Origin of the sequence: Micromonospora sp. NPDC005299 (assembly GCF_042872345.1) — a bacterium.
GTDB lineage: Bacteria > Actinomycetota > Actinomycetes > Mycobacteriales > Micromonosporaceae > Micromonospora.
This window is the reverse complement of the sequence record NZ_JBIAKG010000005.1, coordinates 1-114,747: the sequence shown is the minus strand read 5'-3', so window position 1 is coordinate 114,747 and position 114,747 is coordinate 1. Positions and strand designations below refer to the sequence as shown.

98 protein-coding genes and 6 pseudogenes (1 of these 104 only partly in view) are annotated in these 114,747 nt (G+C 70.0%); 40 read left to right on the top strand and 64 right to left on the bottom strand.

What is annotated here, in order from left to right:
• Positions 1-404: the 5' portion of a DoxX family protein gene (locus ACFYPD_RS16350; protein ID WP_387113599.1), read on the bottom strand. Its footprint begins 4 nt before the window's first position; 404 of the gene's 408 nt are visible here — the first part of the coding sequence; the start codon lies at positions 402-404; its stop codon lies off the left edge, out of view.
• A gap of 127 nt (positions 405-531) precedes the next feature.
• Here ACFYPD_RS16350 and ACFYPD_RS16345 point away from each other — a divergent pair, with 127 nt between their 5' ends.
• Complete coding sequence (locus ACFYPD_RS16345; protein WP_387113597.1) at positions 532-1,152, top strand: TetR/AcrR family transcriptional regulator; 621 nt, start codon at positions 532-534, stop codon at positions 1,150-1,152.
• Here ACFYPD_RS16345 and ACFYPD_RS16340 read toward each other — a convergent pair.
• From ACFYPD_RS16340 to ACFYPD_RS16330, 3 genes are all read right to left on the bottom strand, one after another.
• Positions 1,041-2,027, bottom strand: coding sequence for an aminoglycoside adenylyltransferase domain-containing protein (locus ACFYPD_RS16340; RefSeq protein ID WP_387113595.1), 987 nt, complete (start codon positions 2,025-2,027; stop codon positions 1,041-1,043). The genes ACFYPD_RS16345 and ACFYPD_RS16340 overlap by 112 nt on opposite strands.
• Positions 2,028-2,467: 440 nt before the next feature.
• Positions 2,468-3,313, bottom strand: a complete 846-nt coding sequence (locus tag ACFYPD_RS16335) for a hypothetical protein (RefSeq protein WP_387113593.1) — start codon at positions 3,311-3,313, stop codon at positions 2,468-2,470.
• Positions 3,314-3,364: 51 nt separating this feature from the next.
• The gene (locus tag ACFYPD_RS16330; protein WP_387113591.1) at positions 3,365-4,108 is read right to left on the bottom strand and encodes a GntR family transcriptional regulator; all 744 of its coding nucleotides are present in this window, start codon (positions 4,106-4,108) and stop codon (positions 3,365-3,367) included.
• A gap of 277 nt (positions 4,109-4,385) precedes the next feature.
• Here ACFYPD_RS16330 and ACFYPD_RS16325 point away from each other — a divergent pair, with 277 nt between their 5' ends.
• The 9 genes from ACFYPD_RS16325 (at position 4,386) to ACFYPD_RS16285 (ending at position 17,411) form a co-directional block, all read left to right on the top strand.
• Positions 4,386-5,486 (top strand): ABC transporter substrate-binding protein, encoded by a 1,101-nt coding sequence (locus ACFYPD_RS16325; RefSeq protein ID WP_387113589.1) that lies wholly within the window; start codon positions 4,386-4,388, stop codon positions 5,484-5,486.
• A gap of 26 nt (positions 5,487-5,512) precedes the next feature.
• Entirely contained in the window at positions 5,513-7,039 is a 1,527-nt protein-coding gene (locus tag ACFYPD_RS16320; RefSeq protein ID WP_387113587.1) for a sugar ABC transporter ATP-binding protein, read from the top strand.
• A complete protein-coding gene (locus ACFYPD_RS16315) occupies positions 7,036-7,995 on the top strand; it encodes an ABC transporter permease (protein ID WP_387113585.1) in 960 nt (319 codons plus the stop codon). Before ACFYPD_RS16320 ends, ACFYPD_RS16315 begins: the two co-directional genes overlap by 4 nt.
• On the top strand, positions 7,992-9,011 hold the full coding sequence (locus tag ACFYPD_RS16310; RefSeq protein WP_387113583.1) for an ABC transporter permease: 1,020 nt from the start codon (positions 7,992-7,994) through the stop codon (positions 9,009-9,011). Before ACFYPD_RS16315 ends, ACFYPD_RS16310 begins: the two co-directional genes overlap by 4 nt.
• On the top strand, positions 9,004-9,888 hold the full coding sequence (gene lsrF / locus ACFYPD_RS16305; protein WP_387113581.1) for a 3-hydroxy-5-phosphonooxypentane-2,4-dione thiolase: 885 nt from the start codon (positions 9,004-9,006) through the stop codon (positions 9,886-9,888). The genes ACFYPD_RS16310 and lsrF overlap by 8 nt, the downstream gene beginning before the upstream one ends.
• A gap of 60 nt (positions 9,889-9,948) precedes the next feature.
• A complete protein-coding gene (locus ACFYPD_RS16300; protein ID WP_387113579.1) occupies positions 9,949-11,610 on the top strand; it encodes a glycerol-3-phosphate dehydrogenase/oxidase in 1,662 nt (553 codons plus the stop codon).
• Complete coding sequence (locus tag ACFYPD_RS16295) at positions 11,607-13,136, top strand: FGGY-family carbohydrate kinase (RefSeq protein ID WP_387113577.1); 1,530 nt, start codon at positions 11,607-11,609, stop codon at positions 13,134-13,136. Before ACFYPD_RS16300 ends, ACFYPD_RS16295 begins: the two co-directional genes overlap by 4 nt.
• A gap of 766 nt (positions 13,137-13,902) precedes the next feature.
• Positions 13,903-15,684: an ABC transporter transmembrane domain-containing protein gene (locus ACFYPD_RS16290; RefSeq protein WP_387113575.1), complete on the top strand. Its 1,782-nt coding sequence runs from the start codon at positions 13,903-13,905 to the stop codon at positions 15,682-15,684.
• 41 nt (positions 15,685-15,725) lie between these two features.
• Positions 15,726-17,411: an ABC transporter ATP-binding protein gene (locus tag ACFYPD_RS16285; RefSeq protein ID WP_387114366.1), complete on the top strand. Its 1,686-nt coding sequence runs from the start codon at positions 15,726-15,728 to the stop codon at positions 17,409-17,411.
• A gap of 339 nt (positions 17,412-17,750) precedes the next feature.
• On the opposite strand, the gene ACFYPD_RS16280 is transcribed toward ACFYPD_RS16285, so the two are convergent.
• Positions 17,751-19,232: an ADP-ribosylglycohydrolase family protein gene (locus ACFYPD_RS16280; protein ID WP_387113573.1), complete on the bottom strand. Its 1,482-nt coding sequence runs from the start codon at positions 19,230-19,232 to the stop codon at positions 17,751-17,753.
• Positions 19,233-19,856: 624 nt separating this feature from the next.
• On the opposite strand from ACFYPD_RS16280, the gene ACFYPD_RS16275 reads away from it, so the two are divergent.
• Positions 19,857-20,141 (top strand): hypothetical protein, encoded by a 285-nt coding sequence (locus ACFYPD_RS16275; RefSeq protein WP_387113571.1) that lies wholly within the window; start codon positions 19,857-19,859, stop codon positions 20,139-20,141.
• 239 nt (positions 20,142-20,380) lie between these two features.
• On the opposite strand, the gene ACFYPD_RS16270 is transcribed toward ACFYPD_RS16275, so the two are convergent.
• From ACFYPD_RS16270 to ACFYPD_RS16255, 4 genes are all read right to left on the bottom strand, one after another.
• Complete coding sequence (locus ACFYPD_RS16270; protein WP_387113569.1) at positions 20,381-20,821, bottom strand: hypothetical protein; 441 nt, start codon at positions 20,819-20,821, stop codon at positions 20,381-20,383.
• A 284-nt stretch (positions 20,822-21,105) separates the two neighbouring features.
• Entirely contained in the window at positions 21,106-21,663 is a 558-nt protein-coding gene (locus ACFYPD_RS16265; RefSeq protein WP_387114363.1) for a dihydrofolate reductase family protein, read from the bottom strand.
• A 515-nt stretch (positions 21,664-22,178) separates the two neighbouring features.
• The gene (locus ACFYPD_RS16260) at positions 22,179-22,853 is read right to left on the bottom strand and encodes an HAD family hydrolase (RefSeq protein ID WP_387113567.1); all 675 of its coding nucleotides are present in this window, start codon (positions 22,851-22,853) and stop codon (positions 22,179-22,181) included.
• Between the two features lie 86 nt (positions 22,854-22,939).
• On the bottom strand, positions 22,940-23,743 hold the full coding sequence (locus ACFYPD_RS16255; RefSeq protein ID WP_387114361.1) for a transposase family protein: 804 nt from the start codon (positions 23,741-23,743) through the stop codon (positions 22,940-22,942).
• Positions 23,744-24,330: 587 nt separating this feature from the next.
• Between ACFYPD_RS16255 and ACFYPD_RS16250 the strand changes: the two genes are divergently transcribed.
• Positions 24,331-26,436: a HelD family protein gene (locus ACFYPD_RS16250; protein WP_387113565.1), complete on the top strand. Its 2,106-nt coding sequence runs from the start codon at positions 24,331-24,333 to the stop codon at positions 26,434-26,436.
• A gap of 434 nt (positions 26,437-26,870) precedes the next feature.
• Here the strand turns inward: ACFYPD_RS16250 and ACFYPD_RS16245 are convergent, their stop codons facing one another.
• The 8 genes from ACFYPD_RS16245 to ACFYPD_RS16210 all read right to left on the bottom strand — a co-directional run bounded on the left by ACFYPD_RS16245 (position 26,871) and on the right by ACFYPD_RS16210 (position 34,194).
• Positions 26,871-27,350 carry a heme-degrading domain-containing protein gene (locus ACFYPD_RS16245; RefSeq protein ID WP_387113563.1) on the bottom strand — a complete coding sequence of 160 codons (480 nt, stop codon included), beginning with the start codon at positions 27,348-27,350 and terminating at the stop codon, positions 26,871-26,873.
• A 244-nt stretch (positions 27,351-27,594) separates the two neighbouring features.
• Complete coding sequence (locus ACFYPD_RS16240; RefSeq protein ID WP_387113561.1) at positions 27,595-27,951, bottom strand: VOC family protein; 357 nt, start codon at positions 27,949-27,951, stop codon at positions 27,595-27,597.
• Between the two features lie 691 nt (positions 27,952-28,642).
• The gene (locus ACFYPD_RS16235; protein ID WP_387113559.1) at positions 28,643-29,503 is read right to left on the bottom strand and encodes a class II fructose-bisphosphate aldolase; all 861 of its coding nucleotides are present in this window, start codon (positions 29,501-29,503) and stop codon (positions 28,643-28,645) included.
• Between the two features lie 16 nt (positions 29,504-29,519).
• On the bottom strand, positions 29,520-30,452 hold the full coding sequence (locus tag ACFYPD_RS16230) for a 1-phosphofructokinase family hexose kinase (RefSeq protein WP_387113557.1): 933 nt from the start codon (positions 30,450-30,452) through the stop codon (positions 29,520-29,522).
• A gap of 187 nt (positions 30,453-30,639) precedes the next feature.
• Positions 30,640-31,398, bottom strand: a complete 759-nt coding sequence (locus ACFYPD_RS16225; protein WP_387113555.1) for an amidohydrolase family protein — start codon at positions 31,396-31,398, stop codon at positions 30,640-30,642.
• Positions 31,395-32,135 (bottom strand): amidohydrolase family protein, encoded by a 741-nt coding sequence (locus ACFYPD_RS16220; RefSeq protein WP_387113553.1) that lies wholly within the window; start codon positions 32,133-32,135, stop codon positions 31,395-31,397. Before ACFYPD_RS16220 ends, ACFYPD_RS16225 begins: the two co-directional genes overlap by 4 nt.
• Entirely contained in the window at positions 32,132-33,025 is an 894-nt protein-coding gene (locus ACFYPD_RS16215) for a dihydrodipicolinate synthase family protein (protein ID WP_387113551.1), read from the bottom strand. Before ACFYPD_RS16215 ends, ACFYPD_RS16220 begins: the two co-directional genes overlap by 4 nt.
• Positions 33,022-34,194, bottom strand: a complete 1,173-nt coding sequence (locus ACFYPD_RS16210) for a DegT/DnrJ/EryC1/StrS family aminotransferase (RefSeq protein ID WP_387113549.1) — start codon at positions 34,192-34,194, stop codon at positions 33,022-33,024. The genes ACFYPD_RS16215 and ACFYPD_RS16210 overlap by 4 nt, the downstream gene beginning before the upstream one ends.
• Positions 34,195-34,274: 80 nt before the next feature.
• Here ACFYPD_RS16210 and ACFYPD_RS16205 point away from each other — a divergent pair, with 80 nt between their 5' ends.
• Positions 34,275-35,492 (top strand): hypothetical protein, encoded by a 1,218-nt coding sequence (locus ACFYPD_RS16205; RefSeq protein ID WP_387113547.1) that lies wholly within the window; start codon positions 34,275-34,277, stop codon positions 35,490-35,492.
• 94 nt (positions 35,493-35,586) lie between these two features.
• On the opposite strand, the gene ACFYPD_RS16200 is transcribed toward ACFYPD_RS16205, so the two are convergent.
• The 7 genes from ACFYPD_RS16200 to ACFYPD_RS16170 all read right to left on the bottom strand — a co-directional run bounded on the left by ACFYPD_RS16200 (position 35,587) and on the right by ACFYPD_RS16170 (position 42,791).
• Positions 35,587-36,642 (bottom strand): dihydrodipicolinate synthase family protein, encoded by a 1,056-nt coding sequence (locus ACFYPD_RS16200; protein WP_387113545.1) that lies wholly within the window; start codon positions 36,640-36,642, stop codon positions 35,587-35,589.
• A gap of 8 nt (positions 36,643-36,650) precedes the next feature.
• Positions 36,651-37,667 (bottom strand): NAD-dependent epimerase/dehydratase family protein, encoded by a 1,017-nt coding sequence (locus tag ACFYPD_RS16195; protein WP_387113543.1) that lies wholly within the window; start codon positions 37,665-37,667, stop codon positions 36,651-36,653.
• Between the two features lie 93 nt (positions 37,668-37,760).
• The gene (locus tag ACFYPD_RS16190) at positions 37,761-38,642 is read right to left on the bottom strand and encodes a Gfo/Idh/MocA family protein (RefSeq protein WP_387113542.1); all 882 of its coding nucleotides are present in this window, start codon (positions 38,640-38,642) and stop codon (positions 37,761-37,763) included.
• A gap of 55 nt (positions 38,643-38,697) precedes the next feature.
• The gene (locus ACFYPD_RS16185; RefSeq protein WP_387113540.1) at positions 38,698-39,702 is read right to left on the bottom strand and encodes a hydroxyacid dehydrogenase; all 1,005 of its coding nucleotides are present in this window, start codon (positions 39,700-39,702) and stop codon (positions 38,698-38,700) included.
• Entirely contained in the window at positions 39,699-40,598 is a 900-nt protein-coding gene (locus ACFYPD_RS16180) for a carbohydrate ABC transporter permease (protein WP_387113538.1), read from the bottom strand. Before ACFYPD_RS16180 ends, ACFYPD_RS16185 begins: the two co-directional genes overlap by 4 nt.
• Positions 40,595-41,494, bottom strand: coding sequence for a carbohydrate ABC transporter permease (locus ACFYPD_RS16175; protein WP_387113537.1), 900 nt, complete (start codon positions 41,492-41,494; stop codon positions 40,595-40,597). The genes ACFYPD_RS16180 and ACFYPD_RS16175 overlap by 4 nt, the downstream gene beginning before the upstream one ends.
• Positions 41,495-41,549: 55 nt before the next feature.
• On the bottom strand, positions 41,550-42,791 hold the full coding sequence (locus ACFYPD_RS16170) for an ABC transporter substrate-binding protein (RefSeq protein WP_387113535.1): 1,242 nt from the start codon (positions 42,789-42,791) through the stop codon (positions 41,550-41,552).
• Between the two features lie 152 nt (positions 42,792-42,943).
• On the opposite strand from ACFYPD_RS16170, the gene ACFYPD_RS16165 reads away from it, so the two are divergent.
• Together ACFYPD_RS16165 and ACFYPD_RS16160 are read left to right on the top strand one after the other, a co-directional pair.
• Entirely contained in the window at positions 42,944-43,108 is a 165-nt protein-coding gene (locus tag ACFYPD_RS16165; protein WP_387113533.1) for a hypothetical protein, read from the top strand.
• A 232-nt stretch (positions 43,109-43,340) separates the two neighbouring features.
• Complete coding sequence (locus ACFYPD_RS16160; RefSeq protein WP_387113532.1) at positions 43,341-43,658, top strand: hypothetical protein; 318 nt, start codon at positions 43,341-43,343, stop codon at positions 43,656-43,658.
• A 100-nt stretch (positions 43,659-43,758) separates the two neighbouring features.
• Here the strand turns inward: ACFYPD_RS16160 and ACFYPD_RS16155 are convergent, their stop codons facing one another.
• On the bottom strand, positions 43,759-44,262 hold the full coding sequence (locus tag ACFYPD_RS16155; RefSeq protein ID WP_387113530.1) for a hypothetical protein: 504 nt from the start codon (positions 44,260-44,262) through the stop codon (positions 43,759-43,761).
• A 310-nt stretch (positions 44,263-44,572) separates the two neighbouring features.
• Between ACFYPD_RS16155 and ACFYPD_RS16150 the strand changes: the two genes are divergently transcribed.
• Positions 44,573-44,704, top strand: coding sequence for a hypothetical protein (locus ACFYPD_RS16150; RefSeq protein ID WP_387113528.1), 132 nt, complete (start codon positions 44,573-44,575; stop codon positions 44,702-44,704).
• Between the two features lie 421 nt (positions 44,705-45,125).
• On the opposite strand, the gene ACFYPD_RS16145 is transcribed toward ACFYPD_RS16150, so the two are convergent.
• Positions 45,126-47,576 carry a hypothetical protein gene (locus ACFYPD_RS16145; protein WP_387113526.1) on the bottom strand — a complete coding sequence of 817 codons (2,451 nt, stop codon included), beginning with the start codon at positions 47,574-47,576 and terminating at the stop codon, positions 45,126-45,128.
• On the bottom strand, positions 47,573-47,992 hold the full coding sequence (locus tag ACFYPD_RS16140) for a hypothetical protein (RefSeq protein WP_387113524.1): 420 nt from the start codon (positions 47,990-47,992) through the stop codon (positions 47,573-47,575). Before ACFYPD_RS16140 ends, ACFYPD_RS16145 begins: the two co-directional genes overlap by 4 nt.
• Before the next feature lie 519 nt (positions 47,993-48,511).
• Between ACFYPD_RS16140 and ACFYPD_RS16135 the strand changes: the two genes are divergently transcribed.
• Both ACFYPD_RS16135 and ACFYPD_RS16130 read left to right on the top strand, forming a co-directional pair.
• The gene (locus ACFYPD_RS16135) at positions 48,512-49,411 is read left to right on the top strand and encodes an ROK family protein (RefSeq protein WP_387113522.1); all 900 of its coding nucleotides are present in this window, start codon (positions 48,512-48,514) and stop codon (positions 49,409-49,411) included.
• On the top strand, positions 49,408-50,130 hold the full coding sequence (locus ACFYPD_RS16130; protein WP_387113520.1) for an N-acetylmannosamine-6-phosphate 2-epimerase: 723 nt from the start codon (positions 49,408-49,410) through the stop codon (positions 50,128-50,130). Before ACFYPD_RS16135 ends, ACFYPD_RS16130 begins: the two co-directional genes overlap by 4 nt.
• 277 nt (positions 50,131-50,407) lie before the next feature.
• Here ACFYPD_RS16130 and ACFYPD_RS16125 read toward each other — a convergent pair.
• Positions 50,408-50,858: pseudogene (locus ACFYPD_RS16125) on the bottom strand (DDE-type integrase/transposase/recombinase); the annotation flags it as partial.
• Positions 50,859-50,975: 117 nt separating this feature from the next.
• Here ACFYPD_RS16125 and ACFYPD_RS16120 point away from each other — a divergent pair.
• Positions 50,976-51,809, top strand: coding sequence for a hypothetical protein (locus ACFYPD_RS16120; protein ID WP_387113518.1), 834 nt, complete (start codon positions 50,976-50,978; stop codon positions 51,807-51,809).
• A gap of 65 nt (positions 51,810-51,874) precedes the next feature.
• On the opposite strand, the gene ACFYPD_RS16115 is transcribed toward ACFYPD_RS16120, so the two are convergent.
• Positions 51,875-54,118, bottom strand: coding sequence for a PQQ-binding-like beta-propeller repeat protein (locus ACFYPD_RS16115; RefSeq protein ID WP_387113516.1), 2,244 nt, complete (start codon positions 54,116-54,118; stop codon positions 51,875-51,877).
• A 202-nt stretch (positions 54,119-54,320) separates the two neighbouring features.
• On the opposite strand from ACFYPD_RS16115, the gene ACFYPD_RS16110 reads away from it, so the two are divergent.
• Positions 54,321-56,243 carry a hypothetical protein gene (locus ACFYPD_RS16110; RefSeq protein WP_387113514.1) on the top strand — a complete coding sequence of 641 codons (1,923 nt, stop codon included), beginning with the start codon at positions 54,321-54,323 and terminating at the stop codon, positions 56,241-56,243.
• A 111-nt stretch (positions 56,244-56,354) separates the two neighbouring features.
• On the opposite strand, the gene ACFYPD_RS16105 is transcribed toward ACFYPD_RS16110, so the two are convergent.
• A complete protein-coding gene (locus tag ACFYPD_RS16105) occupies positions 56,355-58,409 on the bottom strand; it encodes a PQQ-binding-like beta-propeller repeat protein (RefSeq protein WP_387113512.1) in 2,055 nt (684 codons plus the stop codon).
• A gap of 341 nt (positions 58,410-58,750) precedes the next feature.
• Here ACFYPD_RS16105 and ACFYPD_RS16100 point away from each other — a divergent pair, with 341 nt between their 5' ends.
• From ACFYPD_RS16100 to ACFYPD_RS16090, 3 genes and pseudogenes are all read left to right on the top strand, one after another.
• Entirely contained in the window at positions 58,751-60,682 is a 1,932-nt protein-coding gene (locus ACFYPD_RS16100) for a hypothetical protein (RefSeq protein WP_387113510.1), read from the top strand.
• Between the two features lie 38 nt (positions 60,683-60,720).
• A complete protein-coding gene (locus ACFYPD_RS16095) occupies positions 60,721-62,655 on the top strand; it encodes a hypothetical protein (protein ID WP_387113508.1) in 1,935 nt (644 codons plus the stop codon).
• A 25-nt stretch (positions 62,656-62,680) separates the two neighbouring features.
• Positions 62,681-63,101, top strand: a pseudogene (locus ACFYPD_RS16090) (ISAzo13 family transposase); the annotation flags it as partial.
• A 483-nt stretch (positions 63,102-63,584) separates the two neighbouring features.
• Here ACFYPD_RS16090 and ACFYPD_RS16085 read toward each other — a convergent pair.
• Complete coding sequence (locus ACFYPD_RS16085; RefSeq protein ID WP_387113506.1) at positions 63,585-64,301, bottom strand: YoaK family protein; 717 nt, start codon at positions 64,299-64,301, stop codon at positions 63,585-63,587.
• 70 nt (positions 64,302-64,371) lie between these two features.
• On the opposite strand from ACFYPD_RS16085, the gene ACFYPD_RS16080 reads away from it, so the two are divergent.
• On the top strand, positions 64,372-65,052 hold the full coding sequence (locus ACFYPD_RS16080) for a GntR family transcriptional regulator (protein ID WP_387113504.1): 681 nt from the start codon (positions 64,372-64,374) through the stop codon (positions 65,050-65,052).
• Between the two features lie 4 nt (positions 65,053-65,056).
• Here ACFYPD_RS16080 and ACFYPD_RS16075 read toward each other — a convergent pair whose 3' ends face one another.
• The 8 genes and pseudogenes from ACFYPD_RS16075 to ACFYPD_RS16040 all read right to left on the bottom strand — a co-directional run bounded on the left by ACFYPD_RS16075 (position 65,057) and on the right by ACFYPD_RS16040 (position 73,489).
• Entirely contained in the window at positions 65,057-66,844 is a 1,788-nt protein-coding gene (locus ACFYPD_RS16075) for a gamma-glutamyltransferase family protein (protein ID WP_387113502.1), read from the bottom strand.
• Positions 66,841-67,845, bottom strand: coding sequence for an ABC transporter ATP-binding protein (locus ACFYPD_RS16070; protein WP_387113500.1), 1,005 nt, complete (start codon positions 67,843-67,845; stop codon positions 66,841-66,843). The genes ACFYPD_RS16075 and ACFYPD_RS16070 overlap by 4 nt, the downstream gene beginning before the upstream one ends.
• Positions 67,842-68,894, bottom strand: a complete 1,053-nt coding sequence (locus ACFYPD_RS16065; RefSeq protein ID WP_387113498.1) for an ABC transporter ATP-binding protein — start codon at positions 68,892-68,894, stop codon at positions 67,842-67,844. Before ACFYPD_RS16065 ends, ACFYPD_RS16070 begins: the two co-directional genes overlap by 4 nt.
• Positions 68,891-69,778, bottom strand: coding sequence for an ABC transporter permease (locus tag ACFYPD_RS16060; protein ID WP_387113496.1), 888 nt, complete (start codon positions 69,776-69,778; stop codon positions 68,891-68,893). Before ACFYPD_RS16060 ends, ACFYPD_RS16065 begins: the two co-directional genes overlap by 4 nt.
• The gene (locus ACFYPD_RS16055) at positions 69,775-70,731 is read right to left on the bottom strand and encodes an ABC transporter permease (RefSeq protein ID WP_151460301.1); all 957 of its coding nucleotides are present in this window, start codon (positions 70,729-70,731) and stop codon (positions 69,775-69,777) included. Before ACFYPD_RS16055 ends, ACFYPD_RS16060 begins: the two co-directional genes overlap by 4 nt.
• Before the next feature lie 8 nt (positions 70,732-70,739).
• The gene (locus tag ACFYPD_RS16050) at positions 70,740-72,488 is read right to left on the bottom strand and encodes an ABC transporter substrate-binding protein (protein ID WP_387113494.1); all 1,749 of its coding nucleotides are present in this window, start codon (positions 72,486-72,488) and stop codon (positions 70,740-70,742) included.
• 105 nt (positions 72,489-72,593) lie between these two features.
• Positions 72,594-72,844 (bottom strand): annotated as a pseudogene (locus ACFYPD_RS16045) (hypothetical protein).
• Between the two features lie 237 nt (positions 72,845-73,081).
• The gene (locus ACFYPD_RS16040; RefSeq protein WP_387113492.1) at positions 73,082-73,489 is read right to left on the bottom strand and encodes a winged helix-turn-helix transcriptional regulator; all 408 of its coding nucleotides are present in this window, start codon (positions 73,487-73,489) and stop codon (positions 73,082-73,084) included.
• A gap of 28 nt (positions 73,490-73,517) precedes the next feature.
• On the opposite strand from ACFYPD_RS16040, the gene ACFYPD_RS16035 reads away from it, so the two are divergent.
• On the top strand, positions 73,518-74,129 hold the full coding sequence (locus ACFYPD_RS16035; RefSeq protein ID WP_387113490.1) for a hypothetical protein: 612 nt from the start codon (positions 73,518-73,520) through the stop codon (positions 74,127-74,129).
• Between the two features lie 196 nt (positions 74,130-74,325).
• Here ACFYPD_RS16035 and ACFYPD_RS16030 read toward each other — a convergent pair whose 3' ends face one another.
• Positions 74,326-74,949, bottom strand: coding sequence for a dihydrofolate reductase family protein (locus ACFYPD_RS16030; RefSeq protein ID WP_387113488.1), 624 nt, complete (start codon positions 74,947-74,949; stop codon positions 74,326-74,328).
• Positions 74,946-75,860 (bottom strand): alpha/beta hydrolase, encoded by a 915-nt coding sequence (locus ACFYPD_RS16025; RefSeq protein WP_387113486.1) that lies wholly within the window; start codon positions 75,858-75,860, stop codon positions 74,946-74,948. The genes ACFYPD_RS16030 and ACFYPD_RS16025 overlap by 4 nt, the downstream gene beginning before the upstream one ends.
• Positions 75,861-75,945: 85 nt before the next feature.
• On the opposite strand from ACFYPD_RS16025, the gene ACFYPD_RS16020 reads away from it, so the two are divergent.
• On the top strand, positions 75,946-76,701 hold the full coding sequence (locus ACFYPD_RS16020) for a PIG-L deacetylase family protein (RefSeq protein WP_387113484.1): 756 nt from the start codon (positions 75,946-75,948) through the stop codon (positions 76,699-76,701).
• A 210-nt stretch (positions 76,702-76,911) separates the two neighbouring features.
• Here the strand turns inward: ACFYPD_RS16020 and ACFYPD_RS16015 are convergent, their stop codons facing one another.
• The 5 genes and pseudogenes from ACFYPD_RS16015 to ACFYPD_RS15995 form a co-directional block, all read right to left on the bottom strand.
• A complete protein-coding gene (locus ACFYPD_RS16015; RefSeq protein WP_387113482.1) occupies positions 76,912-77,298 on the bottom strand; it encodes an MmcQ/YjbR family DNA-binding protein in 387 nt (128 codons plus the stop codon).
• A gap of 195 nt (positions 77,299-77,493) precedes the next feature.
• Complete coding sequence (locus ACFYPD_RS16010; RefSeq protein ID WP_387114416.1) at positions 77,494-77,616, bottom strand: hypothetical protein; 123 nt, start codon at positions 77,614-77,616, stop codon at positions 77,494-77,496.
• 127 nt (positions 77,617-77,743) lie between these two features.
• Positions 77,744-77,875, bottom strand: a pseudogene (locus ACFYPD_RS16005) (epoxide hydrolase N-terminal domain-containing protein); the annotation flags it as partial.
• 24 nt (positions 77,876-77,899) lie between these two features.
• Positions 77,900-78,025 (bottom strand): hypothetical protein, encoded by a 126-nt coding sequence (locus ACFYPD_RS16000; protein ID WP_387113480.1) that lies wholly within the window; start codon positions 78,023-78,025, stop codon positions 77,900-77,902.
• A gap of 92 nt (positions 78,026-78,117) precedes the next feature.
• Positions 78,118-78,729 (bottom strand): SUKH-4 family immunity protein, encoded by a 612-nt coding sequence (locus ACFYPD_RS15995; RefSeq protein WP_387113478.1) that lies wholly within the window; start codon positions 78,727-78,729, stop codon positions 78,118-78,120.
• Between the two features lie 803 nt (positions 78,730-79,532).
• On the opposite strand from ACFYPD_RS15995, the gene ACFYPD_RS15990 reads away from it, so the two are divergent.
• Together ACFYPD_RS15990 and ACFYPD_RS15985 are read left to right on the top strand one after the other, a co-directional pair.
• Entirely contained in the window at positions 79,533-79,808 is a 276-nt protein-coding gene (locus ACFYPD_RS15990; RefSeq protein ID WP_387113476.1) for a hypothetical protein, read from the top strand.
• Positions 79,805-80,977 carry a zinc-dependent alcohol dehydrogenase gene (locus tag ACFYPD_RS15985; RefSeq protein WP_387113474.1) on the top strand — a complete coding sequence of 391 codons (1,173 nt, stop codon included), beginning with the start codon at positions 79,805-79,807 and terminating at the stop codon, positions 80,975-80,977. Before ACFYPD_RS15990 ends, ACFYPD_RS15985 begins: the two co-directional genes overlap by 4 nt.
• Before the next feature lie 411 nt (positions 80,978-81,388).
• Here the strand turns inward: ACFYPD_RS15985 and ACFYPD_RS15980 are convergent, their stop codons facing one another.
• Genes ACFYPD_RS15980 through ACFYPD_RS15970 form a run of 3 tightly spaced genes read right to left on the bottom strand, consistent with a single transcriptional unit; the run spans position 81,389 to position 82,509 of the window.
• The gene (locus ACFYPD_RS15980; RefSeq protein ID WP_387113472.1) at positions 81,389-81,568 is read right to left on the bottom strand and encodes a hypothetical protein; all 180 of its coding nucleotides are present in this window, start codon (positions 81,566-81,568) and stop codon (positions 81,389-81,391) included.
• A 49-nt stretch (positions 81,569-81,617) separates the two neighbouring features.
• Positions 81,618-82,139 carry a WXG100 family type VII secretion target gene (locus tag ACFYPD_RS15975; RefSeq protein ID WP_387113470.1) on the bottom strand — a complete coding sequence of 174 codons (522 nt, stop codon included), beginning with the start codon at positions 82,137-82,139 and terminating at the stop codon, positions 81,618-81,620.
• 10 nt (positions 82,140-82,149) lie between these two features.
• On the bottom strand, positions 82,150-82,509 hold the full coding sequence (locus ACFYPD_RS15970) for a hypothetical protein (protein ID WP_387113468.1): 360 nt from the start codon (positions 82,507-82,509) through the stop codon (positions 82,150-82,152).
• Positions 82,510-83,445: 936 nt separating this feature from the next.
• On the opposite strand from ACFYPD_RS15970, the gene ACFYPD_RS15965 reads away from it, so the two are divergent.
• On the top strand, positions 83,446-84,477 hold the full coding sequence (locus tag ACFYPD_RS15965) for a glycoside hydrolase family 3 N-terminal domain-containing protein (RefSeq protein ID WP_387113466.1): 1,032 nt from the start codon (positions 83,446-83,448) through the stop codon (positions 84,475-84,477).
• Positions 84,478-85,442: 965 nt separating this feature from the next.
• On the opposite strand, the gene ACFYPD_RS15960 is transcribed toward ACFYPD_RS15965, so the two are convergent.
• From ACFYPD_RS15960 to ACFYPD_RS15950, 3 genes are read right to left on the bottom strand one after another with little or no spacing between them, the layout of a single operon-like run.
• Positions 85,443-86,045, bottom strand: coding sequence for a lactate utilization protein C (locus tag ACFYPD_RS15960; protein ID WP_387113464.1), 603 nt, complete (start codon positions 86,043-86,045; stop codon positions 85,443-85,445).
• Entirely contained in the window at positions 86,042-87,451 is a 1,410-nt protein-coding gene (locus tag ACFYPD_RS15955; protein ID WP_387114358.1) for a lactate utilization protein B, read from the bottom strand. Before ACFYPD_RS15955 ends, ACFYPD_RS15960 begins: the two co-directional genes overlap by 4 nt.
• 17 nt (positions 87,452-87,468) lie before the next feature.
• Positions 87,469-88,242, bottom strand: coding sequence for a (Fe-S)-binding protein (locus ACFYPD_RS15950; RefSeq protein WP_387113462.1), 774 nt, complete (start codon positions 88,240-88,242; stop codon positions 87,469-87,471).
• Between the two features lie 219 nt (positions 88,243-88,461).
• On the opposite strand from ACFYPD_RS15950, the pseudogene ACFYPD_RS15945 reads away from it, so the two are divergent.
• A pseudogene (locus ACFYPD_RS15945) lies at positions 88,462-89,342 on the top strand (IS5 family transposase).
• A 68-nt stretch (positions 89,343-89,410) separates the two neighbouring features.
• On the opposite strand, the gene ACFYPD_RS15940 reads toward ACFYPD_RS15945, so the two are convergent.
• Together ACFYPD_RS15940 and ACFYPD_RS15935 are read right to left on the bottom strand one after the other, a co-directional pair.
• Positions 89,411-90,631: an IS256 family transposase gene (locus ACFYPD_RS15940; protein WP_387113460.1), complete on the bottom strand. Its 1,221-nt coding sequence runs from the start codon at positions 90,629-90,631 to the stop codon at positions 89,411-89,413.
• A pseudogene (locus ACFYPD_RS15935) lies at positions 90,567-91,082 on the bottom strand (TetR/AcrR family transcriptional regulator); the annotation flags it as partial. The pseudogene ACFYPD_RS15935 and the gene ACFYPD_RS15940, both read right to left, overlap by 65 nt.
• Before the next feature lie 677 nt (positions 91,083-91,759).
• Here ACFYPD_RS15935 and ACFYPD_RS15930 point away from each other — a divergent pair.
• Positions 91,760-92,158 carry a hypothetical protein gene (locus tag ACFYPD_RS15930; RefSeq protein WP_387113458.1) on the top strand — a complete coding sequence of 133 codons (399 nt, stop codon included), beginning with the start codon at positions 91,760-91,762 and terminating at the stop codon, positions 92,156-92,158.
• Positions 92,159-92,248: 90 nt separating this feature from the next.
• Here ACFYPD_RS15930 and ACFYPD_RS15925 read toward each other — a convergent pair whose 3' ends face one another.
• The 8 genes from ACFYPD_RS15925 to ACFYPD_RS15890 all read right to left on the bottom strand — a co-directional run bounded on the left by ACFYPD_RS15925 (position 92,249) and on the right by ACFYPD_RS15890 (position 100,609).
• On the bottom strand, positions 92,249-94,555 hold the full coding sequence (locus ACFYPD_RS15925) for an FtsX-like permease family protein (protein WP_387113456.1): 2,307 nt from the start codon (positions 94,553-94,555) through the stop codon (positions 92,249-92,251).
• Positions 94,552-95,277 (bottom strand): ABC transporter ATP-binding protein, encoded by a 726-nt coding sequence (locus ACFYPD_RS15920; RefSeq protein WP_387113454.1) that lies wholly within the window; start codon positions 95,275-95,277, stop codon positions 94,552-94,554. The genes ACFYPD_RS15925 and ACFYPD_RS15920 overlap by 4 nt, the downstream gene beginning before the upstream one ends.
• On the bottom strand, positions 95,274-95,735 hold the full coding sequence (locus ACFYPD_RS15915; RefSeq protein WP_387113452.1) for a hypothetical protein: 462 nt from the start codon (positions 95,733-95,735) through the stop codon (positions 95,274-95,276). Before ACFYPD_RS15915 ends, ACFYPD_RS15920 begins: the two co-directional genes overlap by 4 nt.
• 76 nt (positions 95,736-95,811) lie before the next feature.
• Positions 95,812-97,047: an ABC transporter permease gene (locus ACFYPD_RS15910; RefSeq protein ID WP_387113450.1), complete on the bottom strand. Its 1,236-nt coding sequence runs from the start codon at positions 97,045-97,047 to the stop codon at positions 95,812-95,814.
• A complete protein-coding gene (locus ACFYPD_RS15905; protein ID WP_387113448.1) occupies positions 97,017-97,784 on the bottom strand; it encodes an ABC transporter ATP-binding protein in 768 nt (255 codons plus the stop codon). The genes ACFYPD_RS15910 and ACFYPD_RS15905 overlap by 31 nt, the downstream gene beginning before the upstream one ends.
• Positions 97,781-99,040, bottom strand: a complete 1,260-nt coding sequence (locus tag ACFYPD_RS15900; protein ID WP_387113446.1) for a peptidoglycan-binding protein — start codon at positions 99,038-99,040, stop codon at positions 97,781-97,783. Before ACFYPD_RS15900 ends, ACFYPD_RS15905 begins: the two co-directional genes overlap by 4 nt.
• A gap of 31 nt (positions 99,041-99,071) precedes the next feature.
• Positions 99,072-100,019 (bottom strand): hypothetical protein, encoded by a 948-nt coding sequence (locus tag ACFYPD_RS15895; RefSeq protein WP_387113444.1) that lies wholly within the window; start codon positions 100,017-100,019, stop codon positions 99,072-99,074.
• 23 nt (positions 100,020-100,042) lie between these two features.
• The gene (locus ACFYPD_RS15890) at positions 100,043-100,609 is read right to left on the bottom strand and encodes a PadR family transcriptional regulator (RefSeq protein ID WP_387113442.1); all 567 of its coding nucleotides are present in this window, start codon (positions 100,607-100,609) and stop codon (positions 100,043-100,045) included.
• Positions 100,610-101,385: 776 nt separating this feature from the next.
• On the opposite strand from ACFYPD_RS15890, the gene ACFYPD_RS15885 reads away from it, so the two are divergent.
• Positions 101,386-102,516 (top strand): SH3 domain-containing protein, encoded by a 1,131-nt coding sequence (locus tag ACFYPD_RS15885; protein WP_387113440.1) that lies wholly within the window; start codon positions 101,386-101,388, stop codon positions 102,514-102,516.
• Between the two features lie 337 nt (positions 102,517-102,853).
• Positions 102,854-104,152 (top strand): methylaspartate mutase, encoded by a 1,299-nt coding sequence (locus tag ACFYPD_RS15880; protein ID WP_387114355.1) that lies wholly within the window; start codon positions 102,854-102,856, stop codon positions 104,150-104,152.
• 12 nt (positions 104,153-104,164) lie between these two features.
• On the opposite strand, the gene ACFYPD_RS15875 is transcribed toward ACFYPD_RS15880, so the two are convergent.
• The gene (locus tag ACFYPD_RS15875; RefSeq protein ID WP_387113438.1) at positions 104,165-104,713 is read right to left on the bottom strand and encodes a cobalamin B12-binding domain-containing protein; all 549 of its coding nucleotides are present in this window, start codon (positions 104,711-104,713) and stop codon (positions 104,165-104,167) included.
• 235 nt (positions 104,714-104,948) lie between these two features.
• Here ACFYPD_RS15875 and ACFYPD_RS15870 point away from each other — a divergent pair, with 235 nt between their 5' ends.
• From ACFYPD_RS15870 to ACFYPD_RS15840, 7 genes are all read left to right on the top strand, one after another.
• Positions 104,949-107,402, top strand: a complete 2,454-nt coding sequence (locus ACFYPD_RS15870; protein WP_387113436.1) for an ATP-grasp domain-containing protein — start codon at positions 104,949-104,951, stop codon at positions 107,400-107,402.
• Positions 107,403-107,519: 117 nt separating this feature from the next.
• The gene (locus ACFYPD_RS15865) at positions 107,520-108,200 is read left to right on the top strand and encodes a 7-cyano-7-deazaguanine synthase (RefSeq protein ID WP_387113434.1); all 681 of its coding nucleotides are present in this window, start codon (positions 107,520-107,522) and stop codon (positions 108,198-108,200) included.
• Positions 108,197-108,559, top strand: a complete 363-nt coding sequence (gene queD / locus ACFYPD_RS15860) for a 6-carboxytetrahydropterin synthase QueD (RefSeq protein WP_387113432.1) — start codon at positions 108,197-108,199, stop codon at positions 108,557-108,559. Before ACFYPD_RS15865 ends, queD begins: the two co-directional genes overlap by 4 nt.
• 39 nt (positions 108,560-108,598) lie before the next feature.
• The gene (locus tag ACFYPD_RS15855; protein ID WP_387113430.1) at positions 108,599-109,324 is read left to right on the top strand and encodes a 7-carboxy-7-deazaguanine synthase QueE; all 726 of its coding nucleotides are present in this window, start codon (positions 108,599-108,601) and stop codon (positions 109,322-109,324) included.
• Positions 109,324-109,920: a GTP cyclohydrolase I gene (folE, locus tag ACFYPD_RS15850; RefSeq protein WP_387113428.1), complete on the top strand. Its 597-nt coding sequence runs from the start codon at positions 109,324-109,326 to the stop codon at positions 109,918-109,920. The genes ACFYPD_RS15855 and folE overlap by 1 nt, the downstream gene beginning before the upstream one ends.
• Positions 109,921-110,018: 98 nt before the next feature.
• Positions 110,019-111,275: an ATP-grasp domain-containing protein gene (locus tag ACFYPD_RS15845; RefSeq protein WP_387113426.1), complete on the top strand. Its 1,257-nt coding sequence runs from the start codon at positions 110,019-110,021 to the stop codon at positions 111,273-111,275.
• Positions 111,272-112,492 (top strand): MFS transporter, encoded by a 1,221-nt coding sequence (locus ACFYPD_RS15840; protein WP_387113424.1) that lies wholly within the window; start codon positions 111,272-111,274, stop codon positions 112,490-112,492. Before ACFYPD_RS15845 ends, ACFYPD_RS15840 begins: the two co-directional genes overlap by 4 nt.
• Before the next feature lie 13 nt (positions 112,493-112,505).
• Here ACFYPD_RS15840 and ACFYPD_RS15835 read toward each other — a convergent pair whose 3' ends face one another.
• Positions 112,506-113,780: a Rieske 2Fe-2S domain-containing protein gene (locus tag ACFYPD_RS15835; protein WP_387113422.1), complete on the bottom strand. Its 1,275-nt coding sequence runs from the start codon at positions 113,778-113,780 to the stop codon at positions 112,506-112,508.
• Positions 113,781-114,747 lie beyond the last annotated feature (967 nt).

Genomic DNA, 114,747 nt, shown 5'->3' with positions numbered 1-114,747 from the left:
AGTCGGCGTGCGGTGGGACGCCACGCCCAGGAGAGCATGGCCAGTCCTGCGAACATTGTCGGAGCGATGAGGTTGCCCAGGGCCTGGTGCATGGCGACGTGGGAAGCGGCCGCACCAACCATGTTGATCATTACGCCGGCGTAGGCCCACTCCTTGAGCCGACGCAGCCGGGGCGCCAGCAGCACCACGGCCGCGATGAGCTTCGCGGTGCCCATGATGGTGGCCAGGTAGCCGGGGTAGCCCAGGCCGATCATCACGGGATAGAAGGGCGGCGCCCGGAACAGGTCCATCGCGCCGCCGACCGCACACTCGCCCACCACGACTGCGGTGACCAGCCAGTAGGCACCGGTGCGGTAGCGGGGTCGCGCGGCAGGTGACGGGGCGCTCGGCCCGGCAGTCGCCATTCCGACCCCGGTGGCTCCGCCGCCCGGCCCGGACGCAGCGGCTGTCGCACGTACCATCGGATCCTCCGATCGATACGGATCCGTTCTCTTATAATGAGTACGGTACCGTTTCGATCGAGGTGAGGCAATGACCAACGGTCCTCGATCCGACGGCGATCCCCGGGAGCCGATCTCCCGCGGCGCGGGCGCCCGGCAACGGGTGCTCCAGGCCGCCCTGCAGGTGCTCGACGAGCACGGCCTGGCGGGTTTCACCATGGAGGCCGTCGCCCGGCGCGCCAGCGCGAGCAAGGCCACCGTCTACCGCCACTGGCCCACCGCCGGCGCGCTCCTGGTCGACGCCATGGACGCCACCTTCCAGCCCTTCCCCGTGCCGGACACCGGCCGCGTGGAGACCGACGTCGCCCAGCTCCTCACCGCCTTCGTCACCCTGCTCGACCGCACCCCGTTCCCGCGCCTGCTCGCCGCCTTCATCGACGCCGCCGAACGCGACCCCACCCTCGCGACCCTCCACGCCGACCTGACCCGGCGCCGCCGCGAACCGCTGCTCGTCGCGTTGACCCGCGCCCGCGAACGCGGCCAACTGCCCCACCATCTCGACCCGGAGCTCTCCATCGACCTGCTCACGAGCCCGTTCTTCTACCGGCGCTTCGTCGCCCACCAGCCCATCCCCCCACGGCTGGTCGACGACGTCATCGCCCACGTGCTCGGCACCGGCGGCCGGCTTCCTGCTAACGGCGTTGGGGCTTGATGAGCAATCGCGACAATGCTTGAGGGAGGGACCGCGCCCCGCTCGACCGGAGGTGGTCGTGCTGCCCGCGCTTCTCTCGTCAATCGGCTGGAGGCGCGACCGGGGCGGCCTGTGCCGGCCTCCACGACGTACGCGGTGAAGTCGGTCGTGTCCTGGAGTCGGGATACCTGGTCGTCGTACTCGGGGTGTCCGCCTTCGCGCAGGCGCAGCGCCTCACGAAGGACCCTGTGCCAGCGCTGGTCGTAGTAGGAGAGACCCCAGCGGCCGGCGCCCGACTTGGTGGTCATCTCCGCGGTGACGATCAGGTGGTGCAGGCGGGCGACCCCGAGGACGGACCAGCAGCAGGCGTGATCGAGTTCCGCCTCCGGCTCGTCCACGGAAGAGGTGGCGAGCTGGTCGGTGATGGTGCGCCAGTAGGTGTCGAGGTTATCGACGGTGTAACCGTGCAGGACGTGCCTGTCGGTCCAGATGTCGAGGGGTGACAGCTGGGGGCCGGTGACCGTGACGCCGTGCCGGGCCAACTCGTGCCAGGCGACGAGTTGGTCGAGGTGCCCGATGCGGAACTCGCGGTGCAGCACCACGGGTACCGGTGGCAGCTTCCGCGGGTCGGAGGCCAGGTCGGAGACGAGGACGTGCATCCCGTCGAAATCGATCGGGGAGGACGCTGCCATCTGCTCGTGTGCCTGCCGCAGTTGCTCCACCTCGCCGTCGGATGGCCGGTGAGTGAGGGTGGCGACGAAGTCCACGTCCGACTGCCCCTCGATCCACTCCCCGAACCCGGTGCCACCTGTCAGGTAGAGGCCGGTCACCAGCCCTTCCGGAACCAGTGAGAGGAAGCGGACGCAGAGTTCCTGAACGGCCCCCGGGAGATGCACGGGGTGACCATACCTGCCACATCCGAAGCCAAAGCCCGCCCGCCGGCTCAGGGAGTGACATGCCGGCTACCTCGCCGTCCGGATCTGCCGCCGATCGTGCGTTACTCAGCGACACGACAACCGGCTGAGGCCGGAGGTGGCTGGCACACCCTCTTGAGCGTCCTAGGACGTGGATTTGTCGTTCACGAAAGGCGCGACCGGCTCGCGGCCATCGCGACTGCCCGCGGGCATCCAATTTCCGGGCGTGAGCCATCAAGTCATCGACCTGGCCGAAGCCGCACTCCGGGCCGTCCCCACCCCGGCCCGGAGGGTCGGCATCCGTCTCCCCCATTAGCGCGGGATGAGCATCAACACCGCTCCGTCGTCGGAGACAGCGGTGACGTCGTCGCTGGGCTCGCGGCCTGCAGCATCACGCTCCTGCGCTCGCCTCTGGGCCTCAATCACCCTGTCCGCGTCGCTGTCGGCGAGCGCTTGTCCACCTCCAGGGCCAAGCCGAACACCACCTCCAGCTCTCCGCCCGGCAGCGTGATCAGATTCCGGACGCCGACGACATCCAGGCCGCCGCGGGTCTGGCGCTCGACGCGCTGCGGTCGCGCCTGTACCTCCCTATCCGGGCTGGCCCGGAACACCGGAGGTGCCCACCTCTGGAAGGCATAGTCGTCACCGGCTAGATCGGCGAGGCTGGATGTGTGCAGCGTTGGGGTTCGAGTCGCCTCGGAGGTCAATACCTCGAAATCGAGCCTCGGACTCACCGAAGACGTCACCGTGCTGGCGGCCCAGCTCAGGGCATTGCGCGTGGGATTCGCGTCTCGGCTCGCGGGAGCCATGTCGACGGCGTCGCGTCGGCACCCAGAGCCAAAGTTCGATACAAGAAGGTACCTCTTGGCCGGTGTTCTCTGGAAGGTCACACCCGATCCGTCCGCCCGCATCACTGCAGGCCAGAACGCTGTTCCTTGCCTGGCTACGTTGAACACTTCGGGCGCGGTGACCACTTCGCCGACCTGCACCCAATCTGCACCCATCTGCAAGGCCGGGCCAGCGGGGCTCTTCCGCGTCTTCATGGTGAGGTTCGCCGAGAACCCCAAGCCATCTGTCGGTTCTCGGCGAAGGCGATCCGGGGCTCGGTGATCACTCTTCGCGTCATCGCCACTGGCCTCGACCGCGCGGGCATCCCGGCAGCGCGGGTACTGAAGTACATAGCGGACCGGCCGCGCGGGGCGATCAGCGGCGAATCCGCGCACCCGATTGAGCGCGTCGAGCGCGACGACCACCTCGTCGGGCTGCACCCAACCTGCACCTGCAAAGGCCAGAGCAGCCCGGAACGCCGTACCGTCAGCTCAGCGGATTCCCACGAAGAAGCGAGTCTGGTCGCTGCGGTGCAACGCGTGGTAGGCCTCAAAACGGGTGCCGTCCGGCAGCCAGGCCACGGACTCGATGCCGAGCAGCGGCGTTGAGGTCGTGATCTCGAGCAGGGCGGCGTCCTCGGGCTCGGGGAAGACGGCTTCGATCCAACGGTCGGCCCCGACCGGTTCCAATCCGTACCGGCGGCGCAGTACGTCGTACAGCGACTGGTTCTCGAGCACCGCGCGTTCCAGGCCGGGCACCAGCCGGGCCGGCAGGGCCGTGTCGACGAGCAGCCAGGGCTGACCGTCGACGCGTCGGAGTCGGCGCATCCGTACGACCGGCTCGCCCACCCGGATCTGCAGGAGTTCGGCCTCGCGCTGGTCCGCCGGGCCCAGGGCCTGACTGATCGTGTGCGTGGTGACCCGGCGTCCCGACTCGCGCAGGTCGTCGGCGGAGCCGGACATGGAGCCGACGAAGCGCAGCTCGGTCTTGCGGGGCGCGACGAAGGCGCCCCGTCCCTTGACCTTGTAGATCATCCGTTGCTGGACGAGCTCGCGCAGCGCCTCCCGCACGACCGTGCGGGAGACGCCGTAGAGGTCGGTCAGCTCCGCCTCGGACGGCAACGGCTGGTCCGGGGCGATGTCGCCGGCCTCGATCCGGCCGCGCAGCTCCCGCATCAGCTGCATCCACAGCGGCTCGCTCCCGTCCCGGGTGAGCCGCCGGTAGGTCATCGTCATGGACTTCCTTCCCCGTCGATCGAGTACAGCATGCCACGGCAGAACGAGCCCTGTCATGACAGGGCTTGCGGCCGGATGACCGCTCGATCGCCGGAGGGACACAAAGACGTAACCGCCGTCACTGTGACTTGGAGCACGTTTGGCATCCAGCCCTAGCCAACCTGTCACTACAGGTCTGTAATGACTGCACCTCACCGCAGCCCCCCGGCGCGGTCGGCTGACTGAGCACGTCCACTCCCGCTCCGGCGGGTTTTCGCTCTCCCTGGAGGCCCCCACCATGCGTACCCATCCCTCATCCCGACGACCGCGCAGCGCGGTCGTGGCCGCGCTGGTCGCGGCCGTCGCGGTCACCGCGACCGGCTGCGGCTCCGGCGCGAGCGGCGGCAAGGCCAAGAGCGGCGACAAGCCGTTCATCGCGCTGAGCAACGGCTTCATCGGCAACGGTTGGCGGCAGACGATGATCGCCAAGTTCGAGGCCGCCGCCACCAAGGCGCAGAACGACGGGCTGATCAGCAAGTTCAAGGTCGTCAACGCCCCGGGCGAGAACTCGGCCACCGAGCAGGTCGCCCAGATCAAGAGCCTGCTGCTGCAGAAGCCGGACGCCCTGCTGATCGACCCGGCCTCGCCGACCGCGCTGAAGCCGGTCATCCAGCAGGCCTGCGACGCCGGCATCAAGGTCGTCGTCTTCGACTCGGCGATCGACGCCCCCTGCGCCCACGTGCTGCTCAACAGCTTCAAGGACTGGGCGACGGCCGCGGCCGAGCCGCTGGTCAAGGGCATCGGCGGCAAGGGCACCGTGATCGTCAGCCGGGGCGTGGTCGGCTCTCAGCCCGAGGCGGAGATGTACCAGACCACGAAGGACATCCTGGCCAAGAACCCGGACGTCAAGGTCGCCGCGACCGTCAACGGGATGTGCGACGGCGCCAAGGCGCAAAAGGCCGTGCTCGGCGTGCTGTCGAGCGTGCCGACGGTCGACGGGGTCATCGGGTGCGGTGACGGTTACGGCGTCGCCCAGGCCTTCAGCACGGCCAACAAGCCGGTGCCGGCGGTCACCTTCGAGACCAACGGCCGCGCGCTGAAGTACTGGCAGGACAGCAAGCTCGACAACGGCTCGGTCGCGGTCATGTCCGACCCCGGCCAGTCGGTCGCCGCGCTGTGGGAGGCGATCGACCTGCTCGACGGCAAGGACGTCCCGAAGGAGATGACCTTCCCGATCGTGCTGGTGGAGCAGAAGGACGTCGCCGCGTGGGCCGGCGTCCTGAAGCCCGACGAGTACGCCGCCTGGCCGTGGACCCAGGAGCTCTTCCGCAAGCAGGTCGAGGCCGTCAAGAGCGGTGGCGCCCCGGTGCAGCCGCCGATCCCGACGGCCGCCGGCTGACCGGACAGCAACTCAAGGAGCGCATCATGCACGTCGACAACCTGCCGGTGGGGTCGCACGCGGCCCCGCCGCAGGGCGACCGGAAGCCGTCCGCGGCGCCACCGGTCGTCACCGCGCGGCGGGTGACCAGGACGTACGGGCGCACCCGGGCCCTCACCGGCGTGGACCTCGACGTCCGCGCCGGTGAGGTGCTCGGCCTCGTCGGTCACAACGGCGCCGGCAAGAGCACGCTGATGCGCGTCCTCGCCGGCCTCGAACCCTGCGACGAGGGCACGGTCACCGTGGGCGGGCACAAGGACGTCACACCGGGCGCCGACCCGTTCCGCGCCGTCCGGATGGCCTACCAGGAAACGTCGCTCTGCCCGGACCTCACCGTCGCCGAGAACATCTGGGTCTCGTCCCGGCACTGCCTGCCCCGCGTGCGCTGGCGACGGGCGGCCAGCACGGCAGTCGTCCGCCGGCTGGACGAGATGTTCCCGGGTCACGGGGTGGCCCCGCGGGACCGGGTCGAGGACCTCTCGCTGGCCCAGCGGCAGATGGTGGAGATCGTCCGGGCGAGCCTGGTCGACCGGCTCGACCTGCTAATCCTGGACGAGCCGACCGAGTCCCTCGGCCCCGACGCAGCGCATTCGCTCTACACGTACGTCCGCCGGCTCACCGCGCAGGGCACGGCCGTCCTGCTCATCTCACACCGCATCCGTGAGGTGCTCTCGGTGGCCGACCGGGTCGCGGTGATGCGCGACGGCGCGGTCGTCGCGGAGCGACCCGCGGCCGGCCTCAGCGAACAGGACGTGCTCGTGCTGATGGGTGCGGAGGTAGTGGAACCGGCCGCCGCCCCCGCAGTCGCCCGGACTGCTGGCGATCGGCCGGTCGTCGCCGAACTGCGCGGCGCCACCGGCCATGGCCTGCACGACGTGTCGATCACGGTCGGCCGGGGTGAGGTCGTCGGGCTGGCCGGGCTCGCCGGCCAGGGGCAACAGCGGGTGCTCGAACGGTTGTGGCGTCCCGTCCGGCGGGACACCAAGGTCGAGGGCACCCGCGCCTACGTGCCCGGTGACCGGCAACGCTCGGGCGTCCTGCCGCTGTGGTCCGTGGCGGAGAACCTCATCGTCACCGCCATGCGCGGCCTGTCCCGGTACGGCGTGCGCCGCTCCGACGCGGAGGAGGCCGCGGTCCGCGAGTGGGTGGACCGGCTGTCCATCCGCGGTGGTGCCGACGCGGGCATGACCGAGCTCAGCGGCGGCAACCAGCAGAAGGTCATCGTGGCCCGGGCGTTCGCCTCCACGGCCGACCTGGTCCTGCTCGACGACCCGTTCCGCGGGGTCGACGTGCACACCAAGACCGACCTCTACACGCTCATCCGGCAGGAGGCGGCCGGCGGCCGCAGCGTGGTCTGGTACTCGAGCGAGAACGCCGAGATGGCGCACTGCGACCGGGTCTACGTGCTGCGGGCCGGCCGGGTCGTCGCCGAACTGACCGGCGCGGAGATCTCCGAGGAACGGATCATCGCCGTCTCCTTCGCCGAATCCGAGTCGACGGGAGCACAGCGATGACGCACCTCGTCGCGACGGCGATGCCGTCACGGGCCCTGCTGCGCCGCACCGGGCCCGCCCTGGTCAGCGCGATCGCCATGGTGGCCATGATCGCGGTCTGCGCGTCGTTGCAGTCCGACGTGCTGACCGTGCCCGGTCTCGCGCTGATCCTCTCGACCACCGTGCCGCTGGTCATCGCGGCCCAGGCCCAGATGGTGCTGATGGCCGTCGGCGACATCGACCTCGGCATCGGCAACTTCGTCGGGCTGGTCACCGTCATCACCGCCACCAGGCTGGTCTCCTCCCCCGGCACCGGCGCGCTGCTGCTGCTCGGTCTCGTGGCGGCGTACGCAGTGCTCGGCGCGCTGATCCACCTGCGCCGGGTGCCGTCGCTGATCGCCACCCTCGGCGCCTCGTTCGTGTGGCTGGGTCTGGGGCTGTTCGTCCTGCCCACCCCGGGCGGCAGCACCCCCGAATGGCTGGCCGCCTTCGGCTCCTGGCAGCCGGGCGGCTTCCCCGCCCCGCTGCTGCCGATCCTCGTCGTCGCGGCGCTGGTCTGGCTGCTGTCGGCCCGCAGCTCCGTCGGGGTGCGGGTCCGCGCGCTGGGCAGCAACCCGGTCGCGCTGCAACGGGCCGGCCTGCGACCGCTGGCCGCCCGGGTCGTCGCGTACGCCGTGGCCGGCGCGCTCGGCGTTCTCTCCGGGCTCATGCTCGCCTCGCAGACCGGTGGCGGCGACGTCTCGTCCGCCACCAGCTACACGCTCATCACGGTCGCCGCGGTGATCCTCGGCGGCGGGTCCTTCGCCGGCGGCACCGCCGTGCCTTGGGGCGTCGCCATCGGCGGCATCACCCTCGGCCTGGTCAGTGTCGTCCTCAGCCTGCTCGACGTGCCGTCGAACATGCAGTCGGCCGTGCAGGGCGTGATCGTGCTGGCCGTGCTCGCCGGTCGCGTCGTGGTCGGAAAGGTGCTCCGATGACCCTCCGTACACTCGCCCGCCCGTGGATCTGGGGCTTCGTCGCCGCCGCGCTGGTCTGGGCCACCATCCTGGCCATCTCCAGCCAGGGCGGCGGACAGACCGTCTCGCTCGCGCTGTCCCTGGCCCCGTACCTGGTCATCGTCGGCCTGGGCCAGATGCTGGTGATCACCGCCGGGCCGGGCAACATCGACGTGTCGGTGGCGCCGGTCATCTCCCTCGCCGGGTTCGTCGCGGTGCAGGTGACCGCGACGACAGGATCGGTGCCGGTCGGCATCCTGGCCGGCATCGGGACCGGGCTGGCCATGGCCCTGGTCAGCGTGGTGGCGATCCTCGGGCTGTCCGTCCCGCCGATCATCGCCACCCTGGCCGCCGGGCTGATCGCCTCGTCGCTGACCCTGTCGCTGGCCGACGGCTTCACCGCGGTGCCCGACGACGGGCTGCGCCGGCTGCTCAACCTGCGGCCGGCCGGCGTACCCGTGCTCGCCGTCGGCGTGGCCGCGCTCACCGCGCTGGTCGTGGCCCTGCTGCGCCGCACCACCTACGGTCGCTCGCTGCTCGCGGTCGGGCAGAGCCGGCCGGCCGCGGAACGGGCGGGCATCCCGGTCAGCCGGATCATCGCCACCACCTACCTGGCCAGTGGCGCCCTGGCCGGACTGGCCGGCGCGCTGCTCGCCGCCTACATCGCGCCGTCGCCCGACCTGGGCACGCGCTACCTGCTCGACTCGGTCGCCGTCGTCGTCATCGGCGGCACGCTCATCTCGGGCGGTCGGGCCGTGCCGGTCGGCATCTGGGGCAGTGCGCTCTTCTTCATCCTGCTCGACGGCCTCGTCAACCTCGTGGGCTGGAGCACCGCCGCGCAGAACCTGCTCAAGGGCGGCCTGGTGCTGTTCGTCCTCTTCCTCGCCGGCGGCGGAACGCTGCGCAACGCCGGCGCGACCATTCGACCCCGTCGACGGCTGCGACCCGCGGCCGCGACCACCGCTGGAACTGACACAGGAGAGAACACCAATGGCTGACACCGACGGTCTGCTCGACGCCCGCGATTTCGGCGTCGCCGCCGCCACCACCGCCGGCTTCCACGTCAAGGGAGCCCACGCCCAGGACTGGGGCCTGCAGAACCGGCTGTCCCGGATCTTCCGACCCGACACCGGCCGTACGGTGATGCTGGCCTTCGACCACGGCTACTTCCTCGGGCCGATGGCCGGCCTGGAGCGGATCGACACCAACATCGCCCCGCTCGTGCCGGACGCCGACGCGATCATGATGACCCGCGGCGCGCTGCGCACCAGCATCCCGCCGCACAGCAGCGCCGGAATCGTGCTGCGGGCCAGCGGCGGGCCGAGCGTGCTGAAGGACCTCTCGGACGAGCACATCGCCCTGGACATCGAGGACGCGGTCCGGCTCAACGCGGCGGCGCTGGCGATCCAGGTGTTCATCGGCGGCGAGCACGAGTCCCGGTCGGTGGCGAACCTCGCCGCCCTCGTCGACGCCGGACAGCGGCACGGCGTCGCCGTGCTCGGTGTGACCGCCGTGGGCAAGGACATGGTCCGCGACGCGCGCTACTTCCGCCTCGCCACCCGGATCAGCGCGGAGATGGGCGCCCACATCGTCAAGACGTACTACGTCGACGAGGGCTTCGAGACGGTGACCGCCAGCTGCCCGGTGCCGATCATCGTGGCCGGCGGCAAGAAGCTGCCCGAACTCGACGCGCTGACCATGGCGTACCGGGCGATGCAGGAGGGCGCTGCGGGCGTCGACATGGGCCGGAACATCTTCCAGAGCGAGCACCCGGCCGCGATGCTGGCCGCGGTCCGCGCCGTGGTGCACGACGACGCCAAGCCCGAGGACGCCTACGAGCTGTTCCGGGAGCGGTCGGCCGGTTCCGCGTCCTGATCATCGCCAGGGGTGCGGGTCGCCCACCCGGCCCGCACCCCGCATCTCCGGGAGCTCCTCATGTCACACCCACAGACCGGCGCCGATGACCTCGTCGACCTCGTGATCATCGGTGCCGGCATCAACGGCCTCGCCATCGCCCGAGACGCCGCCGGCCGGGGCCTGAGCGTCGTCGTGGTCGACCGCGGGGACGTCGGCGCCGGCACCACCGCCACCTCCAGCCGGCTGATCCACGGCGGCCTGAAGTACCTCGAGCGCTACGACTTCACCCTGGTGCACGAGTCGATCCGGGAGCGGCACCTGCTGTTCCGCACCGCGCCGCACCTGGTGCACGACTACCCGATGCTGATCCCGTTCTACGCCGGGGACAGCCGGCCAGGACCGCTGATCCGCCTCGGCCTGACCGCGTTCGACGTCCTGGCCGCGGGCCGCGGGCGCGGACGCAGCCGGGGGCTGTCCGCCCGGGCGATCGCCCGGCGCTGGCCCCACCTTTCCCGCCGTGGCCTACGCGGCGGGGTGCTCTTCAACGACGCCCAGGTGCCGTGGGCCGAGCGGCTCTGCGTCGAGCTGCTGATCGACGCCGAGCGGCTGGGCGCGCGGGTGCTGACCTACACGACGGTGACCGGTCTGCTCGTGACGGACGGACGGGTGCACGGGGTCCGGACCCGGGACAACCAGTCGGGGCGGGATGGGGAGATCCGGGGTCGCCTCACGATCAACGCGGCCGGGCCGTGGATCGACCGGATCCTCGACGGCCAGGTCGAGAGCGGGCGCCTCAACGGCGGCACCAAGGGCAGCCACATCATCATCGACCCGTTCCCGGGCGCCCCGGACACCTGCATCTTCTTCGAGGCCGCCGCCGACCAGCGACCGATCTTCATCTTCCCGTGGGAGGGCCGGTACGTCCTCGGCAGCACCGACCTCACCTACGAGGGGGACCTGGACGAGGTCGTCGCCAGCGACGCCGAGATCGACTACCTGCTCACCGAGGCCAACCGGTTGTTCCCCCAGGCCGGCCTCACCCCTGACGACGTGCTGTACAGCGTCGCCGGAATCCGTCCACTGCCGTACACGGCCGGCGTGGCGGACAACGCCAAGATCAGTCGTGGGCACACGGTGCTCAACCACGCACCCGCGTACGAGGGGCTGCTCACGATCATCGGCGGCAAGCTGACCACCCACCGCGCCCTCGCCGAGGACGCCACCGACGAGGCGCTGAAGGTGCTCGGCCGGCCGCGGCAACGATGCACCACCCGTACCCGGCCGCTGCCCGGCGCCGACACCCCGGACTGGTACGCCTTCCGCGCGGACTTCCCGCGCTCGGCCGTCCCATTCACCCCGGCGCAGTCGGCCCGGCTACTGGACATCTACGGCGTCCGCGCCCGCCGGGTGCTCGAACTCGCCCTATCCGACCCGGCACTGGCCGAAGTCGTCGACGAGCGGACCGGGGCCGTCGCCGCCGAGGTGGTCATGGCCTTCCGCGAGGAGCGGGCCGTGACCTTGGCCGACGTGCTGCTGCGCCGTACGCTGGTCGGCCTCGGCCCGGACATGGCGGTGTCGACGGCCGTGACCTGCGCGGACGTCGCCGTACGGCAGCTCGGCTGGGACACCGAACGGGCCGACGCCGAGGTGGCCGCCTACCGGGCGGAGCTGCGGCGCTTCCGCCCGCGCGGCCTGAACCTCGCCCCGGCGACCGGAACGAACGACAGGAGGACGTCGTGACGATTCCGCACACTTGCTACCTCGGGGTCGACGTCGGCCTCACCGCCACCAAGGTGGCCGCCTTCGACGTCGTGGGCAATGAGCTGGCCGTGGTGCACGCGCGCACTCCGCGTACCAGCGTCACCGCCCACCGCCACGACGTCGACATGACCGCGCTGGCGGACACGGTGCTGTCGCTGCTGGCGGAGGTCGGCGGCAAGCTGGCCGCCGAGGGGTACGCCCCGGCGGGCATCGGCGTGGCCGCACACGGCAACGGCATCTACCCGGTCGACGGGTCCCTGCGCCCGATCGGGCCGGCCATCGCCTCGTCGGACAGCCGGGCACAGCACATCGTCCAGGCGATCCCGCCGGAGGGGGCCCGCCGGCTGGCCCTGGAGACGGGCTCGATCCCGTGGGCCGCCCAGCCCGCCGTCCTGCTGCGCTGGCTGCGGGACGCCGAGCCGGCGACGTACGCCGCCACCCGGTGGGTGCTGTCCTGCAAAGACTGGGTCACCGCGCAGCTCACTGGTGTCGCCAGCGCGGACTACAGCGACGCCAGCGCGTTCGGCCTGGTCGGGCTCGACACCCGCGCGTACACGCCGACGGCGCTCGAACTGGTCGGGCTGCCCGCCTCCGACCTGGACCGGTTCCCGCCGCTGCGCAGGTCCGACGAGGTGGTCGGCGGACTGAGCGTCGCAACCGCGGCCCGCACGGGGCTGCCCGAAGGCCTGCCGGTCATCGCCGGGTGCATGGACTGCGTGGCCGCCACACTCGGCGCCGGGGGACGGGAGCTCGGGGACGGGACGATCATCGTCGGCACCTGGGCGATCAACGGGGTGGTGGTGCCCGCGCGCACCCCCGCCCCGGAGGTCACACTCAGCGCGTTCATGCCCGATCCGGCCACAATGCTGGCCATGGAGGTGGCCCCCACGTCGGCGGCCAACCTCGAGTGGCTCGCCTGCGCCGGAGTGCCCCACCAGCAGACCGGCGGCGTCGCCGCGCCGGAACTGCTGCAGGAGGCCGCTGCGGTGCCGCCCGGCGCCGACGGCCTGCTGTTCCTGCCCTTCGTCAACGGCTCGCCCGAGCACCCGTCGGCGTCCGGCACCTTCCTCGGCATCTCCAGCAACCACCGCCGCGGCCACCTCACCCGGGCGGTCATCGAGGGCGTCGCCCAGTACCACCGGGTGCAGCTCGACCGGGTGCTGGCCAGCGGCGCGGACGTCGGTGACCGGCCCTGGCGGCTGGCCGGTGGCGGCGCGCGGTCGACAGTGTGGGCGCAGATCTTCGCCGACGTGCTCGGCCGCCCGGTCCGGCGGCAGCTCACCAGCGAACTCGGCGCCCGGGGCGTCGCCTCCCTGCTGCCCGGCGCCCTCGGCCACGACGTGCCGCCGTGGACCGTCAACGACGAGAACGACCTGTGCGTGCACCCGGGGCCGGACCGCGTCGCGTATCTGGAGCACGCCCAGGTGTTCGACCGCTGTCTTGCTGGGATGTCCTCCGTGTGGTCGGAGGTCGAGCGCTACCGCAACCCTGGTAGGCGCGTCTGACTTTGGGATCTGGTGACATCCGGGAGACTGGAGGACAGTTCTCCCGGATGTGGCAAGGGTGAGCAGCTGCGGCGGATCGTCTTGGACGATTTGGGTCGCGTCCGCGCTGATGGTGTAAGAGACGGCCATCGCGGGATCCGGTCTGACGTTATGCGGCGATCGGGGTGGGGTCGCTCTGGTCGGTGTGTTGGTCGGGCTGGACGGGGATGAGGCGGGCACGCCGACCTGCTGGCCCGGAGCGCCGCGGCCGACCGCGCGCTCGCCGAGGAGGCGGCGGCCGTACGCACGGCGGTCGCCCAGCTGACAACGGCCAACGACGCCCTCGGCCGGCGGGCGGACAAGATCATCAAGGTCAACGAGTGCATCGCCGACTTCAACGCGCTGGTCCGACAGTTCGAGAAGGGCGAACGGAACTGGCTCACCGCCAGCGACCTGCTGACGTCCTTCCCGCCCATCGAGGCGCGGGCGCACCGGCTGTTCCGGAAGTACGGACCCGACGACGCGGATGTGGGGGAAGGACTCGCCTCGCTGCACGCCGCGGTGACCGAGCTGCGCAGGAACATTCGCTGGTAGAGCCGGTCGACGCGGCGATCCCGCCCCAGGATGACGCACGACCGAACCCGGGGATATTGGGTGGGTACGTCAGCAGCCCGGTCGGTAGTTTTGGCGGGTGCCCCCACAGATTCCGCATCCCGAGCCCGGTGTGCCGGACACGAGGGGGCCGATGCGGTACGTCTGGTGGCTTGTTCGCTGTCAGCCCTGGCGGGTGCTGCGCGGTACCGTGGTCGGCACGGCGTGGATGATCGGGCTGTCGGTCCGGCCGTACCTGGTCTCCCGCGCCGTTGACGACGGGCTGCGCGCGCACGACACCCGAGCCCTGCTGCTATGGGTCGTGGCAATCGTCGTCGCGGGGGTGGGGCTGTCGTACCTGGGCATCATGCGGCACCGCACGATGACCTTCGTCCGAGAGGACGCTACAGCCCGCTCCGCGGCGGTCCTGCTGCGCCAGTTGTCCCGGATCGGCGCGGTGCTGCCGCGCCGGCTCGCCGCGGGGGAGGTCGCCACGGTCGGCGGCTCCGACATCGGCTACACGTCGCAGGTGCTGACGATGACTGGCCCGGGCGTCGGCGCGCTCATCGCGTACGCGGTAATCGCCGTCGTGCTGTGGTCGGTTTCCCCGTTGCTGGCGCTGTGTGTGCTGCTGGGCGTGCCGGCGATCGCGCTGATCATCGGACCGTTGCTGCGCCGCCTCGAAGGGGCGGAGTCCGTCTACCGGCACCAGCAGGGCGTCCTCACCACCCGGGCCGGCGACATCGTGGCCGGGCTGCGGGTGCTGGCCGGGGTCGGCGGCCGCGGCTTGTTCGCCCGCCGGTACGCCGCCCGCTCCAAGGACCTGCTCGCCGAGGGCTATCGGGTCGGTGCCGTCTACAGCTGGATCGACGCGTTGACGGTCGCCATACCGGGGCTGTTCCTCGCGGCCGTGGTGTGGCTCGCGGCTCGGATGGCGGTCGCTGGCGACATCACGGTCGGGCAGATGGTCGCCGTCTACGGATACGTGGCGACGCTCATCGTGCCGGTCTGGTTCCTGCTCGAGGGAAGCTACGGGGTGATCCGGGGCCGCGTCGCCGCCCGCCGCATCATCGCCCTGCTCAACCTGACCCCGGACCCCGTCGGCGGCCCGACCCCGCAGGACGTGGGCGGGCCGGGAAACGTACCCGGTGCCCGCCGGCCGCTGGCCAGGTCCGCGCCGGTACGGCCCGCGGACCTGTACGACCCCGCTTGCGGACTGACCGTGCGCGACGGTCGGCTGATCGGCGTGGCCGCCGACGACCCGGCCGAGGCCATCGCCCTGGCCGACCGGCTCGGACGCTACGTCGTCAGCGATGTGACCTGGGGCGGCGGGCCGCTGACCGGGATCGCACTCGACCAGGTTCGCGCCCGGATCCTGGTCGCCGACCACGAGTCCTACCTCTTCGCCGGGACCCTACGGGACATCCTGCTTGGCCGGGGGTCGAGCGCCGACGGCCGGGCGGGGAACGGCGACGGCCGCACCCGAGCAGGGAACGGCGACACCCTCGCCCAGAAGGGAGGCGTTGACCACCGGATCACGGCGGCCCTGCGTATCGCGTCGGCAGAGGACGTCGCCGACGCGCTGCCGGACGGGCTCGGCACCCCGATCGACACCCGGGCCCGCACACTCTCCGGCGGCCAGCGCCAACGGGTACGGCTGGCCCGGGCGCTGCTCGCCGAACCTGAGGTGCTGATCCTCATCGACCCGACGTCGGCGGTGGACGCGCACACGGAGGCGCGGATCGCCGAGCGGCTGCGCGTCGCGCGGGCCGGGCGGACCACCATCGTGCTCGCTACGTCACCGTTGCTGCTCGGGCACGCCGACACGGTCGCGCATCTGAGCGAGGGTCGGATCGTCGCCACCGGCACGCACGCCGAGCTGCTCGAACGCGACCGGGGCTACCGGCAGTTGGTGGCCCGGGGCAGCGACGACCGCGACTTCGAAGACTTCACCGGGGCCGAGGGGGCGTTGCGGTGAGCCGGCTGCCGGTAGCGGACCGGGCCGCCGTCCGACGGGAGATGCTGGACCTCGTCGGCCGGGACCGGCGCGCCGTCCTGGTCGTGCTGGTGTTGCATGGTGCCGCCGCGATCGCCGGACTCGCCGCGCCGTGGCTGCTCGGCAGGATCGTCGACCAGGTTGCCGCCGGCGCAGGCGTCGCCACCGTGGACCGCTTGGCGATGGCGATCGGCGGATGCGTTCTGGTGCAGGCGCTGCTCTCCCGGTACGCCCAGTACGCCGGTCACCGGTTCGGGGAGCGGGCGGTTGCCCGGCTGCGCGAGGAGTTCATCCGCAAGACGCTCGGCCTGCCCGTCTCCGTCGTGGAGCGGGCCGGCTCCGGGGACCTCGCCACCCGCAGCTCCGTTGACGTCTCGACCGTCGGGACAACCGTCCGCGACGTCGTGCCCACCATCGTCATCGCGTCCGCGCAGCTGACGCTGCTGTTCGGGGCGATCTTCCTGCTGCACCCGATGCTCGGCCTGGTCGCGCTGGCCGGGCTGCCGCCGATCTGGGCGGCGAGCCGCTGGTACCTGCGGCGGGCCAGCTCCGCCTACCTCGCCGAGGGCGCCGCCACCGCGGAGCTGACCGAGACGCTGACCACCACCGCCGAGGGCGCGCGCACCGTGGAGGCGCTGCGACTCACCGACGACCGGATCGTCCATGGCACCGAGCGCATCGCCCGGGTGTGGGCCACCCGACGGGCGACGCTCGCGCTACGGACCGTCTTCTACACGGTGGTGGAGGCCAGCTACCCGTTGCCGATCGCCGCAGTGCTGCTGGTCGGCGGATTCTTCCTGTCCAAGGGGATGGTCTCGCTCGGTGAGGTGGTCGCCGCCGCGCTCTATCTCCAGCAGGCGATCGAGCCGTTGGACCGAATCCTGCAGTGGACCGAACAGGCGCAGCGCGGCTTCGCGTCATTCGCCCGCGTGCTCGGCGTCGGCCAGGTGCCACCGGAGCCGCCCGGCAAAACCTCCGCGCCACCAGGGGAACGACTCGTCGTGCGCGGCGCCCGATTCTCGTACACCGAGGGCCACGACGTCCTGCACGGCATCGACCTGGAGGTACGGCCCGGCGAGCGGCTGGCCGTCGTCGGCCCGTCGGGCGCCGGAAAGTCCACCCTGGCCCGGCTGCTGGCCGGGATCGACGCGCCGCGACACGGCGTGGTCAGCATCGGCGGCTGCCCGGTCACCGACCTGGATCCCGCCGAGCGCCGCCGCCGGATCGCCCTGGTCACCCAGGAACACCACGTCTTCATCGGTTCTGTGCGCGACAACCTCGCCTTCGCCGCGCCGGACGCGTCCGACGAACAAATGCAAGCCGCGCTGGTCGCCGTCGGCGCCGACTGGTACGCCGAGCTGCCCAACGGCCTCGACACGGAACTCGGCGACGGGGCCAGGCAACTCGGGGCGGCCGATGCGCAGCAGCTCGCGCTGGCCCGGCTGGTGCTCGCCGACCCGCACACGCTGATCCTCGACGAGGCGACAGCCGCGCTCGATCCGACCACCGCCCGGCGTACCGAGCGCACGCTGGCGGCCGTGCTCACCGGCCGGACCGTCATCGCGATCGCGCACCGGCTCAACACCGCGCACGACGCCGACCGGGTCGCCGTGATGGAGGACGGCCGGATCACCGAGCTCGGCAGCCACGACGAACTCGTCCGGGCCGACGGGGCCTACGCCTCCCTCTGGCGCTCGTGGCACAGCTGAGAGGTTCGTGCAGCAACGTCAGGGCCGGCTCGCCATCGCGCCCTGCTCGCCCGATCTGCTGCAAGCTCCTTCTTCATATTCATTCCTATAGGTAGATCCGTCCGAGCCAGTTGAGGTCAGGCTCGCGGCTGCGCGGCCTTCTCACCATCGGACAGCCGAACAGCACCGCATGCGGGCGGGCCGGCCGATGGTGAGCACGGTGCCGGACCTTCCGGGGCGGGCGGGCTGATCAGTGTCCATCGCCGCCACTGTGTCATGGGCGGGGCCGTGGGTCTGCCTCGCCTGCAGCCGGGTTCTCGCGTGTGCCTGTGCGGCCTACAGCAGCCGTGGCGTAGCGCGTCACAGCTGTTCGACGACCTGCCGTAGTTCCGGGTTGAGTGTCCAGCCGTGCGTGTCGAGCAGCCCGCGCAGCTCGGCCAGCGCGGCGCGCGCCGCTGTGCCGGTGGTCAAGGTTGTGTAGCGGGCGGCGACCGCCGGCGTGCGACTCTGACCCGCGGCGCAGTGCAGCAGCACGACATGGCCCTCCTTGCGCAACTCGAGCAGCATGCGGGCGGCCTGATCGACTACGAAGTGCGGGTGTGCGTTGGCGCCGGGCTGGTCGACTAGCCACGCCCCGACCTTGTTGGCGACGGGCACGTCGTCGAAGTCGTCGCAGCCGACGCGACACAGGGAGATCACCGCGGTGGCGCGCGCTGCGGCTGCGTCGGTGTGGAGGTTGCCGAGGATCACCCCGGGGTCGTGCGGGTGTGCCTGCATCAACGGTGCAACTGCTTGCCGTGGCGCGCGAGCGCAGCCCGGCCAACCGCCCTGGCCGGCGTGGCCGCACTGGGCGGTCAGCACGCTCAGGCGGATCAGGTCCGCCGCGCGCTGCCTCGGCCAGCCGTGAACGGCGCGCTGCCAGGCCAGGGGCACCGCGGACGAGCCCCACCGGGCGCCGAGCAGTGCCCCGGCGATCGCCGCGACGGTGTCGGTGTCGTCGCCGACGCGGACCGCTGCCGTCAGGGTGCGTTCGAGATGCTGGCAGGGGAAGCTGCCGTGGCCCGGGTTGTGGTCCGGGATGTCGGTGTGTGTGATCGCTGACCAGGCGGCCTGCAACGCGGGAACCACAAAGCCGTTGGGTCGGAACTGCTCCGGCGGCTTGGACTCCGCCTCGGCCAACCAGCCCGACCATGGGTCACGGCGATCGGAGGGCAGCAGGGCCAGACCCTCGCGTACCCCGTCGAAGGTGCCGTCGATAACGGCCCGGCGGATCCCGGCGCACCACAGCACACACGCGTCCGCGGCCAGGGGGTCGTAGTGGGTCAGCTCACTGACTGCGCGGGCGGCTTCCGCGAGCGCCTCCGGATCGCCGAGGTAGGCCAGCGCAACCGGCGCGGTGCGCATCAGGGACCCGTTACCGGCGCTGCGGCCGGTCCGCCGGTGCAGATCGGCGGCTGCGTCTCGCATCGCCGCGGCAATGCCCGGTCCGCTCACGTGCGAGACCGCGTCCAGGACCTTGCGGGTCTGTGCCCCGATGTCGCTGGCGCCCTCCCGTTTCCACCGGAGGAAGTTGCCGGCGATGCGGTCGAGGGAGTCGATGCGGCGCAGGTCCGCCCCGGTGGCGGCCACCTCCGCTATGCACATCGCCATCTGGGTGTCATCGCTGTACTCACCCGGCGCGTACGGACCGAGTCCCCCACCACGCATCTCAGGCTGCTCGTTTGCCGGAAGCGGCGGTCCGAACTCGTACGGCACGCCCAACGCGTCACCGCACGCCGCAGCGAGGAGAACACCGGCAGCCCGGTCGCTCTGGATCGCATCCAGCGGCACAGTCGCTGTCATCAACTCCCCCACCCTCGCAACTCCCACATCCTCATGGCCGTCGCCGCCGTCACAAGGCCGCTGGTCACTATGTCAGCCAGGTACGACGTTCTGTACGCCGCTCAGGCCTCCATCAACGCACTGAACCAGGCGACCTACGGGCGCCCGTCCGCCTTCGGGCCGAACAGGAGAACGAACCGCCGCGCCTGCGGCAAGGACAGCGGGAGCAGCAAATGGACGAGATGTCCCACTAGCCACGAAGTGTGCACGCCCGTGCCGCGCAGCCGGCCCTCCCTTACCGCCGTACGGTCCGGTGTCCCTCTGCTCCCCGGCTATCGCCAGCTCGAAACTTGCTTGGTAGGCGAGGACGCCGGCCGGGGCTAGGTGGTCAAATCCCGTCGGGGCCCGGGCCTAACATGTACGGCGCAACCCAAAATGTTGTAACGGGTGTTCCCCGGCTGAGCCGGGAGCCGGGCACTTCCCCACCCCTCGCATACCAGGCGTCCGCCCGACCCCTTGGAGGTGATCGACATGCCACCCAGGCGCTAAGTCCCGCGCACCGTGCGCGGGCGGCCGGAAGGCGGTCGTCCCATGGCCCGTACCGACGTTCACCGACCCGAGCGAGTGCAGCAGCTGGATCCGCACTTGCGTCACTGGCTCACCGACATCCACCGACACGGCTCCGGCCCCTGCGACCTCGACAAGTTCCTCGCCTCCCCCGCCTGGAACCGCACTCGCTGCTACCGGCAGCCCTCGGCTCAAGCCCCGAACCTGTGCGGCTGTCAGCTCTGCACCTTCCAGTCGCACCGCAAACTCGCCCACCGACAGGAGCGCGTCGCCTGGCGCTCGATCCGCCGGCAGCTCCTCGCCGAGCACCGCGGCGACGAGCGCGACCTCGACGTGCCCCCGATCCGCGGAAAGGCCTGGTAGCAGCAGCCGCAGCAGGTACCTGGTCTTCAACAACGGCTCGGACCATCTGACCGACATGGTCGACGAGTGGAGCCTCGTCGCCGACTCCGACCGAGGCGCCGCCACGAAGGCACTGAGTGTTTGAGGTTCCGGTGGTGGAGGTCGAGCTCGGTTTCATCCTCGCCGATGGACCACCACCGGAACCTCGCCAACGATCGCTCAGGCTGGCGCGGGTGAGCGCGCCGAACTTGATGCAAGGCTCAGCAGTCGTCCTGCTCCCACGTGCCGTCTTCCCGCACCCATGGCTCCTTGTTCTGGTTCAGGGCAGGCACGTCGTAGGTGTAGGTCACTCGGGCCAGATCGCCTGAGATCTGCGCCTCGAAGGTCTTGATCGACATCGCCTTGCCGTACATCTGCTTGGCGGCCGTCAGCATCCCGGTGAACTCGCTGAGGGTCACGCGCTCCTTGCACCTAGCCGAGAACAGCTCGTACCCGACCGTAGGCTTCGCGTCGAGGAAGGCATCCGAGTACGCCACCACCGCCTGACGAAGCTCCGCCTCCTCGCTGGCGGCCTGAACGGTCGGGCTGGCCGCCGCATCCGACGCCGTGCTAAGGCGTGTTTCATAACCAGGTGGCTTCGGTCGTGGAAACGGGGCCCAGATAGGCGTCTCTTCTGGGCCCAGGGCGGAGTGTTTCTCCATGATCAATGTGCGGGAGTTTGGGTCCCGTCCTGGAGGCGTCGGCGGGTGAGCGCAAGGATGTCGATCAATTAGCCGGGGTCGCCGATGATGTCGTGGCCGCGGAGAAGGGCATCGACCTCGTAGTAGCCGTTCGGGCCGATGCTGCGCCGCTGGCGACATCCACGGAGCCCTCGACCGGGCTCTTCGAAGACGTCCTCGCCTTCGAGGAGTCGTTCGGCGCTGCACGGCGAGCGCAAGGAGGACGCCGCGCTGCCGGTGAGCTGGCGGCGATGGACTCCTGTGATTCAGCGCGCGCGGCGGTAGTGCATGGCCACCGCGCCGTTGCGGAGCGGCTCCGCTGAGAGCAGCTCGAGCTGGCGCGTGCCGGGCAGCCCGCCCTGGTGCAGCGTCGGGCCGTGGCCGGCGATCCTGGGATGGACGAGCATCTTGTACTCGTCGATCAGGTCCAGCCGGTCGAGCTCGGTCGCGAGCTTGCCGCTTCCGAGGAGGACCCCGGCCGGGGTCGCGTTCTTGAGCTTCTGCACGCCCTCGCGCAGATCACCGGCGATGTGGTGGCTGTTGGCCCACGGGAAGTCCTTGCGCGTCGACGACACCACGTACTTGGGTTTGGCCTCCAGCTTGACCGCCCACTCGCGCATGGCCGGCGGCGCCTCCTCGTCGCCGCGGGCGACGGCCGGCCAGTAGCTCTCCATCATCTCGTAGGTGACGCGACCCCACAGCATTGCCCCGCCCTCGTCCATGAGACGGGTGAAGAAGGCGTGCGTCTCGTCGTCGGCGATCCCCTCCTGGTGGTCGACGCAACCGTCCAGGGTGAGGTTGAGGCTGAAGATGAGCGGTCCCATGGCCGGCGAGTCTAACGCCACTACGGCGTCGGCCCAGGCGGGCGTCGCGTCAGCGAGCTCGCGGTACACGCGCCCTGTCTCGTTGAAGTCGTCGGTCTGGACGAGCCTGCGCTCGCTCGCGGGCATCGCCAGCTCGACACCCACGACCAGGGCGGGTCCCAAACTCACGCCCAATGAAACCCGCCGGAAGATGCCGGGACCCAGACTCCCGCCCAGTCGGGACCGCTACTCGCGCTCAGAATTAACCAGGCTCATAGCCACTCGCCGATGACGGCGATGGTGAGGGTTGCTTGGTAGCGGACGGCCAACTTGTCGTACCGGGTGGCCATGCCGCGGGTCAGTGAGCCTTTCCGCGCAACGTGGTGATCACGGTCTGTGACGGTCTTGCGTGTCCTATCACGACACGCAGACGTGGTCGGCTGCAACAGATATGAGTGAAGCTCCCGTATGAAGAAGGTCTCTGCCGAGAGATCAACTTCACAAGGAGCTTCACGTGAGTGCCAGCGACAGACCTGTCAGGACGGAACCTGGGCAAGCCTGAGCACGTATTCGAAGCCGCGCTTCTGCGCGGGCGAATCCACCATTGGCAGGATCAGCGCTGGTATGCCGGCGGAAACCGATCCGCCGTCGCAGGCGGGATGATCACCGACCATCAGGGTCTGGCCCGGTGCGGCATGGAGGGCTTCGAGGGCGGCGCCCCAGATCCGAGGGTCCGGTTTGACGAAGCCGACCTCGTAGGACAGTACGAACGCATCGACATAGCCGTCGAGTCCGTGCCGCGCAAAGCATTTGCGGATGTCCCAGCCGACGTTGCTGACGACGCCGATGCGAACACCGCTATCACGCAATGCGGACAGGGTGGCGACGGTGTCGGCGTACGGCTCGATCGCTTCGGCGCGTGTTTCGTGCAAGACCGATGCCAGCGCCTGGTCCACCCCAGGAATCTGTTCCAGCACGGCGAGGATCGCCCGATCCCAGACTCGCGGATCCAGATCTCGGGCAATGTGGGCCGGATCCGTGGCCGTCTCCCGCAACAGTTCCGCGAAGTCGCCAGCAATACGGTGCGCCTCGCCGGCAGCCAATGTCCGGTCGATCGATGCCGCCGCGTTGCCCACCCAGCGCTCCGAGTCGCTGGCGAACAGAGTCCAGGCGAAGTCGAACAGTACTGTCGTCACGGGCTTGGCGGTCATCGCATCACCCTAGATCAACACGACGAGTTCTGCGGGCCGCGACGCAGTGAGCTATTCCGAGCAAACGCCTCGGTGACGATTCGTGATCATGTGGTTCGTCCGTATTCGATGTGCAGGAGCACGAGCGCCGCGCGGGTGATGTCGCCGATGTCCCACGGGTTGACGCTGACGTTGCGCAGTGCCTTGAAGGTCATCTTGAGCAGGGAGTTTCCGCGTTCACCCGGTCCGCGTTTGCGGCTGTGGTCACGGTTGTGAGCCTTCTGATCCTCGGTGAGCTTGCCGCCCTGTGGCTTCTTGATCGGCACGGTGATCGTGTCGGCTTCGCCTTCGTAACCCAGGTCGCCCAGCGTGGCCAGGTCCTCGCTGACCCAGGCCTGGATGGACGGCAATAGTTCGGTGTGGGCGCGCAGGCAGGTGGTGTCGTGTTCGCGGCCGGGGCGTACGTCGGAGGTCCACAGTGGCCATCCGTCGGGTGCGGTGAGTACTTGCACGTTGCCGCCGTGGTTGTCGTGTTTGCCCGACCACCACAGGTCGACTCCGGGGGTCGGGCCGGGGGTCTGGCAGCGGTCGGTCTCGATCAGCGTGCCGTCGATAATCACGTGCGGGTGGCCGGCCATCTTGGCCGCCAGGAGTGCACCAGCCAGGCTGGGCGCCTGCGCCGCGATCACCTCGATGCCCTCATGCAGGTAGGCGTACGCCGTTGACTTGCCGATGGTGTTGTCGGTGGCCAGTTGCCGCAGCCGTGTGTCGTCGAGGAACCAGCGAAGGATCAGCACCGCCTGGGTGAAGCAGTCCAGCTTGCGGGTTCCGGTGCGGGTGCCCCGGCGGGCCCGCTCGGCGGTCAGAAGGCGGCAGACGAACACCACGGTCTGCAGTCGTACGGGCAGCACGGCTTGGTATGCGACACTGGCACTCACGTGAAGCCTTGTGAAGTTGATCTCTCGGCAGAGACCTTCTTCATACGGGAGCTTCACTCATATCTGTTGCAGCCCACCACGTCGGCGTGTCGTGATAGGACACCCAAGATCGTCACAGACGGTGATCACCACGTTGCACGGAAAGGCTCAGTGCGACGTCACCGGCTGGGACGCGGTCCGGTCGCCTAACTAGATGCTGCACGGGGCTTGCGCTGCTGCCGGCACCTCTTCGCTCGTATCGCTTTCCGCTTTGCTTCTACCGCACCCGAAGCCGCGATTCGTCAACACTGCACCTGCTCCACCATCGATGGGGCAGACAGGACGCACAGAGTCAAGATTCGAGAGAGGCCACGCATACGGCGGATTCTCAAGGCGTTGAGACCTCTGTCTCGACCAATCGAATTGACAGTCGGCGAGCTGGCCGACGCCTGGCATGTCCCCTACTCTTGCCGGCAGATTCCTGTCGGCCCCGTCAAGGCAAGGCGACACACCAATAAAGGGTTGTGCAGATGCGCCGGAACACACACCATCGCTCCACCTCCTCGGAAGAAGCGGATACCATGGACGAGGCCGCCCGCCACTCCGCTATTGCCGAAGAACAAGGCGTCCTCGACGTGGCAACTGCCCGGCGCGACCGCCTGGCGGAGCAACTGCAGGCCGAGCTGGCGGCCGAGGCTCTGAACGAGACAGAACGGGGTCGGCAACGCGTGCTCCGCCGGCAGTTCGAGGAGTTGTCGCGGGCTCAGGACGGCCTCGTCTTCGGCCGGTTGGACGGACTCGACGGCACGGTGCGGCACGTGGGCCGTGTCGGCATCCGCGACGACAACATGGACTCTCTGGTCGTGGACTGGCGCGCTCCGGCCGCCCGGCCGTTCTACACCGCGACCGCCCTCGACCCGCAAGGGCAAAGCCGGCGCCGCCATGTGCGCACGACGGGCAACGTAGTGGTGGATGTAAACGACGAACCGCTGGACGGCTGCACGGCTTCCGAGCTGGTCGGCGAGGGTGCACTCCTGGCCGCTCTGGACGAGCGACGCACTGGCCGCATGTCCAGTGCGATCTCGACGTTGCAGCGCGAGCAGGACGAAATCATCCGCGCCGAGGCGACCGGCCCGTTGATCGTTCAGGGCGGTCCTGGCACCGGCAAGTCCGTCGTCGCGTTGCACCGGGTGGCGTACCTGCTGTTCACCCATCGCCAGATGGCCGACCAGGCCGTCCTGGTGCTCGGCCCATCGCCCCGCTTCCTGGAGTACATATCCCAGGTCCTGCCCGCACTCGGGGAGACCGCCGTCGTGTCGGCGACATGCGACACCCTCGTTCCGGGAATCGCCGTGGGCCGCGCCGAGAGCCGGCGGCTCTCCGAGGTCAAAGGCCGCGCCCTGTGGCAACCCGTGCTCGAGCGCTACACGGGATCGCTGCTGCCCCGCGCCCATGAGATGAAGCTGCGCTGGGAAGGCGAGTTCTACCTGATCAGCGCGGAAGCGGTCGACCGGGCGCTCACCTCGGCGACGCAGGGACGCTCGTACCACCGAGCCCGCGCGGCATTCACCGAACAGCTGCACCACCTGCTGGCCGATGCCGTCGCCGACCAGCGCGCAGCGCTGCTCGAGAAGATGGAGGAAGGCTACGAGGACATCCTCGCCCGATTCGACCGAGGCGCGGACCGCGACCACAACCCCGAACTTACGTCCACCGGCAGCGATGTCGACGGACTGCTCTCTGACGAGGAACTTGAGGAACTGCGCGACCGAATCGCCGCCGACACGAGCATCGCTCGGTTCATCGAGGCATGGTGGCCGACGCGGGACCCCGAAGTCGCGCTGCGGGAACTCCTGACCAGCTCCGCCCGGCTAGGCCGATTCGCTCCGGAGCTCTCTGCGGAGAAAGTCGATCTCGTCGTGGCCGAACCGGCACCGTGGGCCGCGAGCGACATCCCGCTGCTCGATGCGCTAGCAGAACTGCTCGGCGACGCCGACAACCCGCAACCCCAGGGCGAATTCCTCGCGGAGCGCGCCCGCGGACAGCGTGGCTGGGTGTACGGCCACATCGTCGTCGACGAAGCGCAAGAGCTGTCCGAGATGCAGTGGCACATGGTCCTGCGCCGCTGCCCCAGCCGATCCATCACCGCGGTCGGCGACATCGATCAGGTGGAGGCGTCACACCGGCACACCAGCTGGGCCCAGGCGGTGAACGCAACCCTCGGCGAACGATGGACTGCGGCACAGCTCACCATCTGCTACCGCACTCCCCGCGAGGTCATGGACCTCACCGCCGCCGTCCTCGAGAAGGCCGGCAGCCACAACTCTCCCCCACGCGCGGTCCGCTCCTCCGGCATCACCCCATGGACCCTCACTGTCACGCCCGCCGAGCTGCCCACCGCCGCGCGACAGGCCGTGACAGACCTACGGCGCCGGTGGGCGGGCGGAACGGTCGGCGTGATCGCTCCCGCCGGCCGCATCGCCGAGCTACGAGCCGCACTGAGCGACGTGCCCGTGCTCACCGCGACCGAGGCAAAGGGCTTGGAGTGGGATGCCACCCTGCTCGTCGACCCGCGGGGCATCACCGCCGAGCCCCGAGGCTGGAACGGTCTCTACGTCGCCCTCACTCGCTGCACCCACGAACTCGGGCAGCTGGCAATGCGCACGGCGTCGTCCTCACCGTCGTAGGACCGGACCCCGTTTCATCGATCACCTTGTCGGTGATCGGGAGATCGTCTTCCGGCTGACCGAAGCGCCGTAGATCTCGGCGGGTCGCGTGATCTCCTCGGTGGCCGCACCTTTCGTACACGCCGACAGCACGATCTCCTCGCCGGCCAGGTCCACGTGAGCGGACGGCTTCGGTGCCCGCCGCAGGCATTGCGACGAGCAGGGAGTCACGGATGGCGAGCGGCGACCGCGAAGCCAAGAAAAGGCCTCTGCCGACGCCTGGTCCTTCGGCCGGCCCGAAGAACCGAAATGGGGAGGATGTTCCGGCGGGCGGCTTCGTCCACCTGCGCATCCGCTGCCTCGGGCGGTGGTCGCTGGTTGCCCACGTGTCAGCAGCGGTGGCGTGGCTGACGTCGCCCTCCGTCACCGCCGGGAGTGAGACGAGAAAGAGCCATTCACGAGGCGGCCCCCTTCTCGGAGCCCTTGGAATCCAGGAAGAGTCCGAGGGCCTCGACGACTAGGCGGTGGTCGTCGACTTGGGGCAGTCCTGAGACGGTGACGGTGCCGACCGGGCCGGTGCCCCTGAGGATGATCGGGAAGCAGCCGCCGTGCGCGGCGTACCGGGCCGCGTCGAGGTGGGATTGGTCCTCGAAGGTGGTGCCACGGTCGCGGTAGGTCTGACCCACGAGGTAGGAGCTGTGTCCGAACCGGCGGACGACGCGGATCTTGCGTTCGATCCAGTCGTCGTTGTCGGCAGAGGTGCCGTGCAATGCGTAGTGGAAAAGTTGCTGGTCGCCGAGACGGATGTCGACGGTGACAGCGTGGCCGCGCTCTCTGGCCAGCCCGACCAAGCGAGTTCCCAGGTCCCACGCGTCGTCATGGTCAAAGCGGTCGAACTGCAGGCGTTCTTCCTGCTCCCGAAGCTCCGGCGTCACGGCGTACCGTTCCCTTCCTCGATCGTCCAAACGATCTAAGCAGAGGAAGGACCGGCGAGCGGAACGTTCCTCGTGCCGTACGTCCATCAACAGATCGGGGTCATGCCCGCATCCGCCTCTGCCGCGATCCGCAGGTCACGCAGCGTGACTCGGCGTCGTGGGTCGCCCCTCGGAGCTGCCGATGAGCGCGACACCACGCCCGAGCCGTCCAGGGCTCCTTGTGATGAAGGACCGCCCGTCCGGATCAGTTCACGCAGAGGCAGAAAGGGTGACCTGCCGGGTCGAGGAAGACCCGGAAGGACGTACCGGGCTGGTGTGGGTGTTTGGTTGCGCCGAGATCGAGCACTGCCGCTTCGGCGGCATCGAGGTCGTCCACGATCACATCGAGGTGCATCTGCTGGGGCAGCTCCTGGGTTGGCCACACCGGCGGCGTGTATCCATCCACCTGCTGAAAGGAAATGCACTGACCGTACTCCGCGCGGACCTCAGCCCAGTCGGAGGAGACTTCGACCTTCCAATCCAACATCGCGCCGTAGAACCTTGCGAGTGCACCAGGATCGGGACAGTCGATGACGATGCTGGGGAAGCGAGCGACGGCCATGTCGGCCATGGTAGGGCGGTTGCGACGATCTACGTCCTGATGCGTCGGTGACGTGCGGCAGGTGCGGCTCGGCGAGACGTCCGCTCGCCGGGATGTTCTTGTCGTTGGGCGACTTGATGAACGCCGGCCGACGGAGTTCGTACGCCTCGCTGATGGGGACCAGGATGAGCTCCCGGCGCGTACTTCGAATGTGGGAGCTGGACGGTGCGGAGGCCGCGTCGGTGGGCGGCGTCGCGCAAGCTCTGAGCCGAGACTGTCAGGCGCGGCGGCAGGACAAGTGTCACGACCGATGATCCTGCCCAGTACACCGACACCGTTACAGCGGTTGTCAGGCGTTCCGGTGCGCTGAGGTGACGGGGCGCGGGTGGCCTTCGCCGACGGTTCGAACCACGGCTAGGGGTTGCAGTCGCACAACCTGCGCTGTCCAGCAGTCCGACGGTTGGGTCGCGATCTCTGCCCCGCAGTTGCACACCAAGTTGGGGCCGTCGCACCCGTCTAGACCGCAGCAGCCGTTCCGGCGCCTGAGGTCGGGATGTAGGCGACGCACAACCAGGTCGTCCGGGCTGATCAAGACGGTATTTCGAGGTCCCGCGGAGACGAGGATCCGCTCGTTGCTGGGGCTCAGATTGGGGCTGCTCATGATCGACATGGGCATACGAAGGCTCCTGGGGCGGTCCGCCGGGTCCGCCATTCAGTCCCCTGGCGAGGCGAGAAGGCGGAGGAAGTGCGTCACGGTGTCCGCCATCGCGGCTCTGCCGAGGGACAGGTACGCACGGGGATCGGTGACGGCGCCGTCGCCGGCGAGGTGGGCGCGGACCGCGGAGGTGAACGCGACGTTCAGCGCCGTACCGATGTTGATCTTAACGATGCCACCTGCCGTCGCCCGCACGAGTTCCTCGTCCGACACGCCCGACGAGCCGTGCAGCACCAGTGGCACGCCAACGGCGTCCCGCAGCTTGGCGATCAGCACGTGGTCGAGGGTCGCCGTCCGGGTGGTCATGGCGTGGCTGCTGCCGACCGCCACGGCGAGGGCGTCCACCCGCGTCGCCGCCACGTACGCCGCCGCCTGGTCCGGATCCGTGCGGGCCCCCGGCGCGTGGGCGTCCAGCGGCGCTTCGCCGTCCTTGCCGCCGATCCGGCCCAGCTCCGCCTCGATCCAGAGGCCCCGCTCGTGGGCCCAGTCCGCGGCCCGCCGGGTCGCCTCGACGTTGGCCGCGTAGGGCAGCCCGGCCGCGTCGTACATCACGGAACTCACTCCGGCGTCCGCGGCCTGGCGCAGCAGGTCCTCGTCGCGTACGTGGTCGAGGTGCAGCGAGACGTCAACGGCGGCGGCCCGGGCCACCTCGGCGGCCGCCCGGGCGATCGGGAGGACGCGCCCGCCGCGGTACCTCACCGCGTTCTCGCTGATCTGCAGGATGGCCGGGACGGCGATCCGCTCGGCGGCGTCGACGATGGCCTCGGCGTGTTCGAGGGTGATGACGTTGAAGGCGGCGGCCGCGTGGCCGCGGCCCATGGCCCGCCTGACGAGGTCGGCAGTGGATGACAGGGGCATCGAGGGACTCCGGTCGTCAGACGGTGTGCGGTCTCGGCGTGCGGGACTCGACCGGTCGGGAGGCGAGCCGGTGGTAGGTGTCGGCGTCGAAATGACCCGCGCGGGGGGCACGCACCGTGGCGGCGGACAGCGCCACAGCCTCCGCCAGCCGACGCGGCCACGGAGTCCCGGTGTGAATGCCGGCTGCGATCGCGGCAACAACCGAGTCGCCGGCTCCGGTCGGGTTGCCGGCCAGCGGTTCGGGCGGTCCGGCACGGAAGGTGCCGTCGGGCGTGACCGCGAGCAGACCCTCCGGGCCCAGGGACGCCACCACCACCTGCGCCCCGGCCGCGCGCAGCGCCTCGGCGGCAGCGAGCGGGTCGGGCAGGCCGGTGGCCTCGACGAGTTCGGTGACGTTCGGCTTGACCACGTTCGGGCCCGCCGCGACCCCGGCGCGCAGCGGCGCTCCGGCCGCGTCCAGGACCACCGGCACCCCGGCCCGGGCGGCGGCGCCGATCAGTTGGGCGTACGCCGTTGTGGGCAGCCCGGGCGGAAGGCTTCCGGAGAGGACGAGCACCGACGCGTCGGGGAGCAGCAGGTGCACCTGCTCGCGGAGGGCGTGCCACTCGTCGTCGGACACCGCAGGACCGGGCTCGTTGAAGACGGTGGCGTCTCCGCTGCCGACATCGACGACGGCGAACGTCCGGCGGTTCTCCCCCGCGATGCCGACCAACCGGTGGGCGATGCCGTGGCTGTCGAGGTCGGCGGCGATGGCGGCGCCGGCGGGGCCGCCGCGGAACGCCACGGCGACGGTGGGCAGCCCCAGCGTGTGCAGGACGCGGGCAACGTTGATCCCCTTGCCGCCGGCCTGGGCGCCGACGTCGCTGACCCGGTGACTGCTGTGCGGCACCAACGACGCGACGGTGTGCGTGATGTCGAGGGCGGGATTGAGCGTGACTGTGACGATCATGTCGCGCCCCGGTCCATGGCGAGTGCCTGAAGCCGAGCGGCACGCCGCTTCGCAGCCACCGGGCGACGGCGGCGGACGCCCCGTCCCGCAGCGCGGCCTCGATGAGCCGGTAGACCCCGCTGCCGATCGTTGCGGGAACGCCGCTCGATGACGCCTCGCGGGCGCGGCCGCGCGGTGGCCCGCTTCCTCATTCGTCGACTGTGGCGAATGTCTGAGCGGACAGGCCGAGCCGGAACAGTTCGGCGGCGTTTCGCCAGGCGACGCGTTCGGCCAGTTCGGGCGGCAGGTCAGCGGCGAGCACCGCCCCATAGGCGGCGGCCGGATCGATCAGGGTGGCGTCGGTGCCGAAGAGCAGCCGCCGCGGGTCCACGGCCGCCGCCACCGCGGCGAAGCGACCTGCCTCGGTGTGCGAGAAACAGGGCTCCAGCCAGAGCCGGTCCACCCCGTTGGCCGCCTCGATGGCGTGGCGCCACCCGTTCGCGCCCATGTGCCCGGCGATGGCCCGCGCCCCGGGGATGTCCGCGACCGCCTGGGCCAGGTCGAGCGGCGTCGTGTCCCAGGTGTGCACGAGGGCGGGCAGGTCGTGCGCGGCGGCCAGTTCGAGGGCGGCCCGGGTCTGCGCGGAGTTCGCCGGTGAGCCGGTGTAGTCGGTGTGGATCTTCACGCCGACGAACCGGCCGGTGGGCAGCAGATCGCGCAGGTCCCGCTCGGCGTCGTCCAACCGGCGCGGGTTGATTGTCAGGTAACCGAGCAGTCGGTCGCTGCTCTCCAGCACGCGGGCCATCGCCCGGTTGCCGGCGACCACGTCGTAGATCACCGCCTCGGTGGCGGAGACCACGGCCAGGTCGATGCCGTACCGGTCCATCACCGCGAGGTTGGTCGCGACCGCGCCGACCTCCATGCTGAAGAACCACGGTCCCCAGTGGGCGTGAACGTCGATGATCATTTGGTCGGCCCCAGGATCCGGCGGGCGTTTCCTCCGGCTACCGCGGCGACTCCGGATGGGCCGATCCCGGCCCGGGCCAGCCGCAGCCGCGGGACGACGGGCTCGTAGAACGGGGTACGGGAACCGTAGACCAGACGCTCGACGCCGACGTGCGCGGCGACGGTCTCCAGCGCGTCCGGCGAGTTGAGCAGCCGGGTGGAGGTGTGGAAGCCCGGCTCGTCGCGGGCCACTACCACGAAGTCGCCCAGGTGGTAGAAGTGCGTGTCGAGGAAGACAACTGTCGCGCCGCGCAGCGGTCGCCAAAACCGGCGGACATCCCCGCCGGTGAGCACGACCAGGTCGGCCTCGGCGGCCCGGCGGGCGACGTGCCGCACGGATGGGAAGTCCGCCTCGACGCGCTGCTCGTCGGGGAACAGCCGCACGGCCCGGAAGCCGCGCTCGGCAAGCCGGACGACCTCCCGTTCGGCGCCGAGCGGGTCCCGCAGGTCCAGCCCGCCGACCGGCAGCACGCCGGGGCCTGCGAGGGCGGCCACCTCGTCGTTGCCGCTCGGCACGTCGAACAGGGCGGCGCGGAGGCTCGCGACGGCCGCCCGCTCGATGCCGTTGGCGGCCAGCGCCCCGGCGACCGCCGCGGGCTCGCCGTTGGGCCCGGGCCGGTCGGCGTACCGGCCGACGAGCACGTCGATGTCGAGGGTGACCGGCGGCAGGTCGGCGGCCACGAACGGGTTGCCGCTCACCGGCGCCCGGCCACGCGCAGAACCCGGTCCCGGTCGCCGTCGGGTAGCGCCGGGGCATGCGGGTCGCTGGCATGGCCCGTCGGGATCCGCCCTTCCTCGGCGGCGATCCAGAGCATGCGCTGCACGTACCCCTCCATCGGTGCGGTGAAGGTGACCTCGGCCAGCCGGTCGAGGTCGGCAGAGGCGGTGACGAACTCGTCGTAGCGCTTGTCGACGTAAGCCTGCAGCACCAGGGCGGTGATCGGGACCGCGGCGGCGGCCAGGCCGACCAGAGCCGCCTCGGCGCCCCACATCAGCGACGGGCCGAACATCCGGTCCTCGCCGGTGACCGCCAGCCGGTCGGCGCGGTGGGCGGCGGCCAGGGCGGCCTGGCAGGCCAGGGCGTCGTGCAGCCGGGCCACCTTCACCCCGGCGACACCGGGGTGCCGCAGCAGCGCGGCGAGCGCGGGCTCGGCGTACGGCCGTAGGTAGAGGTCGAAGGCGAGCATCGGCAGGCCAGCGGCGCGCCAGAGCGCGTCGTGGTGGGCGACCGGGTCGTCCACCGGGAAGACCAGCAGGCCCGCCGCGCCGAGGGTGGCCGCCCGCACCGCCTGTGCGGCCACGTCGTCGGGGCGCTCCCCCGGCCGGCCGCCGACGCCGACGATCACCGGCGCCCCGGTGTCGACGGCGCGACTGATGACCAGGTCGCGGGTCGACTCGTCGTGGTACGGGCCGCGCCCGGTGTGCGCGAGCACCGCGAGCGCCTCCGCCCCGTCGGTGACGAGCCCGCGCAGGTAGCGGTCGAGCACGGCCGGGTCGACGGCGCCGGTCGCGTCCACCGGGGTGGCGGTCGCGGCGATCAGCCGCCAGCGCAGCCGGTCGCGCAGGGCGGCGGCGGCCGGCGCGATCACGAGGTCACCGCAGTGCGGACGGCCTGGGCGATCTCGTCGACGTGCGCATCGGTGTACCGCTCGTTCCAGTCGATGACCAGCAGCGTCTGCTCGATCATCCGCTCGGCGACCGGAAACGCCCTGGGTCCGTACGCCGGCAGCCGGTCGGCCGGTGGCACGGTGAGCGGGAAGCGGGAGGCGCCGTAGACGGGGGCCTCGGTCAGCGCCGGGGCGCAGTGCAGCGGCTGTTGCAGGTAGCCGGCTCGGGCGGGTATCCCGGCGTCGGCGAGTTTCCCGGCCACGTCGTGGTTGGTCAGCGGCGGGTCCAGCACGATCGGGAACAGCCACCAGGCGTGCGCATCCACGTCCGTCGGCAGGTGCACGCCGGGCAGGTCGGCCAGCGCGTCGACCAGCCGCCGGGCGGTGCGCCGCCGGTCGGCGAGCACCCCGGGCAGCTTTGCCAGCTGGGCCCGGGCGACGGCGCCGGCGAGTTCGGTCATCCGGTAGTTCAGGCCGAGTCCGACGTGCCGGCGGGCCTCGTCGCGCGGCCAGCCTTTGTCGGCGAAGAGCCGCATCCGGCGGGCCAGCACCGGGTCGTCGGTGATGGCCAGGCCGCCGTCGCCGCAGGTGATGTGCTTCCACTGTTGGAGGCTGAAGCAACCGATCGCGCCGGCCGTGCCGGCGAGGGTGCCGTCGGGGTAGCGGGTGAGCCACGCCTGCGCGCAGTCCTCGATCAGCGGCACGCCGGCGGCATCGGCGACCACGCGCAGGTCGGCGGCGGCGCCGAACAGGTGCACGGCGAGGATCGCCCGGGTGCGCGGCCCGATCGCGGCGGCGACCGCCGCCGGGTCAAGGTTGCCGGTGTACGGGTCGACGTCGGCGAACACCGGCACCGCGTTCTGGGCGAGAATGGGCGCGACGGTGCCGAAGTCGCTGATCGGAGAGGTGATGACCTCGTCGCCCGGATCGGGCGCGACGGCGGCGACGGCCAGGTGCAGGGCCGCGGTGCCGGAACTGGCGGCCACAGCGTGCGACACTCCATGGCGGTCGGCCATCTCGCGTTCCAGGGCACGGACCTCCGTACCCCAGACCGAGCTGAGCATGCCTGACTGGAGCACCCGGCTGACCGCGGCCAACTCCTCCGCGCCGATCGTCCGGCCGCTGGCGTCGGCCATGCTGGGAAACGACACGTACCCTCCCGGGCTACAGTAATACCGGGCCTGACCGTAATCTTGGACTGCGAACAATGCAACCCTGACAGGAGGCCGCGGTGACCATTGAGATCGGGGTCGTCGGTCCGCACGACCTGGTCGACGACGTGGCCGCGACCTGCGAGGAGCAGCCCGGCGTCACCGCCCGGCGGCTGCACTACGACCACGAGTCGCAGGCTCCGGCGATCGTGGAGGCGCACGCCGGCCAGGTCGAGGCGTGGCTGTTCACCGGCGTCGTGCCGTACACCCTCGCCCGGGAGGCCAGCCTGCTGCACCGGCCGGCGGTCTTCGTCGACTACACGGGCGCGACCCTGCTCCAGGCCGCCGTGCGGCTGCTGCGCGACGGCCGCGACGTCACCCGCATGTCGATCGACACCGTCACGGGCGCCGACGTCGCCGGCACCTTTGGCGAGGCCGACCTGCCGGTGGACCGGGTCCGGTCGCTGCCCTACCGCAGCGGCCTGAGCTCCGACCACGTGGTCGCCTTCCACCGCCGGCAGCGCAAGGCCGGCGCGGACGTCGCCGTCACCTGCATCAGCTCAGTCTACGAGGTGCTGCGCCACGAGATGCCGGCGTTCCGCCTCGCCCCGTCGAACCACTCGGTACGCGCCGCGCTGCGCCAGCTCCTGCTGCACGTCGGCAGCCAGGCCCAGGAGGACGCCCAGATCGCGCTCGGGCTGGCCAACCTGTCCGACGGCGAGGACGGGCTGCTCAAGGAGGTGGCCGGGCTCGGCGGCACCGTCGCGCGCTTTGCCCCCGACACGTACCTCATCGTCACCACCCGCGGGCCGCTGCAGGACGCCACCGGCGGTTTCACGGCGCTGCCGATGCTGCGCCGCCTAGCCGACCGGCACGAGACCGTGCAGATCGGGTTCGGGCTGGGGCGCAGCGCCGCCGAGGCGGAGAACCTGGCGCGGCGCGCGCTGAGCCGGGCCCGCCGGGTCGGCCCCACCACGGCAGTGCTGTCGCTGCGCGGCGAGACCGACATCGTGCTGGAGTCGACCACGCCCGCCCCGCCGGCGGAGGTGAACCTGGCGGTCATCGCCCAACGGGTCGGCCTGTCCGTGCCCACCCTGCTGCGGCTGCGCGAGGTGCGCACGACGGTCGGCGACGAGCCGCTGACCAGCCGGGAGGTCGCCGAGCAGCTCAGGGTGCAGCAACGCACCGCCCGGCGCATGCTGCACCGCCTGGAGCTGGCCGGCCTGGCCGAGCGGACCGGCAACCTCGCCTCCGGCACCAGCGGCCGCCCGCTGACCCTCTACCGCCTGACGCTCTGACCGTCCGCCCGCCCCTGTCCCGGGCGGGAGGCCCCGAGGTCGGCGGCGGGGGCGGTGTCCCGCGCCGCCGACCTCTCGACCGCGTCGGGCGCGGTCAGGACAGCCAGGTGTCGAGGTGCTCGGCGACGAAGTCGTCGTCGCGCAGGTGCGGGTACGCCCGGTGCACCCGGTCCAGCTCGGCCATCTGCCCCGGCGACAGCTCCTCGTCCGGGTCCAGGCACCAGCGGCCGGCCAGCAGGCCCTGCCGGCGCAGCACCTCGTGGATGCCGGGGATGCAGCCGTGGTAGCCGTTGGCGGAGTCGAAGATGGCCGCGTTGGCGTCGGTCAGGTGGCCGTCGAGGGTGAGCAGCCGGCGCAGCGCGGCGTCGTCGCCGGAGCGGGCCCGGCGGGCCTCGTCGAGCAGGGTCACCGCGGTGCCCGCCCAGACCGCCCACTGGCCGAGCAGCCCGCCGACGAACTCGACCTCCACGGCCCGACCGTCCACGATGACCCGGTGCGGCGCCACGAGGTCGGCGAGGATGTGGTCGTCGTTGCCGGTGTAGAGGGCGAGGTTGCCGTTGCGGCCGGCCGCGCACACGCCGTTCAGCACGTCGAGCGTGCGGTAGCGGTCGAAGGGCGCCACCTTGATCCCGACCACCGACTCGAGGGCGGCCAGCCGGGCCCAGAAGTCGCGGGACAGCGCCCGCCCGCCGACGGCCGGTTGCAGGTAGAAGCCGATCACTGGCAGCACCTCGCCGACCGCGCGGGCCCGCTCGACGAGGGCGTCCTCGTCCAGCGGCGCGTACGGCGACAGCAGCACCATGTCGTAGCCGAGTGAGGCGGCCAGTTCCGCCTCTGCGACCGCCTGGGCGGTGTCCCCGCAGGCGCCAGCGACCAGGATGGCGTCCGAGCCGGCCGCGGTCTCGGCGGCCAACTCCAGCACTGGGGCGAGCAGCCCGACCTTCGGGTCGTGGATGGCAAACTGGGTGGTGTGCACGCCGACGGCGATGCCCCCCGCGCCGGAGGCCAGGTAGTAGCGGGTCAGCGCCCGCTGCCGGCACTCGTCGAGCTTGCGGTCGGCGTCCAGGGCGAGCGGGTGCGCGGGGATGGCGCAGCCGCGCTGGAACCGGGCCAGGGCCGAGGTCTGTCGGGTGCTCGATGCGGTCAACACGGTCTCTCCTAGAAGTTGCCGTCGCGGCGCTGGAATCCGGTCGGCTTGCCGAGCAGGGGCTGGCCGTTGGCGACCCAGTCCGCCGTCAGGTCGATCAGCTCGGCAACCGGCACGTCGGGGTAGCCGAAAAGCCGGTGGCAGAGCTGGGCGTTGGACAGCAGCGCGGTCGGCGCCTCGGTGCCGGTGAAGACCGGCTCACGGCCCAGCCGGGCGGCGAGCGCAGTGGCGACCTGACGGACCGAGATCAGCTCCGGCCCGGTCAGGTTCAACACGAACGGCGGTGTCCGCGTGTGGTGCAGGGCGCGCAGGGTGACCTCGTTGGCGTAGCCCTGCCAGACGATGTTGGCGTGGCCCATGGTGAGGTCCACGGGCTCGCCCGCGTGCAGGGTGCGGGCGATGTCGACGAGGACGCCGTAGCGCATCTCGACGGCGTAGTTGAGCCGGATCAGGGCCAGCGGGGTGTCGTCGCGCAGCGCGAAGTGGGTGAGGATGCGCTCGCGGCCCAGGCAGGACATGGCGTACTCGCCGACCGGCTGGACCGGGATCTGCTCGACGCAGCCGCCGGAGGTCACCGGGACCAGCGGGTAGACATTGCCGGTGCTCAGCGCCACCAGGCGGGACCCGGCGAAGCGCTGGGCGATGCGCCCGGGCAGGTAGGTGTTGGTGGCCCAGGTGGCGTGCTCCCGGCCGGAGGTGCCGAACTTCGCCCCGACCAGGAAGACCACGTTGGCCGCGTCGGGCAGCGCGGCCAGCGCGGCGTCGTCGGTGGCGTCCGCCTCGACCACCACGGCGCCCTCGTTGCGCAGCGCGTCGGCCAGTCCCGCCTCCGAGAAGCGGGACACGGCGATGACCCGGGCACCGGTGCCCGCCGCCGCCACGCCCCGCAGCGCCAGCCGGACGAGGCTCGGCCCCAGCTTGCCGCCCGCCCCGAGGATCAGGATGTCCCCGTCGAGCTTGCGCAGATCGTCCACCAGGACGTCCCGCGGGCGCGAGAGCCGCTCCTCCAGGTCCGCCACCGTACGCATGCCACCACGCCCCTTCGGAAGTAACGGTCATGACCGTAACTTCCGGCTGGGGGGGCGTCAAGGCACCCGACGCATGGATCGGGTCCGCGATTGTCAGGCCACGGCGCGCGCCGAGGTGAGAACGTCCAGGACGGCGCGGGTCTGCGCCCACGGCACCGGGCTCGGCGCGCCCCGGACCATGCCCACAAACGCGTCGATGGTGGCCCGGTAGCCCAGCTCGTCGGCCCCGCCGCGCAGCACCACCCGGCGCTCCCCCGCGGCGGTGTGCACGGTGACCTCGTACGCCTCGCCCTCGCTGACCCCGAGCACCTCCACCGTGCCGGGCACCCCGTCGTCCCACTGCACGGCCAGCAGCCCGGTGTCCTCCGAGTGCAGGCCCCGGTGCCGGCGCACGGTGCCGGCGGCCCCCACCAGCCGCACCGCCGGCCCGAGCAGCGCGACCAGCAGCTCCACGCCGTGCAGGCCCATCATGACCAGGGTGCCCCCGCCGACCGCCGGGTCGTCCTGCCACGGGTTGTAGCCGGTGGCCCAGAGCCCGACGTCGTGGCGGACCGTGGCGCGCACCGACAGCACCTCATCGCGCGGCACGTCGAACGCGACGAACTCCGGCGCGAAGCGCAGCACCGAGGAGGAGAGCACCAGCTCCGGGGCCCGCGCCACGACCCGTTCCAACCGGTCGAGCTGCCCGACGGTCGCGGCGGCCGGCTTGTTGACGAAGCACGGCAGCTTGCGCTCCAGCACCTGTGCCAGCGCCTCCGGCACTTCCGAGGTGGGAACCGTGAGGACCACGCCGTCCGGGTCGGTCGCCAGCAGCGCGGCCAGGTCCGGCGCGACCGCCGCGTCCGGCTGCTCGGCCCGGAACCGCGCCAGCCGCTGCGGGTCGGGCTCCCACACCACCAGCTCCGCGTCGTCGCGCAGGGTCCGGGCGTCGGTGTAGGGGTGACTGGTGGCCAGTCCGGCGAGGGCGATGCGCATGAGCGCAGAGGCTACTCATCCGGGCTGCCGCCGCGCCAGGGCAGGTCAGCCCCGCTCAGCCTGTGCGATCGAGGTGCTCCAGTCGTACCTCATGGCGCAGCGGCTCCCCGCGCAGGAACCGGTCGATCTCGGCGATGACGATGTCGCCGGCCCGCCGCCGCGACCCGACCGTCCCGGCCGCCTCGTGCGGGGTCAGCAGCACGTTCGGCAGCCGCCGGAACGGATGGTCCACCGGCAGCGGCTCGGCGTCGAACACGTCCAGCGCGGCGTCGATCCGCCCGGAGCGCAGCACGGCCAGCAGCGCGGCCTCGTCGACCAGCGCCGAGCGGGCGGTGTTGACCAGCAGCACGCCGTCGGGCATCCGGGCCAGCTCGCGCGCGCCGATCATCCCCACGGTCTCCGGCAGCACCGGCGCGTGCAGGGACACCACGAGGCTGCGGGCGAGCAGGTCGTCGAGCGCGACCCGCTCGACCCCGAGCGTCGCGGCCTCGGCGTCGGACAGGTACGGGTCGGCCACCAGCACCCGCGCCCCGAGCGCCCGCACCAGGTCGAGGTACGCCCGGCCGGTGCGGGACGCGCCGATCACCCCGACCGCCGCCCCGCGCAGCTCCCGCCGGGGCGGCGCGGCCTTCGCGGTCGCCCAGTCCACCCCGGTCCGCAGTGCATGGTCGAAGCGGTGCAGCCCGTGCAGCAGGGCGAGGGTCAGCGCGAGCGCCTGCTCCCCCACCGCGTACGCCATCGCCTCGCCGGCCTGGGTGACGCGGACGCCCCGGGCGAAGCTGGCGGGGGTGATGAACGGTTTCACGCTGGCCCCGGTGTGCGCGAGCAGCCGCAGCCGGGGCGCGGCGGCGAGCACCGCCGCCGACAGCGGCGCGCAGCCCCAGCCGGTGACGACGACGTCGGCGTCGCCCAGCAGCCGGGCCACGACGCTCTCGTCGCCGACGTCGGCGCCGTCGGCCGGCAGCCGCATCTCCCCCAGCCGGCGCAGCGCCGCCCACGCGTCGGCGTCGAAGAACAGCTCGCGGACCTCCGGCGACGCCGCCACCGCGATGACGCTCACCCCTTGATCCCTGACGTGCTGACGCCCTCCTGGAAGTAGCGCTGCCCGATGAGGTACGCCATGAAGATCGGGACGAACGCAACGACCGACCCGGCGAGCAGCATGTTCAGCGGCACGTTCTCCTGTTGCAGCGAGGCGATGCCGGTGGTGAGGGTCCGCATGTCGAGGCTCTGTCCGACGATGAGCGGCCACAGGAAGTCGTTCCAGTGCCAGAGGAAGACGAAGACGCCCAGCGTGGCCAGGATCGGTTTGATCAGCGGCAGCACGATCGCGACGTAGACCCGCCACTCGGAGCAGCCGTCGAGCCGGGCGGCCTCGAACAGCGAGTCGGGCAGCGACGCGATGAACTGTCGCATGAGGAAGACCGCCTGGGCGTTGGCCAGGGTCGGCACGATCATGCCCCAGTAGGTGTCCACGCCGTTCAGCTCGGAGATGATGATGAACGTCGGGATCATCGTGACGTGGTACGGCACCATCAGCATCGCGAGGAACGACCAGAACATCGTCTCCTTGCCGGGGAACCGCTTCTTGGCGAAGGCGTAGCCGGCCATGGAGGCGAACAGCAGCACGCCGACCACCGACACCACTGAGTAGACGAGCGTGTTCGCCATCCAGCGCAGCACGCTCTTGGCGCCGATTACCTGGTCGTACGCCTCGGTGGAGAACGGCCAGGGCAGCAGGCTGTCCGGGAAGGTCACCGGCCCGGTCGGCTTGAACGACAGCACGACCATCGCGTAGAAGGGAAAGAGGGTGACCACCGCTCCGACCAGCAGCAGCACGGTGCGTGCCACCAGCCAGCCGCGGCTGGCCCGACCGACGTGGTAGGGGCGGCGGGTCCGGCGCGGCCGGGTCGCTGGGGATGCGGGGGCGGTGGGCGGCCGCAGAACGTCGGTCATTCTTCCCTCCCGAGGGTCAGCCGCTGGATCAGCGCCACGACCATCGTCATCACGAACAGGGCGACGCCGACGGCGCTGGCGTAGCCCAGGTCGAAGTACTTGAAGCCCTGGTCGTAGAGCAGGTAGACCAGGCTGTAGCTGGATCGGACCGGACCGCCGCCGGTCATCACGTAGATCATGTCGAAGACCTGGAACGACACCGTGGTCTCGATGATGGCCACGAAGAACAGGGCGGGTCGCAGCAGGGGCAGCGTCACGTACCGGAACCGCTGCCAGGCCGACGCGCCGTCGGTCAGCGCGGCCTCCTCCAGCTCCGCCGGGATGTCCTGCAAGCGGGCGAGCAGGATCAGCATCCCGTAGCCGAAGCGGGACCAGACCGAGACCAGGACCAGCGCCGGGATCACCAGGGCGCTGTCCGCGAGCCAGGAGCCGTCGGGCAGGCCGAGCGCGCCCATCGCCCGCGACCACGGTCCGCCCTCCGAGAACACCCAGGTGAAGACCACGCCGGCGAGGACCAGGCTGGTCACCACCGGAAGGAAGAAGATGGACCGGAAGACCTTGGTGCCGCGGAAGGCGCGGCGGGTCAGCAGCGCCATGCCGAGCGACGCCAGCATGGACAACGGTACGGAGAGCGCAGTGAAGGTGACGGTCACCCACAGCGCGGACCAGAAGGTCGGATCGTCGACGAGGCGGCCGAAGTTCTCCAGCCCGACGAGACTGGTCTCGCCGCCGACGCTGTAGTCGGTGAACCCGAGGACCACCCCGGCGATCGCCGGGCCGAACCGGAATATGGCGAACAGCAGCAGGAACGGCAGGACGAACAGCAGCGCCGTCCCGGCCTCGCGGGCCGACGGTCGGCGTACGCGCCGGTTACGGCGCGCCGGGAGTGCAACCATCTGACAACCTTTCTGTGCGGCTCGCGGTGAGGGCCCACCGCGAGCCGCGTCAGCGCTAACCGAGCAGCGGGTCGGCGGCCTTGGCCGCGTCGTCGAGCGCCTGCTCGACCGGCTTCTTGCCCAGCAGGGCGGCCTGGATCTCCGGGGCGAGCACGCCCTGGACGTCCCGTGCCTTCTCGTTGAGCGGACCCACGGTCGAGCTGCTGACCTGCTTCTCCTGCTCACCGAGGACCGGGTCGGCGGCGTAGAGGGCGCCGGTGGACTTCTTGGGAGAGAAGAAGCTGGAGGCCAGGTCATACTTCTTGGTGTTCTCGGCGTTGGTGGCGAAGGCGATCCACTTGCCGGCGGCGTCCTTGTTCTTGGCGTTCTTGAGCATGGAGAGCGAGCCGACCGTGCCGTAGCCGATCTGCTTGGTTTCGGTGAAATGCGGGATGACCTTGACGTTGTCCTTGCCCCAGAACTTCTCGAGCTGCGTCACCGGCAGGTGGTAGACGCAGGCGACCTTGTTCTGCGCGATCCGGGTCTGCTCGGCCGGCGGGGCGGTGGTGAGCAGGCTCTTGTCGACGTAGCCGCCGTCGACGAGCTGCTTGACGAACTTCAGCGCCTTCTTGCCGGCGTCGCTGTTGAAGGCGACCGACTTGCCGTCGGGGCTGAACACGTCGCCGCCGGCCTGCCAGAGCAGCGGGTAGAAGGTCTGGTTCAAGGTTTCCTTGACGTCACCGGCGTACGCGGTAACGTCGTAGCCCTTGGCCTTGAACTTGGGGGCCATGGCGAGCAGGTCGTTCCAGCTGGTCGGGTAGGTCTCCTGGCCGACCGCCTCGAAGACCTTCTTGTTGCACAGCGGGGTGGCGGCGCTGGTCAGGATCGGGGCGCCCATCATCCTGCCGTCGATGGTCACCGACCGCACCACGTTCTCGAGGTAGTCGCTCTTTGCCGCGTCGTCGAGGTACTTGTCGACGGGCTCGATGTTGCGGGCGTACTTGGGCAGCTGGTCGGGGATCAGGTAGACGACGTCCGGGCCCTTGTTGCCGGCGATCGCGGTCGCCAGAGCCTGGTCCCGGTTGGCCCACGGGAAGATCTCGGTCTTGACCTCGATGTCGGGGTTGGCCGCCTGGAACGCCTTGGCGGTCTCGTCCCAGTAGGCCCGGTGCGTGGCCTCGTCCAAAATTACCGGGTATATCCACATCGTAACGGTCTTCTTGCCGGAGTCGCCGGAGCCGGACCCACCACAGCCGGTGGCCGCGAGCGCGGCAACGAGCGCCATCGCGACGGCCCACAGGCTCTTACGAACACGCATCTCGCATCCTTCTTCCAGGGGTGCTTGGTTCGCAGTACATTAACTTACGGTCCGGGCCGATACTAGGGTTAGCAAGATCCCGAGGTCGCATCGTTACTGCTCGCCCGGTCAGTCACCAGACTGATCCATATCCGTAACAGCGAGGGGTTCAGATGACCGTCTCCCTGGCCGTGGTCGGCGCAGGCAACCGCGGCAGCACCTCCGCCGGTTACGCGCAGCGGCACCCGCAGCGGGCCCGGGTCGTCGCGGTCGCCGAGCCCCGCCCCGGACACCGCACCAGCGGGCTGCCCGTACTCGGCCGTCCGCTTCTACCGTGACTGCCTCGCCGACCCCGAGCGTCAGGCCTGGCCGCTGTCGGTGGTGACCCGCGACCTCACCGACGACGGGGTGCACGCCGCGCTCCGCGACGGCCCGTACGGGCGGTGCGTCTACGCCGGCGGCGACGACGTGGCGACCACCAGACGGTTACGGTCACCTTCGCCGGCGGCGCGACCGCCACACTGACCATGAGCGCCTTCACCCCCCGGCGGGCACCGGCGGACCAGGATCATGGGCAGCCACGGCTACCTGGACGGCGACGGCGAGCAGGTCACGGTCACCGACTTCGTCACCGGCCGCACCGTCACCACCGACACCCGGGCCGGCGGAGCCGACGCGGGCTCCGGCCACGGCGGCGGTGACATGGCGCTGATGGCCGCCTTCGTCGACGCGGTGGCCACCGGCGACCGGTCGTCGGTGCGCTCGGGCCCGCGCGTGTCGCTGGACAGCCACCGGATGGCGTTCGCGGCCGAACGCAGCCGCCTCGCCGGCGGCATCCCGCTCGCGCTCGACCGCATCCCGGCCACCAGGCCCAGCGACCGACCGTAGCCTTGCCACGGTCGGTGTCGGGATTCTCGGACCAGGGATCGGGGTACCAGTCAACGCCCGGCGTCGTTGCCGAACCGGGCGAATTGGCGGCGCCTGCGGATCACGTGACCCGCAGGCGGTAGACCTTCGGGCCGTCGCCGAGGAAGACCCGGCCGTCGGGGTGCACGGCCAGGGACTGCGCCGGCTGCCGCAGCACGGTCATCGCGGCCAGATCCGCCCGCCAGACCAGCAGCAGCGTGTCCGCGACCAGGACGTAGAACGCGTCGGTGCCGGCGTGGTACGCCAGCCGCCCGCCCCTGGCCGGCAGCGTGACCGGGCGGCTCACCCTCCGCGAGACGACGTCGAACGCGAACAGTTCGCCGCCCGCCAGACCCCACCCTCCGCCGTCCGCCTCGGTCACCAGGACGTCGACCTGCTGCGCGCCCGGTACCGGCACGGTCTCGAACACCTTCACGCCCGCGACCGGGTCGAACCCGAACAGCACCCCCTCGCGCTGAGTCGGGGCAGGTACGCCGTAGCCGCCGTGGATCGACGTGCCCCCGACGACCAGGCCGCCGGCGTACCCGAGCGCAACGATCGGGGTGGCGTACCTGGGCAGCAACATCGACAACGGGCTCGGCACCACGCCCCGGGACACCGAGGCGCGGGCTGGCCGGCTTCGATCTCGCCACAAGGGCGAAGACCTGGGAGATGGTCCCCCGTACCGGGTGCGAAGCAGATCGTGGACCTGGTCGCCACCGGCGACCCGATCTACGGGCTCACCGACACCGGAGTACTCTCCGCCTTCGATCCCAGGACCCGGACCGCGGTCGCGACCACCACCGTGGCCGCCGGCCAGGGCACGCTCGTCGCCGTCGGCGACGGGATCGACGGCACCACCGGCGAAGGACATCTGGAAGCTCGATCCGGCGTCGATGACGGTCACCCCATTCGTCACCGGGCTCAACGCCCAGTGGTACGCCGGCTCGGCCCTGCTCACCGCTGCCCCCGACGACTCGGCGCTCTACGCGCTGCGCGGGCGCGACCTGGTCCGGATCGAGCTGTGACCGACGGGTCCGCGACTGACGGGCGTGCGAAGCTCGATGGGTGATCGTTCTGCGCGAACGCGGTCCCGTCCGGAGCCGCCCGGCCTGATCCGGGGCGACGCGCCCGGTGGGGCCGGTGTCCCCTTCTGGTCACCGGCCCCACCGGCGTACGGACACGAACGTCCACCCCCCAGGCGACCGCCGGGCACAGGATCGCGCTGCGGGTATGTCTCGCACACTGTGTACGACCTCACGTCAGTGCTCAAGATGATCGAGTGGCGGTGAGGGCTGCCCCCGCCGACCCCGCGCGACGCGACCAGCGGCCGAGGCCACGGACGATGCGTGGAGGCAAGCAAGTGCACAACGAGTACGGCGTCCGCAGAACGAACCACGGCTGGTGCCCCGGGTGGGATTCGGAGCACCGGCCGTGGTCGACGTCCGGTCAGAGGTCCGCGCACTGCCCTTGCACTGGCCCGGTCACCTGGTTGGGCTCGCCATCATCGCGCGGCGCGGGATCGTTGCCGGTGCATTCCAGTCGTCCGCGAATCACGTTGCCGCGAAGTAGGGACGGTCCTCGGCCGTCGACGACGGTCACCGGCCCGGATATCGAGGACTTGACAAGCGTGAAGTCACCGGAGGTACCAATGACGGACAGCGGCCCGCTGACTGAACTGTCGTGGATGGCCAGGCCCGCCGCTCCCTCGGCCCGCACGGGACCCCTGATGACACTGTCGTGAACCACCAGGTCGGCCCCCTTGCCGACGGACACCGCCCCACCTACGTTCGCGTCCCTGAGGCACGTCGTCCCCGCTTCGACTTTGAGCTGCCCGGAGTACTCGCCCCTAATGATGCGGGAGCAGACGGCCTTGAGCGCAAAGTTCCACCGGTACAGGCGCGACACGCGGCCGTAGTACAGATTGCCGTCCCCGCCCTTGGTGAGGAAGGCCACCCGGCCGGAGGCGAGTTCGGAGGTCTGCCACGTCACCGGATCGATACGCCACAGGCTGTCGGATATCGCGGCGTAGAGGAATCCGTCCTCGGCGAGAACCAGACCGCGCTCATGGCCGTACATGGTCGTCACGTTCGGGAACAGCCGTTCGGCTCGCCTCACGGTACGGGTCCCCGGATCGAAGGTGAAGAGAGTCCCGTCCGACAGGCCCCAGACGGTGCCCGCCGCATCGACAACAAGGGCGTTCACCGCAGAACCCCCGGACACCGGGACGACACGCTCGACGACCTGCTTGGTATCGGGGTCGAACACGAACAACTCGGCCTCGCTGGCGGAGGGTTCGATGCCGTACCCACCATTGATCGAGGTGCCCCCGATGAGCAGCCCATCGTGCTCGACGAGGCTGACGACGCTCTGCTGCGGCACGATGTCGCGATACGTCTCGACCTCGCCCGTGGACGGCGTCCAGAAGCTGAGCGCCCCGCCCAGGCGTCCGGCTCGCGGGATGCTGCCCACCGCGATCTGGTCACCGAGGTCGACGAACGCCTGCGCCCGTTGCTGCTCGTCGCCGAGAATCGCCTTCGGCACGGGATTGGTGCCGTACGCCCACTGCTTGGTGGTGTCGAACGCCAGCAGGTTGCCGTCCGGGTAGCGCCCGTACAGCAGGTGGTCGCCCTGACTACCAAACCCCTCCACCTGTCCAGCTCCGGACAGCAGCGTCATGGCGTCGTCTTCGGGATCAAACCTCGCCATCCCCGGCGGCGACAGGAACCCACCGATGTAGACCGCTCCGTCCGGCCCGGTCCCCATCGCCTGGATCGGGTTGGGGGCACCTTCCAGGTCCTCTTCGCCGATATACCGGGTCGCGTGGGTCTGCGGGTTCCACAGGTAAACCCGGCCGTAGTAGTACGTCATCGACAGGGTCGGGCCCGGCCACGCCGGGTCAGCCAGGTCGATCCACTCCCAGCTGCCCGGCAGCGCGTTCGGCTTCCACCCGACCGGAGAGTAGGTGTGGGTCTGCAGGTCGTACTGGACGATGCCGTCGGCCACGATCCGAAAGTAGACGTAACGGCCCGTCGGATCGGGCTCGGACACCATCCGGCCGGAGATCGCCGGGATAGTGTTCACGACGGTTCCGTCGCTCAGCCGGTAGACGAGAAGATCGCTCGAATGGTCGAGTCGGATGAACAGATAGTCGCCCGCCAGCGTCATGTCATACACGGCTTCTTCGTCCGCGTACCGGGCGGGCAGCGCGATGTGCTGCACGTCGCCGGTCTTGCGATCGAAGCGGGCCAACTTCGCGTTCGGCTTGGTGCCGAAGTACACGTAGTCCTCATCGATCGCGAGCGACTGGCCGTAGGTCTCCCCCGCGATGATCTGGCCGTGGTCGGTGAACCGGCTCGTCGACGGGTCGTAGGAGAAGAGCTTCCCGCTCGGGTAGGTCCCGCCGTAGACGACACCATCAGGTGCCGCGGCCATCCGCCAGATCTGCTCGCCGGGGAACGGGGTGCCCAGGGAAGTCACCGCGGTATCGCCGGGCGCCCAGGTGTAGACGCTGCCGTTTGTCATCCCGAAGTACACGGCGCGTTGGGGCTTGGCGAACGTCACCGCCCAACTGCCCGTACCGGAGGGCAGTCGCTGGCCGAAAACCACCTTGCCCGACCTGATGTCGGTGACCTGGAACATCGCCGGGATCTCGCTGTTGCCAGCCGTTACCCAATACGCCTGAGGCCGCCCCTCCTGGTCGACACCCTGCGCCTGATATTGCGAGAGCACCCGGGAGTTGATGGCGTGGCCCAGGTCCTCCTCGGCGCCGACGATCGGAGCGGGACCGGACGGCGGGGCGGCGAGTGCCGCCTGCGGCGCGGCCGTCGCGGTGAGGAAGCCGGCGAGCAGCCCGCCAACGGTGAATGCGGCCGCGATGCGTGACCTGGTTCTTGTCATGCCTGTTCCTCCAGCGCCTGTCCGTGAGGTCGTCCGTCTTTGGTATTGCTGTGCGGACCGCAATTTCTGCGGAGGTAACCGGACCAGAAAGCCTTTACGAAGCCGGCTGGCCGAGCATGCGGGTAACCGGCTCGCCGATGCCCGTCAGGTGAGCCAGCGGTCGAGGTGGGTGGCGACGAAGTCGTGGTCGTTGGGGTGCGGGTAGGCGTGAGTACCCGGTCGAGTTCGGCGGGCTGAACCGGCGGGGCAGCGCCTCCTCGGCGGCCGCCCCCTTGCAGCGCCAGCCGGACCAGGCTGGGGCTGAGCTTGCCGCCCGCACCCGAGTCGAGGATGTTTCCGTCGCGCTTGCGCGGATCCACCACGAGCGCCTCGCGCGGCCGGGACAGCCGCCGTTCCAGCTCCGCCACCGTGCGCATCTGGGTAGGCACCTCCGCAGTAACGGCCCTGACCGTAACTTAGCCACAGTGGAGCCGTCAAGAAGCGCGCGTACGGAATGGTCAGCACGTCGAGGCACGCCGGTTCGCACGAGGCTTCGAAATCCTCGGGCACGGCCCCCTCGGGCCTCTCGCACACCCCACGGCCGACAAACGACCCGGGTCCGTGCCGGTCGCCTGTCGTGGTAGCGCCCTGCCGCTACGAGCACCCATGTCGCTTCTTTCGGATGGGCGCACGACGGCACGTTGGACAACTCACGACAGGCGGCACACGCCTCTGATCCGCTGTAGCGTAATTTACGGTCCGGGCCGATAGTGGGTTCTCAGCAACGTGAACCAGAAGTTGGACCTATGGCCCGCTGCTGCCGCACCACACCGATGACCACGACCGCTGTTAACACCCGCACCGCGAGATAACCATCCGCCCGGGCACCTGTGAAGAGGGGAAGCCATGATCGACAGCACCACCCGGACGACCCCGCCGCGTTGCTGGAGACGCTGATGCCCCAGGACACGGCGTACATCGGCATCGATATTGGGGGCACGAAGACGATCGCCATGCTGGTGACCCCGACCGGGAACGTCTTGGGCCGCGCCCAGGCCCCGACGCCCGCCCGGCAGGGCCCCAGGGCGGTGCTCGACACCGCAGCAGGACTCGCCGGGCAGCTAAGCGGCGATCGGAGAACGAGCGTCGGCATCGGTGCCGCGGGCACCTTGGACCCGGCCACCGGCACGGTCCGGTACGCCACCGACAGCCTGCCGGGCTGGGCTGGCACCCGCATCGCTGCCGAACTCGCCGCACGACTGAACCGGCGGGTAAGCGTCGACAACGACGTCAACGCCGCCGCGCTCGGGGAGGCGTGGACCGGCGCGGGGCGCGAACGCGAGCACCTGCTGCTGGTCGCCGTCGGAACCGGCCTCGGCGCTGGCCTCATCCGTTACGGCCGCGTCGAACACGGTGCCCACGGTGCGGCGGGCGAGGTCGCACACCTGCCAGTTCCCGGTGCCGAACGGTTGCGCTGCGGCTGCGGGCGCCACGGACACCTGGAAGCGCTCGCCTCCGGCACCGGGCTCGGCGCCGCGTACGCTCTGGCCACCGGCGAGCGAGTGACCGGGCGGGAAGTCGCCGCCCGGGCCGAGGCCGGCGAGAGCATGGCGAGGAGGGTGCTCAGCCTGGCCGGCGAGGCGCTGGGCGGCGCGCTGGCCGGACTCGTCGCGCTGCTCGACCCGCAGGCGGTCATCGTGGCCGGCGGGGCAGCGCCCGCGCTGTTCCCCGCCGCGACCAGGGCATACGCCGCCGAGCTGTTACCCGCCTGGGCCGACGTCCCGCTGCTGCCGGCCGCACTGGGCGACGGCGCCGTGGCCATCGGGGCCGCCCGACTAGCCATGGAGGACAAGTGACGCTCTTCGAGGACCTGCGCGGTGGCCTGGTGGTGTCGTGCCAGCCACTGCCCGACGAGCCCGACGACCCGATGCGCAATCCCTACCTGCAGGCGCGAGTCGCCGCCGCGGCCGCGATGGGCGGTGCGGTGGCCATCCGCGGCAACGGACTGGCCGATATCACCGCCATACGCGCCGCCGTCGCAGTACCTGTGATCGGCCTGGTCAAGCACGGCACCGCCGGCGTGTTCATCACCCCAACCCCGGCACACGCAGTGCAAGTCGCCACAGCCGGGGCGCACATCGTCGCCGTTGACGCCACCGACCGGCCCCGCCCGGACGGGAGGATGTTCGCCGACACTGTGCGCGCCGTTCACGCCCACACCGCCGCCCTGGTACTCGCCGACGTCTCCACCCTGCGGGAGGGCATAGCCGCGGTCGATGCCGGCGCCGACGCAGTGGCCACCACGCTGTCCGGCTATACCTCAGACAGCCCCGCAATAGACGGACCCGACCTGGGGCTCGTGGCGCGACTCGCCGAGCTACTGTCGGTGCCGGTAATCGCCGAAGGCCGCTATCGCACGGCGGAGCAGATCAAGCAGGCCTTCGACGCCGGCGCACAGGCCGTCGTGATGGGCAACGCTATAACCTCACCACTGTGGATTACCCGCCGTCTCACCTCGGCCACCCCTCGCGGAGCCGGCTTACCGCCGCGGTGCGGGCAACCCGGTCAGCGGTAATCGGCGGTGGGCCGGACGGTGCCGCGGCGAGGCCGGAGATCGCATCGGCGACGAACTCCAGCCGTGACGCATGCCGTGCTGAACCGGATCGCCTCCGCATCGCGCTGGCCCCGATTGCCGCCTCATGGTCGGCGCCCTTCGTCTGCTCAGCCCGCTTCACCGCCCGGTCGAGTTCCGCACCGGCGTCAACGATCCGCTGAAGCTCGGACTCCCGCGCCTCGTGGCGCCGTTGCATTGTGGGATCGGCGGAGGTGTCAAACCGGTGTCGAATCCGTGGTCAGATCGCCTGGGCGAGTTCGGTGAACGCCGTAGCGAGCCGCGTAGCCGGCGGGGCGTCGATTCCGAGTTCGTAGTGGCCTCGTCGTAGGTTCTGCATGAAGGCGCGTCCGGCAATAATCACCTGTGCTGTCTCATCGGTCCGCAGCCCGCGCATCGGTCTCAAAGGCTGTTTGAGCCAGCTGTGATCAGCCTCGATCGGATTATCGGCAAACTGCTCGACGTGGTGCCACACGGACGGGATCAGCTCCTCCAGCACCCCCGGGTAAACCGCAGCGGCGTCGGTGACCACCTCGCTGGGTGTCACCTTCAACGCCGATAGCGCACGGCGGAAGAACCGTCGGGCCGCATCACCGTCCCGCCGGGCAGAGACGAGCACGTCGATGACCTGCCCGTACTGGTCAACTGCCCGGTACACGTACCGCCACACCGTTGACCTTCACGTACGTCTCGACCCTGTTGCCGAATTCATGACACGCCGTGGCGGGTTCGTGCTGGTGCTGGTCTGTCTAAATGATCTGTGTTGCGGTCGTTCTACCCCTGTCTCGCGGCCGTAGGACGGATGATTGATGTCGCTGCAACCGCGCCCGTTGGCGCAGGTCCCAGAGCAGACGATGCTGGTGGCCAGGGCGGCGTTTCCCAAGGGCAGCCTGCCGATGAGCATGCGTGACCAGCTGGGTGAGGTGTTCGTGGACGAGCGGTTCGCGGTTGCGTTCGGTGTGCGGGTGCGCCGGCGACCTCGCCGGGCGGCGGACTGCACCACTTCCACCGCGGCAACCGGCCGGCCGGCGCCGCCGACCGCTGCCGACCGCTGCCTCGACTGCCCCGTCGAGTCGGGCTGCCCGTACTCAGGCGCCCGCTTCTACCGCAGCTGCCTCGCCGACCCGGACCGGCACGAGTGGCCCCTGTCGGTCGTGACCCGTGACCCGACCCCCGACGGGGCGACCGCGGCACTGCGCGACGGCCCGTACGGGCGGTGTGTCTACGCCGGCGGCAACGACGTCGCCGACCACCAGAGCGTCACGGTCTCCTTCGCCGGCGGGGCGACCGCGACGTTGACCATGAGCGCCTTCACCCCCGGCGGTCACCGGCGCACCCGCATCATGGGCACGCAGGGCTACCTGGAGGGCGACGGCGAGCAGGTCAGCGTCACCGGCTTCGTCACCGGCGCCACCGTCACCACCGACACCCGGGGCGGCGGGGCGGACGCCGGGTCCGGCCACGGTGGCGGGGACATGCGGCTGATGGCGGCCTTCGTCGAGGCGGTGGCGACCGGCGACCGCTCCGCGGTGCGGTCGGGGCCATGGGAGTCGCTGGACAGTCACCGGATGGCGTTCGCGGCGGAACACAGCCGGCTCGCCGGCGGCGCCCGGGTCGAACTCGCCACCGAACCGGTCGGCTGAGCCCGGACCGACGCGGCCCCGCTCTCCCCCTGGTGACGGAAAAGCGGGGCCGGGTCGGTGGCCGGCTACCGGCCGGCGCCGGAGCGTCCGGCCGCCGCCACGATCGCGTCCTGCTCGCCGCCGCTGAGCAAGCCGACGTCGACCAGGCCGCCGGTGACCGCGGCGACGTGCGCGACGAACGCCCCATGGCTGTCCCAGTGCGCCTCGTCCCGGATCAGGTCGTTCACCGTGCAGCCACGCTCGGCGTACCGGTTCGGCACGCCGGTCCCGACGCCCGCGTACACCTGGGCCCGCAGGTCGGATCGGGGACAGTCGTCCGGCTCCGGCACGTACCGCAGCAGGTGCGCGCCGTACTGGACCGCACCGTTGGCGGCCTTGACCCCGTCGCGGAACCAGAGGTTGCCCTGGCCGTCCTGAGTCAGCCGGTAGGTCTGCGCGTCTCGGACGATCCGGACGTCCTTCGACAGTGGATCGATCTTGTGCAGGTAACCGTCGAGCGAGGCGTAGACGTGCTCATCGGCGGCGCTGACCACGAGTTCGTCGGCCACCCCCGAGGAGCGACCCGGTACGTCGAGGCGATGGGTCACCACGCCGGTCGCCGGGTCGAGCACGAACACCTCACCGTCGGCGAGACCCCAGATCATCCCGTCCGGCCCGGCGACGAGCGAGGTGATGGCGTCGGCGTCGGGCACCGGGGTGTACTCGGCGGTCTTCTCACCGGTCGCCAGGTCGGCGGTGAAGACCTTCGCCTCGGTGGCGCGCGGCACGGTGCCCCCGCCGCCGCTGATCGTGGTGCCCGCCCAGAGCCGGTCACCGACCACGGCCAGGCTGATCACGCCCTGGTCGGCGACGATGTTCCGCCGGGTGGTACGGGCGCCGGTGGCGGTGTCGTAGACGGTCAGCGCGCCGCCCCACAGCCCGTAGTCGGGGGTGCTGCCGACGTAGACCCGGCTGCCGGCCGAGGTGAAGGCGATCGGCCGGTTCTGGCCGTCGGGCTGCAACCGGAACAGCTCGCGCGGGTTGGTGCCGAGCCGGTACGGCTGGGCCGGGTCGTACACCAGCACCCCGCCGTACGGGTACACGCCCTGGTACATCAGGCCGCCCTGCCAGCCGAAGCCGTCGGCCTGGCCGAGCCGGCCCACGTTCGTCGCCGTGCCGGTGGCCGGGTCGAGGACGGCGAGGTTCCCGTTAATGAAGAGGTTGGTCCAGATCCGGCCGTCCGGGCCGGCGGTGATGGTGTTGATGTCCAGGGCCTGCGGCGGGAACGGCAGCCGGTACCGCTCGCTGGCCCCGGTGGCCGGGTCGTAGCGCAGCGCCTGCCCGCCGTAGTTGCCGATCACGGCGTACAGCCGGCCGTCGAGGAAGCCGAACCCGATGCCCGCGCCGTCGCTGCGCACCGGCGCCCCGGTTGCGTCGCGCACCGGCCCGGCCGTGTCGGTCGGTAGGTCGTAGCGCCAGAGCTCGGTGCCAGAGGTGAAGTAGACCGACCGACCGTCGGGGGCCAGCGCTGAGGTGCCGCGCGAGCCCATGGTGAACCCGTCGGCCAGGACCGCGCCGGTGTCCGGGTCGAGCACCAGCGCCTGGAGCTTGTTGCGTTTGACGAAGAGCTTGCCGCCGACCAGGTTGATGTCGTACGGGTAGTTCGCGTCGCCGCGCAGCGCCTCCGGCCAGATGTCGCGCTTCTCCCCGGTGCCCAGGTCGAGGCGGACCAGGTGGCCGGCGGTGCCGACCGCCGCCCAGAGCACGTCGCGCGAGGGGTCCACCGCGACGTCGACGACGTACTGCTCGCCGGGGTACATCCGGCCGTGATCGCGGAACCCCTCGCCCGGGGCGTAGGAGAAGACGTGCGCGCCCGGATAGGTGCCGCCGTAGACCCGGCCGTCCGGGCCGGGGCGCAGGCCGTAGAGCACGGTCTGGCCGGGCACCGGGGCGCCGAGGTCGACGGTGGCCCGGGTCTGCGGGTCGTACGAGTAGAGGTGGGCGTTGGGGTAGCTGCCGGCGTACACGGTGCCGTCACCGGTCTGGGTGATCCCCCAGGCGCCGGAGGAGTCGGGCAGGTAGGCGGTGTCCAACAGCTCCCGGGTCACCGGGTCGGTCACGCTGAGCACCCCGGGCGATCCCATCTGGACTCCGTAGACGACCGGCCGGTCGCCGGCGCCGGTGCCGTAGTGGGCCTCGAAGACGGTGAGGGCGGTCTGCTGGACACCGAAGTCGGTGACGGCGCCGGGCGTCGGGGCGGCCGGGGCGGCGGACGCGGGGGCGGCGGCCGGCAGCAGGGCGGCGGCGAGCACCAGGACGGCGGCGGGCACGAGGCTACGAGGGAACGACGACACGGGCGACCTCCACGCTCGACATTGCCGGCACCCTATTACGGTGGCGTCCGGAACTCCAGAGCCGCCGATCGATACTCGCTGTCGATGACGAATTTGCACTCCGGGGCTCGACACGACGCGCTCGACGTGATGCCCTTCTATCGATTACAGCCCTGACCGAAACCTAGAATTGGAGGTCGTGTTGCGACGTACCGCGCTGACCGCGGCCCTGGCACTGACCGCCGCCATGCTGGCGGTCCCGGCGGGACCCGCCCACGCCGAGACACCCCCACCCGGCACCGTCACCGACCTCGGGCCCGCCTCCGAGGTCACCTCCGTCAACGGCTCCGAGCTGATCGACGGCACGATCTACACGGCCACCGGCGGTGTGTCGCCGATCGTGGTGGGCGGCTACGACCTGGCCGAACAGCGGGTGAACCAACGCTACGAACTGCCCACCGGCGGTGGCGCCTGGGCCACCGCGGCGGTCGGCACCGACCTGTACGTCGGCACCTACGAGCCGGGGGACCTGTACCGGGTGGACACCACCGGCACCGGGGTCACCAAGGTCGCCGATGTCTCCCCCGACCGGTACATCTGGGCCATGGACACCGCGCCCGACGGCGTGATCTACGGCGGCACCTACCCGAACGGGCGGGTCTTCTCCTACGACCCGGCCACCGGCGCCACCCGCGACTACGGCATCGCTGTCCCCGGTGAGCAGTACGTGCGCAGCATCGCCGTCGACGCGACCACCATCTACGCCGGCGTCGGGGCGCACGCCCACCTGATCGCCATCGACCGGGCCACCGGCGCGAAGCGGGAGATCCTGCCGCCCGAGTTCGCCGACCGCACCTTCGTCGGCACCCTCGCCCTCAAGGACGGCCTCCTCGCCGCCGCCCTCTCCCCCACCGGCACCATGCTGCTGATCGACACCGCGGACCCGTCGCACTACGAGGTCGTGCAGACGCCGGACAGCTTCATCACCGCCATCGCCATCGACCCCGAGCGCAACGACGTCTACGTGGGCACCCGACCGTCGGGCACGCTGCGCCGCTACGACCGGGACACCGGGCAGCTCAGCACCCTGGCCGTGCCCTACGACGGCGCCTCCTTCGGCCGGCTCTTCGTCACCGGCGACCAGCTGCGCGGCGTGGTCACCAACAGCGTGGTCACCTACGACCTGACCACCGGCGAGCTGACCGGCGTCGACCTGACCCAGGCCGGTATGCCGCCGGCGCCGGAACTGGCCATGGCCATCGCCACCGACGGCCCCCGGGTGTACGTCTCCGGCAAGGCCGGCGTGCAGGTGCACGACCTGGCCGCCGGCACCTCCACCCGCCGGTTCCTGCCCGGCGAGGCGAAGGCGATGACCCCGGTCGCCGGCGAGATCTGGATGTCGGTGTACACGCTGGCGTACCTGTTCCGGATGGCACCCGGCGGCGACCCGCGCCGGGTGGCCGCGATCGGCGAGGAACAGACCCGGCCGCTCGATGCGGCCTGGTCCCCCGCCGACAAGCTGCTGGTCGTCGGCACCGAACCGGACTACGGCCGCTACGGGGGCGCGGTGTCGTTCTACGACCCGCGGTCCGGGGCGCTGGACGTGCACCGCGACGTCATCCCGGACCAGTCGATCCGGTCAGTGGCGGTGAAGCACGGCACTGCCTTCCTGGGCAGCAGCGTCAACGGCGGTTTCGGCACCACGCCCCGGGCCACCGAGGCCCGGCTCGCGGGCGTCGACCTGGCGACCAGGACGAAGACCTGGGAGATCACTCCCGTCCCCGGCGCGAAGCAGGTCGTCGACCTGGTCGTCACCGGCAACCGGATCATCGGCCTCACCGAGACCGGTGTGCTCTTCGCCGTCGACCAGCGGACCCGCCAGGTCGTGGCGACCACCACGGTCGCGTCCGGGCAGAGCACCCTGGTGCAGGTCGGCGCGACGATCTACGGCACGAACGGCCGGGACGTCTGGAAGCTGGACCCGGCGACGATGTCGGTGACCCCCTTCGTGACCGGCCTGAACGCCGAGTGGTACGGCGGTGGGGCGTTGCTCACCGCCGCTCCGGACGGAACGGCGCTGTACGCCCTGCGCGGCCGCAACCTCGTCCGCATCCGGCTGTAGAGCTCGCACCCGTGACGACGGGCCGGCGATCCCGAGGGGGAATTGCCGGCCCGTTGCCTGCGCTGGTCCGCCCGCAGCCGGCGCCGGCCTTCGCCGCCGGGCCGGCGACTGTCAGCCGGTCACGGTGACCCGGTAGAGGTGCTCGCCGTCGCCGAGGAAGAGCCGGCCGTCCGGGTGTACGGCGAGAAACTCCGCCGGCTGCTTCAGCAGTTGCCGGGTGGCGCCGGTGGCCAGGTCCACCTGCACGACCTGCTCGCCGCGTACCAACACGTACAGCAGGTGGCGCGGGGCGTCGTAGCCGAGCTTGCCGCGGCTGTCGGCGACGCCCGGGGCGAGTTGGAGGCGCTGGACGACCGAGTGGGTGTCCAGGTCCACGGCGAAGAGTTGGCCGCCGGCCAGGCCCCAGAGCAGCCCGGTGCGGTCCAGCGTCAGCGCCGGGATCGCCGTCGCGCCCGGCACCGGCACGAACTCGAACATCTTGATGTCGCCGGCGACGTCCCAGCCGAACAGCGTCGCCTCGGTCTGGGTGGGCGGGGGCACACTGTACCCACCGGAGATCGAGGTGCCCCCGACGAGCAGGCCGTTGACATGGGCCAGGCTGACGATCGACTGGTCGGTGACCACCGGACGGTGCACCCGCGACGCGCCCGTTGCCTTGTCCACGATGGCCAGCACGCCGCCGAGAGTGGTGTTGGGCATGGTGCCGTATGCGACCTTGTCGCCGGCGTCGGTCAGCGCCCGGGCTCGCACCTGGTCGGCGGACTTCAGGTCGAGCAGCTTCGCCGGGTTGTCCGCGCTGCCGGGCAGGCCGGGTGAGTACTCGGAGCTGTGCCACGGCGCGGCCGGGTCGTACCGGTACAGCCGGGAGTCCGGGTACGCGCCGAGCCACACCCGGTCGCCGGACTCCAGGACGCTCTCCACTTGAGCGAACCGCTGGAAGGTCGACATGCCGGTGTCCGGGTCCACCCGGGCCAAGCCGCCGTTGAGGTAGCCACCGACCCAGACGGTGCCGGTCGGGCCGACGTGCAGCGCCGCGATCGGGATCGGCCCGCCGGGCACGTCGGTCTGCACCACGTCGGCCCGCCCGGTCACCGGGTTCCAGCGGAACATGTCGCCGCGCCAGAGCAGCCCGACCAGCGTTCGCCCTGGCCAGTCCCGGTCGCGGAGCGTCACCCACCCGATGCCCCGGTTGTTCACCACCCGGCCGGGGAAGACCAGCGGGGTGTCGGTGAACGTCCGCTTGCCTGGGTGGTAGCCGGTGAGCCGCCCGGCGCGGGTGAAGTAGACCAGGCCGCCGGGGCCGGGCGCGGAGACGTCCAAGCCGGCGACGTCGTCGATCAGGTCGGTCCACCGCCGCCCGGCGATGTCGTAAACGCCGAGCCGGCCATTGGTCGCCGAGCCGAACCGCGCGTACACGCGGCCGTCGTGGACGTTGAGGTCGTAGACCGTCAGGCCGACGCCGTCGCCCAGGCCCTCGGGCAGCGGCAGTTCGCGGCGCTCGCCGGTGACCTTGTCGATCTCGAACAGGTGGGCGTCCGGTTGGGTGCCGGCGTAGATCTTGTCGGCGGTGACGGCGAGGCTGCGCACGTACTGGGCGCCGGGCAGCACCTGGCCGTAGTCGCGGGTCGTCCCGGTGGCCGGGTCGTAGGCGAAGACCCGCGCGCCGGGGAAGGTGCCGCCGTGGACGACACCCGCGTCATCCACGGCGATCCGCCAGATGTACGTCTCGGAGGTCAGCGGCCGGCCGAGGTTCTCCACCGGGCTGTCCGGGCCGGGCCGGCGGCGATACAGGTCACCGGTGTTGTAGGCGCCGACGTAGACGGTGCCGTCGGGCGCGGCGGCCACCGCGTACGAGCCGGGGGCGCCGGTGAGGTCCTGGGCGGAGACGGTCCGGCCGGTCGCGGGGTCGATCGCGGCCAGCCGGGCCGGCTCCCCGGACACCGCGGACCAGAGCACCGGCTTTCCGGTGGGGCCGGGGGCGACGGTGCCACCGATGAGCAGTACGTCGCGCAGCGGGATGCCGAAGGGGTCGACGGCCACCCCGGCTGCGGCGAAATCGCCGGTGGCGACGTCTGCGGTCGCGGGGTTCGCGGTCCAGGCGAGGGGCAGGGCCGACGCGGCGGTGAGGGCGACGGCGGAGCGGAGCAACGTGCGGCGGTTCGTCATGGGCGCCTGCTTCTCTTCCAGCGACCGCCGGGGAGCCGGCGGCCGAGCCGTGACGGTCAGTACCGGAATCTCGATGAGGCCCGCCCCGGGGGCGATCCATTCCGGGCGTCGATGAGCTTGTTGCTGGCGCGCCCTCGGTGACCCATATCGGGCAGGGCCGCAATGACCCTAGGCCGCGTCCTCCATCGACGTCAACGCCCCGCGGTCATCTGCCGGCGGCCGCGGACCTCTTCGGGATGACCCCCCAAAACCATCGACAAAATCCCCTTCGACCATGTTCCGGCGGCCAATCGCCGTACTAGACTCTGCGCAATTCCGGTCCCGACCGAAAGGCAGCGCCCATGGTCGCCCGTCGTCATCTTCTGCAGGCCGCCGCGCTCACCGGCGGAGCAGCTCTCCTCCCCTCGGCCCCCGCCCACGCCGAAGCCGCGGCCGAATCCGAGGGCACCCTCACCGATCTCGGCCCGGCCAGCGTCACCACCCCGCTGGGCAACGGGGAGTTCGTCGGCTCGCTGCTCTACGCCGGCACCCGCGGGCTCTCGCCCAACCTCGTGGGCGGCTACGATCTCACCGCCGACGCCGTCACCTCCCACACCGACATCCCCACCGGCATCGGCGTCTGGGCGATGTGCCGCGTGGGCACCGACGTCTACGTCGGCACCCACAGCCGCTCCGACCTCTACCGGCTCGACACCGTCACGGGTGCGCTCGACAGGGTGGGCGCCTACCCGTACCACTTCATCTGGAACCTCGCCTCCTCGCCGGACGGCAAGGTCTACCTCGCGATCTCCGAGCCCGGCCGGGTCGTCGAGTACGACCCGGCGACCGGAGAAAGCCGCGACCTCGGCGTGCCGGTCGACGGCGAGGCCTACGTGCGCAGCATCGCCGCAGACGAGACCACCATCTACGCGGGCATCGGCGCGCACGCCCACCTGATCGCGATCGACCGGGCGACCGGGGCCAAGCGCGACATCCTTCCCGCCGTGCTCGCGGGCCGGGACTTCGTGGCGAGCATGACGCTGTCCGACACCCACCTGGCCGGCGGCATCTCCTCCAACGGCGAGGTGCTCGTGCTAAACAAGGCGGATCCAGCCGACTACCGGGTGCTGACCACGGGCGAGAAGTACGTCACCTCGGTGCTCATCCACGACGGCTACGTCTACTTCGCCGGACGGCCGTCGGGCATGCTCTACCGCTGCGCGATCGACGGCGGAGCCGTCGAGACCCTGGGCGTGGCCCAGCCCGAGGCGGCCACCCACCGGCTCCTCGTCCGCGACGGCCTCGTCTACGGCGTGCAGGACGGCGCGATATTCGTCTTCGACCCCGCCGACCGCTCCCTGCGCTACGTCAACCTCGTGCAACGCGGCTTCCGGGCCGCGCCCGAGGAGCCCATGTCGGTGCACAGCGACGGGAGGCGCGTCTACGTCGGCGGCAAGGGCGGCGCGGACATCCACGACCTCGCCACCGGCACGCGGAGCCGGCTGGGCATACCCGGTGAACCCAAGACGGCGCTGACCATCCGCGACGCCACGTACCTCGGCGTCTACACCCAGGCCCTGCTCTACCGCCACCGTGCGGGCGAGCCCGAGGCCACCCTGCTGGCCAGGACCGGCAACCAGCAGGACCGCCCGCGCGATCTGGCATACGACGACGCCACCGGGCTGATCGCCATGACCACACAGCCGGAGCCGGGTCACCTCAACGGGACGCTGGCTCTCTACGCGCCGCGGACCGGCCGGTTCGACACCTACCGGCCCGTCGTCGAGCGGCAGAGCCTCTACGCCCTCACGTGCCGCGCCGGCGTCGCCTACCTCGGCACGAACATCCAGGAAGGGCTCGGCCTGCCGCCGGTCACCACCACCGCCCGGCTCGCCGCCTTCGACCTGCGCACCCGCCGGCTTCGCTGGCAGGTCGAACCGGTGCCCGGGGCGAAGGTCATCCCCGGCCTCGCGCACACCGCACTCGCCGTCTACGGCATCACCGACAGCGGAGTGCTCTTCGAGTACGACCTGCTACGGCGCCGCGTCACCCGGACCAGGAAGGTCGGCGCGCGCGGTTCGAACCTGCACATCGTGCGCCGGGTCGCGTACACCACCGACGGCAACGCGGTCTACAAGATCGATCTGGTGACGTTCACGGTCACGACCATCGTCGACGGACTGGCCGGCCAGTGGTTCGGCGGCGAACCCAAACTCGCCCTGGACCCGTCCCGGCGCGCGCTGTTCGGCCTCAAGAACCGCAACCTGGTCCGCATCGCGATCGCCAGCCGCTGACAGCTTCGACACGTCCTTCAAGGAAGAGGAGCAGGCGCATGACGCATCTCAACCGACGTAACGTGATTCAACTCGCGGCGCTGTCCGCGCTAGGCGGCAGCGTGCTCGGCGAACTGCCGGCCTCGGCCGACGACCCGCGCGAGCCGGGGCAGTTCGGGCCGGCGTCACTGAGCGCGGCCATCGTCGGCATGGCCGTCGACGGCACCACCGGGTACTTCGTCACCCGGGGGCAGACGCCGCCGAAGGTGGTCACGTACGACATCGTTTCCCGCACCGTGACCGACGTGGTCTCGCTCGAACGGGGCGACGGCGGCTGGGCCTGCACCGTCTCCGGCGGCAAGGTCTACATCGGCACGTACTCGTTCGGCGACATCGTCGAGTACGACCCGGCGACCCAGACCACCCGGCGACTCGGCGCCATCGGCCCGTCCGGCACGATCGTCTTCGCCGCCACCACCGCACCGGACGGCGTCGTCTACCTCGGCACCTATCCCCGTGGCGAGGTCTGGTCCCTGCAACCGGCGACCGGAGCGCTGACGAACCTCGGGCGCGCCTTCCCCGGATCCCAGTACGCCCGGCTGCTCGCCGCGGACGAGAGCTACGTGTACGCGGGCACGATCCCCTCCCACATCGTCCGGATCGACCGCAGCACCGGGGTGAAGGTCGACATCATGCCCGCCGGCACCCCACTCGACGCGGGTCTCGGCGCACTGGCCGCGGGCGGCGGCCGGGTCTACGCCGCGTCCGCCTTCGGGGTCCATGACATCGCCCGCGACGGCTCCGGCTACGTCGAGGTGCCCGCCGACGAGGAGTACCTGGTCGACTCCCTGACCGTCACCGACGACGGTGGGCTGCTCGCCCTCGGGCGGCTGACCGGATCGATCCTCCGCCGGGAGTCCGACCGGTTGGTCAAGATCGCCCAGGGCCCGGAAGGCGACGAGGGACGCGGGGTGGCGCTGCTCCCCGACGGAACCGTCTTCGCCGCCAACGGCAGTGGCCGGGTGTCGGCCCTCGCGCCCGGCCGGGACACGGTGGAGCAGGACGACCTGACCGACGACGCACGGGCGGCCGGACCCGAACTCCTCCAGTCGATGTGCGCCGCGCCCGACGGCTCGGTCTACGTCGGCGGGCACTTCGCGATCACCGTGCACGAACCCGCTCGCGGCATCAGCCGCCGGTACCCCGTCGCCGGCGAGGCGAAGGACATCGTCGCGTGGCGGAACCGGATGATCAGCGCCCTGTACCCGAGCGGCGAGGTCATCGACCTGGACCCCCGGACCGGCCGGGTGCGCAGCTTCGGCAGGATCGGCAACAACCAGCAGCGGCCCTGGGACGTGGTGCACCACAAGCCGTCGGGCCTCGTCCTGATCGCGTCGGCCCCGCGCTACGGCAGCCTACAGGGCGCCCTCACGCTCCTCGACCCGGCGACCGGGAAGATGGACGTACGCCTCGACATCCTGCCGAACCAGGCGCTGAACGCCATCGCGCTGGACGGGGACCTCGCCTACATCGCCGGAGACACCTGGGGCGGCAACGGGATCCCGCCTACCGAACCCACCTCCCAGGTGGCGGTGTTCGACATCAGCCGTCGCGAGGTGGTCGACCGGTTCGCGCCGCTGCCCGACCAGCCCAGCATGCAACACGTCGAGGTCCTCAACGGGGCGCTCTACGCGCTCTACAAGCGCACGAGCGGCACGTGGCTCGCGTACGACCTCACCACCCGCACGGTCCTGCGGTCCGGCAAGCTCAGCGGCTACGGGGAGATCGTCGCCCACCGCGGCCGCGTCTACGCCGGGGCGAACTTCGGCGACAACATCTACGAGCTTGGCCCCGGGCTGGAGTCGGCGGTGCCGCTGCACACCGGCATCGGCACCAACTGGTACACGGTTCCTCGGATCGAGCCCGTCCTCGGGGCTCGCAAGGCGTGGACGGCGGTGGATCGGAACCTCGCTCTGATCGAACTGCCCTCCTGACGGGTCGTACCGCGTAGGGTGTCGCTCGGCGATGACGGTGGGCAATCTACTGAAGGACCACGGGTTCAGCGTGCAAGCGCAGGCCAAGACCCTGGAAGGGGAGCAGCACCCGGACCGCGACACCAGTTCCGGTATATCAACAAGCAGGTCAAGCAGCATCAGGCCGCGGGTGAGCCGGTGATCAGCGTGGACAGGAAGAAGGAGATGCTCGGGCAGTTGCCCAACATGGGCAGGCAGTGGCGTCCGAAGGGCGACCCGGTCAAGGTTGACGAACACACTTCTTCTCCGGGTTGACCGGTGAGGCGGCGATCCCGTACGGCGTCTACGACCTGACCGCTAACACCGGTTGGGTCAACGTCGGCGTCGACCACGACACCTCGGCGTTCGCGGTCGCCTCGATCGGCCGGTGGTGGCAAACCCGGGGCCGGCTCGTTTACCCGCAGGCCACCCTGCCCCTGCCGGAAATCTCATCCGCCCTGCTAGGAGCCGGAGCGCGGGGTGTACGGGATGTCGACCCCGATTGCTGTCGCTGGGGCTCTCGCGCCGCTGGTGATCGCCGGGGCATGATGGTCGGCCGTGCTGGCGCGGCACGACACCATACGCGCCTGATTGGGCCGGTTCGCCACCTCGGCCACCTTGGCGGGCCGTTCAGCTACAGTCGCCCCCGCACGCCGACAAACGAGACGACAAGCGAGACGAAGGCATGACGCCCGTGGTCGACGTTTTCCCACATGCCACCGCCCGTCAGCATGCCGCACCCAACGTCGTCGCTGTCAGCGTTACTGTTCACGGTCGCTTCGCCGGCACCGCGGCCGACGCCCGTCCTCGCTGGGGGAGCCCGCAAGGAGCACCGGCAACTGACTTCCGATCACACTAAACGGCCGAGGCACGAGCGCCGGCTTGACCCTGAACCCATGAAGGTGAATCCGCTATTCCGCCATGCGCGCCGACGCGGCGATGACGAGCACGAGTGGCGCGATCAACAGCACCGGCGACCATGCGGGCAGGTGCCTGGCCATCAGCGCACCGACGACGGCACCGGTGATCAGGGCCAGCAGGACGTGGGCCTTGGGCCGCAGGCTGTGCCATGGGCTTCGGGCAGCGACCCCGGCGATCAGGCTCGTGAGCGTGCCGGTCAGGTACGTGGAGGAAAGGCCCGGTACGCCGAAGCGCTGAATGGCACTGCTCTGGACGCCCAGCGCCGCTGCCGACAGCATCAGGAGTCCAAGATCGACCTGCTCCGAACGACTGGGCAGGTTGACCACCCAGACGACGAGAAAGACGACGAACACCAGGAGTTCCAGGACGAGCGTGTGGGTGACCCGGCGGGGCCAGACAGGGTCGTCCGGCTGCGCCGAGCCAGCGAGGCGGGCGCCGGCGAGGACGCCGGTGATGAAACTGAGAATGGCGCAGCCGGAGGTCAGGGCAAGGTCGCCAGCGCCGCTGCCCGCCGAGAGCCCGAGCAGGACCATGTTGCCCGTCATGACGCTCGAAAAGGCTCCGCCGAGGGCCAGGAAGCCGATGGCGTCGGCGCTACCGGTCAGGAAGGTGAGCACGACAACGAGGGCCTGCCGCCGCCGCGCGAGGTTCCGGTTCCCCGTCACCGCGGCGCGCAAGCGCATGACGGATGGCACTGTTTTCAGCACGGTCGGCTATCCTCCCCAAATTGTTCTTCGTATACGCTCTGCCTGGACGATTCACGGAGAGGCGGTCAGGTTGGCTGATGACCTGCGAGGCAAGCTCGGCGCTCAACACCTGCCGCTACGCGACCAGGTCCTCGCCGCACTACGGACCGCCATCATCAACGGCGACTACCTTCCCGGCGAGCGGCTGACCGAGGATCGGCTGGCCGAGGACTTCGCCGTCTCCCGCAACCCGGTCCGGGAGGCACTGCGCGTCGCGGAGGCGGAGGGTTTCGTCGTGATCCTGCCCCGCCGCGGGGCGGTGGTCGCCTCCCCGAGCAGTGCGACCATCGCGGACATGTTCGCCGTCCGCCAACGCCTGGAGTCGCTGGCCGCCCGGCTGGCGGCCGAGCGGGCGACGGCGGCGGACGTGGCCGCCCTGCGGGGCCTGCTGGAGCAGGGCCGCGAGGCGACGCAGGAGCAGGACCTCGCCCGGGTCGCCGAGCTCAACAGCGCCCTGCACCTGCGGATCCTCGAGATCAGCGGCAACCCGTGGCTGTTGTCCATCGCCAAGGCGCTCTACCTCCATGTGCAGTGGGTCTTCCGGCTGGGCGCCGCGGAACGGGCACCACACTCGTGGGCCGAGCACATCCAACTGGTCGACGCCATCGAGTCGGGTGACGGTGACCGGGCCGAGCGGGCCGCACTGGCCCATCTCGATGCCGCTTCCGCTGCCGCGTACGAGAACGCCGAGGCCGGATACGGAGCCCGCTGAGGCGTCAGCGGCCGCAGGCGTAGCCCTGCATGCCACGCGGGTTCGCTCCGGCCGAAAGCACGCCGGTGTCCGGATGGCGGGTCACCGCACAGAGGCGACCCAGGCTCCACGCGCCGGACAGCCGCACCTCGTGCCCCTGCGCGCGCAACGCCGCCAGGACATCCTCGTCCAGCCGGTCCTCCACCACGAGAACGCCGGGCTCGTGGTCGCGCGGGTAGAACGAGGCCGGCAGGCTGATGGTGTGCCACATCGGCGCGTCGATGGCTTCCTGCAGGGACCGACCTCCGGCGAGATGGCGCAACAGGAACAGCAGCTGCCACTGGTCCTGCTGGTCGCCACCAGGAGTGCCGAACGCCAGGATGGGTTTCCCGTCGCGGTACACCATGGTCGGGCTCAGCGTGGTGCGCGGCCGGCGTCCCGGCGCCAGTGACGAGGCGAGACCTTCCTCCAGCCAGAACATCTGGAGCCGGCTGCCGAGGGGGAAGCCGAGGTCCGGAATGGTGGGAGAGCTCTGCAGCCAGCCGCCGCTCGGCGTGGCGGAGATCATGTTGCCCCAGCGGTCGACCACGTCGACGTGGCAGGTGTCGCCCCGGGTCACCCCGTCCGACTGCACCGTCGGCTCGCCCGTCGTGGGGTCCGCGAGGTCGACCCGGCGTCCGGCACCGCGTCGCACGTGAGCCGCGAGGCGTGGCTCGGCGCCTTCGGGGCGGCCCGGTCGCAGCTCCGCTGACGCGCGGTCCCCGATGAGGCCGGCCCGCTCCCGCGCGTACTCGCCGGAGAGCAGCGCCTTTGCGGGCACCGGACCGTCGCCGTACCAGGCCTCACGGTCGGCGAAGGCGAGCTTGAGGGCCTCGGCCTGGGCGTGGATGCCGGCCGCGGTCGACGGGTCGTACGCCCCGGGGTCGTCGAGCGCGTCGAGAACCGCCAGGGTCTGCAACAGCACCGGCCCCTGGCCCCAGAAACCGGTCTTTGCCACCGTGTAGCCGCGCCAGTCGAGGGTGGTCGGTTCCTCCCAGGTGGCCCGGTAGGCGGCCATGTCCGCACCGGTGACGAGACCGGCGTGCGCGCGTCCGCTGGAGTCCTGGAAGGGTTCCCGGCTGAACCGGTCGACCGCCTCGGCAACGAAGCCTTCACCCCAGGCGCGACGTGCGGCCTCGATCTGCGCCTCCCGGTCCGAGCCCGCTGCGCGGCCGGCGTCGACCAGTCGTTGCAGGGTCTGCGCGTACGCCCGGTTGGTGAACAGCTCCCCCGCCGCCGGTGGCCTGCCGTCGCGGAGCCAGAGCTGGGCGGAGGTGGGCCAGTGCTCCTCGAACAGCGACCGCACGGCGGCCACGGTGTCGCCGACCCGGCCGATCAGCGGGTGACCCGCGCCGGCGTAGCCGACCGCCGGCTCCAGCACCTCCTCGAGGGAGAGCGTGCCGTGGTCGCGCAGCAGCAGGAGCCAGGCGTCCACGGCGCCGGGGACGGCCGCGGCGAGCGGGCCGGACCCGGGGATGAGGTCCATCCCGAGGGAGCGGAAATGCGCGATGGTGGCGCCGGCCGGCGCCGGCCCCTGCCCGCAGAGCACCCTCGGGGTCGGGTCGTGCGCGGTGGCGACGATTGCCGGCACCTCACCGCCGGGCCCGTTCAGGTGTGGTTCGACGACGTGCAGCACGAATCCGGCGGTGACCGCGGCGTCGAAGGCGTTCCCACCGCGCTCAAGGATCCCCATGGCGGACTGGCTCGCGAGCCAGTGCGTCGAGGACACCATCCCGAAGGTTCCCTGCAGGGTCGGCCTGGTGGTGAACGTCATGACAACACCTCACTCGAGTCGGCGGCGGCCCGGACGTCGGGCCGGGTGCCGTCGGGCTGGACCAGGTGGCAGGCGGCCATGCCGCCGCCGAACGCCACCTGTGCGGGTACCTGCGTGGCGCAGCGGTCGAACGCGAGCGGGCACCGGGTGCGAAAACGGCAGCCGGACGGCGGATCCAGCGCGGACGGCAGGTCGTCGCCGAGCAGCACCGGTTGACGCTGCCGTTGACGGACCGGGTCGGCCACCGGCGCGGCCGCCAGCAGCGCCTGGGTGTAGGGGTGGGCCGGGCGCGTGAAGATCCGCTCGCGCGTGCCCTTCTCCACGAGTTGACCGAGGTACATGACGGCGATGTCGTCGGCCAGGTACTCGACCGCGGACAGGTCGTGGGTGATGAAGAGGCAGGCGAACCCGATGTCGCGTTGCAGGTCGGCGAGGAGGTTGAGCACCGACGCCTGCACCGACACGTCGAGTGCGCTCGTGGGTTCGTCGGCGATGAGCAGCTTGGGCTCGGAGATCAGAGCCCGGGCGATGCTGACCCGCTGACGTTGGCCCCCGGAGAGCTCGTGCGGATACCGGCGGGCGACTTCCGTCCGCAGGCCCACCCTGCCGAGTTCCTCGGCGGCGCGGGCCTCCCGGTCGCGTCGGGTGATCCGCTTACCGGACAGCCGCAACGGCTCGGCCACGATCTCGCCGACCAGCATGCGCGGGTCCAGCGAGCCGGCGGGGTCCTGGAAGACGATCGACACGTCATTGCGGTGCTGGCGTAGCTGTCGCCGGGTCAGCTGGGTGACATCGGTCCCGGCGATCCGGACCACGCCCGCGGTGGGCTTCTCGAGCCGCACCACGCACCGGCCCACGGTCGACTTTCCCGAGCCGCTCTCCCCCACCAGCGCCGTGACCCGGCCCTTGGGAATGGTGAGGGTGATCCCGTCCACGGCCCGTACCGGCCCGAAGTGCATCACCAGGTCCTCGAGTTCGAGGGCGTTCGGTTGCGGCGTCATGCGGTTGTCTCCTGGGGCTGCGTCCGCGGCGCCGGGCAGGGATGCCAACAGGCCGCGAGGTGGTCCGTCACCGCGGTTCCGACCGCTTCGAGAGGCGGCGCGGCCTCCCGGCACCGCGAGTCGGCGGCGGGGCAGCGATCCGCGAAGGTGCAGGCGTCGGGCTGGGTGGACAGGACGGGCACGAGGCCGGGAATCTCCTGCAGCCGCTCGGTACCGGCGTGCTTGCCCGGCGTCGGCGAAGCCGCCAGGAGCCCGGCCGTGTACCGGTGGTACGGATGCGCGAACAGGTCGGTGACCGGTGCCCGCTCCACCACCCGCCCGGCATACATGACGACGACGCGGTCCGCGATGTCGGCGATCACGCCGAGGTCGTGCGTGATGACGAGGATGGTCGTGCCGAGCCGGTCCCGCAGGTCCCGGAGCACCTGCAGGATGCCGGCCTGCACCGTGACGTCCAGGGCGGTGGTGGGTTCGTCGGCCACCAGCACCTTCGGGCCGCAGGCCACCGCCATCGCGATCATCACGCGCTGGCGCATGCCGCCGGAGAGCTGGTGCGGGTAGTTGTCGACGCGCTGCCCGGCGGACGGGATTCCGACGAGTGAGAGCAGCTCGACGGCGCGGGCCCGGGCGGCCCGCTTGGACATCCGCTCGTGTACCTGCAGGACCTCCCCGATCTGCCGCCCCACGGTGAGCACCGGGTTCAGCGAGGTCATCGGCTCCTGGAAGATGTAGGCGATCTCCTTGCCACGCACGCGGCGCAGCACCGACTCCCGAACGCCGACCAGCTCGGTGCCCTCCAGCCGGACGGAGCCGGAGACCCGGGCGCTGTCGGGCAGCAGGCCGGCGATGCTCATCGCCGTGACGCTCTTGCCGCAGCCCGACTCGCCCACCATCCCGACGATCTCTCCGGACGCGAGCTCCAGGCTCACCCGGTCCACCGCCGAGACGGTCCCGCCCTCGGTGGTGAACGAGACCGAGAGATCGCGTACTTCCAGGACGGGCGTCCCGACCGCGGCGGAGGATGCGGCCGCCCGTTCGACCGAGGTCATCGCCGGTCTCCCTTCGGATCGAGGGCGTCCCGAAGGGCGTCGCCGAAGACGTTGAACGCCAGCGCCAGACCCATGATCACGACGCCGGGCAGGACGGCTGCCCAGGGTGCGCGGGCGGCGAACTGCTGGGCGGAGGCCAGCATGGTGCCCAGGCTGGGGGCCGGGGGCTGGATGCCGAGGCCCAGGAACGACAGCACCGCCTCGCCCAGGATCGCGGCCGGGATCGCGACGGTGGCCTGCACCAGGATCACCGACGTCGCGTTGGGCAGGATGTGCCGGGCGAGCACCCACAGGTCACTCGCGCCGTCCACCACAGCGGCGGCGACGAAGTCCAGCGACTTGAGCCGCAGGGTGTCCGAGCGCACCACGCGGATCACCCCCGGGATCTGCGCGATCCCGATGGCCACGGCCGCGTTGGTGAGACTGGCGCCCCGGATGGCCGCCAGCCCCACCGCCATGATCAGGAACGGGAACGCGAGCAGCAGGTCGGTGAAGCGCGAGATCACCGCGTCCCAGGACCGGAAATAGCCCGCGGCCAGTCCGAGCGGCACCCCGATGATCAAGGAGGTGGCCACCGCCAGGAGTGCCACCAGCAGGGAGGCCCGCGCCCCCAGCATGATGCGGGACAGGACGTCCCGGCCCAGGTCGTCGGTCCCCAGCAGGTGACCGGGGGTGCCCGGCGGCGAGAACGTGTGGGCGAAATCGGTCTGCTGGACGTCGTGGGGAGCGATCCAGGGCGAGAGCAGGGCGACGACGGCCGCGAGCGCGAGCACGACGAAGCTCACGACGGCGAGCGGGTTCCGGCGCAGTCGCCGGAGGACCCGGGTGCGCCGGCTGATGCCGGCGGGGCCGGCCTCCGCCATCGGTACGGTGAGGACGGTCATGCCGGCTCCCCCGTCACCCGGATACGTGGGTCGATGACCGAGTAGAGCAGGTCCACCAGGAAATTGATCACGATGTACGCCGTCGCGGTGAGCAGGACCACCGCCTGGATCACCGGATAGTCCCGCTGGAACACCGCGTCGATTGTCATCTTGCCGAAGCCCGGCAGCCCGAAGATCTGCTCGGTGACGACCGCTCCGGAGATCAGGCCACCGAGCTGCAGGCCCACGATCGTCACCACCACGATGAGGCTGTTCCGGAGGGCATGCCGGGTGATGACGGCCCGTGGCCGGAGACCCTTCGCCTTCGCCGTACGGACGTGGTCCGAGGAGAGCGCCTCCAGCATCGCCGAACGCGTCTGCCGCATGATGATGGCGGCGAGGCCGGTGCCGAGAATGACGGCCGGCAGGACGATGTGGTGCAGGTTGCCCGCGGGGTCCTGCAGCAGTGGCACGAATCCGGAGGCCGGGAAGAGCCCCGCCGCCACGGAGAGGTAGAGGATCGCCAGCAGTCCGAGCCAGAAGTGCGGCACGGACAATCCCACCAGGGCCAGTCCGTTGGCCAGCCACTCGGCGGGACGCCCGCGGCGGACAGCCGCGAGCACCCCGGCCCCGACACCGAGCGCGGCGGCGAGGAGGATCGCCAGGAGGGACAGCTCGACCGTGACGGGCAGGGCGGTCGTGAGCATCGACGAGACCGGTATCCCGGTTCGGATCGACACCCCGAAGTCGCCCTGCGCGACGCGTCCCACGTACTGCGCGAACTGGATGGGCAGCGGCTGGTCGAGCCCGTAGTGATGCCGGATGGCCTCCAGTGCCTCCGGGGACCGGTCCTCGCCCGCGAGGGCGAGGGCCGGGTCCCCGGGCAGTGCCCGCACCCCGAGGAACACCACGACCGTCGACAACAGCAGCGTCAACGCTGAGTGCCAGGCGCGTGTGAGTAGATACCGAGCCACGGGGCGACCTACTTGGTGAATCCGGCGAAGGCCGCGCGGATCACGCCGTCGGGGAAGACCTGCAGGCCCTGGATCTTCTTGGAGACGGCGGTCAGGTTCCGCTGCCGGTAGAGGTAGATGAGCGCGTCGTCCTGCTGGAGGATCGTCACCGCCTGCCCGTACAGCTTCTTGCGCTCGTCGAGGTCGTTCGTCTGCCGAGCCTGGGTCAGCGCGGCGTCGAGCTGCGGGTTGCTGTAGCCGGAGACGTTCTGGCTGCCGCCGGTGCCGACGAAGTTTGTGATGTTGGCATCCGGGTCGATCCGCCCGCTCCAGCCCAGCTGCAGCAGCTCGAAGTTGCCGCGGTCCTGCTCGTCGAGGAGAGAGGAGTACTCCACCGGGTTGATCTTGAGGTCGAATCCGCCGTCCTTGACCATGGCCTGCAGCGCCTGCGCGAGGCGCAGCGAGTCGGGCGTGTTCGAGATGAGCATCGCCACCGGGTAGGGCGTCTGAACGCCGGCCTCGGACAGCAACTGCTTGGCCTTGGCGGGATCGTGCTGGGGGCACGCCTGCGCTTCCTCGGACGAGAACGGACTCGCGGGCGATATCGGCGAGCAGGCGGGGGCGAAGAGTCCGTTGAAGACGGCCTGGACCAGTGCCTTCCGGTCGAGGGCGTACTCGAAGGCTTGCCGGACCTTGGCGTTCTGCGCGATCGGGCGGTTGATCGGCTTCGGCGTGGTGCCGACGCCGTCGACATTGCCGATGTTGAAGGTGAGACCCTGGTACCCGAGCGACTGGGACTGCAGGACGCTGAGCGAGGAGTCTCCGCGCAACGCCCCGTAGTCCTGCGTGGAGATGCTGTCGGCGACCTGAGCGTCACCGGAACGCAGGTTGGCGGCCCGAATGCTCGCGTCGCTGAGGATGTGCCACGAGATGGCGTCGAGGTTGACCTTGGTGGCGTCGTAGAAGTTCTGGTCTCGCACCACGTCGATGGAGTTCTGCGGCACCCGCTTGGCGAACTTGAAGGGCCCGACGCAGACCGGCGCGCTGGCGAAGTTGTCGCCCAGGCTCTGCAGCGCCTTCGGGCTCATGATCATGCCGGCCCGGTCCGCCAACGCCCCGACCAGAGGTGCGAACGGCTGCTTCAGGTGGATCACGACGCTGTTGGCATCGGGCGTGTCGACGGTGTCGATCGGACCGAGCTCGCTCTTTCGCGCGGACCGGGCGTTGGTCAGGTGCCGTTGCAGGGTGGCCTTGACCGCGGCGGAATCGAACGGCGTTCCGTCCGCGAAGCGCGCGCCCTGGCGCAGCGGAATGGTGACCGTCTTACCGTCACCACTGAAGGTCGGTAGTGCGGTGGCCAGCTGCGGCACGACCTGCGCCTGCTCGTTCACGTCGTAGAGCTTCTGGCAGATCGCCTGGAAGACGTAGCGCGAGTAGAGGCTGCGCGACAACGTCGGGTCCAGCGCGTCGGGCTCCGCGGAGAGGGCGATGACCAGCTTGCCGCCCTTCTTCACCGCGGCCGGGTCCGCCGGCGTACCGAAGTTGTCCTGTCCTGCCGCCTGGTCCTCGCCGGACTTGGCGCCGCCCTCGTCGTTCGACACCGGCGAGCACGCTACGACGGTGCAGGCGACGGCGACCGCCGCCACAGCTGCCCGGAACGGATGGAGCCTTTGCCGGCTCGGTTCACTGAGGTTCGTCATTGGGGGCTCCTCGAGTGGGCGATTCGGGGAGCGTATGTTGTATACGAAGGGCTCCGCAAGACCTCCGTAAATGGCCATCGCGATTGCACGTTGCGAACCTATTGGCCGGGCCGATCAGGAGCGGAGCCGGCGGGAGCAGGGGCCGGCGCGCCGCGAGTGCCGGGCCGCATCGCGAGACCCGGGTCAGCGGCGCAGACGGCGCGCGCAGGGCCGTCGTGGTCGGTGCGGAGCAGGCAGCGCCGGCCGCCGGGCATCAGCGCATCGCAGAAGACCCAGTGGCGTGCATTCTGCTCGTCCTCGGCGGAGACGGTGGTCCTGCCCGGTTCGGTCTGCGGTAGGACGAGCAGCCAGCGGCCGACCACCCGGGCCAGGCGCTGCGCGGCGGGCAGGTCGGCGGCGACGACCGGCAGGTGGATGACGTACCGCTGGGCCACCGCTGGTGTCCCCCGGACGTCGCGGGCGCGGGCCTGGTCGGACTGCCAATGGCGCAGCGCGTCCTTGACGGCGGCGGCCTCCCGGCGGCTCGTGGCCAGCGCGACTCGTTCCCACCCCGCCCGGGACCCTGGACGAGATGTGGGGCATGTGCCGCATCGCGTCCAGTCTCAGGGTGTCCACATCCCAGGGGGAAGCTCACAGTCCCCCACGTCGCCGGTCCACGGCCAGCCGCGGGCCTACGCGATCGCGTGCGTGCAGCGCATCGGCTCGTCGGGTGTGGCCTGGCCGTGGGTGCGCTGAAGATGCGCCTCGCCCCAGACCCGGACGCCTTCCACGACGGGCAAAACCGTGGTGCCGTAGGGGGTGAGCCTGTAGATGATTGGCGCCGGGATGGGTCCGGTCACGACGCGCTCGACGAGCCCGTCAGCCTCGAGTTCGCGCAGCTGCTCGGCCAGCACTTTGGGCGTGATCGGCGCGCCCAGACGGCGGAGGCCGGCGAAGTGGCACTCGCCATGGGCTAGCCAGTACACAAGCGTCAGCTTCCACTTCCCACCGATCGCGGCGAACGCCGCGGCCATCGGGCAGCCGGGCAGAGGATTGGGACGCGACGGCGAGGGGTTACCTGCAGGTGCCTTCTTGCTCATAGGCGTGCTCCGCTCAGATAGTCGGATCATGAACCGTCACACCAAAATCACCGTGCCGTACAAGCAGATCCTGGTCCCGTGCCTGTCGCTTCTCATGCTGACCGTGATAGCGGCGTCGGGCGACGCGGCGGCGGCTCCCCGAAGGGCTTCGGCGGCTGTCGAGGACGGCCAACGTGACTTCGACTGGGAGATCGGTGCCTGGCATACCAAGGTGCGGGTGCTCGCCGATCCGCTCTCGGAGTCCGAGGATGAATGGCTCCACTTCGAGGGTACGAGCGTCGTGCGCCCACTGCTGGACCGGCGTGCGAATGTCGTCGAACTTAAGGTCTCGGGGCCGAACGGACGGATCGAGGGCCTCAATCTGCGGCTCTATGAGCCCCAGGCGGGGCGCTGGAGCCTGACCTTCGTGAACATCCGCGATGGACTGCTCACCCCGTCCGTGTACGGCGGGTTCCACGACGGTGTCGGCGAGTTCTTCGGCGACGACCAGGTCGGGGGACGTGCGATCAAGGTGCGCTTCCTCATCTTCCGGCAGGGCCCGGACAAGGCGAGGTTCGAGCAGGCCTTCTCAGACGACGGCGGGGAGACGTGGGAGACGAACTGGATCGCCGTGGACAATCGAATTGACAATGCCAGCTGAGCTCCTCCAGCCGACTGGAGTTCTCGCTGATCATGGCCTCGAGTTGAGCGACGGCACAGCGGCCGGGAACGGTCGGTCCACTGCGGCGAGCGGTGCCTGGCGAACGGCGAACGGTCGGGTCGGGGGCCATTGCCGTCCACCATCTCGAGGCGCTCGCCCGCAGCACCTCTCCGGGCTCGCAGCGCCGCTCGACGGCTCAACGCACGACGGCGTACCGCACATGGACGGCGTACGGCGAGTGGTGGACTGAAAGTATCTTGAGGTCGATATCGCGGTCGAAGCCCTCGAAGAGCCGCTTCCCGCGGCCGAGGACGACCGGGGCGGTGGTGATGCCGAGCTCGTCGACCACCCCCGCCGTGAGCGCCTGCCGGATGATGTCGGCGCCCCCGCCGATGGCGACTCCGCCGTCCCCGGCCGCACGCCGGGCCGCCGCCAGCGCCTCCTCGAACCCGTTGACCATGAGGAAACCGGTGCTCGGGTCGGGCTGGTCCGCGGTGCGGTGGGTGAGCACGACCATGGTGCCGCCGAACGGGTTCCGGCCGCCCCAGGCGCCGGCGCTGTCGTACATGCCCCGGCCGCACAGGCCGGCGTTCGTCCCCCCGAGCAGCGCGTCGAAGTACGCACGGTCAGCGTCGGTCATGCCGGCGCCGGGTTCGCGTTCCGTCTCGTAGGTCCACGGGCCCCCCATCACCCAGTAGTGGAGCCGCTCGCCGCCGATGCCGAGCCCCTGGCCCTCGCGATCGTCGAGACCGGTGACGTAGCCGTCCAGTGACACGGTGATGCCGGCCTTCACGGGGCCTCGCCGTCCGGTGGTGCTCATGCTTCCTCCTCCGACCAACGGTGCAGCACAGCGGCCAACTGGGCCAGGGCGACATGGGCGGCGTCGAACAGGGCCAGCTTCCGCGGGAAGTTGTGGATGAGCCCCTGGTACCGGGCTGCGGTAACGGGAACGCCCGCCGCCAGCAGCCCGGCGGCGTACCGTTCCCCCTCGGCGGACAACAGGTCGAGTTCGGCGGTGACGACCACGGCGGGCGGCAGGCCGGTGAGGTCGGCCCGCAGGGGGTCCAGATCCGGCTGCGTACGGTCCACGCCGGGTGGGGCGAACGCGTCCCAGAAGAACCGCATCTCCTCCCGGTCCAGGCCGTACTCGTCCAGCCCCGGATAGTCGGCAGCGGGGTCGATGACCGGGCAGACGAGGATCTGTCCCGCAAGCCGGATCCCGGCGTCCCGGGCACGCCGGGCGGTCACCGCCGCCAGGTGCCCTCCCGAGGAGTCACCGGCCACCGCTGTCCGGTCCGGATCGAGGCCGCGCCGAGGCGCCTCGGGCCCGCGCAGCCAGGTGAGCGCGCGCACCATGTCGTCCACCGGAGCCGGGTACGGATGCTCGGGGGCGAGCCGGTAGTCCACGGAGAGAACGGCCCAGCCGGACGTGGCCGCCAGGTGCCGGCACAGCCCGTCGTGGGTGTCCACGCTGCCCATCACCCAGCCTCCGCCGTGCGCGTAGAGGACCACGGGCTTCGCGTCGTCATCTCCGTCGCGGTAGAGGCGGGCGGGCACGCCGCCGGCGTCGACGGTCACCACGGACCGGATCGCCGGGCCGCTGCCCACCTCGGCGGGAGTCGCCTGGACCATGCTGAGTCGTGCCGCCGGCAGGTTGGCCCGGGTGAGCGGGACACGCTGCTGGACTCGCATCGCCGCCCGCGCCTGCGGGTGGAGCCGGCTGGGGTCCACCCGGTCAGTATCGCTGGCCCGGCGGATGTCAGTGTTGCCGACACGGCGGTGCTGGACGGACGAAGAGGCGGCTACGGTCTGGAGCGTGGACGAGCTTCTGCCGGCACTGCCGGAGGACTGGGGCCGCTGTCTCGCGGTGGCCGCACACCCCGACGACCTTGAGTACGGTGCGGCGTCGGCGATCGCCCGCTGGACCGCTCAGGGCAAGCAGGTCACCTACCTGTTGGCCACGCGGGGCGAGGCGGGGATCGACGCGATGCACCCGGAGCAGGCCGGGCCGTTGCGCGAGCAGGAGGAGCGCGCCGGGGCCCGGGAGGTCGGCGTACACGTCGTGGAGTTCCTCGACCACCGCGACGGCGTCGTCGAGTACGGTCCGGACCTGCGCCGCGACATCGTGCGGGCGATCCGCCGCCACCGGCCCGACGTGATCGTCTCGGGCGCATTCACCGTCCGCATGGTGGGCGGTATGACCAACCAGGCCGACCACCGGGCAGTGGGACTGGCGACGCTGGACGCTGCCCGCGACGCGGGCAACCGGTGGATCTTCCCGGAACTGGTGGACGAGGGGCTGCCGCCCTGGGGCGGTGTGCGCTACGTCTGCTTCGGCGGCGCCGAGCGGCCCACGCACGGCGTGGATGTCACCGGTGAACCGTTGCGGCGCGGCATCGCCTCGCTGGCCGCGCACGCTGAATACACCCAGGGCCTGGGTGTGGCCGGACCTGAACCTGGGCCGTTCCTGACCTGGGCGGCCCGCCAGGGCGGGCCGACGCTGGGTGTGGAGGCGGCGGTCCTGTTCGACGTTCACACCCTCGCCTTCGAGGGCCCACCACCCTGGCTCTGAGCCCTGCCGGATCTCCGGCGAGCGTGTCGCGTGCTCGTGAGCACATCCAGTTTGGTCTCGCATGGCTGGCACCCGGGTGCACGATCCGCGGGCCGCCACGTCTCTGACGTCGCCGGTTCCGACTGATCCGGCGGGGCCGCGACCCGGTCAGCAGGCGATGCGGCAGGGCTCAGAGCCAGGGTGGTGGGCCCAACACGGCCCGACCGGCGCTCAAGGTGACAGATCACCACCGCCGTCATCGAGGTCACCGACGAGCGAGTCTGGGGCACGCATGCGCCACGCGTCGATGACGAGCTCCTTCAGCCGATCGACGCTTACCTGCGTCAGGCGCAGCATGACCAGGGGCAAGCCGTCATACGCGGGCGTGGTGAAGAAGACCTCGGGCTCGCCGAGGAGTAACGCCTGCTTCTCCGCTTCGTCGCCCACGTACAGCACCGCGATGTCGCTCCGGATCCGGCGTGCCGTACCGGGTCTGCGCTCCGGGTAGGACCAGACGAACCCTTTGTCGGCGACCCGGAAGTCGAAGCCGTCACTGTCGATCTCGACCACGTGAGGCAGCGCCAGCGCGAGGTGACGGATATCGTCCGCGTCAGCCATCGAAGTCGCTCCAGGACACCGCCTCCTGCATCCGAAAAGCCTAACCGCCGCGCTGCCACCGGCCGCACAGGACCCGACAGCAAGGCTGGCTCCCGCACCGGGGATCAGGTTCAGGTGGGCGCCGATGACATGATCGGGACGGATGCGACCGAGTTCCCGAGAGATGACAGCTCCCCACTCGCCGCCCTGCACCCCCTAGCGCTCGTAGCCCAGGCGGCGCATCAGCTCGGCGAAAGCTGCCGCGACACGCTTGTACTCCCAGCCCCGCTCCCGGGTGGGGCCGAAGAAGCCGAAGCCGGGGATGCTGGGCAGAACCACAGGTGGAAGGCGTCGGCCGGATCGGCGCGTGTGCCCGGGGGTCGGTGAGCGGGCCGGCGATCCGCTCGAACTCGACGATGGACCCGGGCCAGCCGTGCGTGATGATCAGAGGCGTGGCGTCCGGTTCCGGGGAGCGGATGTGCGCCAAGTGGATGTTCGCCCCGTTGATCGTGGTCTTGAACTGCGGCCATTCGTTCAGGCGGGCCTCCGACGCCCGCCAGTCGTACGTGTGCCGCCAGTGGTGTGCGAGGTGGCGCAAGCAGTCCAGGGGAACGCCGTACGCTCAGCCGACGTCCGGCAGCTCGTCCGACCAGCGCGTGTGGTCGAGACGGCGCCACAGGTCGCCCAGATCGCCGTCCGGGATCGCGACGCGGAACGGCCGGATGCTCTCCTCGGCGGCTGTCGTCATATCGGCGCAGTCTGGGGCCTACCCGTCAAGCCGACTCCTCCCGGGCAGGCCGTACCGGCCGTTGACCGGCGTCCGATCCGTTTCCGGAGCCGTCACCCGTAGAGGGAGCGGGCTCCCGGGCTGTTGCCCGTGAAGCGTTGCCCCATGGCGATCTCGTCGCCGACCACTGCCCAGACGGTCTCGTCGTCGCGGAACGGGAGCGGGTCACGGCTGCTCGTCTCCTGACGGATCCGCTCGACCTCGCGCTCCAGTCGCTCGAAGCCGGCCTCCTCGTCGCCGCCGCTGAAGCTGAACTCGTCGAGCAGGCGCTGGAACCGCGCGGTGACCTGGACGAGGGAGGAGACGTCCGTGTGGAGTTCCTGCACGGTCTCCTCGTCGGCGTCGACGGCGTACACCCTGCCGGTACCCGGATCGAGGGCGAGGTGGGCGTTGAGCAGCCAGCCGATGACGGGCCAGGCGGCCGCGTCCGCCGGGGCGTCCATGAAGTCCTCGACGTCGACGACGTCCTGGACGAGGGGTAGCCGGCCGGCATCCTCGCCGGACCCGCGCAGCCAGAGGGTCCCGGTGGGGACGCCGACGGTCTGCAGGAGGCGGGCGCCGCCGGTGCCCGCGGCGGCGGCCGGGAAGGCGGTGGCGGGCAGGGACGAGAGCCGGTCTTCGCCGAAGATGGCGACGAGTTCGCTGCGGGTGATGTCGAAAAGCACTGCCGGAACTCCAAACTCGCGGCGGCACGGGCGCCGCGGACGTATCAGTGGGCGGAAGGGGTCACCACCAGGGTCACCCATGCCGTCTCGCACCGTCGAGCTGGTGCTCTCTGCCCGGGCGTCTCGCTGCCCACCGGTCACTTTTTTCGGCACGGCCGTTCAGCGTCCGGTCGTCTGGAACCTCCGGACCGCCGCTTCGGCGAGCTGGGTGAGGTACCTGTCGGCTCTTGCGCTGGTTCAACACACACTTACCGGCGCCGGACCGCTCCCGCTGCGCGACCAGGCGAGCACACTGGCCGGGCGAGGTGGTCGATCAGCTGCCCTGCCGAGGGCGCCCGCGCCGAGGGTCGCCTGGGGCCATGCACGACGGCGGCTACGAGGAGCCCCGCAGTCGGTGGATGGCGTTGTTCGTGGCTCGGCTGCTCGTCGAGCGGTGACGTCCTTCGCCCGCGCGGTGTCGCGCCCGTCCCGGTGCCCCTTGCCGGGTGCGGGATTCGCCAGCGTGAGAGTGCACCGATATGACAGGGTTTGTCGGTGATGGAGCCGTCGGTCAGGCAGATGCGGCGACGGGTGGGGTGGACTCGGGGGCGTACATGAGGGCGTTGGTCAAGGCGGCGGTCATCGCGATCGGAGGGTTCGCCCTCCGCAGGTTCCCGCTTCCGTCGGGCCGTCATGGGCCCTGGCAGCAGGCCCCGTTGATGCGGCGCGAGCCGCGGTGGCACGTGGTGACCGTAAACCCAGCCCGCGACGAACTGACCCCAGACTCGCCACTTCCGGAGCCACTGGCCGGTCTCGGTGACGCCGTGGACGTGCAGATCCGCCGCGCCGCGGGTGACCGCGGCATCGAGCTGGCGGTGCGGCTGCGTGACGGCGCTCAGTCGCCGGTGACCGCGGGAGCCAGACGACTCGCGGGTCGCGATCCCAACCAGGCGATCCGCGCCGCACTGCGGGAGGCGAAGCAGTTACTGGAGACCGGCGAGGTGCTGCACCCCGACTCTCCACCCACCACCCAGACGACGGTGGTCAACAAACCACTGCAGATGGCGACGCGGCAGGGGCGCCGGGAGGGGCGACTGTGAAGGCACTGTTGTGGCAAGGCGTCAACGAACTGTCGGTGGACGAGGTCCCGGACCCGACGATGCGCAACGAGCAGGACGCCATCATCCGGGTGCGCAAGACGACGACGTGCGGCTCCGACCTGCACCTGCTGGGTGGGTACATCCCGTTCATGGAGCGGGGCGACGTCCTCGGGCACGAGTTCCTGGGCGAGGTGGTCGATGTCGGTCCGCAGGTGCGTAAGCACAAGGTGGGCGACCGGGTGGTGGTCTGCTCGTTCGTCTCCTGCGGCCGCTGCTGGTACTGCCAGCAGCAGCAGTACTCCTTGTGCGACAACGGCAACACCAACCCCGCGATCACCGAGAACGTCTGGGGCTTCGCACCCGGCGGCTGCTACGGCTACTCCCACGCGCTCGGCGGCTTCGCGGGCAGCCACGCCGAGTACATCCGCGTTCCCTACGCCGACCAGGGGGCCTTCACCGTCCCAGACGGGGTGAGCGACGAGCGTGCTCTCTTCGCCTCCGATGCCGCCCCGACCGGCTGGATGGGCGCGGACCTCGGTGGGGTCAAGGCCGGTGACGTGGTCGCGGTGTGGGGCGCAGGCGGGGTGGGCCAGATGGCCGCACGCGCGGCCGTCCTGCTCGGCGCGGAGCGGGTGATCATCATCGACCGTTTCGCCAATCGGCTGCAGATGGCGGAGAAGTACCTGGGCGTGGAAGCGCTCAACTACCAGACCCAGGACGTCGGCGGTGAACTGCTGGAACGCAGCGGCGGGCGCGGGCCTGACGTGTGCATCGAGGCGGTGGGGATGGAATCCCACAGCACCGGCCCGCAATACCTGTACGACCAGGTCAAACAGCAGCTACGCCTGGAATCGGACCGTCCGATCGCCGCCCGCGAGGCCATCTACCACTGCCGCAAGGGCGGAAGCGTGTTCCTGCTCGGCGTCTACGCCAACCTTGTCGACAAGTTCCCGCTCGGGGCGGTAATGAACAAGGGCCTCACCCTGCGTGGCGCCCAACAGCACGGACACCGCTACATTCCGATGTTGCTCGAACGGATGGCACGCGGCGAGCTGGTCACCGAACACCTCGCGACACACACCATGCCACTCGACGAGGCGCCACAGGGATACAACATGTTCAAAAACAAGCTCGACGGCTGCGTACGCGCCGTCTTCGAGCCCGCCTGATGATCGGTGGACGAGTTCGGCAGCGCCACGACCCTGACGGCGAACACCGCGTATCTGGCACATCTGTTGGCCGCGCGGGCGTGCCCGCCGGCCCGAGCCGACGGCCCGTCGTCCGCGCCGAGCTTCTCCACCCGGCCGAGCACGACGACCGCGGGGACAGCATGCCGAGCGACGGCGGTTAGGGCGGGTCCTGCCGGCAATGGCGTCCGCTCTGGGCATGGCCGGTTTGACCGCCGAAAATGTCCGGCAGCACTCCCGCTTCGACAACCCACCGCTCGGCCTGCGCGGCCGGGTCGCTGACCATTTCGCCTGGGTCATGCTTAAGGCGTGCGCCGTAACGGCAAGGGAACTGCGGCGACATGCCAACCGCCTACCCTCGCCGGTGCGGGCGTCGGCGCCGGGGAGTGCGGATTACCGTCCGAACCGCCACTGGGCTTCTTCGAGGAAGCCCGCATGCTGGGCTTCCTCCCACTCCCGCATGCTCGGGTACCGGTTCCGGCAGTACCGCCGCTGCAGGTGATCGACGAACTGGGTCCGCTCGTCGTCGTTCGCCAGCCGCAGTCCACGGTCGTCGTTGCCCGCTTGCAACACGACACCACCGTCGGGCTCAACGGTCAGGGTGATCTCGTCGTCACGCGGATCAGGAGCACGAGCGGCCAAGTACGCGAAGTAGATGTAGCGGTATCGAACTCGTCGTGGCGGTCGTGCACCCAGTTAAGCCGCCCAGCGGGTTCGCGGGCTTGTCCGGGTCGCCCGGGATGTCGAGGTGACCGCGGACGTCTCGGACGTCGACGAAGTTCGCCGGAGCGCAGGGGTTGTTCGCCACTTCCAGTTCCAAGACGGTGATGCAACGGTCGACCGCCGGCGGCAGGGCGCAGTCGAGGCGCTCGGCATTGGCCAGGTCGGTGCTGCGGTAGTAGCCGGCGGCGGCCCGCAGTTCGGGGGCGGAGTTCTCCAGGAGGCACGCAAGCCGGTTCAGGGTGCCGCTGATGACCTGCACCGCGTGCTCGTGCGCCTCTTTGGCGATCTCGATCTGCTCGCCCCCGGTCGCCACGTCGGCGTGACGGTTGAGGTAGGCGCGGATCTCCCACACGTCGGCGGCGGCGCGATCGACCTGACGGGCGAAGCCGACCAGCGCCTCCGGCTCGACCGACAGCGTCATCTGCGCCGCCCTAGTCGGTGAGGAACATGCCGGACACGCCCACCACGGCCAGGACGACGGCGGCGGCGAGCACGTAGAGCCGCGGACGCGATTCCCGGACGAAGTAGGTGGCCAGGCCGAACGCGCCGCCGAGGATCGACACGGCATACCACGGCAAGCTCGCCGGTGTGGCCTGCCCGATGACCAGCATCCAGGTGGCGACGACCGCGACGAAGATGGTGGCGTAGGCGATCGTCTGCCGCAGATTCCGGTAGGCGGTGTGCTGCAACCGGCCGACCGACTGCCGGTAGTCCTGCACCGCCGCAGCCCGTTCCCCGTCGCCGACCTGCCACCGCTTATTGCGGCTTCCAGAGCCCCGGCCCCCACTCATGCCGCAGAAAATACCAACGACCGTCACGCCGCCGCTGCCCTGCGTAACGCCGACGGACCCCCCTGAAACGCGAGCCACCAAGGCGATCCACAGGAGCGCGCGGCCGACAGCAAAGCAATCCTGCTTGACAGTGCAGGCCGCCGCAGAGGTTCCCGGATAGGAAGCCCTGGTCAGAGGGTCGCCGGTGGGATTCGAGTCTCAGCCGCCGGGATCGATAGCGACGCCACCACGGCCGGCCCGAGAGCCGTACGTCGATGCAGCATGGCCCTCGTGAATGGGTGTGAGCAGGCCCCCGGACGACAGCCGGCACCAGCCAGGCGGGGAGCAGCTAACCTGACCACTTCGGTCTTCTCTGGGAGGTCATGCAGGCCCGCTCGCCCACATCACCGCAGGCCAGAGCGCCATCATCGGCAAAGAGGTGCGGAGCCGGGGGAAGGTTTAGCTAATGGCCGCGTAGGGCGAGGATGTGGGCGACTAGTCACCGACGAATGTCTCGCACATACTGCTGATAGAGCCGCCCGGGGTCCGGTGACAGGAGGCGCCCATACCGGCGGGCGCAGCGCTGGCGATCGCCGCCGGAGCGGACGCACCGTTCATCGTCGCCGGCGGATGAGATCGGAACACGCAGACCGGTCACCGTCGACCGATCGTCGGGCCCCGTCAGGCGCACCGGGGATCGGTGCGGGCTACGCGGAGGTGATCATGTACCCAGCGGCGAAGGTTCGCGTCGTACTGGCGGCCGGGGCGCTCGGCCTTGCCGTGGTCGCCTGCCAGTCCTCGCACGCCCCCACGCCGGGGCCGTCCGCCCCTGATGCGGCGCGCTCAATCTGGTCCGCGTCCGGTGGGTCGGGTGGCGGACGGGTGGCATCGCCGTCCCTGTCGACCGCGCCGCCGCCCACGAGGGCCCCGGGCGCGTCCCCCGCGCCGGTACCGTCCGTGCCGGCGCCGACCAGGTCGGCCGGCCTGACCAGGCGGCAACTGGCCGGGCAGCGGATCGTCTACTCCTATCCCGGGTTGACACCACCGGCGAGCCTGTTGAGGATCATCCGCGCCGGTGAGGCCGCCGGGGTGATCTTCTTCGGGGAGAACATCGCCAGCACCGCCCAGATCAGCTCGGTGATCGCCCAGTTACGACGAGCCCAAGCGCAAAGCCCGGTCCACGTGCCGCTGCTGCTGATGATCGACCAGGAGGGTGGCCTGATCCGGCGGCTGCCGGGGGCGCCCGCGCTGTCGGCGAAGCGGATCGGCCAGTCCGCCGACCCGGTGGCCGCGGCGACCGCGGCAGGCACCGGAGCCGGCCGCACCCTCGCCGCAGTGGGCATGAACGTCAACCTCGCCCCGGTTCTCGACGTCTACTCCACTGCGGGCAACCTCATCGACCAGTATCAGCGCTCCTACAGCGCTGACCCTGGCACCGTCGCGCACCTGGGGCGGGCGTTCATCACCGCCCAGCAGCGCACCGGCGTGGCCGCCACCGCCAAGCACTTCCCCGGACTCGGACGGGCGGCAGCGGCACAGAACACCGACACCCGGTCGATCACCCTGTCCCAGTCGCTGGCCACGGTGCGCGGCACCGACGAGTTCCCGTACTCAGCCGCCGTCGCCAGCGGCGTCGACCTCGTCATGCTGTCCTGGGCCATCTACCCGGCGTTGGACCCGAACCGCCCGGCCGGCCTGTCGCCGACCGTGGTCAGGCAGGAACTGCGCGGCCGCATCGGGTTCACCGGAGTGACCGTCACCGACGCCCTGGAAGCCGGTGCGCTGGCTCACTACGGCAGCACCGATCAGCGCGCGGTCGCCGCCGCGACCGCCGGCATGGACCTCATCCTGTGCTCCGCCCGTGACGTCAGCCAGGGCGAAGCCGCCACCGCCGCCCTGGTCAACGCGCAGACCGGGGGCAAGCTCGACACCGCCGGCTTCATCGCCGCGGCGGATCGGATCGCCGACCTACGGGCCCGTCTCCACTGACCGTCTAGTGAGGCGGCCATCCGACGCGGCTCCGCCCGCCCGAACCGGCCCGTGAACGACCCGAGCACCCCCAAGTCAGGCGTCGCGGGGCCGACCCAAGGAACCGGCAGACCGACGAGGACGCCGAGGTTGAGGATTGAACTGCCCTGGGTTCGGTAGAGGCTCAACAAAGACCCAGAGCGGTTCACTCGTCGGGCACAGCAGGGAAACGCGAGGTGGTGATCAGGCGGCGTAGGAGGTCTGCGGCGCCCGTCAGCGCCTCGGCGGGCAGCTGGCCGTTGACTGAGGTGCCTCTGCCGAACGAGTGTCGTACGACGGCCGGCCATTGACGGCCGGTCAGTGGGAACGGATTGCTTGACCAAGGCCGTCTGAGGATCGCGCTGTCGGCAAAGTCCGGTCCTCAGCGAGTGCCGCGCGGGGTACTGGCTGGTCCAGGAAACTCGCGTGAGCCGGATCGGTATCGCCCACCGGACGGCGTGGGGATCGGGCGGCTCCGCGTAGTAGGCGTCATCGACTCGGCCAGTCGCCACCCGCGCCGGCGGACCGGCGGTGTGACCCACCGCTGCCAGTCCACCGGCGGTTCTGGTCAACCAGAGAGCCACATCGTCATCAGCACTGATCTCACCGAGATGCCGGTTCACTGTCCATGCTTTGACCTGCTGGCCGTCCGCTAGGGAGTCATGGAAACGCCACTTGATCGGGTTGCACTGCAGCAACCACCGCATGAACCACCCCGATTGCCGCCTCCAGCTCAGGCATCACCGACACGAGCCTCGGCTCGAACCGTAAGGGTATGCCGACTTGCTGGTGCTCGCACCGTCCCCAACCGACCGCGCCGACCGATGGCGCCGGTCGCGATGGTTCGGGCTGGGACGAGCCAGACAGTCATCCGCGTGGCCGTGTATCGGCCAACCAGTCGGCGAGTTGCTGGCTGGCCTCCTCCCCGAGCGCCGGTGGCCCAGGGTTCACGTCGTGATGATCACGTGGAGGTTGCGGGGTCCGTGGACGCCCTCGACCCGGTTGAGTTCGATGTCGCTGGTGGCGGACGGTCCGCTGATCCACGTCAGGGGCCGGTGCGGAGTGATCCGGGGGAGGGCGTCCGGCACGGTGGCGACGACCTGCTCGGTCCGCACCACGCACACGTGCACATCGGGCAGCAGCGTGATGATCCGGCGGCCCTGGTCGGGGGCCCCGTCGAGCACGATGGTGCCGGTCTCGGCCACGGCCACCGCCGCGGCGGTGACCACCCCGTCGGCGGCGGCGATGCGCCCCGGTGGGAGGTTGTCGTCCGGCACCGGGGTGACGCTGTCGGGCAGCCAGTGCCGGGGCAGTCCGGGTGGCACGACGATCTGCCGGCCGCCGAGTACCTCGTCGACGACCCGGGCGACGTCGGCGTCGGCGCACCGGTGCACGGTGGCCCGGTAGTCGGTGAGGCGGTCCACGAGCAGGTCGAGATCGGCGGCGACGGTGCCAGCGGGCCGGTAGTCCCGGGGCACCTGCGCCGGCAGCGGCCGGGGCCCGCCGAGGGCGGCACGGAGCCGATCGAGGATGAGGTCCCGTGTGGTCACCGCTCGGCCCACCACTGGCGGAAGGTCTGCGGCGGCGGCTGCGGCAGGTCACGGCTGGCCGTCCAGCCGGACAGCGGTGGCGGCAGGCCGCGTCCGCGCGGGCCGGCGAGCCGGCTCAGCTTCGCGGCGCGCTGCGCGGCCGCGTACAGCGCCGGGTGGTCCATGGTGTACGCGGCCGCGGCCATCGCCACCGCCTCGGCGCGCGGGTGGGGGGCCTCGGCGCGCAGGTGGACCAGGATCGACGGAATGTCGATCATCACCGGGCAGGCGTCGTAGCAGGCACCGCAGAGCGACGAGGCGTACGGCAGCGAGGCGTTGTCGCCCACACCGGTCAGTTGCGGGGAGAGCACCGCCCCGATCGGCCCCGGATAGACCGACCCGTACGCGTGCCCGCCGGTGCGTTCGTACACCGGGCAGACGTTCAGGCAGGCCGAGCAGCGGATACAGTGCAGCGCCTGCCGGCCCACCTCGTCGGCGAGCACCGCGCTGCGGCCGTTGTCCAGCAGCACCAGGTGGAACGTCTGCGGGCCGTCGCCCGGCGTGACGCCGGTCCACATCGAGGTGTAGGGGTTCATCCGCTCCCCCGTCGACGCCCGCGGCAGCAGCTGGAGGAAGACCTCCAGGTCCCGCCAGGTGGGGACGACCTTCTCGATGCCCATCACGGTGATCAGAGTGTCGGGCAGGGTGAGGCACATCCGCCCGTTGCCCTCCGACTCCACCACGGCCAGGGTGCCCGTCTCGGCCACGGCGAAGTTCGCCCCGGAGATCGCCACCTTCGTGCTGAGGAAGGTCTGCCGCAGATGCCGGCGCGCCGCCGCCGCCAGCGCCGGCGGCTCGTCGGTCAGCCCCGGGTCGACGTCGGGCATCTCGCGCAGGAAGATCTCCCGGATCTCCGCGCGGTTGCGGTGGATCGCCGGCACCAGGATATGACTCGGTTTGTCCCGTCCGAGCTGCACGATCAGCTCGGCGAGGTCGGTCTCCACCGGCTCGATCCCGGCCGCCTCCAGGGCCTCGTTCAGGCCGATCTCCTGCGTGGCCATCGACTTGACCTTCATCACCCGGTCGGCGCCGGTGGCCCGGACGAGGTCGGTGACGATCCGGTTGGCCTCGACCGCGTCAGGCGCCCAGTGCACCGTGCCGCCGGCCGCGGTGACCGCCGTCTCCAGCTGTTCCAGCAGCTCGGGCAGGCGGGCCATGGTGTCGGTCTTGATCGCCCGGCCGGCGGCCCGCAACTCCGGCCAGTCCGGTACCTCATCGATCACCGCCCCCGACTTGCCGCGGATCGTCGTGGTGGCATGCCGCAGGTTCCGGCGGAGCTGGGCGTCACCCAACGCCCGCCGGGCCGCGGCCGGGAACGGCTCGTCGCCACGCAAATGCCCCACCCCGCGCGGCGCAGGCGTCGGCATGCCCAGGAACGTCCTGCTCACGACCGCACCTCCCACCGGTCCCGCTCACCGGCTGTCCCCGACCGTTCCGTGCTGGCGAGGATCTCCGCCAGATGCACCGTCCGCACCCCCGCTCTCAGCCGGGACAGCCCGCCGCCGATATGCATCAGGCACGACGCGTCCCCGGCGGTGCAGACATCGGCGCGGGTGGCCAGGACGTTGCGCATTTTGTCGGCCAGCATGGCCGTGGAGGTGTCAGCGTTCTTCACCGCGAAGGTGCCGCCGAACGCGCAGCACTGCTCGGCCTGCGGAAGCTCCACAAGGTCCAGACCGCGCACCTCGCGCAGCAGCCGCAACGGCCGGTCCCCGACCCGGATCATCCGCAGTGAATGGCAGGTCGGGTGGTACGTCACCCGGTGCGGGAAGTACGCCCCCACGTCCGTCACCCCCAGCACGTCGACGAGCAGTTCGGACAGTTCGTAGGTGCGCCGGGCTACCTCCTCCGCCCGGCTGGCCAGCCGCTCGTCCCCCGCCCGGCGGGCCACCATCGCATGCTGGTGGCGCACCGACCCCACACACGAACCCGAGGGCGCCACCACCACGTCATACGAAGCGAACACCCGCACGTGCCGGCGCACGAGACGCAACGCCTCGTCGGGATAGCCGGTGTTGACGTGCATCTGCCCGCAGCACGTCTGATCAGGCGGGAAGATCACCTCGTGGCCGAGGCGCTCCAACAGCCGTACCGTCGCCTTCGCCGCCTCGGGGAAGAGCGTGTCCGCGAGGCAGGTGACGAACAGGGCGATACGCATGCTCAGCCGCCTATCTGGTCCTTGGCAGCCGGCCAGGCCGCCCCGTCCGACGCCCGGTGTGCCGGAGCTCATCCGAGCCCGTCCTGAATCGTTTCATGTACTGGCTTGGATCGTGGGCGGCGGCTGGACGGCACCATGACCAGCGAATCGGCATCGATCGGCAGCCGAGCGGACAGGGCGTGTCCTGCCGATCTTGTAGTGGTTGATCGTTGACGGTGTATCGGTGGTGGTCGTGGTGAACTGACCGATGAGGCGTGGGCGGTGATCGCGCCGCTGCTGCCCGAGCATGGCAGGTCGCGGGGGCGGTGGCGGGATCACCGTCAGGTCATCAACGGGATCGTGTGGAAGCTGCGCACGGGTGCGCCGTGGCGTGACCTGCCGGAACGCTTCGGGCCGTGGAAGACCTGCCACGAACGCCTGTGCCGATGGACCGCTGACGGCACCTGGGATCGGTTCCTCGCCGCGGCGCAGGTTCATGACGACGGCACACAGGTGCAGCGGACGATCAGCATCGACTCGTCGAACGTGCGAGCACACCAGCATGTCGCTGGCGCCCCCAAAGAGGGGCTCCCCGACAAGTCCGGCGACGCCCGGTGCGCACAGATGGCGAGGCCATCGGCCGATCCCGCGGCGGGTTGAGCACAAAGATCCACCTCGCTGTCGACGGACGCGGACGCCCGCTGTCGATCCTGCTCACCCCGGGCCAGGCCGGCGACAATCCCCAGCTACTGGCCCTTCTCGACGCCATCCGGATCAACGAACCCGGACCCGGTCGGCCCCGCAAGTGCCCGGACGTGCTGATCACAGACAAGGGCTACGCCCATGACTCCACACGACGAGCGCTACGCCAACGCGGCATCCGGCACGTCATCCCTCAACACACGGACCAGGTCGCCCGCCGGGCAGCCAAGGGCAGCGCCGGCGGACGACCACCGGCCTTCGACAAGGCGATCTATCGCAAGCGCAACGTCGTGGAACGCTGCTTCAACCGCCTCAAACAGTGGCGTGACCTGGCCACCCGCTACGCCAAACGGGCATCCCTCTACCGCGCCAGCCTCGTTCCTCATCCCCCGGAGGTCACGTCCCGCGGCGTGGTGTAGATCGCCTGGGTGAGGCTCTGTGCGTTGTTCAGTTTTCCGGTTCGTTGTCGGGTTGACAACGGGTCTGGTCAGGCAGCGATGAGTTCGCTGGTGGGGGTCTTCGCGGGGGTGCTGATCTGGGCCATGCTGCCTTCTGCGAGGTAGCGGCGGTCGCCGGTCTGCCATTCGTCGTGGGCTTCGACGAGGACGGCGCCGGCGAGGCGGAGCAGGGCTTCGGGGTTGGGGAACACGCCGACGACGTCGGTGCGGCGTTTGATCTCTTTGTTTAGCCGTTCGAGGGGGTTGGTCGACCAGATCTTCTTCCAGTGGCTGGGCGGGAATTCGGTGAAGGCGAGTAGGTCGTGTGCGGCGTCGCGGAGCATCGTTTCGACCTTGGGTAGTTGACGGCCGAGCATGCCGGCGATGACGTCGAGTTGTTCGCGGACGTGGGCGGCGTCGGGTTGGGCGAAGATGGTGCGGATCGCCGCGGCGACCATCTCGGCGTTGCCCTTCGGGACTTGGGCCAGGACGTTACGCAGGAAATGCACCCGGCAGCGTTGCCATGCGGCGCCGAGCAGCACAGCGCTGATGGCCTGCTTCAAACCGGTGTGGGCGTCGGAGATGACCAGCTGCACCCCGCCCAGACCACGCGCTTTCAACGAGCGCAGGAACGCGGTCCAGAAGGCGCCGTCCTCGCTGTCGCCGACGGCGAAGCCGAGTACTTCCCGCCAGCCGTCGGCGCGGACTCCGGTGGCGACCACGATGGCCTGGGACACGACTCGCCGGTTGACCCGGGCCTTGCAGTAGGTCGCGTCGAGGAACACATACGGGAACGCCGCCGAGGCCAAGGACCGGTCGCGGAAAGCGCCCACTTCCTCGTCGAGGTCGGCGCAGATGCGCGAGACCTCGGACTTGGAGATCCCCGAGTCCGCACCGAGGGCCTTGACCAGGTCGTCGACCTTGCGGGTGGACACGCCATGCAGGTAGGCCTCCATCACCACCGCGAACAGGGCTTGGTCCACCCGGCGGCGCCGCTCCAGCAGGCTCGGGAAAAACGAACCGGTGCGCAGCTTCGGGATCCGCAAATCCAGATCACCGGCGGTGGTGGTCAGGGTGCGGGGGCGGTGGCCGTTGCGCTGCGCCACCCGGGCTTCGCTGCGCTGGTGCGGGGCGGCGCCGATCACCGCGGTCAACTCCGCCTCGATCAACGCCTGATAGATCGTCTCCGCCGCCTGCCGGACACGATCATTCACCTCCGCCGCCTTGAGTGCATCCAGCACCTCCAACAAGGCAGACTGGTCCAGGGTCATCGCGTACTCCGTCCTCTGCGTGTTCTTGGTCGTTCACACAGAGACTCACGCGATGACCCACCTCTATGCCCGAGGCACGCCGAAGCAGGTCAGCTTCTACACCACCCGGCGGGACGCAACCTCCCCCGGAGCCGTGTAACGAGAGATCGCTACGCACGGTTCTGTGGGAGCCGGAGGGTGAGAACGCGGCGGCGGCTCTGCGGGGTTCGTCGACCCCAGTGCGCACGAGGTCCCGGATTCGCGGCGACCGTACAACCTCGGCCCATGTCTGCACGCCGATCTGCAGGCGTTCGCGGGCGTCGGGGTCGCCGATGGAGCGCAACAGCGTCAGGTACGCCTGGACCGGGTTGTCGGCGAGAGCAGCCGACCGTTGCTCGTGCCAGTCGGAGACGATGGCCGCGATGATGTCGTCCTTGCTCGCGAAATAGCGGTAGAGCAGGCCGGCGCTGACTCCGGACTATGGCCGCTGCCCGGACGAGGAACCTCGGCAGCGGCAACCGGATGTTGCGGGCGCTTCAGCAGGAGCGGGAACTCAAGATCGAACTGTTGCCGGAGGTCGGGCCTGTTCAGGTGCAAGCAATCGGCTAGGGCAACTACCACACCGATCAGATCGGCCGGCTGTTCGCGATCACCGGCCCGGGCGGCGGGGTCGCCCATACCGCGTGCCCTGCGTTCGGGTACGAGCAGCCGGCTCTCCCACTGTTGCACCGCCACGGCCGGATCCGCACCGCCGGCCTGAACGCATCCGGGTAACAAGGCTCGCCAATGTCAAGCGGGATTCAGCTTGGCCGAGCGACATCTCGCCAAGGCATCGACATCCTGTCCGAAACCGATCTCTTCACTCGGATCGGCGAACTGACCGGCCGGACGGGAATCAACCACCGAAGAGGCCGGAGGCATCGATGCATGCCTACCTCAGCTGTGCATCGTCGCGCCACCCGGCAATTCTACAAAATCAGACATCTACCGAATTTGACACTGTCAGATCAACAACACGCATCGACGTCCTTGAGATCTTGACCGCGCGCCAAAACTTCGGCATTCTTCTATTCGGGTCGCGCGGCGGCCCGCCGGAATAGCGGTCATTCTGACGTTCTTTCGGCATGCCTGAAAACGGGAGGTTCAGACATGCGCAAGATCATCTTAGGTGGCGCGGGGGCGCTGTTTATGGTTGGAGCCTTCGCTGCGCCAGCTTCGGCTGACGTCGGTGACGGAAACCTCGCCTGCAACAGCGGCGAGATCTGCTACGCCCGGGACAGCGACAACACCAACTACCAGAAGCACTTCTGGGACGCGGGCTGGCACACCAGCTACACCTTCACCGATGTCCGCAACGGTAATGGCGGCCAGGGCAATGTCCGTGATGGCGCCGACCAGATCCGTAACCGTGACACCCAATGCTACGTGAAGGTTGTCGACGACCACGGCGTCCTGCCGGACGACTACCATTCGTACGCCAACAACTCCACGTGGTACGTGCTCCACAGCGACATCAAGAACCAGAACGACCGTCACGAGCGCTGCTGATAGCTCGTCCGGGCCCGGCGTAGGAGAAAGGCTCCCACGCCGGGCCCTCAACTGTCGGCGCTGGAGTTGCCGACAGCCCTCCATCCTATATCAATCGACGACCAGCAACCGCGTGTCGATGGCCTCGCGTAGCGCTGGAAGCATCAGCACAACGACACCGATGACCGCCACTCCGCAGCCAGCCGTCGTCGCTGCCAGCTGAGCCCAAGGCATGGTCAACTCCGGATGCTCACTGACGACAAAGAAGGCTTCTGCCATCGGAATCGTGCACACCATGCCGACCAGCGCACCCGGCAGCAGGTTCGCGGCCGTCTGCCCCAGTAACACCAGTCGTAGCGTGCGAACGGTCACCCCCTGGGCTCGCAACGCAGCGATTCCGCGGCGCTCCTCAAGGAGCCGGTCGAGCAGGGCCACCGCGAGGGACAGTGTCGAGACGACGAATGCCAGCACAAGTCCGGCCCAGGCCACTTGTCGGTAGGTATGACTTACTGACTGCGACTCCCGCACCATCGTCTCGATATCGCGGACCTCTCGATTGCGGCCCTCCTGCAGCCGCTCGACGGCTGTCCGTACCCGTTCGACGACGACCGGATCGCTACTCGACACGGTGACCAGAATCTGCCGCACGGACGCGACGCGGAGTGCCTGCCGCGGCACCTGGGACACCGGAACGATCCCCGAACCGATTCCGAGTTCACCAAGTCCGTCGAGTGCGTGGTCGATGGTCCTACCGACACGCACGGGTCCAAGCTCGACGTATTCGACGCCTTCGGAACTCTCGGAGGCATACTGGTAGGCCGCCAGCGGCTTCCCGGTGGTTAACGGATTCTCCCCTCCGTCGGACGGAGCCAGGTACGTGCTTTCTGGTCCGCACTCCGGCAGCGGCTGACGCAGTATCGATGAGAATGCGGAGCAGTCACCAGCCACCGCGTTGACACCCGCCTGGCCCGCACCCGAAGGACCCAACTCCACGCCGACCAGATGTGCCACGCCGGTCACGCCGGGCAGGTCCAGCTCGCCCGGTTCCGGTGCCCGTTCAACGTTCGCGAGGAGTGTGTGGGGCTTGAGCTGTTGCTCCAACTGAGCCAGCGAAGCGGGGGTACTCCCATCGGCGAGCGGCAGGAGCGCGAGGAACCAGCCGGAAGCGAATACCAGAAGGGTGACGACGCCAACCACCCGCGCGGCTGTGGCCGCCGATGCCTGAGCACGCCGGGCTGCGAGGAGGACGGCCGGACTGCGGTCCGCCCGCAACATGAGAGCGGCGACCCCAAGGCACAGCGTCGGCGCGCTGACCAGAAGACCAATCATGATCAGGACAGTGGCCAGAAACAGCGGTACGGCGGCCGCGCTGCCGGTCTGATCGGTAACGATCAGCCAGCCCGCCGTAAGCAGACCAACGACCAGCGGCAGCAGCCGCCATCGGCCCGGTCGGACAACGGTGGAACGCCGCACGACACCCATCGGGTTGACGACCACCCGCCGAAGTGCGATCACGGCAGTCGCCGTAGCGAACACCGGCAGACCCACGACGATCGCCACCGCAGCCGGAATCGGCGGCAGGACGTCGGAGACGAAGGCACCCCCACCTGGTAGCCGAGCCGCGCTCACGGCGGCGAGCACCTGGAAGGCCAGACCGCCTCCGATCGCGCCGACGGCTGCGGCCATCCCGACCTCTACCGCGGTGAGCTGCCGAACCTGCTTGGCTGACATACCAGACAACCGGAGCGCGGCAAGCCGACGGTCCCGTTCCTGCGACCCCCAGCGGACCGCATTGACGACTAGTGCCAGCAGCGGGAGCAGCAATGCCGCGAGGCCGATCGGTACGGCCATGCGCAATCCTCCCGGAAGCGGCGGCACGTCCTCGGGCTTGGCGCCCCATCCGGACGCTGGGACGTAGTCGGCGGGAAAGGCTCCTGGGGCCGCTCCCATCCACACTGTCCACTCGTGTGGCCCGGTCAGTCCGGCATCTGCCACCGTCCCCACGATTCGCTGCGGATACCGCTCGCGCAACGTCGGATCAGCTCGCAGCACGGCCTCGACGTCCGGGGAGGCGACGATCTCCCCGGGAAGCGGCAAGCGTTCCAGCCCTGGCGGAGGCGGCGCATCCGATCGGAGGGCTGCCACCTCGGTGACGACCAGCGTGCGATCCAGGTAGACGTCGGTCCACCGGCGCACCAACAACGTGCCGTCCGATCGCACCGCACCGCGCTCCAACGTCGCTGACCGATTCGCCGCGCGGTCGCGCTTGGCCTCGGTCAGTGGAAACGCCACCGAGCCGGCCAGCAGGAACACCGCGGCCACCGCCATGCCGGCCGCCGTCAGGAGGAACCGCTTACGCGACTGCGGGCTGCCGACGGCCAGTTGCGCGGCGAGCCCGACGACGCCGGCCAGCCTCATCGCGGCGCTCCCGTTACCGACGGAATCACTCGGCCGTCACGTAACACCACCTCACGCTCGGCGTATGCAGCGATCTTGTCGTCATGCGTCACCATGACCAGAGCGCATCGACGATTTCTGACCTGTTGAATCAGCAGATCAAGCACCAGCTCACCGTTTGCCGTGTCCAGCGCGCCGGTCGGCTCGTCGGCGAAAATGACGTCCGGGTCCGGGGCCAGTGCCCTGGCCACGGCGACCCGCTGCTGCTGACCACCCGACATCTCACCGGGCCGGCGGCGAGCCAACTCCTCGACACCGAGGTCGCGCAGCCAGGATCGTGCCGTTTCCTCCGCAGGGCGCCGGCCGACACCGCTGAGACGCAGGTTGAGTGAGACGTTTTCCAACGCCGTCAATTCAGGCACCAGATGGCCGAACTGAAAGACGAAGCCGAACCGCTGGCGGCGGAGTGCGCTGCGCTCGGCGTCAGGCATCGTCTTCAGGTCCCGCCCGCTGAACCACACGCGCCCCTCGCCGGGCATCACCAGCCCGGACAGGCAGTGCAGCAGCGTTGACTTGCCAGATCCGCTGGAGCCGATGATCGCGATACTGTCGCCGCGCTCCACGCTCAGGTCAACGCCGTCCAAGGCACAGGTCAACCCATACGCGACTCGCAGCCCTTCAGCCCGCAGGAGCGGTATTCCGCTCTGCTTGTCACCCGGCGAAGGCTGGACGGCTCGACTCATCCTGCCGGCACCGCGTCGATGTGCCAGCGATCGTCGATTTGCACGAGGGTCAGCTTGGTAGAACCCAGCGCATCGGTTACACCCTGCTGGCTACCGTCGAGCTGTAGTTCCACCGTGGCAGTGCCGCCGTCGACCTGCGGATCCTTCATCTTCACCTTGCGTAGGGCTGCGGCCGATGCCTGATCCAGGCGGCCGGCAACCGTCTTCACACTCTGCGGACAGTTGTCGCCGGCGGCGCGCTTTGCGAGTGCGTCCTGCGCTGCCTTGCTCATCAGTGCGCACGCCCGTGTCCCGTTGCCGTCGGCGAGGGCGCTGGCATACAGCGGAACGACTTCGCGGACGCCTTCGGCCCCCGGCCGCTGTCCGGGGTCACGCCCCTCAGAGCATGAGACGACCGCCAGCACAGGGAGTGTGGCAAGAGCGATGCGGACAGTGAGCACGCGCATGGAACGACGCATGGACAGAACTCCTCACAAATGAGCGATAGCTGACGATCAGCTCTCGATTTCAAGACGGAGATGAAGGCAGAGCTCGTTACTGACGTCGTAAGGCATCCACGGGTTGTAGCCGTACCGCACGCCATGCCGGCGGGAGCCCGGCGACGATGCCCGCGGCGGCCCCGGCCAGTAAGGCGGAAGCGATTGCGACGGGGGTGAGGACAGGTCTCCATCCGTTCCATGTCGAGATCCCCACGACGACGGCCACGCCGGTGTATGCCCCGATCACGGCACCGGCCAGGCCGAGCGCGAGCGTCTCAGCCATGATCTGGAAAAAGATGTGCCGTCGAAGAGCGCCGACAACCGTGCGCAAACCCAGCTCCGCCGTCCGAGCGTGGACTGACGATACGGCGGAGGACGCGATCGAGATGGTGCCCATGACGAGGGCGATGAGCACCACGCCGAGGGCCAGCGATCGCACGTTGCCCTCGATCCCTTGGCGGAAGCCGCTCGCGTCGAGCGGCCGGCTCACGCTCACGACGCGGGCGTCCTCGGGAGCCAGCGCGATGGCGGCCCGTTCCCGCACCGCATCAGCCGCACCCGACTGGGTCTCGATGAGCACACGCGCTCGGTTGGCGGATGATCCGTCACTCGTCGTGAACACCCCCCGGGGGACCAACGCACCCACCAGCACCTCGTCGCGCCGGTCGACATCCGAGTAGATGGCGGTGACGGTGAGCATCAGGCCGTCGATCCGGACCCCCGTGCCGGGACGAGCGACGCCGAGCCGGCGCGCGGCCGACTCCGACAGCATGATCAGCGGACTTCGGCTACGGACGTGCAGGCTGTTGAAGGGCGTACCGACCGTCAGGTGCGGTCTGATCGCCCGCAGGGCGTCCGCGTCAACGGGTTGGATCGCCACCTCGGTCATGCCCGACGAGGGCGGCCGCTCGACGAGGAACGTTCCGGGAGGATCCATCACACCGGCGTGTACCACGCCGCTGATGGTGCGTACCCGCTCCAGGTCGCCTGGCTCGGTGAAGTCGATGGAGGTGGCACCGGCCGCCTGAGTCGCCACGAGCTCGGTGGCCCGGAAGCTGTCGAACTCGTCGGTGACCTGTCGTGACAGCGTCGAAGACAACCCGGACATCGTAACGAGGGTGGCGGTCGCGACCACCACGCCCGCGATCACGAGCACCGCCTTCAGACCCTGCGCCCGCATCGACGCGGCCGCCTCGCGCAGTACGTCACCGACGAACACGCGTCGCCGGGCCGCCAGCCGCAGCTCGGCCCCTGTCCGGCTCATGCCCATTCCGGGTGCGGGAACGGCCACGAGTTCGTGACCTTTCCGTCGGAAACGCGCAACGCCCGGTCCGCGCCGGCGGCCACGGCCGGGTCGTGTGTCACCACGATCACGGTGGTACCGGCCGCGTTCAACTCGTTGAGCAACGCCATGATGGCCACTCCGTTGGCGGTGTCCAGGCTTCCGGTCGGCTCGTCGCAGAGCAGGATGCGTGCGTTGGTGATCACGGCCCGGGCGATTGCGACCCGCTGCTTCTCGCCACCAGAAAGCGTCTGCGCGTTCGCGTTACTGCGATGTTGGAGACCGACACGTTCGAGTACTTCGGCCACGAGCCGCCGCCGGATCCGTCGAGGCGTCCCGGTGTAGAGCAGACCCAGCTCCACGTTCTCCGCGACGGACCGGCCAGTCAGCAGATGAAACGCCTGGAAGACAACGCCGATCTCTTGTGCCCGCAGTGCGCTCCGGTCGGTATGGCGCAGTGTCGTCGTCTCGGTTCCACAGACCTTGAGAAGCCCGGAAGACGGTTCGTCGAGCAGACCGAGCAGGTTCAGCAGCGTCGACTTCCCGGAGCCGGACGGTCCGACGATCGCCGAGTATGAGCCCATGGGAATGAACAGATCACACGGCAGTAGGGCGTGAACGGCAGGACCGTCCGTCACGTATGTGCGGCTGACTCCGGTGAGCTCGAAGGCCGCGGCCTCCCCGTCGCCGTACCCGGTTGTCTCGACGGAGTGCTCAATGCCCGCCAGGCGCTGCAGCAGTGTCACTGGCCCACGTCCTTGCCGCCCACGATCACAGCCGTACCGGCAGTCAGCGCAGCAGCGTCCCGGGGTGTGATCTCCACCCAGCCGTCTGCCTGGATGCCCGGCGTGACCTCGATGTCGACGAGTTTCCCTTGCTCTTCCTGCGTGCTGACGAAGGCGGTCCCGTCGGGCCGCTCGTTGACTGCGGTGAGAGGCACCGCCAGCACGGGCCCGTCGGTGTGTTTACCCTCAACGGTCACCTTGTAGGACCGGCCGGCATCGATCGGAAGGCGATCGTCCAGAAGCACGGTGACGGCCAGGCCAGTGTCGGAACTTCCCGACCTCGCGTCGGTGCCGTTGGAGGCGCCCTCCTCTGGAGAGTCGGCTGTCGCTGCCGTATTGGCTACGAGCCGACCGGCCACCGCCTTGCCGCCGACGTCAACGCGTACCGCGGTTCCCTCGACGGCAACGTCCGCTCGACCGCTTGGCACGTCACCCTTGAGGCGGGTGGATGCGGTGTAACGGGACAGGACCGTCTCACTTCCGTTGACCATCTGGCCGATCTTCACCGACACCGTGTCGACCCGCCTCGGCAGACCAGAAATGACGAACAGCTCAGCCGGACGCGCCTCGATGGTCCGCCGCCGGGTCGGTGCCTTCGTGACATCGCCCGCTTCCGTTTCGTCGACGGCCGTTGTTTCCTCGTGGTACGGCGGGTCCCAGCCGACAGAGCGGTACAACCTACCTAGCGCATCCTGGGTGCTGGTTCCGTACGTGCCCTTGCGGTCAGCGCTCCGATAACCGAGTGAGCGAAGTGCAACCTGGAGCTGCTCCACGTCTGGACCCGTGTCGGCATCCTTGATCGTGCGGTAGGCACGAAACCGCCCGGGCAAGGCGATGACCGGCCGGCCCTGCACCTCCAGCACAACACTGCCCGCCCGGACCGTGTCGTTGGCTTTTAGTGGGACGCTCGTAACGACGCCCTCGATGCCGGGGGTGAGGCGGAGGTCCTTCTGAGTGGAGGTGTCCAGGGTGGCACGGAAAGTGAACGCTTCACTCAGCTCCTTCCGTTCGACCGGAACGACTACGGGACTCGAGGCGTGGAACTCGGCGTTGGCGACGACTTCTGCTTGCGAGTTGACCCGGTCACCGAGGACGAGGATGGTGGCGCCGGAGCTGCTGGCGCTGATCAGGACCGTCAGCGCGAGCAGCAGTCCAAAACGCCGGCGACTTCGCGGCTGTGGATCGACCCCCGGCGGGTCGGAACTCGGATGAGACACGAGAGACCTCTGAAAGACTCAGTTGTGGTGATCAGGATGCGTTGCGAGCGGCGTCGCGCAAGGTTGCGGAGATGCCCGTGAGCTTCACGGCGTAGCGGTCCACGAGCTTCTTGCGCGGTTCTTCCTGCAGCTGCTCCAGCTTCTTGGTGAAGTCCTGTTGCTCACCACACGTGACGTAGGCCAAGGCGAACCCGACCTCGGGCGCCGGCGGCGTGTAGGTACCCGGATCCGATGGCGGGACGACGACGATCTCACCCTTTTTGATCTTGGGTTCGGGGTGACTTGACTGACTGATCGATGCGGTCTGCACGCCGGCGTCGCGTAGCAACACGGCAAAGTCGTCGGCCTTCTCCGCGTTCTTCGGGTCGAGCTGCGGATAGCCCGCCTTGCGAACGCAATCGAGCCGTTCGGTCACCAGCTTGAGAATCGGCTCGGCGGTGGCGTCGAGGAAGCCCCGCCGGATCTCGTCCTGCACTTCGGCGCTCTGCGACAGCAGAGCACCCACGTCCCCGTTTGCCTTCCGACTGAACTCCTTGCGGCACGATTCGAGAGCCGCGTCGAACGAAGGGTCCTTGGACACGACTGTGCCGGGCTCACTGCGGACAAACAGCAACACGGAGCCGACCATGCCGTAACGACGCGCCTGCTCGGCCGTGTACGGCCCCATCTCCAGCGGGTCAATCCGCAGCGGCTCTCTGCGTGCCTGCGGGGTGCGCTGCGCCGTCATCTCGAACGCCTGCTGCTGTTGCGGGAAACCCTCATCGGCAAGACACTTCCGCACGTCGGCCGAAAGACGATCTTTCAGCGTTTCAGTCAGGCTGACGATTTCTTCCATCGAGCCACTCGGGGCCTGTCCGCCCGCCGCCTTGCCGACTGCCGACGCGGCCGGCTCCGGCGCCGCCGGCTTTTCCGAGGAGGAGCAGCCTGCGGCCAGAAGCACCGTGCCGACCAAAAGGACACTCTTGAGTGCGGTATTCATTTTTCGATCCCCCGTGTACGCGTTCATTTCGATTTGCTGGTGTCTTGAATCAGCGCTGCGCAGGCCTCGACATCATGCCGAATATTGGCCAGCCGACGTTCGGTCGAATCGATCCAACGAAGGTCGGCATCCAGGTGGAGGATCGCCAGATCGGCGGCAACCACTTCCAGCCGACCGGAGTCCGGCGATGACTTGACCTTGGTCATCTGACGCATGAGTGCACGATGCGAAACTCGTTGCACGTCCAGCACCCGAGCGGCATCTCGCTGCGTCAACAGAGCAAGAATCACCTTGGCATAAAGGTCGTGTTGGAGGTATTGCTGAGCCCCCTCCGGCTCGAAGAACCAACGCTCGATCCCACTCGTGCCGGCCTCGGTCACCTGGAACAGCGTGCGGTCCGGACCGCCGGAACGCTCCACGCCGACGACGGTCACCAGACCGTCGCGCTGCAACCGCTGCAGCGTGCTGTAGATCTGCCCGGACCGCAACGGTCGGCGGAGACTGAGCAGGGCGCCATAACATTGCTGCAGCTCATAGCCGTGCAGAGGGCGTGGTTCCATCAGCGCTAGGAGGGTCTCCGGCACGGCCATGTAGAGCAGTATCCACTGAGTGGCTAGTGGCGGCAACCCCCTTGCCGATTCTCGCGAGGAGTCGCCGGGATCGAACGGCCGCGGCACCGGACGATCGACCCTCGACCACATCTCCGCCGCACCAACTCACCCACACGGCTGCGGAACTTCCCGGATGCATAAGCCAGCGGCCTCTGATGCGACTCGCCCGGCGCAACGGCTTCGTATGCAGCCGGAACGGCTGACCACGGGGTATTTGCGGCGCGCGCATCGTATCGAGCCTAGTCGCTTCTTGCAAGCGCTTGAGGCTGACTCTCGTCGCGGGGCGGATGGAACCGCCGAAACCCCGGCTCGCACCCGCGCAACACCTCGATCGACCTGCTACGACTGGCGGTATCACCGCCATCGCCACAGCACTGCGCCACAACTGCCGAAATCCCCGCCGGCCAATACGAATACTCGGAACAACCCGAAACGGTCATACAACTACGTTTCCCCAGCGCCGTGATCGAGGGCCCCCACGATCGCGAGAGGGACACTACGATCATCAATGCGAGGGGCTTCCTATCTGGACTCCCGGCGCGGTCGCGCAGCTCGCATCGACAGGACACGGGGGATCACGCATGACAATCCGAACATCGCGCGCCTGCAGAGCTCTGATCGTCGGAGTGCTTGCGGTCAGCGCATCCACCACATCGGTAGCAGGCGCCGCCGAGGCGGCCGATCCCACGGGGGTCGGCAGATCGTCGCCGTCCGCGACCGCCTCCTGGCGGGTCGATCTGAGCAGGCTGACAGCGATGCAGCACAACACCCGACGCACGAGCCGTGGTCTCACGCTCGCCGACCCGCAGCCCCAGGGTGACCGCAATCCGCCGACTGCCGCCACCCTGGCGCCGGGCCAGCCGGACACCGCACGGGGCAGTTACACCGCACCCGAGGTGGATGCCGGCCGATGGGTGAGCGCCGTGGTCGCCAAGCCGGACGCCTCGGTGCCTGCGGGCACCCGCGTGGAGGTTGACGTACGTGGCCGCGGAGTCGACGGTGGCTGGACGGAGTGGCGTACGACCAAACCAGACAGCATCCTGTCACTGCCAGAACCAGTGTCGAAACTGCAAGCACGCGTCATGTTGACCGGCGCGGCCGACGGTACCGCGCCGGTGGTGTCCGGCTTGGAGTTGCAGTCCGCCGCCGCACCGGCTGAGTCCGCGACGGCGGCCGCAACCGCGTACGGCCCCGTCCGGCTGTTCGCCACCCGCGAAGGACTGGTGGGTCAGACCACGGCGAACGGCCACGTCATCAAGAGCCGGGATCACTTCGTAGCCCTGCCGTCACGTCGCATGTTGGCCTCGAACGGCGGCAATGAATACCGGGTGAAGGTCTGTTACAAGGGACGTTGCGAGACGGCTCCGGTCTGGGACGTCGGGCCCTGGAACACCCGCGATGACTACTGGAACCCGTCGAGTGTCCGGGAGACGTTCCGCGATCTGCCGCAGGGCCGACCGGAGGCTCAGGCTGCGTATCAGAACGGTTACAACAACGGCAAGGACGAGTTCGGTCGGACCGTGGCGAACCCGGCCGGCATCGACCTGGCAGACGGCACCTTCTGGGACGGGCTCGCCATGACCAACAACGACTGGGTCGACGTCACCTTCAACCCCGGCTCGTCCGGCGGCACGGTCACGGTGACCGCCTGGGCGCAGGCCAACGTCCGCAGTTGCGCCACGACCACCTGTGCCGTCGTGAGCCAGGTTTACGCCAACCAGACCTATCCCGCCGTCTGCTGGACAGTCGGCGAGACGGTCACCGCGGAGGGCATCACCAACGACAAGTGGGTCAAACTCCCGCTGGTCGCCGGCGGGTACGGCTACGTCTCCGGCATCTATCTGACGGGCGACCAGACCGGCGGCGTGACAACGCGCTGCACCTGACGCCACGCCACGACGGGCGGAGGGAGCATCGACTCTCCGCCCGTCGCGGTCAGGGCGGTTCGGCCCATGACCACGGACATCTACGGCACGCTCCAACACACCTCGGAGCCGGGGTTTGTCGCGGTTGCGACGGCTTCGATGGCAGGTCGCAGGTCGCGCTTGTGACGAGCGGCGACGATCCCGCCCCAGCGGGGCGCCCTGCTCGGCAGGGTCGGTCCGTGAGTCGGTTGTCCGGTAGCTTGGACCGTCGGCGCCGCCGAGCCCGTCCGCCGGCGGCAATGCCATCCACGGGGGAGGGCGGTGGGTACGCGGTGCGTACAGGTCGGTGTTTCCGGTGATTCGCGGCTCGTTCGGTGAGGCCGTTGCCCGGGCGGACCGGGCGGGGCGGCTCGTCGTGCAGCCCCGCCTCGGGTTCAGTGATCCGGCCGAGATGCGGGCGGCGCTCCTCGCTGTCAAGCAGGCGGCGGCGAGCACCGTTGGCACGATAACCCTCGACAGCTTCACCAGGGTCGGTGACGACGCGGCGGCCCGGCGTGCCATCGTGAGCCGCTCGGCCCTGAACGGCTACCCGATCGTTGCGCATCCGCTCGAGACCACCCGGCGGTTCCTCCTCGACGGTGTGCTCGACGTCGACTTCCCGGTCCAGGTCCGCCACGGCTCCGCGGCGCCCGCCGCCATCTTCGCCGTGCTGGCCGAGCTGGGTCTGTGGGCGAGCGAGGGCGGGCCGGTGTCCTACTGCCTGCCCTACAGCCGCCGACCCTTGGCGGACTCGATCGCCGAGTGGGCCACGACGACGGAGCGGTTCGCGGAGGCGTCCGGGGGTGGGCGCCTCGCGCATCTGGAGACGTTCGGCGGCTGCATGCTCGGTCAGCTGTGCCCACCGAGCCTGCTGGTCGCGCTCAGCGTGCTCGAGGCACTGTTCTTCCGGCAGCACGGCATCGTGAGTGTGTCGTTGAGTTACGCGCAGCAGACGAACCGTGCGCAGGATGTCGAAGCAGTCCGGGCGCTGCGGCGGCTCGCCGGTGAGCTACTCGGGCCCGACGACTGGCACGTGGTCATCTACACGTACATGGGACTCTTCCCGCGTACCGCGATGGGTGCGGCGGCGGTGTTGCGCGACTCGGTACGACTTGCCCGCGCGACCGGCTCCGCCCGGTTGATCGTGAAGACCGCCGCCGAGGCGCACCGGATCCCTCAGGTGTGGCAGAACATCGTCGCGCTGGAGCTGGCTGCCGAGGAGGCTGCCCAGACGCCGCCGCCAGAGCCGGTCACGGAAGACGATTCCGAGACCTACGTCGAGGCCCGTGCACTCGTCGACTCGGTGCTCGACCTCGACCAGCGGGTCGGACGGGCGTTACGCCTCGCGTTCGCGCGCGGCCTGCTGGACGTGCCCTACTGCCTACATCCGGACAACGCCAACCGTGCGCGGGGCATCATCGGCGACGACGGTCGGCTGCGCTGGTCGGACGTGGGTGCGATGCGCGTACCGGCGGCGGGCCGCACCGTGGGCACGCTGAGCTCCAGCGGGCTGCTCCAGGCGTTGGAGTGGACAGCGCGCCGTTACGACCAGCTCGACGCCCGCGGCGGGCGGGGCCAGGTCAGGGCCGGTGGAGACGGACCGGTTCCGGTGACGTGACCGTCGATGTGCCTATCGGCTGGTGGTGCCGGGGGTGAGCCGGTGGTTGCCGGGTGGTGCGTCAGCGACCGGCCGGGTCAGGCGGTTGACCAGTTCGGTGAACTCCACCAGGTCGGTACGGGAGTCGTCGAAGACCGCGTCGAAGCCGGCGTCGATCAGTCGTTGGAGCATGGGGGCGGACGCCCCGTCGACGCCGAGTTTGCCACCGATGACCATGGGCAGGTGGTGCAGCCGCGGGTGGCGACGGAGCGCGCGGGCGAGCGGTTGGCCTTCGATCATGCCGTGGCCGTTGACGGTGCTGACCACGAGCACCCCGGGTCGCGTCCGGACGCATTCGTCGACGATGAGCGCCTCGGGTGTGCACGGGCCGAGGTTGTTCACCTGGTAACCGAGCTCTTCGAGCAGCAACTGGACGTAGACGAGGTTCCAGCTGTGCGCATCGGAGGCGATGCTGCACAGCAGGACGCGCCGTTCGTCGATCGACGAATGTCGCCGCTTTGGGGCACTCTTCGACGGCTCATCTGTGCTAGACACTATGGATGGATGCTCGGCAGTGCGCATTGCGCTCCTCCCCCGGGTTCCAATGATGTTGATCTAACCGCTACCGACACTCTAAAGTAGGGGCTGCCGATCGGAGGGGCACCAGCCTGGTCCCGACTTTTACTTCCATTTTTCGTCCGGGTGGTTGGGTTCTGCTCAGCATTGCTGTTGGCCACGCCGATTGGTTCGGCAGGTTGTTGTCGAGGCCGATCGCGCCCGACGTTTTTATCGATTAGTCAATCCACGGGGGAGCGACGTGATCAGGAAGCCGGCCATTACGGCTGTGCTATTTGTTGGCGGACGACGCACCGAGGCACTGGTGGCGGCACGGCGCGCCGGCCTGAGGGTGCTCTACCTCGGTGCCATCGCGAGCGTGACCGACCGTCACCGCGAGTGTGTGGACCGGATGGTCCTGCTCGACGACATGACCGATGAACTGCTCGTCGAGGCGGCCGTCGCCCTGCATGCGTCCGAGCAGTTCGGCCTGGCCGTCACCGCGAGCGAGCGGTTCCTTCTCGCCACGGCCCGGGTCAACGAGCAACTCGGGCTGGCGGGAAACCCGTTGAGCGCGGTGCTCGGTGCCACCGACAAGTGGCTGATGCGGTCGACGGTGGTGGCCGGCGCGGCGGGCGCCGTCGCGCACGCCGCCGTTCGTACCACCGCAGACCTGGACGATCTGCCCGCGACGGTCGGCCTGCCCATGATCCTCAAGCCGCCGGCCGGCACCGGAAGTCGGGGCGTCCGCCTGGTCCGCAGTGCGGAGGAGCTCAAGCAGCTACCGCTACCCGAGCCTTCGGGCTCCGACCAGCCGGTGCTGTGGCTGGCCGAGGAGTACCTGACCGGGCGCGAGTTCAGTGTCGAGACCCTGAGCTTCGCCGGGCAACACCACGTCCTCGCCGTGACGGAGAAGTTCGTCACCCCGAACTTCGTCGAGGTCGGTCACGTCATCCCGGCCCGGGTGTCCGGCGAGGAGCACGCCGCCATCAGCGCGGAGGCCTGCGAGCTGCTGACGGCGCTCGGCGTGGTCGAAGGTCCCGCGCACACCGAGGTGAAGCTGACCGACCTCGGGCCGCGTGTCATCGAGACGCACACCCGGCCGGCCGGTGACGCCATCGTGGAACTCGTCCGCCTCGCCGCCGGTTACGACATGCACGAGTTGACCTACTCGTGGCTTGCGGGGAAGACCGTGGACCTGACGCCGCATCCTGTCGCCGGCGCTGCGGCCATCTGGTTCGTCACCCTTCCCGAAGGGCGCGTGGTGTCCGCCCGTGGCTCTGAGGAGGCGCTCGCAGCCCCGGGCGTGCAGGCCGCCGTGCTGACCGCCCGCCCCGGCGACCCGGCCCGCCCGCCGACACGTTCGGCGGACCGGTACGGCCACGCGATCGCGGTCGCCGACGACGCGGCCGGCGCAGTGCGACGGGCCCGCGCGGCCGTCGGTCGGCTGGTCATCGACGTCACCCCGGCACCCACCGGACGGGCCGGAGACATCGACAAACCGCTCCTGTTCCTCATCGGCAGCGGCGGGCAGGTTTGGCGCGAATACCTGCTGCGGGAAATGGCTGGGCACTACCGCATCCACCTCCTCTCCCCCACCGAACCCAGCTGGCAACGCCCGTACCTCGTCGCCAGCACTGTGGTTGACACGCTCGACGCCGAGGCGATGCTGCGGATCGTGGCCGCCTCACCGGAGACGGTCGTCGGGGTGGTCGCGTACGAGGAGACGAGAGTGGAGTCCGCCGCGGCGGTCGCGGCGGCGCTGGGCCTGCCGTCGAGCCCCGTCGCCGCGGTCCACGCCTGCCGGGACAAGTTCGCCACTCGCCGGGCGCTGCGCGCCGCCGGCGTGCCGCAGGCCGAGTCCGAGGCCGTGGGCGACCTGACGGCAGCGAAGGAAGCGGCGGAGCGGATCGGCTATCCGGTGGTGGTCAAACCGCGGGCACTCGCCGCGAGCTGCGGGGTGACCCTGGTTCCCGCCGCTGACCAGTTGCCCGAAGCGTTCGACGAGGCCACCCGGATCTGGTTCGACGAGGTGCCGACCTACGACAGCCCTGTTCTGCTCGAGGAGTATCTGGACGGGCCGGAAATCAGCGTCGACTCGGTGTGCCAGCACGGCAAGGTAACCATGCTGTTCATCGCCCGGAAGCAGCTGGGATACCCGCCGAGCTTCGAGGAGGTGGGCCACTGCGTCGACGGCGGTGATCCGCTCCTGGACGATCCGCGCCTGCGCGCGGTGGTCGAGGAGGCGCATGCGGCTGTCGGTCTCACAGACTCGATCACGCACCTGGAGCTCAGGCTCACTCCTTCCGGGCCCCGCGTCGTCGAACTCAACGCTCGGATCGGTGGCGGCCTCATCCCGTACCTCGGCGGCCTGGCAACCGGCATCGACGTCGGACGTGCTGCCGGCGACCTGGCGGTGGGCACCACTGCCTCGCTCGCGCCCACGAGGAGCAGGGTGGCCGCCGTGCGTTTCCTCTACCCGCCAACCGATCTGACCGTGACGTCGATCGACGTGCACCGCCATCGGCTGCCGGCCGAGATCCGAGACGTCCGGGTGCTCGTGAAGCCGGGCGACCGGTTGCGGCTGCCGCCCACCGATCACGTTCGCGGTCGGTATGCCCTGGTCGTGGCGGAGGCCACTACCAGGCGCGAGTGCGATGCGGCGCTCACTCACGCGGCCGAGGCCGTGCTCGTCAACGGCAGCCCACTCAACTGATCAGACGCCGCGTCGCCGGCGTCGCGTCCCCGACCGCACACCCGCCCCCGATGGGCCGGGTCAACCCCCGTCGCGCCCCGGTGCGCCGACAACTCGACGCTTGGAGATGAACGAACTGTGCACAAGGTGATCGCTGTCGTCTCCGGGGGAATGGACTCGGTGACGATGGCCCATCAGCTTCATTCCGACGGCCACGACCTCTTTCTGCTTTCTGTGAACTACGGTCAACGGCACCTGAAGGAGCACCGGTTCGCGGCGGCCACCGCGCAACGTCTGGGTGTACGCCACGAGGTCGCCGACCTGAGCCCGGTGGCACGGTTTCTGAAGGGCTCGTCGCTCACCGACCCCGACGTCGACGTCCCCGAGCGGTCGTGGTCGAGCTTCGGGGAGAGCCCCAACATCGTGCCGAACCGGAACGCGCTCCTGCTCTCCGTCGCCTTCGCCGTGGCCGTCGCCGAGCGGGCGGAGGCCGTTGCCATCGGCACCGTCGCCAACGACCATGCCTCGGTGCCGGACAGCACACCGGAGTTCCTTGAGTCATTCATCGCCATGGAGCGGATCGCCACCGCCGGCCACGCCTCACCCGAACTCGACCTGCTCGCGCCGCTTTCCCAGGTGGGCAAGACCGGTGTGGTCGAGATCGGTGAGCGGCTGGGCGTGCCATGGCTCGAAACCTGGAGCTGTTTCCGGGGCGGCGACCTCCACTGCGCGCGCTGCGCCGCCTGTACAGAACGTCGAGAGGCGTTCGCCGCCACCGGTGTCACCGATTCCACCCGTTATGAGGAGCCTGTCGCATGACTCTGCGCATTTCCAAGGAGTTCTCCTTCTCGGCCAGCCACCTGCTCGATGAACTCCCCGAGGGGCATCAGTGCGGCCGGCTGCACGGCCACAACTACCGGGTGGAGGTGGAACTCAGCGCACAGCGCGAGGCCCTGACCAAGCCCGGCTTCGTGCGGGACTACGGGGAGCTGTCGCGGCTGAAGAACTGGCTGGACGAGAAACTGGACCACCGCCATCTGAATGACCTGATGTCCGGGAACCCGACCGCCGAGAACCTGGCCATGTGGATTTTCGAGGAGTGGATCCGCGAATATCCAGAGCTTTCCGCGGTCCGCGTCTCCGAGACCCCGAAGACCTGGGCCGAATACCGGCCCTGACACGAACTGTTCAATATCCAACTTCTCACCAAGGAGGTGATGCCGCATGGGTCCGGAACTCGTTGTCAACGAAATTTTCGGTCCTACTTAGCCGTACAGGGCGAGGGCCGCTCACTCGGCCGCCGATGTGCGTTTCTGAGATTGGGCGGGTGCAATCTGTCCTGTCGATGGTGCGACACGCCCTACACATGGGACTGGACGGGCACCAGCGACTCGGGCGTGCCCTTCGATCCCAAGGCCGAACTGCATCCGATGACCGTCGCGACCGTCCTCGAGCGACTGCTGGCGTGCGGGGTTGACCTGGTGGTCATCTCGGGCGGTGAGCCCCTCAACCAGCAGGTCCGCCTGTTGCCGCTGGTCACGGAGCTGGTGGAGCGCGGGATCGACGTTGAGATCGAGACCAACGGCACGCGTGCACCGGCCGCCGGACTTGTCGCTCTCGGCGTGCGGTTCAACGTCTCGCCGAAGCTGGCACACGCGGGTGACCCCGAGGAGAAACGGATCGTGCCGGCCGCGCTGCGGCGGTTGGCGGCCCTCCCGGCCACGTCGTTCAAGTTCGTCTGTCGCGACGTGGCGGACCTCGAGGAGGTATCCGCGGTGGTGAAGGTCGCGGGAGCCAGTTCGGTGTACGTGATGCCGGAGGGGCAGAGCCGCGAGGAGATCGACAGTCGGTTGCCGGACCTCGCCGAGGCGGCGATCCGACGAGGGTGGAACGTAACCACCCGACTGCACACAATGATCTGGGGAAAGACACGGGGTGTGTGATGGGTATCGACAGTATCGACGAGGAGATCCGCTTCCTGGAGGAGCGGGTCGTGGGAACAGATCCCATCGAGGGTCTGGCGCTGCGTCTCCTTGAGGAGATCGGGGAGGACCCGTCGCGGGACGGGATCAAGGACACCCCGGCGCGGTACGCGAAGTGGTGGCGGGAGTTCATCGACTACGACCCGGGCAAGACCGAGATGACGTTCGAGTCGGCGACCACCGGGCAGTTGGTCATCGTCTCGGGGATCGACGTGTGGTCGCTCTGCGAACACCACCTCCTCCCGTTCAACTGCTCGCTCACCATCGCCTACCGGCCGGAGGGCCAGGTGCTGGGCCTGTCCAAGTTCGCGCGGATCGCCCACCAGTTCGCCCACCGGCTGCAGATCCAGGAGCGGCTCGTCTCCGACATCAGCAGCGAGGTCATCCGGATCACGGGCGCGAGCGATGTCGCCGTGGTGGGGACCGGTGAGCACCTCTGTATGACCATGCGCGGCATCAAGACCAGCGCCCGGATGACCTCGACCTCACTGCACGGCCGGTTCGAGTACGACCCGGAGCTGCGAAACGAACTGTGGGCGCATCGGGCCGCCGCCTAGCAGCCACGCCGCGCGACACGGCTCGACACGGGCCGGTCACCCGACCTCTCCCACCGGAGCGGGTGCCGCCCACCCCTTCCAGAAAGGATCCGATCCCATTGAGTGACCACGCGCAGGCGGTGCTGCTGCTCGACCCGGTCAAGACCGGCGAGGGTTACAAGCAGGCCGCACGGGACCTGGGTCTTCGGGTGGTCTCGCTCTACACGGTTGAGCAGGGCGAACTGAACGGTCGGTGGCCGACGCACGCCGACGGTGACGACATATCGCTCTACGCCTCCACGCCGGCCGACATCGTGTCGGCCGTCGCGGAGGCCGGCCTGCAGGTGGTGGCCGTCGTCCCAGCCATGGAGGCCGGCGTGCAGCTGGCCGATGTGCTCGCCGACATGTCCGGACTGCCCGGTAACGACGTGTCCCTGGCCCTAGCGCGCCGGAACAAGGCGGCGATGCGGGCGAGGGCCGCCGAGGTGGGCCTGGCCATTCCCAGCTTCCAGCGGGTGGAGGACCTGACGGAGGTGCCCCGCGTGGCGGCCGCCATCGGTTACCCGGTGATCCTGAAGCCGACGACGGGCGCCGGCTCACACGGCGTCACCCTGCTGAGCACCGCGGCGGACGCCGCGAACCTCCGGCCCACCGACGCCACCGACCTGTTCGGCTGGCCGGTGCGGGAGTGGCTCGTCGAGCAGTACGTCCGCGGCCGGGAGTTGGCCGTCAACTGCCTCAGCAGCGACGGTGACCACCAGATCATCGACATGTGGGAGTACCGCCAACCGGACGGCCGCGACTACGACTTCCCGCTGTGGAACACGGTCCAGCTGACGCCCGACGATCCGGACTGGTCGCGGGTCGAGGCGTTCGTCGCGCAGGTGCTCCGGGCGTACGGGGTGAGCCGAGGCCCGAGCCACACCGAGGTGAAGTGCAACGCCGACGGGGTCTTCCTGATCGAGATCGGTGCCCGTCTGGCCGGCGGGCCCGCCACCGACCTGTGGTCGGCGCACACCTCGTTCCGGCCCTACCACGACTCGTTGGAGTGCTATCTGGGGCGCCGTCCCACGATCATGGACGGCGTGGTCGAGACCTACGCGGCGTACGGGGCCATCGCCATCCGGAACGATGTGGGACCGGGCACGCTGACCGACATCCACGGGCTGGCGGAACTCGAGGCTCATCCGAACGTCGCCAAGGTGCTCGTCGGCTACGCTCCGGGCGACCGGATCCCGCTGACGCAGGACAGCAAGACCATCCCCGTCGGTGCGTGGGTCTCCGCGCCGGACCAGGACGCCCTGCTGCGGGTCATGGGCGAGTTGCGGCGCATGGTGTCGCTCGAGATCGCGTACGACGGCACGGAGCGCGGGTGACCGCGACCCGGGTGCGCCGGGGCCGGTCCCTGTCGCTGACCAGCTACCGGGAGCTGCTGCGTGTCCCGGAAGTCGGCCGGATGCTGCTCGCCAGCCTGGCCGCCAAACTGCCGCCCACCATGTTCAACCTCAGCCTGCTGTTGTTCCTGAGTCCGCGGTACGGCTACGTGGTGGGCGGCCTGGCGACGGGCTTCATGGCGGTGGGTCAGGGACTGTCCGCCCCGGTTCGGGGACGCCTCATGGACCGGGTGCCGTACCGCTCGGTGCTGCTCGGCTGCCTCCTGGTCAACGTCGCCGGCGTGGCGGCCCTGCTCGCCGTCGCCTCGATCGAAGGGCCGAAACCGGCCGTGCTCGCACTCGCCGCGCTCACCGGCCTGAGCGTGCCGCCCACCGGCATCATGATGCGGACGCTGTGGCGGTCGCTGGCCGGGGAGCAGCGTCTGGTCACGGCCATGGCACTCGACGCCACCACCAGCGACCTCGCCCACGTCGGCGGCCCGATGCTGGCCGCCTTCCTGTGTCTCACCATCACCAGCGTCTCCACGATCGCGATCACGATCGTCCTGACGGTGGTGGCCGTGATCCTGGTGCTCACCCTGCGGGTCGCGTCCGCGACATCACCACCAGCACCCGCCGCCGTCGCCGACCGACCGAGGTTGCACTGGGTGGGTCCACTGCGCTCGGCCGCCCTCCGGCGCCTGCTCCTGGTCCATGCGACCTTCAGCGCGCTGATCACGGGGGTTGACGTGGTGATCGTCCTGATCAACGGGCTCCGGCACACGCAGGCGTACGCCGGGGTGCAGATCGGCGCTTTGTCGATCGGCAGCATCGTCGGCAGCCTGGTGATCGGCGCGATGCCCGGATTCCTCGCCCGCGGTCCCAAGCTCTCGGTTCTCCTGGGGGTGTTCGCCGTCGGCGTGGCCGTGCTCGGGGCGGCGGCCGAGATCTCCCCGCTGGCGATGACCCTGGCCTGCCCGATCACCGGCCTTGCGTACGGATCCACCTTTGCCACCCTCTTCACCATGGGTGGTGACCTCGCACCGGAGGGGACCGCCACCGAGACGCAGGCATGGCTGAGCAGCATTCTCCAGGCCGGATCCGCGTTCGGGGCATGGCTCGCCGTCGCGGTCACGACCCGGACCGCCTTCGCCCTCATCCCGGTGATCGCCCTCGCGGCGGCCGCCCTGTGCTGGCGGATGCGGCCACGCGTCGTGTGACCTCGTCCGACTCCTACGCCTCGGGTTCCTGGTCGGACGCCGATCCGGGGGTGATCCGGGCCGCCCGCTCGTAGGCGTCGGTGAGCTCCGCGGGCCGGCCGGCCTGCACCGCGAAGTAGCCGCCGATCCCGTACAGGCGGCTCTTCCGCCGGGCCGCCAGTTTCTCCTCGAACGCCCGGCGCGGAACGCCTTCCGTGTAGATCGACTTGTTCAGCAGCGGCAGCTCAACGGTGTGCCGCTCCTGGTCACGCACGATGCCCGGGGGATCCCCGCCGTCGGCGACCGTCTCGATCGCTTCGAGAAAGCGCCGCCGAAGCAGGGTGATGCCCTTGTCGCTGCGGCCCAACTGCTCCCTGGTCCGGTCGGCGATCACACCCTGGCCGATCCAGGCGGCGAAATCCTGGTTTCCGGTGTGCGACACGATGATCCGCCCGTCGCTGCCCCGCAGCGGGCCGTACCAGAACGGCGTGTCGTCGCACTCCGGCATCGCGGCCTGAACGTCGTCGGGGAGGACCGAGTACTGCCAGGTGATGTTGAGGGTGGCCTCGTCGTCGACGGGCACCCGGAACTCGAAGGTGTTTCCGGAGGCCAAGGAGTACGGCCACAGGCACAGGATCCCGCCGTCCGCCAGCCGGCTCGACCGGGCGAAGGAACCGCTCGGGTCGTACTCCGTCTGGACCTCGCGCTGGTTGATGAAGCCGAACTCGAACTCGGAGAATCCGATGTTCTGGTGGCGTGGCGCGTACACGGGGGTGTCGGGGTTGACCCGGACGGCATTTCCGTTCGTGTGCAGCCACTCGAAGTGGACGGGGTCCACGGCGTTCTCGTGGCACTGGAACCAGTTGCAGGGCAGCTCCGTCATGACAATTTCCACGAAGCCGTGCGACCACCCGAACTGCTCGAATCTCGGCAGCAGCGGGGCCGGTTCCGGGCCGAGGTAGGCCCAGACGAGCCCGCCGAGGGTGGCGGTCGGATACGCCGCCACGCCTACCTTGTCGCGGAAACCCCCGGCCGGACCCGCCTCCTCGAACGGCTGCCGGGCGCAGCGTCCGGCCGAGTCGAACGCCCAGCCGTGGTAGGGGCACACGAGCACGTCGTCCTCCACCCACCCCACGCTCAGGTCGGTCCCCCGATGCGGGCAGGAGCGCGAGACGAGACCGTGGCCACCACCGGCCCTACGGAAGAGGACGAGGTCCTCGCCCAGCAGCCGCACGGGCTTCACGCGGCGGTCCCGGAGCTCCTTCGCGGGGGCGATCGGATGCCAGTATCTCCGCAGGAGTTCGCCCATGGGAGAGCCCGCGCCTACCTGCGTCAGTAGCTGGTTCTTCTCAGCTGAGAGCATGCGGATCCTTCGTTTCTATTCGAGACCCGACGCACATCCCGGCGCGGAGTGCCGGTTTTCCCTCTGCTCACGGCGACCAGGCGCATAGTCTGCGCCTCAGGGATGTCACGGTTCGAATCGCCCGGTGTCCATTGTGCCTACTCGTACGATAGATCAGATCTCACATCCAAGCTGCCCCGCCGGTTCGGCCTCTCCGTTCTGCGATCAGCCACTCCCCGAACAGATCGGGCCCGACGATCCTCCGGTCAACAGCGCAGCGCGTCCGCCGATCGCCGGAATTAGCATCGCTTCTTGACGTGTTGGCCGTGTACGCGGACCGCATGGACGAGCCGTTGGCAGGCTGCCGGGCGAGTTCGGTTACGGCGCCAACGCAGGTGACGGACCGGCGAGACCCCGAGGTGCCGCCCATGCGCCGCCCGTGGTCCTGGCCAACGCGGTCGCGGCGGTGCTGACCGGCGCCCGATGCACGGCGGCGGTCGCCGATGGGCCAGCGACGTTCCGCAGCAGGTCTCCGACGCTTTGGGCGTGTTCCGAGGGCCGTTCACCCGGGGTGTATTGGGTGCCGAACGAGTCCACGTTCTCGGCCGGTCCTGACCGGCGTCCACACGACGCCTCGGATCGTCCGGGTCGGCCGTGATCTGGACTACGCGACACAAACGCACTGGTCAGCACCCACCGGCACGAGCCCCGCCACCACAGCACAGTGACAACGAAGCGCCATCGGAGCACCCGACTTCCAAGACTGGGAAGCTCCGGCCCAAGGTAAAGAAGTCGAGGCCGTGACCGGCGTTTCCGCTGGTCACGGCCTCGACCTCGTGGTGCGCCCGAAGGGACTCGAACCCCTAACCTTCTGACGCTTCTATGTTTGTCAAGCGGCAGCCATGTTGAGGCTGCGGTAGAGCTCGCGGGCGAT

Excerpts from the sequence above, each read along its gene's own strand:
- ACFYPD_RS16175 (WP_387113537.1), bottom strand. The coding sequence starts at position 41,494 with ATGGTTGCACTCCCGGCGCGCCGTAACCGGCGCGTACGCCGACCGTCG.
- ACFYPD_RS16135 (WP_387113522.1), top strand. The coding sequence starts at position 48,512 with ATGCCCCAGGACACGGCGTACATCGGCATCGATATTGGGGGCACGAAG.
- ACFYPD_RS16225 (WP_387113555.1), bottom strand. The coding sequence starts at position 31,398 with ATGATCATCGACGTTCACGCCCACTGGGGACCGTGGTTCTTCAGCATG.
- ACFYPD_RS16235 (WP_387113559.1), bottom strand. The coding sequence starts at position 29,503 with ATGCCCCTGTCATCCACTGCCGACCTCGTCAGGCGGGCCATGGGCCGC.
- ACFYPD_RS16315 (WP_387113585.1), top strand. The coding sequence starts at position 7,036 with ATGACGCACCTCGTCGCGACGGCGATGCCGTCACGGGCCCTGCTGCGC.
- ACFYPD_RS16330 (WP_387113591.1), bottom strand. The coding sequence starts at position 4,108 with ATGACGATGACCTACCGGCGGCTCACCCGGGACGGGAGCGAGCCGCTG.
- ACFYPD_RS16260 (WP_387113567.1), bottom strand. The coding sequence starts at position 22,853 with ATGACCGCCAAGCCCGTGACGACAGTACTGTTCGACTTCGCCTGGACT.
- ACFYPD_RS15950 (WP_387113462.1), bottom strand. The coding sequence starts at position 88,242 with ATGCGTATCGCCCTGTTCGTCACCTGCCTCGCGGACACGCTCTTCCCC.
- ACFYPD_RS16105 (WP_387113512.1), bottom strand. The coding sequence starts at position 58,409 with ATGACGAACCGCCGCACGTTGCTCCGCTCCGCCGTCGCCCTCACCGCC.
- ACFYPD_RS16075 (WP_387113502.1), bottom strand. The coding sequence starts at position 66,844 with ATGACGTTCACCACCAGGCCGACCCTGCAGGGAACCTTCGGGATGGTG.
- ACFYPD_RS16070 (WP_387113500.1), bottom strand. The coding sequence starts at position 67,845 with ATGACGCCGCAACCGAACGCCCTCGAACTCGAGGACCTGGTGATGCAC.
- ACFYPD_RS16095 (WP_387113508.1), top strand. The coding sequence starts at position 60,721 with ATGACGCATCTCAACCGACGTAACGTGATTCAACTCGCGGCGCTGTCC.
- ACFYPD_RS15925 (WP_387113456.1), bottom strand. The coding sequence starts at position 94,555 with ATGAGGCTGGCCGGCGTCGTCGGGCTCGCCGCGCAACTGGCCGTCGGC.
- ACFYPD_RS16180 (WP_387113538.1), bottom strand. The coding sequence starts at position 40,598 with ATGACCGACGTTCTGCGGCCGCCCACCGCCCCCGCATCCCCAGCGACC.
- ACFYPD_RS16065 (WP_387113498.1), bottom strand. The coding sequence starts at position 68,894 with ATGACCTCGGTCGAACGGGCGGCCGCATCCTCCGCCGCGGTCGGGACG.
- ACFYPD_RS16265 (WP_387114363.1), bottom strand. The coding sequence starts at position 21,663 with ATGGGACCGCTCATCTTCAGCCTCAACCTCACCCTGGACGGTTGCGTC.
- ACFYPD_RS16100 (WP_387113510.1), top strand. The coding sequence starts at position 58,751 with ATGGTCGCCCGTCGTCATCTTCTGCAGGCCGCCGCGCTCACCGGCGGA.
- folE (WP_387113428.1), top strand. The coding sequence starts at position 109,324 with ATGGGTATCGACAGTATCGACGAGGAGATCCGCTTCCTGGAGGAGCGG.
- ACFYPD_RS16310 (WP_387113583.1), top strand. The coding sequence starts at position 7,992 with ATGACCCTCCGTACACTCGCCCGCCCGTGGATCTGGGGCTTCGTCGCC.
- ACFYPD_RS15920 (WP_387113454.1), bottom strand. The coding sequence starts at position 95,277 with ATGAGTCGAGCCGTCCAGCCTTCGCCGGGTGACAAGCAGAGCGGAATA.
- ACFYPD_RS15975 (WP_387113470.1), bottom strand. The coding sequence starts at position 82,139 with ATGACGCTGTCGGTCGAGCCGGAGGCGCTGGTCGGCTTCGCCCGTCAG.
- ACFYPD_RS15915 (WP_387113452.1), bottom strand. The coding sequence starts at position 95,735 with ATGCGTCGTTCCATGCGCGTGCTCACTGTCCGCATCGCTCTTGCCACA.
- ACFYPD_RS15940 (WP_387113460.1), bottom strand. The coding sequence starts at position 90,631 with ATGACCCTGGACCAGTCTGCCTTGTTGGAGGTGCTGGATGCACTCAAG.
- ACFYPD_RS16270 (WP_387113569.1), bottom strand. The coding sequence starts at position 20,821 with ATGGAGAAACACTCCGCCCTGGGCCCAGAAGAGACGCCTATCTGGGCC.
- ACFYPD_RS16145 (WP_387113526.1), bottom strand. The coding sequence starts at position 47,576 with ATGACAAGAACCAGGTCACGCATCGCGGCCGCATTCACCGTTGGCGGG.
- ACFYPD_RS15885 (WP_387113440.1), top strand. The coding sequence starts at position 101,386 with ATGCAGCACAACACCCGACGCACGAGCCGTGGTCTCACGCTCGCCGAC.
- ACFYPD_RS16345 (WP_387113597.1), top strand. The coding sequence starts at position 532 with ATGACCAACGGTCCTCGATCCGACGGCGATCCCCGGGAGCCGATCTCC.
- ACFYPD_RS15970 (WP_387113468.1), bottom strand. The coding sequence starts at position 82,509 with ATGAGTGGGGGCCGGGGCTCTGGAAGCCGCAATAAGCGGTGGCAGGTC.
- ACFYPD_RS16230 (WP_387113557.1), bottom strand. The coding sequence starts at position 30,452 with ATGATCGTCACAGTCACGCTCAATCCCGCCCTCGACATCACGCACACC.
- ACFYPD_RS16140 (WP_387113524.1), bottom strand. The coding sequence starts at position 47,992 with ATGCGCACGGTGGCGGAGCTGGAACGGCGGCTGTCCCGGCCGCGCGAG.
- ACFYPD_RS16160 (WP_387113532.1), top strand. The coding sequence starts at position 43,341 with ATGGGCAGCCACGGCTACCTGGACGGCGACGGCGAGCAGGTCACGGTC.
- ACFYPD_RS16035 (WP_387113490.1), top strand. The coding sequence starts at position 73,518 with ATGAACCGTCACACCAAAATCACCGTGCCGTACAAGCAGATCCTGGTC.
- ACFYPD_RS16165 (WP_387113533.1), top strand. The coding sequence starts at position 42,944 with ATGACCGTCTCCCTGGCCGTGGTCGGCGCAGGCAACCGCGGCAGCACC.
- ACFYPD_RS16280 (WP_387113573.1), bottom strand. The coding sequence starts at position 19,232 with ATGACAGCGACTGTGCCGCTGGATGCGATCCAGAGCGACCGGGCTGCC.
- ACFYPD_RS16190 (WP_387113542.1), bottom strand. The coding sequence starts at position 38,642 with ATGCGCATCGCCCTCGCCGGACTGGCCACCAGTCACCCCTACACCGAC.
- lsrF (WP_387113581.1), top strand. The coding sequence starts at position 9,004 with ATGGCTGACACCGACGGTCTGCTCGACGCCCGCGATTTCGGCGTCGCC.
- ACFYPD_RS15930 (WP_387113458.1), top strand. The coding sequence starts at position 91,760 with ATGCGCAAGATCATCTTAGGTGGCGCGGGGGCGCTGTTTATGGTTGGA.
- ACFYPD_RS16120 (WP_387113518.1), top strand. The coding sequence starts at position 50,976 with ATGTCGCTGCAACCGCGCCCGTTGGCGCAGGTCCCAGAGCAGACGATG.
- ACFYPD_RS15890 (WP_387113442.1), bottom strand. The coding sequence starts at position 100,609 with ATGGCCGTGCCGGAGACCCTCCTAGCGCTGATGGAACCACGCCCTCTG.
- ACFYPD_RS16320 (WP_387113587.1), top strand. The coding sequence starts at position 5,513 with ATGCACGTCGACAACCTGCCGGTGGGGTCGCACGCGGCCCCGCCGCAG.
- ACFYPD_RS16000 (WP_387113480.1), bottom strand. The coding sequence starts at position 78,025 with ATGACGACAGCCGCCGAGGAGAGCATCCGGCCGTTCCGCGTCGCGATC.
- ACFYPD_RS15955 (WP_387114358.1), bottom strand. The coding sequence starts at position 87,451 with ATGCCGACGCCTGCGCCGCGCGGGGTGGGGCATTTGCGTGGCGACGAG.
- ACFYPD_RS16250 (WP_387113565.1), top strand. The coding sequence starts at position 24,331 with ATGGACGAGGCCGCCCGCCACTCCGCTATTGCCGAAGAACAAGGCGTC.
- ACFYPD_RS16300 (WP_387113579.1), top strand. The coding sequence starts at position 9,949 with ATGTCACACCCACAGACCGGCGCCGATGACCTCGTCGACCTCGTGATC.
- ACFYPD_RS16195 (WP_387113543.1), bottom strand. The coding sequence starts at position 37,667 with ATGCGTACGGTGGCGGACCTGGAGGAGCGGCTCTCGCGCCCGCGGGAC.
- ACFYPD_RS16015 (WP_387113482.1), bottom strand. The coding sequence starts at position 77,298 with ATGGCTGACGCGGACGATATCCGTCACCTCGCGCTGGCGCTGCCTCAC.
- ACFYPD_RS16325 (WP_387113589.1), top strand. The coding sequence starts at position 4,386 with ATGCGTACCCATCCCTCATCCCGACGACCGCGCAGCGCGGTCGTGGCC.
- ACFYPD_RS15875 (WP_387113438.1), bottom strand. The coding sequence starts at position 104,713 with ATGCGCACTGCCGAGCATCCATCCATAGTGTCTAGCACAGATGAGCCG.
- queD (WP_387113432.1), top strand. The coding sequence starts at position 108,197 with ATGACTCTGCGCATTTCCAAGGAGTTCTCCTTCTCGGCCAGCCACCTG.
- ACFYPD_RS16150 (WP_387113528.1), top strand. The coding sequence starts at position 44,573 with ATGACGGTCACCCCATTCGTCACCGGGCTCAACGCCCAGTGGTACGCC.
- ACFYPD_RS16040 (WP_387113492.1), bottom strand. The coding sequence starts at position 73,489 with ATGAGCAAGAAGGCACCTGCAGGTAACCCCTCGCCGTCGCGTCCCAAT.
- ACFYPD_RS16030 (WP_387113488.1), bottom strand. The coding sequence starts at position 74,949 with ATGAGCACCACCGGACGGCGAGGCCCCGTGAAGGCCGGCATCACCGTG.
- ACFYPD_RS15835 (WP_387113422.1), bottom strand. The coding sequence starts at position 113,780 with ATGGGCGAACTCCTGCGGAGATACTGGCATCCGATCGCCCCCGCGAAG.
- ACFYPD_RS16050 (WP_387113494.1), bottom strand. The coding sequence starts at position 72,488 with ATGGCCATTTACGGAGGTCTTGCGGAGCCCTTCGTATACAACATACGC.
- ACFYPD_RS16170 (WP_387113535.1), bottom strand. The coding sequence starts at position 42,791 with ATGCGTGTTCGTAAGAGCCTGTGGGCCGTCGCGATGGCGCTCGTTGCC.
- ACFYPD_RS15855 (WP_387113430.1), top strand. The coding sequence starts at position 108,599 with ATGCCGCATGGGTCCGGAACTCGTTGTCAACGAAATTTTCGGTCCTAC.
- ACFYPD_RS16285 (WP_387114366.1), top strand. The coding sequence starts at position 15,726 with ATGCTGGACCTCGTCGGCCGGGACCGGCGCGCCGTCCTGGTCGTGCTG.
- ACFYPD_RS16240 (WP_387113561.1), bottom strand. The coding sequence starts at position 27,951 with ATGGCCGTCGCTCGCTTCCCCAGCATCGTCATCGACTGTCCCGATCCT.
- ACFYPD_RS15895 (WP_387113444.1), bottom strand. The coding sequence starts at position 100,019 with ATGAATACCGCACTCAAGAGTGTCCTTTTGGTCGGCACGGTGCTTCTG.
- ACFYPD_RS16060 (WP_387113496.1), bottom strand. The coding sequence starts at position 69,778 with ATGACCGTCCTCACCGTACCGATGGCGGAGGCCGGCCCCGCCGGCATC.
- ACFYPD_RS16155 (WP_387113530.1), bottom strand. The coding sequence starts at position 44,262 with ATGTTGCTGCCCAGGTACGCCACCCCGATCGTTGCGCTCGGGTACGCC.